At 62.4% G+C, this 87,030-nt stretch carries 68 protein-coding genes, 1 tRNA gene, 1 pseudogene and 2 riboswitches (1 of these 72 only partly in view); of the genes and pseudogenes, 46 read left to right on the top strand and 24 right to left on the bottom strand.

The genetic code is table 11. The features are described from left to right. Positions 1–290 (top strand): type II secretion system protein N (locus tag GCT13_RS17655; protein ID WP_152760258.1); only part of this gene is annotated, 290 nt, incomplete at its 5' end. Between the two features lie 74 nt (positions 291–364). Here GCT13_RS17655 and gspF read toward each other — a convergent pair. The 3 genes from gspF to gspD are packed head-to-tail and all read right to left on the bottom strand — an operon-like array spanning position 365 to position 5,560. Then, positions 365–1,582, bottom strand: coding sequence for a type II secretion system inner membrane protein GspF (gene gspF / locus GCT13_RS17650; protein ID WP_152760256.1), 1,218 nt, complete (start codon positions 1,580–1,582; stop codon positions 365–367). 4 nt (positions 1,583–1,586) lie between these two features. Next, positions 1,587–3,128 (bottom strand): type II secretion system ATPase GspE, encoded by a 1,542-nt coding sequence (gene gspE / locus GCT13_RS17645; protein ID WP_321574427.1) that lies wholly within the window; start codon positions 3,126–3,128, stop codon positions 1,587–1,589. Then, a complete protein-coding gene (gene gspD, locus GCT13_RS17640; RefSeq protein WP_152760254.1) occupies positions 3,125–5,560 on the bottom strand; it encodes a type II secretion system secretin GspD in 2,436 nt (811 codons plus the stop codon). Before gspD ends, gspE begins: the two co-directional genes overlap by 4 nt. A 517-nt stretch (positions 5,561–6,077) precedes the next feature. Here gspD and GCT13_RS17635 point away from each other — a divergent pair. Together GCT13_RS17635 and GCT13_RS17630 are read left to right on the top strand one after the other, a co-directional pair. Beyond that, complete coding sequence (locus GCT13_RS17635; RefSeq protein WP_152760251.1) at positions 6,078–6,581, top strand: lytic transglycosylase domain-containing protein; 504 nt, start codon at positions 6,078–6,080, stop codon at positions 6,579–6,581. A gap of 118 nt (positions 6,582–6,699) precedes the next feature. Beyond that, the gene (locus tag GCT13_RS17630; protein WP_152760249.1) at positions 6,700–7,956 is read left to right on the top strand and encodes a GTP-binding protein; all 1,257 of its coding nucleotides are present in this window, start codon (positions 6,700–6,702) and stop codon (positions 7,954–7,956) included. Positions 7,957–8,050: 94 nt separating this feature from the next. Here the strand turns inward: GCT13_RS17630 and GCT13_RS17625 are convergent, their stop codons facing one another. Continuing rightward, positions 8,051–8,329 (bottom strand): HU family DNA-binding protein, encoded by a 279-nt coding sequence (locus GCT13_RS17625; RefSeq protein WP_007581741.1) that lies wholly within the window; start codon positions 8,327–8,329, stop codon positions 8,051–8,053. Positions 8,330–8,819: 490 nt separating this feature from the next. Here GCT13_RS17625 and mnmC point away from each other — a divergent pair, with 490 nt between their 5' ends. The 5 genes from mnmC to GCT13_RS17600 all read left to right on the top strand — a co-directional run bounded on the left by mnmC (position 8,820) and on the right by GCT13_RS17600 (position 16,357). After that, on the top strand, positions 8,820–10,784 hold the full coding sequence (gene mnmC / locus GCT13_RS17620) for a bifunctional tRNA (5-methylaminomethyl-2-thiouridine)(34)-methyltransferase MnmD/FAD-dependent 5-carboxymethylaminomethyl-2-thiouridine(34) oxidoreductase MnmC (RefSeq protein WP_152760248.1): 1,965 nt from the start codon (positions 8,820–8,822) through the stop codon (positions 10,782–10,784). A 909-nt stretch (positions 10,785–11,693) separates the two neighbouring features. Continuing rightward, complete coding sequence (locus GCT13_RS17615; RefSeq protein WP_152760246.1) at positions 11,694–12,896, top strand: cation:proton antiporter; 1,203 nt, start codon at positions 11,694–11,696, stop codon at positions 12,894–12,896. A gap of 172 nt (positions 12,897–13,068) precedes the next feature. After that, positions 13,069–14,184, top strand: a complete 1,116-nt coding sequence (locus GCT13_RS17610; protein ID WP_152760244.1) for a YbdK family carboxylate-amine ligase — start codon at positions 13,069–13,071, stop codon at positions 14,182–14,184. 682 nt (positions 14,185–14,866) lie between these two features. After that, positions 14,867–15,511, top strand: coding sequence for a MarR family winged helix-turn-helix transcriptional regulator (locus GCT13_RS17605; protein ID WP_090870692.1), 645 nt, complete (start codon positions 14,867–14,869; stop codon positions 15,509–15,511). A gap of 132 nt (positions 15,512–15,643) precedes the next feature. Next, on the top strand, positions 15,644–16,357 hold the full coding sequence (locus GCT13_RS17600; RefSeq protein WP_152760242.1) for a glutamine amidotransferase: 714 nt from the start codon (positions 15,644–15,646) through the stop codon (positions 16,355–16,357). Here the strand turns inward: GCT13_RS17600 and GCT13_RS49275 are convergent. Further along, positions 16,336–16,536, bottom strand: coding sequence for a hypothetical protein (locus GCT13_RS49275; protein WP_227746883.1), 201 nt, complete (start codon positions 16,534–16,536; stop codon positions 16,336–16,338). The genes GCT13_RS17600 and GCT13_RS49275 overlap by 22 nt on opposite strands. 189 nt (positions 16,537–16,725) lie before the next feature. Between GCT13_RS49275 and GCT13_RS17590 the strand changes: the two genes are divergently transcribed. Beyond that, positions 16,726–17,838 carry an NADH:flavin oxidoreductase/NADH oxidase gene (locus GCT13_RS17590; RefSeq protein ID WP_152760238.1) on the top strand — a complete coding sequence of 371 codons (1,113 nt, stop codon included), beginning with the start codon at positions 16,726–16,728 and terminating at the stop codon, positions 17,836–17,838. Between the two features lie 260 nt (positions 17,839–18,098). After that, the gene (locus GCT13_RS17585) at positions 18,099–18,581 is read left to right on the top strand and encodes an SET domain-containing protein (RefSeq protein WP_152760236.1); all 483 of its coding nucleotides are present in this window, start codon (positions 18,099–18,101) and stop codon (positions 18,579–18,581) included. A gap of 56 nt (positions 18,582–18,637) precedes the next feature. Here the strand turns inward: GCT13_RS17585 and GCT13_RS17580 are convergent, their stop codons facing one another. Then, a complete protein-coding gene (locus GCT13_RS17580; protein WP_152760234.1) occupies positions 18,638–20,137 on the bottom strand; it encodes a sensor histidine kinase in 1,500 nt (499 codons plus the stop codon). Between the two features lie 189 nt (positions 20,138–20,326). Next, on the bottom strand, positions 20,327–21,013 hold the full coding sequence (locus tag GCT13_RS17575) for a response regulator transcription factor (RefSeq protein ID WP_007581727.1): 687 nt from the start codon (positions 21,011–21,013) through the stop codon (positions 20,327–20,329). Between the two features lie 116 nt (positions 21,014–21,129). On the opposite strand from GCT13_RS17575, the gene GCT13_RS17570 reads away from it, so the two are divergent. Further along, entirely contained in the window at positions 21,130–21,360 is a 231-nt protein-coding gene (locus GCT13_RS17570; protein ID WP_152760232.1) for a DUF3717 domain-containing protein, read from the top strand. Between the two features lie 109 nt (positions 21,361–21,469). Here GCT13_RS17570 and GCT13_RS17565 read toward each other — a convergent pair whose 3' ends face one another. Both GCT13_RS17565 and phhA read right to left on the bottom strand, forming a co-directional pair. Next, positions 21,470–21,811, bottom strand: coding sequence for a 4a-hydroxytetrahydrobiopterin dehydratase (locus tag GCT13_RS17565; protein ID WP_407670809.1), 342 nt, complete (start codon positions 21,809–21,811; stop codon positions 21,470–21,472). Positions 21,812–21,864: 53 nt separating this feature from the next. Beyond that, complete coding sequence (gene phhA / locus GCT13_RS17560) at positions 21,865–22,755, bottom strand: phenylalanine 4-monooxygenase (protein ID WP_152760228.1); 891 nt, start codon at positions 22,753–22,755, stop codon at positions 21,865–21,867. Between the two features lie 142 nt (positions 22,756–22,897). Here phhA and GCT13_RS17555 point away from each other — a divergent pair, with 142 nt between their 5' ends. Next, the gene (locus GCT13_RS17555; protein WP_087738562.1) at positions 22,898–23,389 is read left to right on the top strand and encodes an Lrp/AsnC family transcriptional regulator; all 492 of its coding nucleotides are present in this window, start codon (positions 22,898–22,900) and stop codon (positions 23,387–23,389) included. Between the two features lie 19 nt (positions 23,390–23,408). Here the strand turns inward: GCT13_RS17555 and GCT13_RS17550 are convergent, their stop codons facing one another. After that, positions 23,409–23,939, bottom strand: a complete 531-nt coding sequence (locus GCT13_RS17550) for a class IV adenylate cyclase (protein ID WP_152760226.1) — start codon at positions 23,937–23,939, stop codon at positions 23,409–23,411. 324 nt (positions 23,940–24,263) lie between these two features. Further along, a complete protein-coding gene (locus GCT13_RS17545; protein ID WP_152760224.1) occupies positions 24,264–25,163 on the bottom strand; it encodes a LysR family transcriptional regulator in 900 nt (299 codons plus the stop codon). Positions 25,164–25,321: 158 nt separating this feature from the next. On the opposite strand from GCT13_RS17545, the gene GCT13_RS17540 reads away from it, so the two are divergent. The 27 genes from GCT13_RS17540 to GCT13_RS17410 all read left to right on the top strand — a co-directional run bounded on the left by GCT13_RS17540 (position 25,322) and on the right by GCT13_RS17410 (position 56,266). Continuing rightward, positions 25,322–26,845 carry a CoA-acylating methylmalonate-semialdehyde dehydrogenase gene (locus GCT13_RS17540; protein ID WP_152760222.1) on the top strand — a complete coding sequence of 508 codons (1,524 nt, stop codon included), beginning with the start codon at positions 25,322–25,324 and terminating at the stop codon, positions 26,843–26,845. Between the two features lie 149 nt (positions 26,846–26,994). Next, on the top strand, positions 26,995–28,719 hold the full coding sequence (locus GCT13_RS17535; protein ID WP_321574426.1) for a GMC family oxidoreductase: 1,725 nt from the start codon (positions 26,995–26,997) through the stop codon (positions 28,717–28,719). Between the two features lie 247 nt (positions 28,720–28,966). Next, positions 28,967–29,746, top strand: a complete 780-nt coding sequence (locus GCT13_RS17530) for an ABC transporter ATP-binding protein (protein WP_090870649.1) — start codon at positions 28,967–28,969, stop codon at positions 29,744–29,746. Next, positions 29,743–30,498 (top strand): ABC transporter ATP-binding protein, encoded by a 756-nt coding sequence (locus tag GCT13_RS17525; protein WP_152760218.1) that lies wholly within the window; start codon positions 29,743–29,745, stop codon positions 30,496–30,498. The genes GCT13_RS17530 and GCT13_RS17525 overlap by 4 nt, the downstream gene beginning before the upstream one ends. A gap of 48 nt (positions 30,499–30,546) precedes the next feature. Continuing rightward, positions 30,547–31,761, top strand: coding sequence for an ABC transporter substrate-binding protein (locus GCT13_RS17520; RefSeq protein ID WP_152760216.1), 1,215 nt, complete (start codon positions 30,547–30,549; stop codon positions 31,759–31,761). Positions 31,762–31,892: 131 nt separating this feature from the next. Beyond that, positions 31,893–32,777, top strand: a complete 885-nt coding sequence (locus GCT13_RS17515) for a branched-chain amino acid ABC transporter permease (protein ID WP_152760214.1) — start codon at positions 31,893–31,895, stop codon at positions 32,775–32,777. Continuing rightward, positions 32,777–33,748, top strand: coding sequence for a branched-chain amino acid ABC transporter permease (locus tag GCT13_RS17510; protein ID WP_193727688.1), 972 nt, complete (start codon positions 32,777–32,779; stop codon positions 33,746–33,748). The genes GCT13_RS17515 and GCT13_RS17510 overlap by 1 nt, the downstream gene beginning before the upstream one ends. 494 nt (positions 33,749–34,242) lie before the next feature. After that, on the top strand, positions 34,243–35,409 hold the full coding sequence (locus GCT13_RS17505; protein ID WP_152760210.1) for an ABC transporter substrate-binding protein: 1,167 nt from the start codon (positions 34,243–34,245) through the stop codon (positions 35,407–35,409). Between the two features lie 271 nt (positions 35,410–35,680). Further along, a complete protein-coding gene (locus GCT13_RS17500; RefSeq protein WP_152760208.1) occupies positions 35,681–36,841 on the top strand; it encodes an ABC transporter substrate-binding protein in 1,161 nt (386 codons plus the stop codon). 231 nt (positions 36,842–37,072) lie between these two features. Continuing rightward, on the top strand, positions 37,073–38,128 hold the full coding sequence (locus GCT13_RS17495) for a branched-chain amino acid ABC transporter permease (RefSeq protein WP_152760206.1): 1,056 nt from the start codon (positions 37,073–37,075) through the stop codon (positions 38,126–38,128). Between the two features lie 4 nt (positions 38,129–38,132). Then, positions 38,133–39,917 (top strand): branched-chain amino acid ABC transporter ATP-binding protein/permease, encoded by a 1,785-nt coding sequence (locus GCT13_RS17490; protein WP_152760204.1) that lies wholly within the window; start codon positions 38,133–38,135, stop codon positions 39,915–39,917. Further along, positions 39,917–40,690 carry an ABC transporter ATP-binding protein gene (locus GCT13_RS17485; protein ID WP_152760202.1) on the top strand — a complete coding sequence of 258 codons (774 nt, stop codon included), beginning with the start codon at positions 39,917–39,919 and terminating at the stop codon, positions 40,688–40,690. The genes GCT13_RS17490 and GCT13_RS17485 overlap by 1 nt, the downstream gene beginning before the upstream one ends. 172 nt (positions 40,691–40,862) lie before the next feature. Then, on the top strand, positions 40,863–42,821 hold the full coding sequence (mnmG, locus tag GCT13_RS17480) for a tRNA uridine-5-carboxymethylaminomethyl(34) synthesis enzyme MnmG (RefSeq protein WP_152760200.1): 1,959 nt from the start codon (positions 40,863–40,865) through the stop codon (positions 42,819–42,821). After that, positions 42,818–43,495, top strand: coding sequence for a 16S rRNA (guanine(527)-N(7))-methyltransferase RsmG (gene rsmG, locus GCT13_RS17475; protein WP_152760198.1), 678 nt, complete (start codon positions 42,818–42,820; stop codon positions 43,493–43,495). Before mnmG ends, rsmG begins: the two co-directional genes overlap by 4 nt. 49 nt (positions 43,496–43,544) lie before the next feature. Next, positions 43,545–44,315, top strand: coding sequence for a ParA family protein (locus GCT13_RS17470; protein ID WP_152760195.1), 771 nt, complete (start codon positions 43,545–43,547; stop codon positions 44,313–44,315). A 38-nt stretch (positions 44,316–44,353) separates the two neighbouring features. Continuing rightward, positions 44,354–45,244, top strand: coding sequence for a ParB/RepB/Spo0J family partition protein (locus GCT13_RS17465; RefSeq protein WP_152760193.1), 891 nt, complete (start codon positions 44,354–44,356; stop codon positions 45,242–45,244). A gap of 11 nt (positions 45,245–45,255) precedes the next feature. Beyond that, positions 45,256–46,404: an SLC13 family permease gene (locus tag GCT13_RS17460; protein WP_152760191.1), complete on the top strand. Its 1,149-nt coding sequence runs from the start codon at positions 45,256–45,258 to the stop codon at positions 46,402–46,404. Positions 46,405–46,684: 280 nt separating this feature from the next. Then, a complete protein-coding gene (locus tag GCT13_RS17455; RefSeq protein ID WP_152760189.1) occupies positions 46,685–47,230 on the top strand; it encodes an ATP synthase subunit I in 546 nt (181 codons plus the stop codon). 145 nt (positions 47,231–47,375) lie between these two features. Continuing rightward, positions 47,376–48,227, top strand: coding sequence for a F0F1 ATP synthase subunit A (atpB, locus tag GCT13_RS17450; protein ID WP_152760187.1), 852 nt, complete (start codon positions 47,376–47,378; stop codon positions 48,225–48,227). Positions 48,228–48,312: 85 nt separating this feature from the next. After that, positions 48,313–48,582: a F0F1 ATP synthase subunit C gene (atpE, locus tag GCT13_RS17445; protein ID WP_007180033.1), complete on the top strand. Its 270-nt coding sequence runs from the start codon at positions 48,313–48,315 to the stop codon at positions 48,580–48,582. Positions 48,583–48,719: 137 nt separating this feature from the next. Then, positions 48,720–49,190 carry a F0F1 ATP synthase subunit B gene (locus GCT13_RS17440; protein WP_087738543.1) on the top strand — a complete coding sequence of 157 codons (471 nt, stop codon included), beginning with the start codon at positions 48,720–48,722 and terminating at the stop codon, positions 49,188–49,190. A 2-nt stretch (positions 49,191–49,192) separates the two neighbouring features. Next, positions 49,193–49,732, top strand: coding sequence for a F0F1 ATP synthase subunit delta (locus tag GCT13_RS17435; protein WP_152760185.1), 540 nt, complete (start codon positions 49,193–49,195; stop codon positions 49,730–49,732). A gap of 58 nt (positions 49,733–49,790) precedes the next feature. Then, complete coding sequence (atpA, locus tag GCT13_RS17430) at positions 49,791–51,332, top strand: F0F1 ATP synthase subunit alpha (RefSeq protein ID WP_090870614.1); 1,542 nt, start codon at positions 49,791–49,793, stop codon at positions 51,330–51,332. Between the two features lie 91 nt (positions 51,333–51,423). Next, a complete protein-coding gene (gene atpG / locus GCT13_RS17425) occupies positions 51,424–52,311 on the top strand; it encodes a F0F1 ATP synthase subunit gamma (protein WP_152760183.1) in 888 nt (295 codons plus the stop codon). Positions 52,312–52,403: 92 nt separating this feature from the next. After that, the gene (gene atpD / locus GCT13_RS17420; protein ID WP_152760181.1) at positions 52,404–53,798 is read left to right on the top strand and encodes a F0F1 ATP synthase subunit beta; all 1,395 of its coding nucleotides are present in this window, start codon (positions 52,404–52,406) and stop codon (positions 53,796–53,798) included. Positions 53,799–53,906: 108 nt separating this feature from the next. Then, on the top strand, positions 53,907–54,332 hold the full coding sequence (locus GCT13_RS17415; RefSeq protein WP_075155344.1) for a F0F1 ATP synthase subunit epsilon: 426 nt from the start codon (positions 53,907–53,909) through the stop codon (positions 54,330–54,332). 203 nt (positions 54,333–54,535) lie between these two features. Next, positions 54,536–56,266, top strand: a complete 1,731-nt coding sequence (locus GCT13_RS17410) for an AMP-binding protein (protein WP_152760179.1) — start codon at positions 54,536–54,538, stop codon at positions 56,264–56,266. Between the two features lie 794 nt (positions 56,267–57,060). On the opposite strand, the gene GCT13_RS17405 is transcribed toward GCT13_RS17410, so the two are convergent. After that, complete coding sequence (locus tag GCT13_RS17405; RefSeq protein WP_152760177.1) at positions 57,061–57,858, bottom strand: transporter substrate-binding domain-containing protein; 798 nt, start codon at positions 57,856–57,858, stop codon at positions 57,061–57,063. Positions 57,859–58,030: 172 nt separating this feature from the next. Between GCT13_RS17405 and hemE the strand changes: the two genes are divergently transcribed. From hemE to GCT13_RS17390, 3 genes and pseudogenes are all read left to right on the top strand, one after another. Beyond that, positions 58,031–59,134 (top strand): uroporphyrinogen decarboxylase, encoded by a 1,104-nt coding sequence (hemE, locus tag GCT13_RS17400; protein WP_321574421.1) that lies wholly within the window; start codon positions 58,031–58,033, stop codon positions 59,132–59,134. A 444-nt stretch (positions 59,135–59,578) separates the two neighbouring features. Beyond that, positions 59,579–61,837: a primosomal protein N' gene (locus tag GCT13_RS17395; protein ID WP_152760173.1), complete on the top strand. Its 2,259-nt coding sequence runs from the start codon at positions 59,579–59,581 to the stop codon at positions 61,835–61,837. Between the two features lie 181 nt (positions 61,838–62,018). Further along, positions 62,019–63,444: pseudogene (locus GCT13_RS17390) on the top strand (YeiH family protein). A gap of 319 nt (positions 63,445–63,763) precedes the next feature. Here GCT13_RS17390 and GCT13_RS48390 read toward each other — a convergent pair. Next, a complete protein-coding gene (locus GCT13_RS48390; protein ID WP_193727685.1) occupies positions 63,764–63,925 on the bottom strand; it encodes a hypothetical protein in 162 nt (53 codons plus the stop codon). A gap of 310 nt (positions 63,926–64,235) precedes the next feature. On the opposite strand from GCT13_RS48390, the gene putA reads away from it, so the two are divergent. After that, a complete protein-coding gene (gene putA / locus GCT13_RS17380) occupies positions 64,236–68,210 on the top strand; it encodes a trifunctional transcriptional regulator/proline dehydrogenase/L-glutamate gamma-semialdehyde dehydrogenase (RefSeq protein WP_152760171.1) in 3,975 nt (1,324 codons plus the stop codon). A gap of 89 nt (positions 68,211–68,299) precedes the next feature. Continuing rightward, the gene (locus GCT13_RS17375; protein WP_152760169.1) at positions 68,300–69,448 is read left to right on the top strand and encodes a branched-chain amino acid ABC transporter substrate-binding protein; all 1,149 of its coding nucleotides are present in this window, start codon (positions 68,300–68,302) and stop codon (positions 69,446–69,448) included. A gap of 152 nt (positions 69,449–69,600) precedes the next feature. Here the strand turns inward: GCT13_RS17375 and GCT13_RS17370 are convergent, their stop codons facing one another. The 9 genes from GCT13_RS17370 to GCT13_RS17330 all read right to left on the bottom strand — a co-directional run bounded on the left by GCT13_RS17370 (position 69,601) and on the right by GCT13_RS17330 (position 82,259). After that, positions 69,601–71,301, bottom strand: coding sequence for a thiamine pyrophosphate-binding protein (locus GCT13_RS17370; RefSeq protein ID WP_152760167.1), 1,701 nt, complete (start codon positions 71,299–71,301; stop codon positions 69,601–69,603). Positions 71,302–71,389: 88 nt separating this feature from the next. Next, the gene (locus GCT13_RS17365) at positions 71,390–72,778 is read right to left on the bottom strand and encodes an L-serine ammonia-lyase (protein WP_152760165.1); all 1,389 of its coding nucleotides are present in this window, start codon (positions 72,776–72,778) and stop codon (positions 71,390–71,392) included. Positions 72,779–72,875: 97 nt separating this feature from the next. Beyond that, positions 72,876–74,012 carry an alginate lyase family protein gene (locus GCT13_RS17360; RefSeq protein ID WP_152760163.1) on the bottom strand — a complete coding sequence of 379 codons (1,137 nt, stop codon included), beginning with the start codon at positions 74,010–74,012 and terminating at the stop codon, positions 72,876–72,878. Between the two features lie 147 nt (positions 74,013–74,159). After that, on the bottom strand, positions 74,160–77,090 hold the full coding sequence (gcvP, locus tag GCT13_RS17355) for an aminomethyl-transferring glycine dehydrogenase (RefSeq protein WP_152760161.1): 2,931 nt from the start codon (positions 77,088–77,090) through the stop codon (positions 74,160–74,162). Between the two features lie 64 nt (positions 77,091–77,154). Continuing rightward, positions 77,155–77,535 (bottom strand): glycine cleavage system protein GcvH, encoded by a 381-nt coding sequence (gene gcvH / locus GCT13_RS17350; protein WP_152760159.1) that lies wholly within the window; start codon positions 77,533–77,535, stop codon positions 77,155–77,157. A 113-nt stretch (positions 77,536–77,648) separates the two neighbouring features. Next, positions 77,649–78,767 (bottom strand): glycine cleavage system aminomethyltransferase GcvT, encoded by a 1,119-nt coding sequence (gene gcvT / locus GCT13_RS17345; RefSeq protein WP_152760157.1) that lies wholly within the window; start codon positions 78,765–78,767, stop codon positions 77,649–77,651. 88 nt (positions 78,768–78,855) lie between these two features. After that, positions 78,856–78,998: riboswitch (glycine riboswitch) on the bottom strand. Positions 78,999–79,049: 51 nt separating this feature from the next. Next, positions 79,050–79,159: riboswitch (glycine riboswitch) on the bottom strand. Between the two features lie 73 nt (positions 79,160–79,232). Continuing rightward, a complete protein-coding gene (locus tag GCT13_RS17340) occupies positions 79,233–80,321 on the bottom strand; it encodes an RNA-guided endonuclease InsQ/TnpB family protein (RefSeq protein ID WP_321574432.1) in 1,089 nt (362 codons plus the stop codon). A 293-nt stretch (positions 80,322–80,614) separates the two neighbouring features. Next, positions 80,615–80,971, bottom strand: coding sequence for a hypothetical protein (locus GCT13_RS17335; RefSeq protein WP_152760155.1), 357 nt, complete (start codon positions 80,969–80,971; stop codon positions 80,615–80,617). A gap of 238 nt (positions 80,972–81,209) precedes the next feature. Beyond that, positions 81,210–82,259 (bottom strand): oxidoreductase, encoded by a 1,050-nt coding sequence (locus GCT13_RS17330; protein ID WP_152760153.1) that lies wholly within the window; start codon positions 82,257–82,259, stop codon positions 81,210–81,212. Between the two features lie 378 nt (positions 82,260–82,637). On the opposite strand from GCT13_RS17330, the gene GCT13_RS17325 reads away from it, so the two are divergent. Further along, a complete protein-coding gene (locus GCT13_RS17325; RefSeq protein WP_152760151.1) occupies positions 82,638–84,725 on the top strand; it encodes a UvrD-helicase domain-containing protein in 2,088 nt (695 codons plus the stop codon). An 88-nt stretch (positions 84,726–84,813) separates the two neighbouring features. Here GCT13_RS17325 and GCT13_RS17320 read toward each other — a convergent pair whose 3' ends face one another. Next, positions 84,814–85,746, bottom strand: coding sequence for a c-type cytochrome (locus tag GCT13_RS17320; RefSeq protein ID WP_152760149.1), 933 nt, complete (start codon positions 85,744–85,746; stop codon positions 84,814–84,816). 333 nt (positions 85,747–86,079) lie between these two features. Here GCT13_RS17320 and GCT13_RS17315 point away from each other — a divergent pair. After that, a tRNA-Arg gene (locus tag GCT13_RS17315) sits at positions 86,080–86,155 on the top strand. Positions 86,156–86,467: 312 nt separating this feature from the next. Here the strand turns inward: GCT13_RS17315 and GCT13_RS17310 are convergent. Beyond that, positions 86,468–87,030, bottom strand: partial view of a glycosyltransferase family protein gene (locus GCT13_RS17310; protein ID WP_227746881.1) — the 3' portion only. It continues 226 nt past the right edge of the window; 563 of the gene's 789 nt are visible here — the last part of the coding sequence; the start codon falls outside the window, past its right edge; its stop codon occupies positions 86,468–86,470.

The raw sequence follows: 87,030 nt of genomic DNA, 5'->3' as shown, positions 1-87,030 counted from the left end.
GCGCGCCTGTTTCGACGGAGCAGGCGGCGACGCTGTTCGGCGGCCAGCTCACGCGCACCGCGAACCAGGACATCCACCTGTCGGGCATTCTCGCGCTGGGCGAGGGCGCCGCGGCGATCGTCAGCACGGGCGGCGAGCCGCCGCATGCCGTCTCGCTCGGCAGCACGATCATGCAGGGCGCGAAGCTCGCCGAGGTGCGCGCGCGCTCGATCATCATCGATCGCAACGGCGTGCGCTCTGAAGTGTTCCTGCCCGCGAACGCGCCCGGCCCGACCATTTACGTGCGCTGATCTATTCCGCTACCGTGACAGCGCGACGCTCCGATGCAGCGCGCCGTCACGTCCTGGCGGCGTGACACCCGCCGTTACTGCACCAGGTTGTTCAGCTCGATGATCGGCAGCATCACGGCCAGCACGATCACCAGCACCACACCGCCCATCGCCAGGATCAGCAGCGGCTCCAGCAGGCTCGTCAGGAACATCGTGCGTCGCTCGAGTTCACGCGCTTCGCCGTCGGCCGCGCGGTCGAGCATCGTCGTGACATCGCCTGTCGCCTCGCCCGAGCGGATCAGGTGCACGAGCACGGGCGGAAACGTCTTCGTGTTGCCGAGCGCGCGCGACAGCGACGTGCCTTCGCGCACGCGCACGATCGCATCGTCGATATTGCCGCGCATCGCGCGGTTGCTGAGCGTTTCGCTCGCCGCCTGCAGCGCGCGCAGGATCGGCACGCCCGCTGCCGTCAGGATGCCGAGCGTGCTCGCGAAGCGCACCGTGTTATAGCCGCGCACGAGCTTGCCGACGAGCGGGGCCGTCAGCGTCCAGCGGTCGAACGCGAGGCGCGGCGCCGGCTGCGCGAGTATCGAACGCACCACATAGACGACGACCACGACCGCGATCAGCACGGCCCACCACCAGTTCCGCACGAAGCCCGAGAGCGCCATCATCATGACGGTTAGAATCGGCAGCTGCTGCTTCGTGCTCGCGAACACGTTCACGACCTGCGGCACCACGTAGCTCAGCAGGAACGTGACGATGCCGAACGCGATGATCGTGACGATGGTCGGATACGTGAACGCGAGGATGATCTTCTGCTTGAGCGCGTTGCGCTGCTCGATGTAATCGGCAAGGCGCGACAGCACGAGACCGAGCTTGCCAGTATGTTCACCGGCCGCGACGAGCGCGCGATATATCTCAGGGAAATCCTTCGGATGCTGCGACAGCGCGTTGGCGAGCGAATGGCCGCCGAGCACTTCGGCGCGGATCGCCGCCATCAGTTCGCGGATGTAGTCGCGCTCCGACTGCTCGGTCAGCACGGCGAGCGCTTCGTCGAGCGGCAGGCCCGCGATCAGCAGGCTCGCGAGTTGTCGCGTGAGAATGGCCTGCTCGCGCTGCGAAAGCTTGCGCCCCAGCGACAGGCGCTGGCTGCGCTCGCCGCGCGTGCGCGTCGCGGCCGGTTCGACGACAAGCGGCGTGAGTCCTTGCGTGCGCAACTGCGTGCGCGCGCCGCGCGCGCTGTCGGCATCGAGCACGCCCTTTTGCGCCTTGCCTGCGGCGTCGATTGCTTCGAAGCGGAACGCGGGCATGGGCTCAGACTCCGCCCGTCACGCGTATCACTTCTTCGAGCGACGTCATGCCCGACGCCAGCCAGCGCTCGCCATCCTCGCGCAACGTGCGCATGCCCTGCTTGTGACCCGCGTCGGCAATTTCGGCGTCGGCGGCATTGCGGTGAATCAGCGCGCGGATCGGCTCGTCGACGTTGAGCAGTTCATACACGCCGCGACGCCCCGCGTACCCCGAATGCCCGCACTTGTCGCAGCCGACCGGGTGCCACATCTTGCGGCCGCCTTCTTCTTCGCGCTCTTCCTTGCACACGGGACACAGGCGCCGCACGAGACGCTGCGCGAGCACGCCGAGCAGCGACGACGCGAGCAGATACGGTTCGACGCCCATATCCGTAAGACGCGTCACGGCCGATGCGGCATCGTTCGTGTGCAGCGTCGCGAGCACGAGGTGGCCCGTCAGCGAGGCCTGCACCGCGATCTGCGCCGTTTCGAGGTCGCGGATTTCACCGATCATGATGATGTCCGGGTCCTGACGCAGAATCGAACGCAGCGCGCGGGCGAACGTCATGCCGATGCGCTCGTTCACCTGCGTCTGCCCGATACCGGACAGGTCGTATTCGATCGGGTCTTCGACGGTCATGATGTTCGTCGTCGCCGTTTCGAGCCGCGACATCGACGCGTAGAGCGTCGTCGTCTTGCCCGAACCCGTCGGGCCCGTGACGAGCACGATGCCGTGCGGACGCGAAATCAGCTTGTCGAACTGCGCGAGCGTATCGGGCGCCATGCCGAGCGCTTCGAGATTCAGACGCTGCGCGTCTTTCTCCAGCAGACGCAGCACCGCGCGTTCGCCGTGGCCCGTCGGCAGCGTCGAGACGCGCACGTCGACAGGCCGTCCGCCGACGCGCAGCGTAATACGGCCATCCTGCGGCAGACGCTTCTCGGCGATGTCGAGCTGCGCCATGATCTTGATCCGCGAAATCAGCGCGCCGTGCAGCGCCTTTTTCGGACGCACGACATCGCGCAGCGTGCCGTCGACGCGAAAACGCACCACCGATGCATTCTCGAACGGCTCGATGTGAATATCCGATGCCTGCTCGCGCGCAGCCTGCGTCAGCAGCGCGTTGATCATGCGGATGATCGGCGCGTCGTCTTCGGATTCCAGCAAGTCTTCCACTTCGGGAATGTCCTGCATCAGACGCGACAGATCGACTTCGCCTTCCACTTCGCCGACCACCTGTGCCGCGCTGCCGTCCTGGCGCGCGTACGCCTGGTTGATCGCCTGCGCGAGTTCGTCCGCATTCGTGCGCACGACCGATACCGCGCCGAAATTGCGCACGACTTCGGCGAGCGCGGCCTGACTCGTGCGCTCGCTGATCCACACTTCGATGGTATCGGCGTGCTGATGCGCGACGAGAATCTGGCCGCTCTTCGCGAAGCCGTACGGCACGAGCCGCGCGGCGAGCGGAGAGGGCGCTTCGCGCGCCGGTTGAGCGGATGTTTCCGGTGCTTCGCGTACGCCTTCCGTCGTAGCGGCGGCGTGCGGCCCGGAAAGCGGCGTCGTGCTCACGGTCTTGCTCCGGGTGAGGCAATCGTGCCCTGGGTTGCAGCACCTGGCGTGCCCGGCGTTCCGTTCGTGCCATTGGCGCCGTTTGCGGTGTTCGTGCCGTTCACGCTGTTCGCACCATTCGTGCCGTTGGTGCCGTTCATGCCACTCGCGCCGTTCGTCCCATTCGCGCCATTCGCGCCATTAGGACCATTCACATCGCTCGCACCATTTGGCGCCTGCGGCCGGCGCGTCATGTTGTTGTAGTCGAGCAGATTCTGCGCAGGCACGCCGCCTTCGTTCGGTCCGGGCGGCGCGGGCGGCAGCATCGGCACGTTCTTGTCGCGGATCAGGTTGTTGTCCGTCTGATAGTCGCCCTGCTGCGCGCGCAGATAGTCGTAACGGCTCAACGCGATCGACGAACTGGTCGCCTGATCGCGCACGATCACGGGCCGCAGGAACACCATCACATTGGTCTTCGTGCGCGTCTTGTTTTCCGAGCGGAACAGCTGGCCCAGCCACGGGATATCGCCGAGCAGCGGCACCTTGCTGTTGCCGTTCGAGTAGTTGTCCTGCATCAGGCCGCCGAGCACGATGATCTCGCCATCGTCGGACAGCACCGTCGACTGCACCGAGCGCTTGATGATCGTCACGCCGCCCGGATTGTTCGTCGAGGTCGGATCGACGGACGAGTCTTCGGAATAGATTTGCAGCTTGATGATGCCGCCGTCGGTGATCTGCGGCTTCACGTGCAGCACGATACCGACGTCCTGACGGTCGAACGTGTTGAACGCGGTCACGGATGTCGCGGCGTTCGCGGTCGGCGTCGCGTACGAACCCGTCACGACAGGCACGTTCGAGCCGACGACGATCTTCGCTTCCTCGTTGTCGAGCGTGATCAGGTTAGGCGTCGACAGGATGTTCGCATCGCTCGACTGCGACAGCGCCTGCAACAGGCCACCCAGACCGAACACATTGCCGAAGCGGTGCAGCAGGCCGATGTTCACGCCGTTGTTCAGCAGGTTCGTGCCCGTCGTCGCGAGCGCCGCGGCCGGGTTGTTCGCGATGATCGCGCCCTGCGCGGTCAGGTTCACGATGCCCTGACTGCCGTTCGAATTGAAGTTCGAACTGCCGTAAAGACCGTTGTTGCCGCTGTTCGACAGCAGCGCACCCTGCCACTGGATGCCGAGGTTCGCGCTCGACGTCGCCGACAGCTCGACGATCAGCGCCTCGATATAGACCTGCGCGCGGCGCGAATCGAGCTGATCGATCACGCTACGCAGATTGCGGTAGACGGGGTCGGACGCGGTGATGATCAGCGAGTTCGTCGCCGCATCGGCCTGGATCATGCCGCCGGGCTGGTTCTCCTCGCCGCCGCCGCCTTCTTTTTCGCCGAGGAACGCGGCGTCCTTGTTGCCTTGGCCGCCATAGGTGCCGCCGCCGCCGAGCGGATTGCTGCCCATCGACGAGGACGATGAACCGCCGAGCGAGCCGCCCGGCAACGGCGGCTGGCCCGACGTGCCCGTCGACGAGCTCGCGTTGCCCTGGTTGAACGCGTTCGCGGCGTTGGCGCCGCCCGACGACGTTTCGCTGCCGCCCTTGCCGAGCATGCCGCGCAGCGTCTTCCCGAGACGCACGGCGTCCGCGTTGCGCAGCTGCACGACGTGGATGTTGCCGGGCTGTCCGGTGGCCGCATCCAGCTGCTTCGCGAGCGACTTCGCCGCTGCGAGGCGCGCCGCGTTCGATGCACGCAGCAGCAGCGAATTCGTGCGCGGGTCGGCCTGCACGGAGACCTTGAGCGTTGCGTCCGTGTTGCCGATCGAGCCGGGGTCGAGCATCTTCGACATCTGCGTCGCGACGTCGATCGCATTCCCGTTCTTCAGCGGCACAACCTGCACCTGCTGGCCGGCTGCCGTATCGACGCCCGCGATGATCTGTGCGATACGGCGCACGTTATCCGCGTAGTCGGTGACGACGATCGTGTTGTTCGACGGATACGCGGCAACCGTGTTGTTCGGCGAGATGAGCGGACGCAGCACGGGCAGCAGGTTGTTCGCCGATTCGTTCTTCAGCTGAAAGACCTGCGTGACGACCTGATCGCCGCGCGCCGCGGGCGCATTGCCGACGTAAGTCGGCACGCCCTGCAGTTTCGCGTCCGCTTCGGGCACGACCTTCAGCACGCCGTGATCCTGCACCAGCGAAAAGCCCTGCATCCGCAATGCGGACTGCAAGGTCTTCAATGCCTGGTCTTCCGGAACAGGGTTCTCGGAGACGAGATTCAGCTGCCCTTTCACGCGCGGGTCAACGATGATCGTCTTGCCCGTCGCCGCGCCAATCGCCTTGGCCACCTGGTCGATGTCGGCGTTGACGAAATTGAGCGTCACCTGTGCGTGTGCAGTGTGCGCGGTGATCATGCCAGCGACCACCAGCGCTGTCGCCACGCGACGCAATGCCATACGATTTCTTCTCATGGATAGGATTTCGAAGCCGACGGTGTGATCCGCCGACGATCATGCACAGTGGACGACCGGCCGACACAAGGTCGTCCTCGGTCTGACATGACGTTCCCACAGCAGCGAATGCCGGGTACGCCTTGCTTCCCTGTAACCGAAAACAATGAACAGTAACAGCTTTTCGTGTCGGAAATGTCACAAAGCTCGAAAGGCCGGTGAGATTCCTCTAACGATACCGATCAGACTGTCGTCTGATTGCGTGCTTCGTTACGTTCTTGAAAGTTTGTGACTCGCACCGCGCGTTGTTACACGCGGTTTCCCTTTGGCCGCAATTTACTGCCTTATGTCGGTTGGCCAACTTTAACGCGACATATCCAGCCGGTATGATACGGGCGGATCCAATCATTTGAGCATAACATGCGTAGCGGGTTTTCCCGAGTGCAGGCCTGCAGGATAAGGGTCTCAAGTAGTCTTTACCGTTTTTCCGTTCGCACACCGACATAACTCACCATCTTGACCGATGAAGCCGTCCTCACTCACTGTCGCCGTTGGCCTCGCCGCGCTGCTGGGCGCCGGGTCTGCGCGCGCGGACTGCTTTGACGAGGCCGCCAACTATCAGAAGGTCAATCCGCTGATCCTGCGGGCCATCGCCTGGCAGGAATCGCATAACCGTCCCGCCGCCGTGCACAAGAACGCCAACGGCTCGACCGACTACGGCGTCATGCAGATCAACTCCGTGCATCTGCCCACGCTTGCGCAGTACGGCATTTCGCAGGGCACGTTGATGGAGCCGTGCAAGAACGTGTACATCGCCGCCTGGCATTTGCGGCAGAAGATGAACAAGTACGGCAACACGTGGGCGGCCGTCGGCGCTTACCACTCCGAAACGCCATCGCTGCGCGACGAGTACGCAAGGCAAATCGTTGCGATACTTCGTAAGTGGAACCTGATGCCCCCCGAAAATGGTCGGGCACGCACCTCCGTCACTGCGGACAACGACACGCATCGGTCTCGCGCCAATTGATGCACAATGCGGCTTCGTGCTGCTGCCGGCTAGCGTCCACATCCGTCTGAGTCCGACGCCCGATGTCTGACGCCCGACCGGCGCATGCGTCTTTCACCTTCAAGTTTTTCGCACCACGATGAATCAGCCGCTTTTGCCCGTCACCGTGATTTCCGGTTTTCTGGGCGCCGGCAAGACCGCGCTCGTCGATCAGATTCTGTCGAACCGCGGCGGCCCGCGCGTCGCGGCGATCGTCACCGATCTTGCTGCCGTTCGTGTCGATATCGACAACGCAGCGCCCGCGTCTTCCACGGCATCGCGCATCGAACTGCCGAACGGCTGTGTCTGCGTGCAAGCCGGCGAAGATCTGCTCGAACAGATGCTGGAACTCGCGTCGGCGGCTGATCGCTTCGATGCCGTCGTGATCGAAGCATCGGGTGTCGACGAACCGATGGATCTCGTCGAGTCGATCATCGAAGACGAATCGCTGGCTGCGCGTGTGCGTGTCGATACCGCCGTGACGGTTGTCGATGCAGCGAATTTTCTGCGCGACTATGCATCGACGGATGCGCTGTCCGAGCGCGGCATCGCCGCCCATGAACACGATGACCGAACGATCGTCGAGGTGCTGATCGAACAGATCGAGTTCTGCGACGTGCTCGTGATCAACAAGGCAGACCTCGTTTCCGCCGACGATCTCGCGCATCTGCAAGCGATCGTCGCCGCGCTCAATCCACGCGCGGCGCAGATCGCCAGTAGCTACGGCAACGCGCCCATCGACGAAGTGATCGACACGGGGCGCTTCGATTACGACGCGACGTCTAACGCGGCGGGCTGGCTCGCGTTGCTGCACGATCCGCTCAGTCATCAGGAAGCGGGCGAAGGCAAAGGCGTCGGGCACGTCGTCTATCACGCGCGGCGGCCGTTTCATCCTGAGCGTCTATGGGCGCTGCTTCACGAGGAATGGAAAGGCGTGCTGCGTGGCAAGGGCTTCTTCTGGCTCGCGACGCGCAACGACATCGGCGGTTCGCTGTCGCAGGCGGGCGGCGCGTGCCGCCCCGTGCCGGCGGGAACATGGTGGGCCGCGCAGGATCGCAGCGAATGGCCCGAAGGGGACGACGAACTGCTGGAAGAGATCGCGGCGGACTGGTATGGCGACGCCGACGACTTCACCATCGGCGACCGTCGCCAGGAGCTGGTGCTGATCGGCGTCGATATCGAACCAGCGAAGTGGCGGGCAAAGTTCGATGCATGCCTGTTGACGGACGCCGAATATGCATTGGGCGCGGAAGGCTGGCGGCGACTGCCGGACCCGTTCCCCGCGTGGGATCTCGACGACGACGATCACGAACATGATCACGACCACGATCATGCGCATCATCACCATCATCATTGAGCATGATCGACTGATGGACCGACGTCCGTCATCGCGAAGCGCAGACGAAAAAAAACCCGCCAATGGCGGGTGTCAACAAATCAGGCGCTGATGCTTAGCGCTTGTTGACTGCGTCCTTGAACGCCTTGCCAGCCGTGAACTTGACGGTCTTTGCGGCCGGAATCTTGATGGTTTCGCCCGTCTTCGGGTTGCGGCCCGTACGTGCTGCGCGCTTGCCCGAACCGAAGCTGCCGAAGCCGATCAACTGGACTGCATCACCCTTCGCCACAGCCTTCTTGATAACTTCAAGCAGCGTGTCCAGCGTTTCGCCGGTTTGAGCCTTGCTGGCGCCCGTCTGACCTGCGACGGCGTCGATCAGTTCCTGTTTGTTCATTAAGGTTCCTTTCTGGTTTAGGTTGACACGAACAGCGCGAACGCGCCGATTATACGTGCGCGCGCCGCGCCGTCGAGCAGCGACGGCTCGGGAATACCCCGCACTCCCGCGGCACGCCAGGCACCGCGCAGAGCTCCGTGCTGCCGCTTCCCTCGCGGCGCTTGCTATGATAGCGCAGCGCAAACCCAATCTGGATAAGGGTTTCGAAGAATTACACGCTGCAATGCCTTATACAGCATGGAAAGCAGCTTTTTTTGCTTCGAGCGCATCGAATAGACGCTATTGGCAGCGCTCAAAGCCCCGTCAGCGTTGGTTTTTGCCAACGTTCGACCGGCCTGGAACGCCCTCCAGGCGGCGTCTGGACGGGCTTTAACGGGTGTCGGCGTGGGCTTCCAGCGTCGCGATCGGCGTTCATGAGGACGTTCGCCGATACCTGGATTTATCCCGGATTCCTCCCGAATTCATTCTTCCGCACTGCATTTCAACGCGCATGACCGAGCCGCTCGTTCCCGCCGTTCTTGCCTTTCGCGACAACGGCACACCGTATTCCCCGCGTTACGAAGACATCTATCACAGCGCGGTCGGCGCACTTGAGCAGGCGGAATATGTCTTTCTCAGGGGCAACGATCTGCCTGGGCGCTGGCAAAAGCGGTGGCTCTTTACCGTGCTGGAGACGGGTTTCGGCATCGGCATCAACTTTCTCTCGACGTGGGCCGCATGGCGCGCGGACCCCGATCGCTGCGAGCGGCTGCACTTCGTCTCGACGGAAAAGCATCCGTTCCCGGCAGCCGATCTGATCGCAGCAAGCGCGCCGGCCGTTGCGAATACATCGATTGCGCCGCTCGCCCGGCAGCTCGCCGATGCGTGGCCGACGCTCGTGCCCGGCATGCATCGGCTCGAATTCGAAGACGGCCGCGTGACGCTCACGCTCGTCTTCGGCGATGCCGCGCAGACGCTGCACTCGCTCTGGCTGCGCGCCGATGCGTTCTATCTGGACGGCTTTTCGCCCGCCAAAAATCCCGAACTATGGACGCCCGCGATCTTCAAATCGCTCGCGCGCCTCGCCGGCGATCAGGCGACCTTCGCCACTTATACGAGCGCGGGCGAGGTCAAACGCGGGCTGCAGCAAGCCGGCTTCGAGTATCGCAAGGTCGACGGTTTTGGATGGAAGCGGGCGATGCTCGTCGGACGCTTCGCGCCGCGCTATCGCGTGCGGCGTCACGAGCCGCCGCTGCCGCTTGCCGTCGATGAACGGCATGCGATCGTCATCGGCACGGGCCTCGCGGGTTGCGCCGCGATCGAGCGTCTGACCGCGCGCGGCTGGCGCGTGACGTCGCTCGAACGGCATCCGGCCGTCGCCCGCGATGCATCGGGCAATCCCGCAGGCGTGTTTCATCCGATGATGTCGCGCGACGATAGCGTCGGCTCGCGCATCACACGCGCCGGCTTTCTCTATGCGTTGCGGCATTGGTTGTCGCTCGAGCGGCGCGGTCATCGTCCTATGCGTGGACCCGAAGGACTTCTGCAAATCGCCGACGACGACGAAGCGTTGGCGATGGCTCAGGCGATTGCCGCGTTCGCCTATCCACAGGACTACGTGACACCCGTTTCCTCCGACGACGCGCAGCGCATCGCCAACATGCGCGTTGCGCGGGGCGGCTGGTTGTTTCCGCATGGCGGCTGGATCTCGCCTGCGTCGCTTTGCGCGGCACAGTGCAACGCGTCGCAAGCGTTGCTCGAGCGGCGCTTCGATGTCGAAGCGGCGCGCGTCGAACGCATGGGCAACGAGTGGGTCGTGTTCGGTGCCGACGGCGCCGCGATCGCCAGCGCGCCTGTCGTCATCTTTGCCAATGCGCATGAAGCGGCGCGCGTCGCCGGCTTGCGCCATGCGCCGACGCGCAGCGTGCGCGGCCAGTTGACGCTGCTGCCCGAAAGCGCGGCAAAAGCGCTGCGCGTGCCCGTGATCGGCGAAGGATACGCGGTGCCGCTACCCAACGGCGTCACGCTGACGGGCGCGAGCTACGACATCGACGATCCCGACACCGCCTTGCGAGCCGACGCGCACATCGAAAACATCGAGCGCATCGCGCGCCTGCTGCCCGATATGGGCGAAGCGATCGATACGGGAAAGCTGGCGTCGCTGGGAGGGCGCGTCGGGTTTCGCTGCGTGACGAGCGATCGCTTGCCGATGATCGGCGCGTTTGCCGACGAATCGGCCGCTATCCGCGACGCCGACAAGCTGCGCGGCGCGTGGCCACTCGATCTGCCGCGTACACCGGGACTCTATGGCGCGTTCGCGTTCGGCTCGCGCGGACTGATATGGGCGTCGCTCGGCGCGGAGCTGATCGCGTCGCAGATCGAAGGCGAGCCCTGGCCGGTCGAGCGCGAACTCGCGGAAGCGCTCGACCCCGCGCGCTTTCTGCTGCGCGCACTGCGCCAAGGGACCGCACGCTGACGTTTCATTCCCGTCGAAAGTTATCCACGTGAATCTGTGGATAACCGCGAGAATTGCGCGCGAAACTCGTGTGGAATCGATGTGGACGTAAACGGGGTAACTAGAGCGTTCCTGAAAACGCGTCAAAAGTTATCCGCTGAAGCCTGTCCGGCACGCACATCAAACACATCCGGTTATGCGTTCGGCAAGGCGCTGATTCGTTTCGGTAAACCCGGCTTGTCCACAGAAACGCGACGGCCTTGTTAACTTCTACTACGTATACATACAGGTAAACCTACAGATAAAAAGCCCGCGGTCAATCGAGGCGCGGCGGCATCGTTCCATCTCTGTTCAAAAGTCCGCTCGGCTCGCTTCGTGAGCGAGCTACATGCGCGAAGCTCAAAAGCGCGGGTTGCTTGATGAACGCCCGAATCCGATGGCGATCCAACCAGGATCTTCCAGGCGAACCCGCTGTGAGCCGTTGCACCGCTGTGAACCGTCGCAGCAACGCGTTCAGCCGCAAACAACGGCCTGTTTCCGGTCGGTTTTTCCTGTTGTCATCTAATTAGCGTACGTTTTTACCGCTTTGACTGTCTGTTCGACGCTTTTCCGTCAATCGTAAAAAAGCTATGGCACAATCGCCGTTCTTCCGCGTCGTGTTTTGCCTCCGCAACCGACGCGCCAATGGAACGGTTGCCGGACCACCAGAATCTGATTCAAAAGTCGACGGCGCTCTTTTCACTCACGTCGGGCCGCTCGTAGTCACGCGGCATCGGCGTGTTCGTTTCAGTTTTTCATCCGATCGTTGACAACTCGCAACGCCGGCAGACGCGAACCGATCGCGGCAACGGATACGGCTTGCGCCTCGCGTGCCGCCGGCGTTTGCCCGTTCGCGTTGCCAGCGGTTGTCGTAAAGGAGAAGCCACCACGATGAAGTCGGCGTTTTCATTCTTTCCAGCCTGGCCGCTCACGCCCGATGCCATTTTCTGGGCAGGCCTTGCATTGCTCGCTGCGGGGCTCGTCGGCGAGTTGTGCTATCGCGCGTGGCATCTGCCGCGCGTTTCGGGCTATGCCGTGATCGGACTGGTCGCGGGCGCGGCGGGGTCCGGCGTGATCGATCCGGAGTCGTCGGCGGCCGCGCGTCCGTTGCTCGATGTCGCGCTCGGTCTTCTGCTGTTCGAGCTCGGCAGCCGGCTGGACTTGCGCTGGATTCGCCGCAATACATGGCTCATCGTGTCGAGCGTCGCCGAATCGACGCTGACGTTCGTGCTCGTGCTGCTCGTGCTGTTGTTCCTGAAAGTGCCGACGGTGACGGCGCTCGTGCTCGCGTCGATCGCAATGGCGACGTCGCCCGCGATGGTGATCCAGCTGAAAACCGAGCTGCGCGCGGAAGGCCAGGTCACGCAGCGTCTGATGACGCTCACCGCGCTGAACAGCATGTATGCCGTGATCGTCGAAAAGCTCGCGTCGGGCTGGCTGCATCAGGAGGCCTACGGCAATCTGCTCGCGACGATTCTTCAGCCGCTTTATCTGCTGATCGGTTCGCTGATCCTCGCGTACCTGGTTGCGCGGACCATCACGTTCTTTTACAAGCGTGTGAATCTTCAGGACGAGCACTCGTTCGTCGCGCTGTTCGGTCTCGTTCTGCTGGCGATCGCGGTTGCGCATGTCTTCAAGCTGTCGACGATACTCAGCCTGCTCGCCGCCGGCATCATCGTGAAGAATCTGGAAGCGCGTCCGCAGCTCTGGCCACAGCATTTCGGCACGGCCGGCTGGCTGTTGACGGTGATTCTGTTCGTGCTCACCTTGACGACCTTCGAATGGAAGGACATCGTGATGGGCGGTATCGCCGCCGTCGGACTGATCGCCGCGCGGCTGATCGCGAAGCTGGTCGGCGTGCTCGCGTTCGCCAGGCCGAGCGGTCTGAACATGAAGCAGGGCATGGCGCTCGGCCTGTCGCTGTCGCCGATGTCGGCGCTTGCATATCTGCTCGTCGACGACACCTACCAGCTTTATCCGAATTTCGACCCGACGCTGCGCGCGATCATCATGTGCACGATCGTCGTATTGCAGCTCGTCGGGCCCTGGCTCGTGTACCGCTCGCTCGCGCTCGTCGGCGAGCGGCGCGAGTGAACACGCATTAGCGCGGATGAGCGCGGCAAAATGAGCGCAGCACGAAGGGCTGCAAAACGCGCGGCAAATCGTTCGCGCACCCGGTGCGCCTGGCCGCCGCATCCGACAAGTCAATCCGGCCGGACGCGTTCGACATCGTTCGCCGTCCGGCCGACATGAATCAGGAAACGCCATGTCACTCGAAGCCTTCGTCGATTCGAAACCGTTCACGTTCGGTGTCGAACTCGAGATGCAGGTCGTCAATACGCACGACTATGATCTGACCAAAGCGGGCACAGATCTCATGCGGCTCATCAAGGACGAAAAGATTCCCGGCAACATCACGCCGGAAATTACCGAAAGCATGATCGAGCTGTCGACGGGTATCTGCACGACGCACGAGCAGGCCGTCGCCGATTTGAGAGCGATTCGCGATGTGCTCGTCGCCGCGGCCGACCGCCTGAACGTCGGCCTGTGCGGCGGCGGCACGCACGCGTTCCAGCAATGGAGCGAACGGCAGATCGTCGATACGCCGCGCTTTCAATACCTTTCGGAACTCTACGGTTATCTTGCGAAACAGTTCACGGTGTTCGGCCAGCACGTGCACATCGGCTGTCCGGATGCGGATAGCGCGTTGTTCCTGCTGCATTCGATGTCGCGCTACATCCCGCACTTCATCGCGCTGTCGGCATCGTCGCCGTTCGTGCAGGGCGTCGATACGGGGTTTCACTCGGCACGCCTGAATTCCGTCTTCGCGTTTCCGATGTCGGGCCGCGCGCCGTTTGTCCTCACGTGGGAGGGCTTCAAGGAATACTTTTCGAAGATGGTGCATACGGGCGTCGTCAACAGCATGAAGGACTTTTACTGGGACATCCGGCCCAAGCCCGGCTTCGGCACGATCGAAGTGCGGGTGATGGACACGCCGCTTTCGGTGGATCGCGCGGCCGCCATCGCGTGCTACATCCAGACGCTCGCGCGGCATCTGCTGCTCGACAAGCCGTTGACGCCAAAGGAAGACGACTACCTCGTCTACACGTTCAACCGCTTCGAGGCCTGCCGGTTCGGCCTCGCCGGCACTTGCATCGATCCGCAGACGGGCGAACGCCGCACCATTTCCGAAGACATCATCCACACGCTCGAACGCATCGCGCCTCACGCGGATGCGCTGGCTTCGGGCAACGCGCTCGAGGAAATCGGCGCGATCGCGCGCGGGCAGGTGAACGATGCGACCTGGCTGCGCAACGTCGTCAAGGAGGAAAAATCGCTACATGAAGTCGTGCGGCAGCAGTGCCTGCAATGGCGCGCGTGAGCCGGGCCGGACGATTCGACGCGGTATGCGCTTCCGGCGCTTCCGGCGCTTTCGCTGCACGGCAAATAGGCGGAGGAGCATCACGCCGACGAAACCCGCTTTTTTGCGGGTTTTTTTATTTGTCGAATGCCGGTGACGGGTGCTTCAGGTATTTCCAATGTTTACGTATACAAACGTAGTAGTAGTTAACAAGCATTGCGTTTGCCTGTGGACAACCGAATAATTTCCTGAAAACTCAATGGACTGTGTAAACGATAACCGCGCGGAACGGTCGTGTATCGCGACCGGGAACCAGGGACAACGATCTGCCGGACGTTCGTCGGCGCTGCTGTTATCAAGAATCGGCGCACAAGTCGTCCCGGCCTTATCCCGGGGTTATCCACAGATTGCATGGGATAACTTAGCTGTACGATTCGCCGCTCTCGAATAGAATGTCGTTTTTCGTCGTTGCCGCCTGTCTTCGAGCAGGAAAGCGAAACAGTCGCAACGGAACACGGAGCGTTAGCAGCGTCTGTGCAAGCGGCCGAAACAGGCCTGCGTCACAGGTATTTTTTGAGATAGTAGATATTGGCGAGCCGGATTGGCCGGCGAATCGTCGTCCCCAACAGACTGTCGGCGCGCCGGCATCGCATATCGGATGTCGACGTGCAACGGCATGCAGTCAACAAACGAACGAAAGACTATGAGCGAAGGCGTATACGGAGAGCAGGCAACCGGGCGGGTGACCCACAGCCTGTTGCGACTCAGCACGGCTATGCGGAGCCAGGCATGGGAGTGGGCGGAAGGCGCGGGTTTGACGCCGACTCAAGGCGAAATCCTCGTGCTGCTGATGCAGCGCAAGGGGCCGATGCGTCTCGGCGAAATCGCCCGCGAAACGGCACTGACGGCCGCGACCACGAGCGATGCCGTGAGCACACTGGAAAGCAAAGGCCTGGTGGAAAAGCGCCGTGCCCTCGACGACGGACGCGCGCTCGCCGTGCGTCTGACGGCACGCGGCCGCACCGCGGCCAAGCGCGCCGCGCAATGGCCCGACTTCCTCGCGAAGGCGGTCGGGACGCTGCGCGACGAAGAACAATCGACGTTCTATCGCACGCTGCTGAAGACGGTGCGCCAGTTGGAAGTGCAAGGCCATATTCCGCCGCACCGGATGTGCGTGACCTGCACGCATTTCGATGCGAGCAAGAACCCGAAGAAAACGCCGCATCGCTGCATGCTGCTCGATCTGTCGATGGCGGACACCGATCTGCGTCTGGACTGCTCGGTGCACGAAACGGCCGACGCCGCCACGCAGAAAAAGACCTGGAAGATCTTCGCGCAGCAAGCCTGAGTCGGCTAAACTGCGAAGCCGGCCGCCGATCGATCGGCGCCGGCTGAGCGCGCGTCGCCCGTGCATCGGCACGCGGCGGGTCTTCCGACGCGTCGTTCGGCGTGTTTAGTCAACCTGACGGTGGATTTGCCGATGAATCACGAAGTTCTGGCCATTCGCCACGTGCACTTCGAGGATCTGGGCAGTCTCGAACGGGTGCTCGGCGACCGGGGGCGCCCCGTCCGTTATCTGGACGTCGGCTTTGCGCGCATCGAGGCGCCGAACCCTGTGATGCCGTCGCTGATGGTGATTCTCGGCGGCCCGATCAGCGCGTACGACGACGACCGTTACCCGACGCTCGGACCGCTCGTCGCGATGATCGAAAAGCGCATTGCGGCCGGTTTGCCGACGCTCGGCATCTGTCTTGGCGCACAACTGATCGCGCGCGTGCTCGGCTCGCGCGTCTATCCGTCGGGCAACACCGAAATCGGCTGGACGCCGCTGACGCTCACCGACGCAGGCAAGCGTTCACCGCTGCGCCATCTCCACGGAGCGCACACGTCGATGCTTCATTGGCACGGTGATACTTTCGATCTTCCGCAAGGTGCGGTGCATCTCGCATCGACGCCTGCCTGTCAGAACCAGGCGTTCTCATGGGGCAAGCACGTGCTTGGCCTGCAATGTCATCCGGAAATCCGCACCGACCGATTCGAGCCGTGGCTGATCGGCAATGCCGGCGAGATCGCGGCTCATGGCCTCGACGTCCGCAAGCTGCGCGCCGATACGGCGATGCACGGCCCGACGCTTGAAGCCGCGGCCTGCACGATGTTCGGCGAATGGCTCGATCAGCTCGCCACGAAGTCCTGAAATTCCGATAGACCGCCGTGCATAACCGCGTTTTTACCGTCGATGCCGTGCTGACCGGCAAGATTGCGCCGCTCGGCGAGCATGGCAAAACGAGAGCAATTGGCAAGACGCGCGCTCGAAGGCATGGCGAAGCTCGATACGCTCACGGCTTCGTGGCGGAAGATCGCGATCAGGCGCATCGAAAGCGGCCAGGTCGAATCGTGGACGAAGCGCCTCGACACGCCCGTCGCTCAACGTTGATTCCGCTGATCCGTTTCATTTGCCGCGCGTTTCAGACGTGACGGTAGCGAAGCAGCCGACCGTCTGCAGCAAATCGGACCGGGTGCTATCCTCGATCGCTCTTGAGTTTGAACGGGGCATCCCAGGCCATGAGCGCTCTCTTCACTCCGCTCACGCTGCGTAGCGTGACGCTGCCAAACCGCATCGTCGTGTCACCCATGTGTCAGTATTCCGCCGAACGCGGCGAAGCGACGGCGTGGCACATGATTCACCTCGGTCATCTCGCGTTGTCGGGTGCCGGCATGCTGTGCATCGAAGCGACCGCCGTCGAGCCCGATGGCCGCATCACGCCCGCAGATCTCGGCCTGTGGGACGACGTGACGGAAGAAGCGCTGAAGCCCGTGCTCGCCGCGATTCGCAAGCATTCGAAAGTGCACGTCGCGATGCAGCTGTCGCATGCGGGCCGCAAGGCATCGAGTCACGTGCCGTGGGAAGGCGGACAACTGATTCCCGTCGTCGAAGGAGGCTGGCTCCCGCATGCGCCGTCGGCGCTGCCACACAAGGCTGGCGAAGAGCCGCCGCTTGCGCTCGACATTCCGGGCCTCAATCGCATTCGCGAAGCGTTCGCAGCGACGGCGCGCCGTGCCGCGCGTCTCGGCATCGATGCGCTCGAAGTGCATGCCGCGCACGGCTATCTGCTGCATCAGTTTCTGTCGCCGCTTGCCAACCAACGCACCGACGAATATGGCGGCTCGCGCGAAAACCGCATGCGATTTCCGCTCGAAATCTTCGACATCGTGCGTGCCGCATTTCCGGCCGACAAGCCCGTCGGTGTGCGCGTGTCGGCTATCGATTGGGTCGACGGCGGCATCACGATTGAAGAGACAATCGCCTTTGCGCAAGAGTTGAAGAAGCGTGGTTGCGACTGGATCGACGTGTCGTCGGGCGGGGTGTCACCGTTGCAGAAGATTCCGCTCGAGCCCGGTTATCAGGCGCCGTTCGCAAAAGCGGTGAGAGCGGCGACGGACATGACGACGATCGCCGTCGGCCTCATCACGGACCCCGAGCACGCCAACGGCCTGATCGAAGAAGGCGACGCGGATCTCGTCGCGATGGCCCGCGCGATGCTCTACGATCCGCGCTGGCCGTGGCACGCGGCGGCGAAGCTCGGCGCAAGCGTCGATGCGCCACCGCAATATTGGCGCTCGCAACCGCGCGATCAGAAGACGTTGTTCGGCGACATTTCGTTCGGTCAGCGCTGACATGTTTGCTTTCCAGTGCGCAGGATTTGCCGCGAACCGTTCGCTGCAATTGAGGATGGTCACGTTTGACGGTTGAACGAAGCCGCATCATCCGTGTACGATTTCGGTTGTGACGCTTCGTGCATCACATGTCGACGCGGCGCCAGCACGGCGCCGCGTTTGCTATCCGCGTCGGAAAACCAGCGTGACGGATGCGGCACACAAGGCGGCATCGCCGAACAAGAGCTTGCTCACCCAACGTTCTACAAAGGATTGATTCAATGAGTTCACGCAGGATCGCTGTGCGTCAATCGGGCGTGCACGGCAAAGGCGTGTTTGCACTCGAACCGATCGCAGCCGGCGAGCGGCTGATCGAATACAAGGGCGAACGGATCTCGTGGAAGGAAGCGTTGCGGCGCCATCCTCACAATCCGGACGAGCCAAATCACACGTTCTACTTCGCGCTCGACAACGGGGACGTGATCGACGGCAAGGTGAAGGGCAATAGCGCTCGCTGGATCAACCACTCGTGCGCGCCGAACTGCGAGGCGGAGGAACTCGATGGCCACGTATATATCGACGCATTGCGCAATATCGCCGCCGGCGAAGAGCTGTTCTACGACTACGGGCTCGTGATCGACGCGCGGCAGACGAAGAAGCTGAAGAAGGAATACGAATGCCGCTGCGGCGCGCGCAAGTGTCGGGGCACGATGCTCGCCGAGCCGGACAAGAAAAGCGAGAAGAAGTCGAAGAAGAAAAAGTGAGCGGCGCGCTGCCGTGACGGAGGCAGCGCGTTCACGATCCCGCTATCCGACAGTTGTCACGGATCGACCGGCGCATGCGCCGGTTTTTTTGTGTCGCGCACGGGATCGCGCTCAGCCAGCACGGCGCCCGTCGCGACCGGAAGGCGCACGATGAAGCGCGCGCCGCCTTCAGGTGCATCTTCGTAATGCACGCTGCCACGATGCAGCACCATGATGTCGTGCACGATGGCAAGGCCGAGACCTGCGCCACCATCGACGCCTCCGTCGCTCTGCCCCTGGCCGTCGCCGCGGAAGAAGCGCTTGAAGAGATCGGGCTGCTGTTTCGGCGGAACGCCGGGGCCGTTGTCCTCGACGGTGACTTCCGCCATCGCGACGCCGTCCACCACGACCTGCGAGACGGTCATCGTGATGCGCGCGCCGTCGAGCCGCGACGGCGGCACATACTTCAGCGCGTTGTCGAGCAGATTCGCGATCACTTCGCGCAGCAGCACGGGATTGCCGCGCGCGACCAGCGGATGATCGTTCGACGGATCGTCGAGCCGTTGAAAACCGAGGTCGACATGCACGGCGAGCGCGCGCGGCACCCATTCGGCGCCCGTGTCGAAGGCGAGCGACGCGACATCGAGATTGACGAAGCGCGCGGCCTGTTCGCCCGGCTCGGCGCGCGCCAGCGACAGCAACTGGTTCGACAGACGCACCGCGCGATCGGCGGCCGCGCGCAGTTCCTTGACAGCCGCGAGCGTCTGCTGCGGATCGCGTGCGATGGCCGCCTGCTCCGCGTGCAGCTTGATCGCGGTGAGCGGCGTGCGCAGCTGATGCGCGGCGTCCGCGATGAACTTGCGCTGCGCGTCGAGCGCGCTTTTCAGGCGGTCGAGCAGACCATTCAGCGCGCCCGTCAGCGGACGGATTTCGACGGGAACGAAGGTTTCGTCGACGGGTTCGAGCGACGTGTGTGTCTGCCGGTTCAGCGAATCGGCGAGATCGGTGAGGGGGTTGAGCTGCTGGTTCACGACGCGCCACACGATGACCCAGCCGGCGAGCAGCAGAAGCAGCAGCGGCATCATGATTGCGATCAGAAACTCGGCGGCGATGCGAAAGCGATGACGCACAGGCTGGCCGACTTCGATGACGACGGGATTGCCCGTTGGCTGATCGACGCGCACTTGCGCGACGCGCACGGCCGTGCCCTCGTGCTGCGTTTCGAACACATACGCGTAGTGCATGCGCCTTACGTTCGTGCCTTGCAGCGGCAGCTTCGGATCGCCGGCGATTTCGGCATCGCCCGTGCTGATCCGGTAGACCAGTTGTTCGACGGGATCGGAGAACATCGCCTGCGCGAGCGGCGGCACCGTGATCGGCGCCTCGGGACCGGCGATCTGGATCTGCTTCGAAATGGCCGTAGCGAGATCGGCGAGCGAACGGTCGACGACGTGCTGCGTGTATTGCCACGCGAGCCAGTATGCGATGAGGCCGCTCATCAGCGCGAGCAGCGAAAGCGGAGCGGCGAGCCGGCGCAAAAGCTGGCGGCGCAGGCTATTCGCGGCGGGATAGGGCATGATCGAACCCGCGATAAAAAGCTGGCGCCGACGGACGATCGGCAGCGTCAGCGCACGTTTGAACGGCGGGTTTCAGCGGCGCGCGCCCGACGGGTCGCACGAGGACGCATGACGCATGCAACGTGAGGCTCGCGCGATGTCGCCTGTCGGACAGCCCGGACGCCGTCAGACCAGACGGTCTGACGACAATTATGACGCCTGTCGGATTTCCTGGAGCAGATAGCCGAAGCCACGCACCGTGACGATCTCGACGCGGCAGTTCTCCAGTTTCTTGCGCACGCGGTGCACATAGACTTCGATGGCCGTATCGCCGAGATCGCCGCCGAAATGCGTCAGGTGATCCTGCAGTTGCGCTTTGCTGACGACGCGGCCATGGCGCAGCAGCAGCATTTCGAGCACGGCGAATTCGCGCGGCGACAGCTCGAGCGGCTTGTCGTCGTTGAAGATGCGGCGATCGACGCCCGACAGACGCACGCCGCCCAGCGACACTTCGGGACGCGGCATGTCGCCGTGCGGCCCGCTGCGGCGCATCACGGCGCGAATGCGTGCTTCGAGTTCGGCGGGCTCGAACGGCTTCAGCATGTAGTCGTCCGCGCCGGAGTTGAGGCCTTGCACCCTGTCGTTCAGTTCGTCGCGCGCGGTCAGCACGATCACGGGCGTATGACGGTTGCTCTGACGGAAGCGCGAGAGCAGCGTCATGCCGTCGATTCCGGGCAAGCCCAGATCGAGGATCACGAGTTCGTGGCGGTTTTGCGTGAGGGCCTGTTCGGCGAAGATGCCGTCGTGGACCATGTCGACCGTGAAGCCGGCTTGTTCGAGACTGCTTTGGATGCCGCGTGCGATTGGGCGGTCATCTTCGATCAGAAGGAGTCGCATGGATTTCGCTCAAGTACAATGGGTTAGGCATGAGGCACGCGGTTCGCCGGGGCGCCTGCTGCACAGAATGCCGTGCGACGTGCCGTTCGATACGGCCTTCGACAGATCAGCAAGCCATGTCCGATATTACGATCTACGAACTGGAAGCCGCGATCAATTTCTGGCGTACCCGCTCGCCTTCGAGCGGCGACGAACTCGTTCTGTGCAAGGAGGCAAGCGCGCTCTCCAAGCCGTATGCGCTGATGATTGTACAGCGTCAGACCGTGCTGACGCAGGAAGGTTTGGACGAGACTGCCCGCGCCGCGTGGGATTCTTACGTGTCCATTAAAAATGGCCTAACGAAGTGAAGGTTTGGTCGCCTGATGACCTGCAAAATGCTTTCACTTCTGGCTTTCATCCGTATTTTTAAGTGTAGTTCGCTTTCTTCGGATCAGCGTTCTGCGCATCACTTCCGCATTATTTCCCGCCGGCGACTTCGTCGATAAAACGCGCGAGGCGAATATCGCGCTCGGTGACGCCGTTGGCATCGTGCGTCGACAGCGTGATCTCGACGTTGCTGTAGACGTTGAACCACTCGGGGTGATGGTCCATCGCCTGCGCCTTGATCGCGACGCGCGTCATGAAGCCGAATGCTTCATTGAAGTCGGCGAACCTGAATTGCCGCGTGATCGCGTCGCGGCCTTCGACGTTCTGCCAGCCGTTCAGTTGCGCGATCTGTGTCGCGCGTTCATCGGAAGAAAGTTTCTGGATCGTCATCGTGTCACCTGTTGAGACCGTACGCGTCGGCGCAGCGCCCACGTGCGGATTCGTTCTATTTTTTCACGGTTGAATGTGAACTGCAGCGCGCCGCGTCAGACGTCGCCGTCCGTCGCCCAGCCTTCGCCCGTGCCGCGCGTGATGACACGATCCGTCGCGCGCACTTCGCCCGCCGGAAACGGCGTTGCGTCGGCGAGCCTGGCCAGCAGCGGCGCGAAATCGGTGCGCGCGACGTCGAACAGCTGCGAGAAATCGTCGATGACGAAGTAGGTCTTCTGGAACGTGTCGATCCTGTATTGCGTCTGCATCACGCGCTCGAGGTCGAACGCGATGCGGTTCGGCGCGTCGCTTTGCTGGCTGTAGAGTGTTTCGCCCTTGCTCGACACGATCCCCGCGCCGTAGATCTTCACGCCGTTCGGGCTCGCGGCATCGCGGGTCAGGCCGAATTCGACCGTGTACCAGTAGAGGCGCGCGAGCAGCGGCAACGCGTTAGCATCGTGCGCGGCAAGGGCGGCGCGGCCGTATCCATGCATGTAATCGGCGAAAACGGGGTTGATCAGCAGCGGCACATGGCCGTACAGATCGTGAAAGCAGTCGGGCTCCTGCAGATAGTCGAGCTGGTCGGGGCGGCGCATCCACCATGTGACGGGAAAGCGGCGGTTCGCCAGATGCCCGAAGAACACCTGATCCGGCACGAGGCCCGGCACAGCGACGATTCGCCAGCCGGTCGCGGGCATCAACTGCTCGTTGATCGCATCGAATGACGGCACGCTTTCCGGCGACAGATTCAGGCGCGCCACGCCTTCCAGGAACTCGTCGCAGACTCGCCCCTTGAGCAGCGCCGTCTGCCGAGTGTAAAGCTGCTTCCATACCGCGTGATCGACCGCGCCGTAGCGATGCATCGGCTGGTCGATGGTGAAGTCCGCACGGGTTTCGAGGCCGGCGTCGAATTGCTCCTTGAGTTTCGCGGTGTTCGGGACGGACATGGCTTGCTGGCTGCTTCGATCGGGAAATTGGATCGTGCGAGTGTAGAGCGGGCAGGGCGCGGAAAGGGCGCAGCTTCGGCGCGATATGGCTTTGGAATGCGATAATCGTGCATCGAATGGCTAAACGATGCGGAGAAATCACATGGTAGAGCTCGATCACTTCGATCTGGCGCTTCTCGACGTGCTGCAGCGCTTCGGGCGCGCGACACATCAGCAACTCGGCGAACAGGTGCCGCTGTCGCCGTCGCAGATCGGGCGGCGCTTGCAGCGGCTCGAGGCGATCGGCGTGGTCGACGGCTATCGCGTCGTCCTGCGGCCAGAAAAGCTCGGGCTCGGCGTGACGGCATTCACGAGCCTGAAGCTGAAGCATCACGGCGATTCGATCATCGAGCAGTTTCAGCAGCAGATCGACGTGCTGCCCGAGGTGCTGGAATGTCACGCCGTGGTCGGCGATGCGGACTATCTGCTGCGCATCGTGGCGCCGGATCTGAACGCGCTGTCGTCGTTCGTGATGAAGAAGCTGATGCGCGTGCCGGGCGTCGACAGCGTGCGCTCGAACATCGTGCTCACGACGTTCAAGCGCAACGGCCCGCTGCCGCTCGGTCATCTGGCGCCGGGCGCGCCAGCCGCCTGACCGGCGTGTCTTGCGCGGATCAGGCGGCCTTTAGCGGCTCCTGATTCAGCATATCGACATAGGCGATCGCGACGAGATCCGATTCCGGCACGCCGAGCCTTGCGAACATCTCGTGTGCTTCGGCCTCGCCGCCTTCTTCGTCGTCATCCTGCGCGAGCACGACTTCGAGCTCGACGAAATCGCCCAGACCATCCACCCGATCCAGATGAATCCGCGTGCGTCCGACGATATAGACGTGGCGCTCCTTCGTGACGATCCCGCGCGTCGTGAGCGCGGTGGCGAGCAGCGAGTGCATCGCTTCGGGGTTCGTCACCGGGCTGCGCGTGTAGTACGACGCTTTCGGGCCGTCGCGGTCGTCGCGCTGATAGAAGATCAGCTCGGCGGGCGTGCCGTCGTCGAACTGGCGCAGCTTCAGACGGCCGCGCGGCACGTCGTAGAAGAAGTCCTGCTGGCGGAAAATCAGCGGAGCGTCAGGCGAAAGCGCTGCGGCGCGCTCACGAAGCTGCTCGAACTGCTGGGCGCGGGCCTTGATTTCGATGTTGCGTGCCATGTGAAGCTCCTGTCGGAAGGTGAGCGTGAACGGCTTCTGACGACGGGACCGCCTGCCTCGATGATCTGAGTGCGCCCGCCGATCGTCAGAGGCCCGTTAGAGCCAAAAGGGGTTTGAAGCAGGATTTGAAGCGGATTCCAGGAACAGTGGGAAAACGGCAAAGCGTCAATCTAGCAAAAAGCTCATGACGATGGAGTTAAAGGCCACAGCGCCTGACGGGTGCTCAATTGGTGCGCAAAGACGCTGAAAATGCCGCAGTGTCATGAGGTCGGCTGATATCTATCGCGAGATGCGGCTGGTCGTGTGCCTTCATGCGCTCGCTGCTCAGGTCGACCACTGCTGTTCGATCAGCTTTAACGCGGCGGCAATCGCCGGTTCGTCCATTTGCGCGGCGAGCGTGATGAACGTCAGTTCCGTGGGCACCGTCACGCCTTCGACGATTGTCAGCGCATGTGCGTGCGCTTCGGCGAGCGCGGTCGAATCGCGCGCAAGCGTGAGCCCGACGCCGGATTTGACGAGATCGAGCATCGACGGTTCCTGGTCCACTTCGGCGACCTTGATCGGCTTGACGCCCGCTTCGGCGAAGCGGCGCGTGAGCAGCCGGTTGTGCGCGGACGCGGGCGGCGTCCAGATCCACGGCAGCGCGGCGAGCGCGCGCCAGTCGCGCGCGCTTTTCACGCGATCCTTCCAGCCGGCGGGCGCGAGCACACGATATTGAAAGTGCGTCAGCGTGACAGCGTGGAAGATCGCGCCGTCGCGTGCTTCGTCGTCGGCGGGCTGGCCGATGTAGTAGCCGACGTCCAATTCGCCCGCCCGCACCTGATCGCGCACCCAGCCCGACATGCCATGCCGCAACTGCGTTTCGATATGCGGCCATGTTTCGACGAGTTGCTTCAGAAAGCCGCCGAGCCGCAGAAACGCCGGGTCGAGTATCGTGCCGATGCGCAGGCGCCCGCGCACTTCCTGACGCAGCGTGGCGGCCGCGCGTTCGACGTCGCCGGCGGCCGCGAGCGCGCGTTCGGCGTGCGGCAGCAGCGCCTGTCCGTCGCGCGTGAGCGCCAGCCCATGCGACGTGCGCGTAAACAGCGTCACGCCCAGCGCAGCCTGCAGATTCTTGATCTGCAGGCTGACGGCCGGCTGGGTCAGATGCAATTGTGCCGCCGCGCGCGTCAGATTGCCTTCTCGCGCGACCGTTGCGAATGCGCGCAGCAAGGTCAGGTCCATCCGCTGATATTAACGCGCCTTATATCGCAGTTGAGCATTACTCATTGGATTCGCAGGGCGTTTGCCGATTACGCTTGGATGATGACGTGACGAGCCGCATTCATTGCATCGCAGCATCGACTATCAAAAGCACGACTTTCATGAGACCAGGAGACATCATGAGCGAGACCGACCAGACCCGGGCGCAAGCGCGCGCGCTGACGCATATGATCAACGGCCGTCCCGTCGATGGCACGAGCCAGCGCTTCGGCGACGTATTCAATCCGGCGACGGGCGACGTGACGTCGCGCGTGCCGCTCGCGAGCGTCGCCGAAGTGGATGCGGCCGTCGCCGCCGCTATAGCCGCGTTTCCCGCATGGAGCGAAACGGCGCCGATCAAGCGCGCACGTGTGCTCTTCAAGTTCAAGGAATTGCTCGACCGTCACCACGACGAGCTCGCCGAACTGATTACGCGCGAGCACGGCAAGGTGTTCTCCGATGCGAAGGGCGAAGTGATGCGCGGCATCGAGATCGTCGAATTCGCGTGCGGCATTCCGAATCTGCTAAAGACCGATTTCTCCGATCAGATCGGCGGCGGCATCGACAACTGGAATCTGCGTCAGCCGCTGGGTGTCGTCGCGGGCATCACGCCGTTCAACTTCCCGATGATGGTGCCGTGCTGGATGTTCCCCGTCGCGATCGCGTGCGGCAATACGTTCGTGCTGAAGCCGTCTGAACGCGATCCTTCGGCGTCGAACCGTCTTGCTGAACTGCTGAAGGAAGCAGGCTTGCCGGACGGCGTATTCAACGTCGTGCATGGCGACAAGGTGGCCGTCGATGCGCTGCTTGCTCATCCCGACGTGAGCGCGCTGTCGTTTGTGGGCTCGACGCCGATTGCCGAATACATCTACACGGAAGGCACGAAGCACGGCAAGCGCGTGCAGGCGCTGGGCGGCGCAAAGAATCACCTCGTCGTGATGCCGGATGCCGATCTCGATCAAGCTGTCGATGCGCTGATCGGCGCGGCCTATGGTTCGGCTGGCGAGCGCTGCATGGCGATTTCGGTGGCCGTCGCGGTCGGCCATATCGCGGACGAACTGATCGAGAAGCTCACGCCGCGCGTGAAGTCGCTGAAGATCATGAACGGCATGGAAGCCGAAGCCGAGATGGGTCCGCTCGTCACGGCGGCGCATCGTCAGAAGGTGTCGGGTTATATCGATGCGGGTATCGAGGCGGGCGCAAAACTCGTCGTCGATGGACGCGGTCATCAGGTGGCTGGTCACGAGAAGGGCTTCTTCCTTGGTGGCACGTTGTTCGACGACGTGAAGACCGATATGAAGATCTATCGCGAAGAGATCTTCGGTCCGGTGTTGTGCGTCGTGCGCGTGCCCGATTTCGCTTCCGCCGTCGAGCTGATCAACAAGAACGAGTTCGCGAACGGCGTGTCGTGCTTCACGTCGGATGGCGGCGTCGCGCGCGCGTTTTCGCGGCAGATTCAGATCGGCATGGTCGGCATCAATGTGCCGATTCCCGTGCCGATGGCGTGGCACTCGTTCGGCGGCTGGAAGAGGTCGCTGTTCGGCGATCACCATGCCTATGGCGAAGAAGGCGTGCGCTTCTATACGCGCTACAAGAGCGTGATGCAGCGCTGGCCGGACAGCATCGCGAAGGGCGCTGAGTTCACGATGCCCGTCGCGAAGTAAGGCGGCTTCAGTGCAATAACAGAGCAAAGGCATTGCCTTCGTTCGAGGGCAATGCCACGCAGCAATGTAGAAGAAGAAAGCACGAGACACACCGAATGCCCAAACCGCAATGAGATGCCATGCAACGTGGCCATGCGAAGGAGACAAGGGTGAGCACGACAGCAGAATCGCGCGCAACGAGCGCAACGAGTGCAAGAAAACTCGAAGGCGAGTTCGATTACATCATTATCGGCGCGGGCACGGCAGGCTGTGTGCTTGCCAATCGCCTGAGCGAAGATCCCGACGTCACAGTGCTGCTGCTCGAGGCAGGCGGCAAAGACGATTACCACTGGATTCATGTGCCCGTCGGCTACCTCTATTGCATCGGCAATCCGCGCACTGACTGGCTCTATAAAACGTGCGCGGAACCCGGACTCAACGGACGCGCGCTGTCCTATCCACGCGGCCGCGTATTGGGCGGCTGCTCGTCGATCAACGGCATGATCTACATGCGCGGTCAGCGCGAAGACTACGACGAATGGGCGCGAGTGACGAACGATGCGTCGTGGTCGTGGGATGCCGTGTTGCCCGTGTTCAGGCGCAGCGAAGATCACCACGGCGGCGCGAACGAATTTCACGGCGCGGGTGGTCAATGGCGCGTCGAAAAGCAGCGCCTCAAATGGAAGATCCTGGAGAAGTTCGCCGAAGCCGCGCAGGAAACGGGCATTCCCGCCACCGACGATTTCAATCGCGGCGACAACACGGGCGTCGGTTACTTCGATGTGAACCAGAAGCGCGGCATTCGCTGGAATGCGTCGAAGGCGTTTTTGCGGCCCGCGATGAAGCGGCCGAATCTCACCGTCATCACGGGCGCGCACACGCAGCGCGTCGTGTTCGAAGGCAAGCGCTGCGTCGGTGTCGACTATCGCGGCGACAATGTCGAGTACTTCGCGAAGGCGCGCATAGAAGTCGTCATGAGTTCGGGCGCGGTGAACTCACCGCAACTGCTCGAGCTGTCGGGCGTCGGTAACGGCGCGCGTTTGCAGAATCTGGGCATCGAAGTCGTGAATGATCTTCGCGGCGTCGGCGAAAATCTTCAGGACCATTTGCAGTTGCGCATGGCCTACAAGGTGCACGGCGTGCGCACGTTGAACACGGCCTCGGCGCACTGGTGGGGCAAGATGATGATCGGCCTGCAGTATCTGTTGATGCAGAGCGGGCCGATGTCAATGTCGCCATCGCAGCTCGGTGCGTTCGCGAAGTCCGATGTCGACGACAGACTGCTCACGCGTCCCGACCTCGAGTATCACGTGCAGCCGCTTTCGCTCGACAAGTTCGGTGAGCCGCTTCATCGCTTCAATGCGTTCACGGCATCCGTGTGTCATTTGCGGCCCACGTCGCGCGGCAGCATTCACATCGAGTCGCGCGATCCGCATGCGCCACCGTTGATCGCGCCAAATTATCTGTCGACGGATTACGACCGTCATGTGGCCGCCAATGCGTTGCGTCTGACGCGCCGTATCGCGGCAGCGCCTGCGTTGAAGCGATACAGGCCAGAAGAAATCTTGCCCGGCATCCAGTTTCAGACCGAGGAGGAATTGCAGATCGCGGCGGGCAATGTCGGCACGACCATCTTCCATCCTGTCGGCACGTGCCGCATGGGCACGGCCGATGACCCGGGCGCAGTCGTTGACAGCCGCCTGCGCGTGCTGGGTGTCGAAGGACTGCGCATCGTGGATGCATCTGTGATGCCGACCATCACATCGGGCAACACGAACTCGCCGACATTGATGATTGCGGAGCGCGCGAGCGACATGATTCGCGCCGACCGTCGCGCACGAAGAGACGCTGTCACGATCGAAACGCATGCCGCGTCTACGATGTCCGTTGCATGACACGCAACGTTTAACGTTTCATTCGGCAAAGGTCGCATTAAACACTAAGTGCAAATCCCAATGATTGCGCTGCATCATTGGCGAGACAATGGCACCCATGCTGCGTGGTGCGGCATGGATGACCGTCCGCGTTGGTGCACCACGCCACGATTGGCTCGGGGATGTCTTTGCCAATGAACAGTCGCGCCGAATCGTCGCGCGAAATAAAACGCGGTAGTGCTTCGCCTTACTTCGCATGGAAGGGAACATGATTCTCGGCGATACGATACTCGAAACGCGCGGGCTCACACGTGAGTTCAAGGGTTTTACCGCAGTCAACAGTGTGAACCTTCGCGTGAAGCGCGGTTCTATCCACGCGCTTATCGGGCCGAACGGTGCGGGCAAGACCACCTGCTTCAATCTGCTCACCAAATTTCTCGTGCCCACTGCGGGTCAGATCGTCTTTAACGGCGTCGACATTACGGGCGAGCGTCCGGCACAAATCGCGCGCCGCGGCATCATCCGTTCATTCCAGATTTCTGCTGTATTTCCGCATCTGACTGCATTGCAGAATGTACGCATCGGCTTGCAGCGTCAGCTGGGCACGGCATTTCATTTCTGGAAGAGCGAGCGCACGTTGAGTCAACTCGATGATCGCGCAATCGATTTGCTGACGCAGGTCGGTCTGACCGATTTCGCCGATGTGCGCACCGTCGAACTGTCGTATGGCCGCAAGCGCGCGCTCGAAATCGCGACGACGCTCGCGATGGAACCTGAACTGATGCTGCTCGATGAACCGACGCAAGGCATGGGTCACGAAGACGTCGACCGCGTGACTGCGCTGATCAAAAAAGTATCGAGCGGTCGCACTATCCTGATGGTCGAACACAACATGAATGTGATTGCCGGCATCTCCGACACGATTACCGTCCTGCAACGCGGCGAGGTGCTCGCCGAAGGCACGTACGCGGAAGTCTCGAAGAATCCGCTCGTCATGCAAGCCTATATGGGCAGTGCGGACGCGGCGCTCGCCGGAGCGCATGCATGAGCACAGTGAGCGAACAGGAAAACACGGCAGTCAGTACGGTGAGCGGCGAACCGGCGCTGGAAATCGCCGGCTTGCAGGCGTGGTACGGCGAATCGCATATTCTGCATGGCGTCGATCTGACCGTGAGCCGCAGCGAAGTCGTCACGCTGCTCGGCCGCAATGGCGCCGGCCGCACCACGACGCTGCGCGCAATCATGGGCCTGACGGGGCGCCGCACGGGCTCGATCCGCGTCGGCGGGCGCGAAACGATTTCGATGCCGACGCATCGAATTGCGCATTGCGGCGTCGGTTATTGCCCTGAGGAGCGCGGCATTTTTTCGAGCCTGTCGTGCGAAGAAAATCTGCTGCTGCCGCCGCCCGTCGGCGACAAGTCGTTGATGATGTCGATCGACGAGATCTACCAGATGTTTCCCAATCTCCAGGAACGGCGGATGAGCCAGGGCACGCGTCTGTCGGGCGGCGAGCAACAGATGCTCGCTGTCGCGCGCATTCTGCGTACGGGCGCGAACCTGCTGTTGCTCGATGAAATCTCCGAGGGTCTTGCGCCTGTGATCGTGCAAGCCCTCGCACGCATGATCGTGACGCTGAAGGCGCGCGGCTACACGATCGTCATGGTCGAACAGAACTTTCGCTTTGCCGCGCCGCTCGCCGATCGTTTCTATGTTATGGAGCATGGACGCATCGTCGAGCACTTCGAAGCCAAGGAGCTCGAAAGCAAAATGCCCGTGCTGCACGATCTGCTCGGGGTGTAAGCACCTGATTGCCTCTGACAACCACAACGCAGAACGAAGGAGACAGTAATGAAAAGGAAGACACTCGCGCGACTCGCGTCAATCTGTTTTGCGGCGGCCGCAAGCGTCGCATTGACGACGGGCAGTGCGCGGGCTGCCGATGATGCAGTGAAGATCGGTTTCATCACCGACATGTCGGGTCTTTATGCCGACATCGACGGGCAGGGCGGTCTCGAAGCGATTCGCATGGCAGTGGCGGATTTCGGCGGCAAGGTGAACGGCAAGCCGATCCAGGTCGTGTATGCGGACCACCAGAACAAGGCCGACATCGCCGCTTCGCGCGCGCGTGAATGGTTCGACCGCGATGGCGTCGACCTGCTGATCGGCGGCACGAACTCGGCGACGGGTCTGTCGATGAACCAGGTCGCGGCCGAGAAGCACAAGGCGTACATCAGCATCGGCGCGGGTGCCGATACGCTCACGAACGAGCAGTGCACGCCGTACACGATTCACTATGCGTACGACACGACGGCGCTCGCGAAGGGCACCGGCTCGGCCGTAACGAAGCAGGGCGGCAAGACCTGGTACTTCCTGACGGCCGACTACGCGTTCGGCAAGGCGCTCGAAAAGGCGACCAGCGACGTCGTGAAGGCCAATGGCGGCCAGGTGCTCGGCGCGGTGCGTCACCCGCTGTCGGCATCGGACTTCTCGTCGTTCCTGTTGCAGGCGCAAGCGTCGAAGGCGCAGATTCTCGGCCTCGCGAACGCGGGCGGCGACACGATCAACGCGATCAAGGCCGCGAAGGAATTCGGCATCACGAAGTCGATGAAGCTCGCCGCGCTGCTGATCTTCATCAACGATATCCACAGCCTCGGCCTCGAAACGACGCAGGGCCTCGTGCTGACGGACAGCTGGTACTGGAACAAGGACGCGACCACGCGCAAGTGGGCGCAGCGCTACTTCGACAAGATGAAGAAGATGCCGTCGAGCCTGCAGGCGGCCGACTATTCGGCGACGATGACCTACCTGAAGGCGGTGCAGACGGTCGGTTCGACGGACGCCGACAAGGTGATGGCGCAGCTGAAGAAGCAGAAGATCGACGACTTCTATGCAAAGGGCTACATCCGTCAGGACGGCAGCATGATCCACGACATGTACCTGATGCAGGTGAAGACGCCGGCCGAGTCGAAAGAGCCGTGGGATTACTACAGGATCACCGCCACGATTCCGGGGGAACAGGCCTTTACGACAAAGCAGGAAACGCGCTGCGCACTGTGGAAGTAAGCGGCGCCGAGGAGCGCCTGCCCGTCTCGTTCATGTAGACGAAGCAGGCGTCGATGTTCTGCGTGCTGGACGTGTCGGGCCTTTTATGGGCCTGACGCGTGCATGCCGCTTTCACTTTGACGACGGCTTCAATGGATATCTTTGGCATTCCGCTACCGGCGATGCTCAGCCAGCTGCTGCTCGGACTCGTGAACGGTTCGTTCTACGCGATCCTGAGTCTGGGACTGGCGGTGATCTTCGGCCTTCTCAACGTGATCAATTTCGCGCACGGCGCGTTGTTCATGCTAGGTGCGATGCTCACGTGGATGGGGCTGTCATATTTCAGTCTGCCGTACTGGGTGATGCTCGTCCTTGCGCCGCTGATCGTCGGGCTGTTCGGCGTGTTGATCGAGCGCTCGATGCTGCGCTGGCTGTACAAGCTCGATCACCTCTATGGCCTTCTGCTCACGTTCGGTCTCACGCTGGTCGTCGAAGGCGTGTTCCGTTCGATCTACGGCTCGTCGGGGCAGCCGTACGACGTGCCGTCGGCGCTTGAGGGCGCAACCAATCTCGGCTTCATGTTCCTGCCGAACTATCGCGCGTGGGTGGTCGTCGCGTCGTTGATCGTATGCTTCGCGACCTGGTTCGTGATCGAGAAGACGCGCCTCGGCGCGTACCTGCGCGCGGGCACGGAGAACCCGAAGCTCGTCGAGGCATTCGGCGTGAATGTGCCGATGATGGTCACGCTGACGTACGGCTTCGGCGTCGCGCTGGCCGCGTTTGCGGGGGTGCTCGCCGCGCCCGTGATCCAGGTTTCGCCGCTGATGGGCCAGCCGATGATCATTACCGTGTTCGCCGTCGTCGTGATCGGCGGGATGGGCTCGATCATGGGCTCGATCCTCACGGGCCTGCTGCTCGGTGTGATCGAAGGGTTCACGCGCGTGTTCTATCCGGAAGCGTCGGCGACCGTGGTCTTCGTGATCATGGCGCTCGTATTGCTCGTGCGTCCGGCAGGTCTCTTCGGCAAGGAAAAATGATGCAGAGAAAAGCGCTCTACAGTTTGCTGCTGATCGCGCTCATCGCTGCGCCGTTCGTCGGTGCGTACCCCGTGTTCGTGATGAAGGTGCTGTGCTTTGCGCTGTTCGCGGCCGCATTCAATCTTCTGATCGGCTATACGGGCCTGCTGTCGTTCGGCCATGCAATGTTCCTGGCGACGGCCGGCTATATCACCGGCTACGCGATCCAGACGGTCGGCCTGTCGCCCGAGCTCGGCGTGATCGCGGGCACGGCGGCGGCGACGTTGCTGGGTTTGGTCGTCGGCCTGTTCGCGATTCGCCGGCAGGGCATCTACTTCGCGATGGTGACGCTCGCGCTTGCGCAGATGGTCTACTTCGTCTTCCTGCAAGCGCCGTTCACGCACGGCGAAGACGGCCTGCAAGGCGTGCCGCGCGGCAAGCTGTTCGGCGCGCTGAGCCTTTCGTCGGATCTGACGCTGTACTTCATCGTGCTCGTCGTGATGGTGCTGGCGTTTCTGCTGATCGTGCGCATCGTGCATTCGCCGTTCGGGCAGGTGCTGATCGCGATCAAGGAGAACGAGCCGCGTGCGATCTCGCTGGGCTATGACACTAACCGCTTCAAGTTGCTCGCGTTCGTTCTGTCCGCGGGCCTCGCAGGTCTTGCGGGCGCGCTGAAGGTGCTGGTGCTCGGCTTCGAAACGCTCGGCGACGCGTACTGGACGATGTCGGGACTCGTCGTGCTGATGACGCTGGTAGGCGGCATGGGCACGCTGTTCGGGCCGCTGCTGGGCGCCGCGCTGATCGTCGCGCTAGAGGACCGGCTCGGCGATATCGGTGGTGCAATTGCGTCGGTGACGGGGGTCGACTGGTTTCATTCGCTCGGCGAGTCCGCGACGATCGTGATGGGGATCATCTTCATTCTCTGCGTGCTGGCGTTCAGGCGCGGTATCGTCGGCGAGATCGTTCAGCGCTTCAAACCGTTGCGGGCCTGAGCGGCTGTGAAATTGGTTCGATATCCAAATCAGTCGCATAAAGCAGGTCATTTGCGCGGAAAACGAAGCGAAACTACAAGAACCCGCCCCAATTTTGTGCGGCGCTGCACCACTAGGGTAAATGCTAGTTGCCCGTGTAACAGTCCCCGTTTAATCTTCACACAGTTCTGATGCACCGAATTTTGCAGGTGGAGAACGAGGAGACAATGAGGCACTCAGTGCCCATACAAAAGCGCTGTTGGATCTAGTCCAACAGCGCTTTTTACTTTCCCCATCCCAAATCGATCGCTTTAATAACGCATGCTTCGCTCGCGCCGCATTGTAATTGTGGCGCTTCCGCACGCGTTCTCCGCTGCATTTCTCCCAAAGATTCAAAGCCTTCAAACCGCTTGTCGCGCGTAGTATGCGTCCGCTACACTCGCCATTCGCTGACCATCGGGTCGGCATTTCAACGTATTCGAATCAACTCGAACATCGGGGCATAGAGGAGCGGAATGAAGTCGGCATTGCGTTGGATCAGCGCGGCACTGGTCGCGGCAGGCGTGTGCGCAACGTACAGCGGCGCGGCATGGGCGGACGTGAAAATCGGCATGACAGTGTCGGCAACGGGGCCGGCGGCCTCGCTCGGCATTCCGGAGAAGAACACCAGTGCATTGCTGCCGAAGGAAATTGCGGGCCAGAAAATCGACTACATCGTGCTCGACGATGCAACCGATTCGACGCAAGCCGTCAAGAACGCCCGCAAGCTCACCAGTGAAGATCACGTCGACGCGCTGATCGGCTCGACTGTCGTGCCGAACTCGCTAGCGATGATCGATATCGCGAACGAAACGCAAACGCCGATGATCTCGATGGCTGCGGCCGCATCGATCGTCGAACCGATGGATGCAAAGCGCTCGTGGGTCTTCAAGACGCCACAGAACGACATCCTGATGGCGACGGCCATTGCTCAGCATATGGCGAATCACGGCGTGAAGACGGTGGCCTTCATCGGTTTCGCGGATGCGTATGGCGAGAGCTGGTTCAAGGAATTCGGCAAGGCCGCCGACCTCGCGAAGATCAAGGTCGTCACGAGTGAACGTTTCGCGCGCAACGATGCGTCGGTGACGGGCCAGGTGCTCAAGATGATGTCGCAGAACCCGGATGCCGTGCTGATCGCCGGCGCGGGCACGCCGGCCGCGCTGCCGGAGAAGACGCTGCGCGAGCGTGGCTACAAGGGCAAGTACTATCAGACGCATGGCGTCGCGAACAACGATTTCCTGCGCGTCTGCGGCAAGGACTGTGAAGGCACGTATCTGCCTGCGGGTCCGCTGCTCGTCGCCGATCAATTGCCCGATTCGAATCCCGTGAAGAAGGCATCGCTCGCGTACAAGCACGCTTATGAAAGCGCGAATGGCGCAGGTTCGGTTTCGACTTTCGGTGGCCATGCATGGGACGCCGGCCTGCTGCTGCAACGTGCGATTCCCGTCGCATTGAAAAAGGGTCAGCCGGGCACGCCGCAATTCCGTGAAGCACTGCGTGCCGCGCTCGAAAGCACGAAGGACATGCCGGGCTCGCACGGCATCTTCAACATGAGCGCGAGTGATCACGCGGGTCTCGATCAGCGGGCGCGCGTGATGGTGCAAATCGTCGACGGCAAATGGAAGCTTGCTTCCGATTGAACGAGGCGAATTAACGAATTCGAATTCATTCAAAAAAGACGCGGGCAGTTGACGCGTCTTTTTTATTGCACGTGAGATGAATCGAATAAAGCAGTGCAGCTTCACCCTGATCCACAGGGGAGAGACAACTAAAGCGGTAAAGCCTGGGTTTGACTCAATTGCAACGAGCAGGGAAAACCATGCTTGGCAGGCTTATACCCGATAACTAGATTCAGTTACCCAGTTCTCGAACTGGATTACGACACGCATTTAAAGCGTTTGGAGACATGCAATGAAAACGACAAAGAAGTGGGTCCGTTCCGCAATTGCAATGGCGCTCGTTTGCGGCGCGACGGGAGCGATGGCGCAAGTGAAGATCGGCGTCACGCTGTCGACGACGGGACCGGCCGCATCGCTAGGCATCCCCGAGAAGAACACGATTGCGTTGCTGCCGAAGGAGATCGCAGGCAAGAGCGTGCAATACATCGTGCTCGACGACGCATCGGATACGAGCCGCGCAGTGCAGAACACGCGCAAGCTGATCGACGAAGACCATGTGGATGCGATCATCGGCTCGACGGTGACGCCGAATTCGCTCGCAATGCTCGACCCGATCGCCGAAGGCAAGACACCGATGATTTCGCTCGCGGCATCGGCTGCCATCATTTCGCCGATGGACGGGAAACGCACATGGGCATTCAAGACGCCGCAAAACGATGGCTTGATGGCCGATGCAATCGCCGACTACATGGAAAAGCACGGCGTGAAGACAGTGGGGTTCATCGGCTTCGCGGATGCGTATGGCGAGAACTGGTACACGGTGTTCAGCCAGGCAGCGAGCGCGCATCATCTGAAGCTCGTGGCCAACGAGCGCTATAACCGCACCGATGCATCGGTGACAGGGCAGGTGCTGAAGATCGTTGCATCGAATGCGGATGCCGTGCTGATCGCGGGCTCGGGCACGCCTTCGGCACTGCCGGCGAAGGCGCTGAAAGAGCGTGGCTACAAGGGCAAGATCTATCAGACGCATGGCGTTGCGAATAACGACTTCCTGCGCGTGTGCGGCAAGGACTGCGAAGGCGAATTGCTGCCCGCAGGCCCGATCCTCGTCGCCGATCAGCTGCCCGATTCGAATCCGGTGAAGAAATCGTCGGAGGCGTACAAGAACGCCTATGAGAAGGCGTATGGCGCAGGCTCCGTCGCGACGTTTGGCGGCCATGCGTGGGATGCAGGCCAGATGCTCCAGCGTGCGATTCCCGAGGCGCTGAAGAAGGGCCAGCCGGGCACGGAAGCATTCCGCGTCGCGCTGCGCGACGCGCTGGAGAACGTCAAGGATTTGCCACTCGCGCACGGCATCATGAACACGACCGCCACCGACCACAACGGTCTCGACAAGCGCGCACGTGTGATCGTCGAAATCTCCAATGGCAAGTGGAAACTTCAGAACGATTAAGAAGGTGCGCATCGCTCGCAACGCGTGGCAATGGGCCAGCAGGACGTCTCTTAAGTCACGCGGCCATTTCTGATCGATAACAATGGCAAGCTCTGCCGCGTCGTTTTCCCAGGCGCGGCAGTTGTTTTATGAAGGGCGGCTTTGCTTCGCGGCGGGTGGTCGTTCAGCCGGTTCTCACAGCGGTTCTCTCTGTTTCTCAGTTTCGATTTCGACGTTCCAGGACGAGGAAGTATGGATCTATCAATTGCGGCGATCCTCGCGCAGGACGGCATCACGACGGGCGCGATCTACGCATTGCTCGCGCTCGCGCTGGTGCTGGTGTTCTCCGTGACGCGCGCCATTTTCATCCCGCAAGGGGAGTTCGTTTCGTACGGTGCGCTGACGCTTGCCGCGTTGCAGACGCAGAAGCTTCCCGCGACCTGCTGGCTGCTGATGGCGATGGGGCTTGCATGCTTCGTCATCGAAGTGATCGGCATGGCTCGGCATGCGGAGCGGCGGCGTCATGCTGCACGTACGCTGGTGACGCTGGCCGGCAAGTATCTGCTGTTTCCTGTCGCTGTCTATGCGATCACGCGCGGCGTGTTCATGCAGCCGCTGCCGATGATCGAGCAGATCGCATTGACGCTGCTGATCGTCGTGCCGATGGGGCCGTTCGTCTATCGCCTCGCATACGAGCCTGTTGCCGAAGCGACGACGCTGTTGCTGCTGATCGTGTCGGTGGCCGTGCATTTTGCGATGGTCGGCCTCGGGCTCGTGATGTTCGGCGCGGAAGGCTCGCGCACCAACGCGTTCACGGATGCCACGTTCAACGTCGGCAGCATGTCGATCTCGGGGCAGAGCGTGTGGGTGGTCGGCGTGGCCGTCGTGCTGATCGGCGTGCTGTACGTGTACTTCGACCGCTCGATCTCGGGCAAGGCGTTGCGCGCGACGTCGGTGAACCGGCTCGGCGCGCGGCTCGTCGGCATCGGCACGACGCAGGCCGGGCGACTCGCGTTCACGCTCGCGGCAGGCCTCGGCGTGCTGTGCGGGATTCTCGTCGCGCCGCTGACCACGATCTACTACGACTCGGGCTTCCTGATCGGCCTGAAGGGCTTTGTCGGGGCGATTATCGGCGGGCTGGTCAGTTATCCGCTGGCTGCGGCAGGTTCGATACTGGTCGGGTTGCTGGAGTCGTATTCGTCGTTCTGGGCCAGCTCGTACAAGGAAGTGATCGTGTTCACGCTGATCATTCCGGTGCTGCTCTGGCGGAGTCTCGCCAGCCCGCATGCGGAAGAAGAGGAGGAGTGACGCGATGAAGCGCATCATGCAAAACAAGTTCTTCTGGCTGTTTCTCGTGGTGATGTTCGCGTTGCCCGTGCTGCCGCAACCGATCCGCGTGCCCGAGTACTGGGTGACGCTGCTCAACTACATCGGCCTTTACTCGATCGTTGCGATCGGTCTCGTACTGCTGACAGGAATCGGCGGAATGACGAGCTTCGGGCAGGCGGCATTCGTCGGCGTCGGCGCCTATACGACCGCGTATCTGACGACGCAGCTCGGCGTGTCGCCGTGGCTTGCGCTAATCGCTGGCGTCGTCCTGACGGCTTTGATCGCGTTGCTGCTCGGGGCTGTGACGATGCGGCTGTCGGGGCATTTTCTGCCGCTCGGGACGATCGCGTGGGGCCTCGCGCTGTTCTTCCTGTTCGGCAACATGGAGATGCTCGGCAAATACGACGGGATCAACGGCATTCCGGTGCTGAATGTGCTCGGCGTCAACCTCGAATCCGGCCGGCATATTTACTACCTGATCTGGATCGTCGTGCTCGGCGCAGTGGTGTCTGTTCAGAACTTGCTTAATAGCCGTCCGGGGCGCGCGATCCGCGCGCTGCGTGGCGGCGGGCTGATGGCGGAGGCGATGGGCGTCAATACCGCGTGGATGCGCGTGGTGATCTTCGTCTATGCGGCGGTGCTGGCGGCAATCTCGGGCTTTCTGTACGCGCATTTGCAGCGCGCAGTGAACCCGACGCCTTTTGGTCTCAACCACGGCATCGAGTTTCTGTTCATGGCCGTGGTGGGCGGCGTCGCGCACGTCTGGGGCGCAGTGCTAGGCGCGGCCATTCTGACCGTGCTCCAGGACTATCTGCAGACGCTGCTGCCCAAACTGCTTGGCGAGAATGGCAACTTCGAAATCATCGTCTTCGGCATTCTGATGGTGCTGCTGCTTCAGTACGCTCGCCGGGGCGTGTGGCCGTTCGTCGCGCGAATCTTCCCTCGCGGCCCGCACGCGCACGTGCCTGATCACGCGGACGCGTTGCCGCAGCGCAGCAAGCCGACGGCGGGCGAGGCGCTGCTCGTCGTCGACAGGGCACGCAAGCAGTTCGGTGGCCTAGTGGCGGTGAACGACGTCAGCTTCGATGTAATGGCGGGGCAGATCATCGGCCTGATCGGCCCGAATGGCGCGGGCAAGTCGACGACGTTCAATCTGGTCACGGGCGTGCTGCAAGCGACGAGCGGTGCGATTACGTTCCGCGGCGAACGTATCGACAAGCTGAATTCACGTGAAATTGTCAAACGCGGCATCGGACGGACGTTTCAGCACGTGAAGCTGCTGCCGGGCATGACCGTGCTGGAGAACGTCGCTATCGGCGCGCATCTGCGTGGACACGCCGGCGTGTGGCGCAGCGTGGCGCGCCTGAATGCTGCGGAGGAGGCGCGTCTGATGGCGGAAGCCGCCCGGCAGATCCGGCGCGTCGGTCTCGAAGAGCACATGTACGACGAAGCGGGCAGTCTCGCTCTCGGCAAACAGCGGATCCTGGAGATTGCGCGTGCGCTTTGCTGCGACCCGACGCTTCTGTTGCTCGATGAGCCTGCGGCGGGCCTGCGTTATCAGGAAAAGCAACAACTGGCATCGTTGCTGCGCAAGCTGCGCGAGGAGGGCATGAGCGTGCTGCTCGTCGAACACGATATGGACTTCGTGATGAATCTCACTGACCGTTTGGTCGTGATGGAATTTGGGACGCGGATCGCGGAAGGGCTTCCGCAAGATGTGCAGAATGATCCAGCCGTGCTGGAAGCCTATCTGGGCGGGGTGGAGTGATGGAGAACGAAACGACGAAACAAGCCGCGGCGCAGCCGATTCTCGAAGTGAACAGCCTGTCGGTCCGCTATGGGAAGGTCGAAGCGCTGCACAACGCAAGGATTGCCGTGCGTCCCGGTCAGATCGTTACGGTGATCGGGCCGAACGGCGCGGGAAAGTCGACGCTGCTCAACGCGATCATGGGCGCGCTGCCGCCGACGGGTCACGCAAAGGGCGCAATCACGTATCTCGGCGAAGACGTGAGCGCCGTACCCGTCGAAAAACGAGTGGCGCGCGGCATGTGTCTCGTGCCGGAGAAGCGCGAGTTATTCGCGACGATGACGGTCGAGGACAATCTCGTGCTTGGCGCGTATCGTCGCAAGCGCGCCGGCGATCGAAACTATCTGGATCAGCTTGAACCCGTGTTCGAACTTTTCCCGCGCTTGAAGGAGCGTCGCAAGCAGGCGGCGGGAACGCTGTCAGGCGGGGAGCGGCAGATGCTGGCCGTTAGCCGCGCGCTAATGGGCAAGCCGGACTTATTGATGCTGGACGAGCCGAGCCTCGGCTTGGCGCCGCTGATTGTGAGGGAGATTTTCCACATCATCAGCGCGCTGCGGCAAACGGGCGTTGCGACACTTCTGATTGAGCAGAATGCCCGCGCCGCACTGCAAATTTCGGACTATGGCTACGTGCTGGAAACCGGCGAGCTGGCACTGGAGGGCGCAGCAGACGCGCTGGCCCAGAACCCACGCGTGATCGAAACTTATCTCGGTCTTACGAAAAAGGTAGCGTAGGGAAGGAATTTTTGGCGGTTTGGCTGTCAAACGAGCGGCGTGTTTCACGTGAAACACGCCGTTTTTTATTCCTATGCCCTTTGGACGAAATTCGTGTCAAAAGCGAACCCGCTATAATTTCGCCCATATATTTTTCTTGAAGGCTCACGGCGGGTCCGGCGTGAGATCTGCGATGCTTTATCCCACAGAGTTTGACGTAATCGTCGTTGGCGGCGGTCATGCCGGCACGGAAGCCGCTTTGGCATCCGCACGCATGGGCAACAAGACGCTCCTGCTGACGCACAACATCGAAACCCTCGGTCAAATGAGCTGCAATCCGTCGATCGGCGGCATTGGCAAGGGCCATTTGGTGAAAGAGGTCGACGCGCTCGGCGGCGCGATGGCGGCTGCAACCGACGAAGGCGGCATTCAGTTCCGCATTCTTAACTCATCGAAGGGTCCGGCAGTCCGGGCGACCCGTGCACAGGCCGACCGCGTGCTGTATAAGGCGGCGATCCGTCGGCGGCTCGAAAATCAGCCGAATCTTTGGCTTTTCCAGCAATCCGTCGATGATCTGATGGTCGAAGGCAATCGTGTCGTGGGTGCAGTGACGCAGGTTGGCGTCCGCTTCCGCTCGCGTGCAGTGGTTTTGACAGCCGGCACTTTCCTGGACGGGAAGATTCACGTTGGGCTCAACAACTACACCGGTGGACGGGCAGGGGATCCTGCCGCGGTGTCGCTGTCGGCGCGTCTAAAAGAGCTGAAGCTGCCACAAGGCCGTCTCAAGACGGGCACACCGCCGCGCATCGACGGGCGTACCATCGATTTTTCGAAGCTGGAAGAGCAGCCTGGCGACCTCGATCCGATCCCCGTTTTCTCGTTCCTCGGGCGCGTCGAGCAGCACCCGCGCCAAGTGCCATGCTGGGTCACGCATACGAACGCACAGACCCACGACGTCATCCGCAGCGGTTTGGACCGCTCGCCGATGTACACCGGCGTGATCGAAGGCGTTGGGCCGCGCTACTGTCCGTCGATTGAGGACAAGATTCACCGGTTTGCATCGAAGGAATCGCACCAGATCTTCCTGGAGCCGGAAGGGCTGACTACCAACGAGTTCTACCCGAACGGCATTTCGACGAGCCTGCCGTTCGACGTCCAGCTCGAGCTGGTTCGCTCAATGGTCGGCCTGGAGCAAGCACACATCCTTCGTCCCGGCTATGCGATCGAATACGACTACTTTGATCCGCGCGGACTGAAGGCCTCGCTGGAGACGAAGGTGATCAACGGTCTGTTCTTCGCCGGTCAGATCAACGGAACGACGGGTTACGAGGAAGCGGCTGCACAAGGGCTGCTTGCGGGCATTAACGCTGGCTTGTACGTCCAAGGCAGGGAAGCATGGACGCCGCGCCGCGACCAGGCGTATCTGGGCGTGCTGGTAGACGATCTGGTGACGCGCGGAGTTTCCGAGCCGTATCGGATGTTCACAAGCCGCGCGGAGTACCGACTGAGCCTGCGTGAAGACAACGCAGACATGCGTCTGACAGAGATTGGGCGCGAGCTTGGCGTTGTGGATGACATCCGCTGGGACGCTTTCAGCCGCAAGCGCGACGCTGTTTCACGTGAAACAGAGCGCTTGCGGACAACGTGGGTCAACCCAAAGACGCTTTCGTCTGAGGAAGCGACTGCGCTGCTCGGCAAGCCCATTGACCACGAATACAGCCTCGCCGATCTTTTGCGTCGCCCGGGCGTCTCGTACGACGGCGTTTGCGGTCTGCGGGAGGGCACCTGCGGCCCGGTCGAGCCGCTTGCTGACGACAAAGTGCTGCTCGCGCAGATCAAGGAACAGATCGAGATCGGCGTCAAATATCAGGGCTACATCGAGCGGCAAGCGGGGGAGATCGAGCGAAACGAAGCGCAGGAGAATACCCGATTGCCGGAGAACCTCGATTACGCCGAAGTCCGGGGACTGTCGTTCGAAGTGCGTCAGAAGCTGATGCAGTTCCGCCCCGAAACGATCGGTCAGGCTTCACGTATTTCGGGGGTTACGCCGGCCGCTATTTCGCTACTGATGGTCCATCTCAAGCGCGGCCTCGGCCGCCGTTCGCAAAAGCCCGCCGACGCTGGCAACGACAGCACGACGGTGGCTCAATGACGGCGCGTTTCAATACGATGGCTGGCCGCGACGCGCTCGCCGGCCTCCTGGAAAAAGGCACGCGTGAACTGGGCATCGACCTGAGCGCCGAGCAGCAGAGCAAACTGCTCGATTACGTCACGCTCCTGGGAAAGTGGAACACCGTCTACAACCTGACGGCAATCCGCGATCCGCGGCAAATGCTGATTCAGCACATCCTGGATTCGCTCTCTATCGTTCCGCATCTCACCAGCCTCGGGCCGTCGTCGATACTGGATGTCGGTTCGGGTGGCGGCTTGCCCGGCATCGTGCTGGCTATCGTCTTTCCCGGTTGGTCGGTCACCGTCAACGATATCGTCCAGAAGAAGTCGGCCTTCCAGTCGCAAGCAAAGGCCGAGTTGGGCCTCGCAAACCTGTCGGTCGTCACGGGGCGGGTCGAAAGCCTGAGACCGGGCGTCGAAGTCCCGGGAAAATTTGATGTGATCGTCTCGCGCGCATTCGCAGAACTCGCGGATTTCGTTACACTGGCCCGTCACCTCGTCGCGGATAACGGAGCCATCTGGGCGATGAAGGGCGTGCGACCCGACGGAGAAATCAAGGGTTTGCCTGAGGGCGCGCATGTCAAGCAGGTGATTCGTCTCAAAGTGCCATCGCTGGATGCCGAACGGCATCTGGTCGAAGTCGCCGTAGGCTGATGATCAAATCGAAATCTCACTAAACCGGCTGCAAAGGGACACTAAAAAGATGGCAAAAATCTTCTGCGTTGCGAACCAGAAGGGTGGAGTCGGCAAAACAACGACCGCGGTCAATCTCGCCGCGAGCCTCGCATCGCAGGGACAGCGGGTCCTGCTCATCGATCTCGATCCGCAAGGCAACGCCACCATGGGTAGCGGCATCGACAAGGCCGCTTGCGAGAACACGGTTTACGAAGTGCTGGTCGACGGCGTGTCGGTCGCCGATGCGCGCGTGAAGTCGGAAGCCGTTTCGTATGACGTAGTGCCTGCCAATCGCGAACTGGCGGGTGCAGAAGTCGAGCTCGTCAGCATGGAGAATCGCGAGCACCAGCTCAGAGAGGCGCTGGCGCACGTGGTGGCGGAATACGACTTCGTTCTGATCGATTGCCCTCCCGCGCTTTCGCTGTTGACGCTGAACGGCCTGTGCGCCGCGCACGGCGTCGTGATTCCGATGCAATGCGAATACTTCGCGCTCGAAGGCCTGTCGGATCTCGTCAATACCATCAAGCAGGTTCACGCGAACCTGAACCGTGACCTGAAGGTGATCGGCTTGTTGCGCGTGATGTTCGATCCGCGTATCACGCTGCAGCAGCAGGTATCGGAACAACTGAAGGAGCACTTTGGCGACAAGGTGTTCGACGCCGTCATTCCGCGGAACGTACGACTTGCCGAGGCGCCGAGTTACGGCTTGCCGGGCGTCGTGTTCGACCGTGCGTCGCGCGGCGCGCAGGCTTATGTGCAGTTCGGCGCGGAAATGATCGAACGGGTGCGTGCGCTATGACGCAGCGCCATCCATCCAAAGCGGATCGAGGAACCACGATGAACGCAGTAGCACGGAAGAAAGGTTTGGGCAGAGGGCTGGAGGCGTTGCTCGGCGGCAGCGCGGACTTCACGGAAGCCGTCAAGATCAACGGTGCGCCGCACACGCTGCCGCTCGACAAGATGCAGGCCGGCAAGTACCAGCCGCGGACACGAATGGACGAGGGCGCATTGCAGGAGCTGGCAGCCAGCATTCGTGCGCAGGGTTTGATGCAGCCGATTCTGGTACGTCCGATCTCGCCGGAAAAATTCGAAATCATCGCGGGCGAGCGACGCTTTCGCGCCGCGCGCCTGGCCGGGCTGGACGAGGTGCCTGTGCTGGTCCGCGATGTGCCCGATCAGGCTGCGGCCGCGATGGCGCTCATCGAGAACATTCAGCGCGAAGACCTGAATCCGCTGGAAGAGGCACAGGGCATTCAGCGTCTGCTCGACGAATTCGACTTCACGCATGAACAGGCGGCCGAGTCGGTGGGGCGTTCGCGTAGCGCAGTGTCGAATCTGTTGCGCCTGCTGAATCTCGCGTCGCCCGTTCAGACGATGCTGCTTGCCGGCGACCTCGACATGGGTCACGCGCGCGCATTGCTTGCCGTCGACGCCGCCACGCAGATCACGCTCGCGAATCAGGTGATCAACAAGCGGATGTCGGTGCGCGAAACCGAAAAACTGGTCACGACGACGACGAAGGCCGCGCCCGCAGTCAAGGCCAAGGTGAATAACGACGGCGGCCGCGATACGCGTCGGCTCGAAGAGGAGTTGTCGGATCTGCTCGCCGCGACGGTGAAGATCAAGCTCGGACGGCGCGGACGAGGGCAGGTGCTGGTCGACTTTGGCGATCTCGACGCACTCGAAGGCATTCTTGCCCGCTTGAGGGGCAGCGCAGCGGCTGCATAAAGATTCATCCGATGCCTGCTGCCGAACGAGCGCTAAAGCCTCGTCAAAATTTGTTGCGCGCGGTCATTCGCTATGCGGCGAAAGAGCCGGTGTTGACCGTGCTCGTCGTGGCATTGATCGCGCTGCAGATATTCCATCCGCTTTCGTTGGCGTCATTCCCTGCGCTGGTCGACTGGCAAACGGTGATGACGCTCGCGGGGCTTCTGATTTTGACGAAGGCCGTCGAATATTCAGGATTCCTGATGTGGCTCGCGCATCGCGTTGTTCATCGAATCCGTTCGCAGCGAGGGCTGGCCTATCTGCTGATCGCGCTCGCGGCTGCACTGTCGACGTTGCTCACGAACGACGTCGCATTGTTCGTCGTCGTGCCGCTCGCGTTGTCGCTGAACGAGTTGACGCCGTTGCCGTTGAAGCGGCTCGTGATCTTCATTGCGATTGCGGTGAACGCCGGTTCGGTTCTCACGCCGCTGGGCAATCCGCAGAATCTGTTCCTTTGGCAGACGACCGGCGTTTCGTTCGCCGGATTCGTGCTGGTATTGGCGCCGTTGTGTGTCGCGCTGATGGCAATGCTGTATGTGCTGACGGCAGTCGCGTTCAAGCGCGTCGACCTGGATTTGTCGAAAGACACGGAGCCCCATCCCGTCGACCGTTCGCTGCTTGGCGTCGCCGTGCTTCTGTTCGCCGCGTTTGTCCTACTCGCGGATGCGCATCGCCCAGGTATCGGACTGATCGGCGTGGGCGTCGGATTTATCTTCTGGCGGCCTCGAATCGTCATGAAGATCGACTGGCTTCTGCTGCTGATTTTCGTGTTCATGTTCATTGTCTTAAGAAGCGTCGCAGCATTGCCTTGGGTACACGAAGCCGTCGGACAAATGCATCTCACGACACCGCTGCGAGCCTATACCGCGAGTGCGGTACTGTCGCAGTTCATCAGCAATGTCCCAGCAGCGATCATGTTGGCCGAGTTCTCAAAAGACTGGCGCGCATTGGCGTTCGGAGTCAGTGTCGGTGGATTCGGATTTGCGATCGGTTCGCTGGCGAATCTGATTGCAATGAGGCTTTCAGGACAGCGCGGAATGTGGCTGCAATTCCACCTGTTTTCGGTTCCGTTCTGGGTCGTGAGCGGGGTCGTCGGCGGGTGGCTTCTGTTGCATTTTTGACACTTGTGCGAGCGACGAAAATGCGCTCGCAACCTTGTGCTCGTACACAATTCCAGCGTCATTTCCCGGTCTGTCGCGACCGCCTTACATTTGCAGTCCCACCGCATGAAAAGGGGCGTTTTCCCGCATCATGAAGCGCCATTTCATGCCGGTTATTGGTTGGGCTAAAGTCTTGAATTGCCTGCAACTATCGCTTACAATCGCCCGGATTTATTTGCTAGGCAACCCCGTAAGCGGTGCGAAAGCTCGCGGGCTGAACAGGACTTTGCGGAACACTGCGATGGCGGTCAAAGCGTCGAACCAAACGCCGCAACAACGGCACGACGAACACCGCGAAGATCGCACCGGTTCGCAAACGTCCGGCGGTCAGAGCGCAACGCGTGACGACGCGTGGGATGCCGAGCAGCAAGATAACAATATCGTTCCGCTCACACGGGCCGAGGCCGAAAAACTGTTCGGTCCGAACGTGAGTCGTCCATCGCGCGTTACACCGTTCAAGGTCGTGATTGCGCAAATGGTTTTGTCCCTGGGTGCGACGCTGTTGTGGTGGCTGTTCTACAAGCCGCCGGGCGATGCTGCGCTGTCAGCCTTCCTGGGAGGAGCGATTTGCTGGGTGCCGAGCGCATTGTTCGCGGCACGTCTTAAGAAGTTGAGTGGCGCCGAAACGGTGATGAGCTGGATGATCGGTGAAGCACTCAAGATGGGGACAACGATTGCGATGTTTATTGCCATCGCATTCTGGTATCACGATGTACGGTGGATTCCGCTGCTCGTGACTTACCTCATCGCTCTCAAGACGTACTGGATCGCGCTCGCCTGGCGCTGAAGCAAGCGAGACACTGGCTGACGCACTGCGTCAGCAACGAGGCGCGCGGGTTCGACAAAGGCCCGCGCTGGCGTGTTCCCGCAAGACAGAATTGCGGCGGGAGCGGCCCGGAAAGATTTTCGACAATTTGGGTGGCATTAACGATATGGCAGCTAGCGAAGGAACGCGCGCTCTGGATCCGTCCGAGTACATTGCGCACCACTTGCAGAATTTTTCCACCGCTCATCAGACGTCGATCTTCGACATCCACGTCTGGAATCTCGATACGCTCTTCTGGTCGATCGTATGCGGTCTCATTACAGTCCTGGTCCTGCGTCTTGCCGCGCGTAAGGCGACGTCCGGCGTTCCGGGCCGCTTCCAGTGCGCAGTCGAAATGCTGGTTGAAATGGTCGAGGATCAATCGAAGTCGATGATCCACGGCAACCGCGCTTTCATCGCGCCGCTCGCGCTGACCGTGTTCGTCTGGGTCGCGCTGATGAACTCCCTCGACTTTCTTCCCGTCGACTTGCCGGGCCGCGTGATCGACCTGCTCGGTCTGTCGGGTGTCATCTCGCACCACCGCATCGTTCCGACGGCCGACCTGAATGGCACGATCGGCATCGCACTGGGCGTGTTCGTGCTGATGATTTACTACAACTTCAAGATCAAAGGCGCCGGCGGCTTCGTGCACGAGCTGCTGTCCGCTCCGTTCGGCGCGCATCCGCTGCTGTGGATCCCGAACCTTGCACTGAACATCATCGAGTTCGTCGCGAAGACGGTTTCCCTCGGCATGCGGCTGTTCGGCAACATGTACGCGGGCGAGCTGCTGTTCCTGCTGATTGCCCTGCTGGGCAGCATCTGGAACTTCGGTGCGGACACGACGGTGCTTGGCTTCATCGGCCACGTGATCGCGGGCAGCGTGTGGGCGATCTTCCACATCCTGATCGTTCTGCTGCAGGCGTTCATTTTCATGATGCTGACGCTGGTGTATATCGGCCAGGCACACGACGCTCACTAACCCGGCGCGTCAAGAAAGAATCTAGCTTTAAGAATCGTAGTTTTTTAAATCCCAGTTCCAAAAAGACTTTTCACAAGGAGTGATCATGCAAGCTTTCATCGCCAACATCCAGGGTCTGACCGCCATCGGTATCGGCATCATCATCGGCCTGGGTGCAATCGGCGCCTGTATCGGTATCGGCCTGATGGGCGGCAAGTACATCGAGGCATGCGCTCGCCAGCCGGAACTGATGAACCCGCTGCAAACCAAGATGTTCCTGCTTGCTGGTCTGATCGACGCGGCGTTCCTGATTGGCGTTGGTGTGGCAATGCTGTTTGCGTTCGCGAACCCGCTGCTGTCGAAGCTGGCAGGCTGAGGTTCCTCGGAAGTGTGCGCCTGACCTATAACTGATAAGGCGCAAAGCGGAACGGGCACTAAGGCGCTGATCGAGCACTGAATCGATGAGCGCCTTGCCGTTTCCCCCTCCGATCAAGCAACGTTTAAGGAAACACCGTGAATCTCAACGCAACCCTGTTTGCGCAAATGGTCGTGTTCCTGATCCTCGCGTGGTTCACGATGAAGTTCGTGTGGCCGCCGCTGATCAACGCCCTCGACGAGCGCTCGAAGAAGATCGCCGATGGTCTGTCGGCCGCTGAAAAGGGCAAGTTGGAACTCGAAGCCGCGCACAAGCGCGTCGACCAGGAACTCGCTCAGGCACGCAATGACGGCCAGCAACGTATCGCTGACGCCGAAAAGCGTGCAGTCGCGGTCGCCGACGAAATCAAGGCACAGGCGCAAGCTGAAGCGGCGCGCATCATCGCTCAGGCGAAAGCCGACGCCGAACAGCAGGTCGTGAAGGCGCGTGAAGCGCTGCGTGGTGAAGTCGCCGCGCTCGCCGTGAAGGGTGCCGAGCAGATCCTGAAGCGCGAAGTCAACCAGGCGGCTCACGCCGACCTGCTGAATCAACTCAAAGCCGAGCTCTGATCATGGCCGAACTTGCAACCATCGCCCGTCCGTACGCAGAAGCGCTGTTTGGCGTGGCCGAAGCTGGTGACATCGCCGCCTGGTCCACGCTCGTGCAGGAGCTGGCACAGGTTGCGCGTCTGCCCGAAGTGCTGTCGATTGCCTCGAGCCCGAAAGTCAGCCGTGCGCAGATCAGCGACCTGCTGCTCGCCGCGCTGAAATCGCCGCTCAAGGACAATGCGCAGGCGAAGAATCTGGTCCAGATGCTGGTCGACAATCATCGTCTGCCGCTCTTGCCGGAAATCGCCACGCAGTTCGAAGAGTTGAAGAACGCCCGCGAAGGTGCGGCCGATGTGCTGATCGTCAGCGCATTCCCCCTTGAAGGTGCGCAGCTGGACGACGTCGTCGCGAGCCTCGAACGCAAATTCAAACGCAAGCTGAAGCCGACGGTTCAAGTGGACCCGTCGCTGATCGGCGGCGTTCGCGTGACGGTCGGCGACGAAGTGCTCGATACCTCGGTCCGCGCGCGGCTCGCCAGCATGCAGACGGCTCTGACCGCCTGAAGCCCTCGAGTGGTTGTGGCGGCTGGCACGCAACAGAATTGACTATCAGGAGCGAATAATGCAACTCAATCCCTCTGAGATCAGCGAGCTGATCAAGAGCCGGATCCAGGGCCTTGAAGCGAGCGCAGACGTTCGCAACCAGGGCACCGTGATCTCCGTGACCGACGGTATCGTGCGTATCCACGGCCTGTCGGAAGTGATGCAGGGCGAAATGCTCGAATTCCCGGGCAACACGTTCGGTCTCGCGCTGAACCTCGAGCGCGACTCGGTCGGCGCGGTGATTCTGGGTGAATACGAACACATCTCGGAAGGCGACATCGTCAAGACGACGGGCCGCATTCTCGAAGTGCCGGTGGGTCCGGAACTGATCGGCCGCGTGGTCGACGCACTGGGCAACCCGATCGACGGCAAGGGCCCGATCAACGCGAAGATGACCGACGCAATCGAAAAGATTGCTCCGGGCGTGATCTGGCGTAAGTCGGTGTCGCAGCCGGTGCAAACGGGTCTGAAGTCGATCGACTCGATGGTGCCGATCGGCCGTGGCCAGCGTGAGCTGATCATTGGCGACCGCCAGTGCGGCAAGACGGCTGTCGCTGTCGACTCGATCATCAACCAGAAGGGCAAGGACCTGATCTGTATCTACGTCGCGATCGGCCAGAAGGCTTCGTCGATCATGAACGTGGTTCGCAAGCTCGAAGAAACGGGCGCGATGGAATACACGATCGTCGTCGCCGCTTCGGCTTCGGAATCGGCAGCGATGCAGTATCTCGCGCCGTACGCCGGCTGCACGATGGGCGAATACTTCCGCGACCGCGGCCAGGACGCGCTGATCGTCTACGACGACTTGACCAAGCAGGCTTGGGCATATCGTCAGATCTCGCTGCTGCTGCGCCGCCCGCCGGGCCGTGAAGCTTACCCGGGCGATGTGTTCTATCTGCACTCGCGTCTGCTGGAACGTGCTGCTCGCGTCTCGGAAGAGTACGTCGAGAAGTTCACGAACGGCGAAGTGAAGGGCAAGAGCGGCTCGCTGACGGCACTGCCCGTCATCGAAACGCAAGCCGGCGACGTGACGGCGTTCGTTCCGACGAACGTGATCTCGATTACGGACGGCCAGATCTTCCTGGAAACCGACCTCTTCAACGCAGGTATCCGCCCGGCTATTAACGCTGGCGTGTCGGTGTCGCGCGTCGGTGGTGCGGCTCAGACGAAGGTCGTGAAGAAGCTGTCGGGCGGTATCCGTACTGACCTCGCGCAGTACCGTGAACTGGCAGCGTTCGCGCAGTTCGCATCGGACCTCGACGAAGCAACCCGCAAGCAGCTGGAGCGTGGCCGCCGCGTGACGGAACTGCTGAAGCAGCCGCAATACCAGCCGCTGCAAGTGTGGGAACTGTCGGTGTCGCTGTTCGCAGCGAACAACGGCTACCTCGACGATCTGGAAGTTTCGCAAGTGCTGCCTTTCGAAAAGGGCCTGCGCGAATTCCTGAAGTCGAAGCATGCTGACCTGGTCAAGCGCATCGAAGACAACAAGGACTTGTCGAAGGACGACGAGGGCGCGCTGCACGCCGCACTCAAGGACTTCAAGAAGTCGGGCGCTTATTGATCCGCGAGTGATCCGCAAGGCATAAACGGACCTTGAAGCAGCGCTCGGTGCATGCAAATGCGTCCGCGCTGCTTCGATCAAGGAGCAAGCAATGGCTGGAATGAAGGAAATTCGCGGCAAGATCAAGAGCGTGCAAAACACGCGCAAGATCACGAAAGCGATGGAGATGGTGGCCGCATCCAAGATGCGCCGCGCTCAGGAGCGCATGCGCTCTGCTCGCCCGTACGCCGACAAGGTCCGCGATATCGCTGCGCACATGAGCAGTGCGAGCCCGGAGTATCGTCATCCGTTCATGGTGACGAACGATGGCGCGAAATCGGTAGGCTTCATCCTTGTCACGACTGACAAGGGTTTGTGCGGCGGTATGAACACGAACGTGCTGCGCGCTTCGCTCCAGAAGTTCAAGGAGCTGGAAGGTCAGGGCAAGACGCTCGAAGCGACGGCAATCGGCGGCAAGGGTCTGGGTTTTCTGAACCGCCTGCGCGCAAAGGTCGTGTCGAACGTCGTGCAGCTGGGCGATACGCCGCACCTCGAAAAGCTGATCGGCGCTGTGAAGGTTCAGCTCGACATGTACTCGGAAGGCAAGCTCTCGGCTGTGTATCTCGCGTACACGCGCTTCGTCAACACGATGAAGCAGGAGCCTGTGATCGAGCAACTGCTGCCGCTGTCGGCGGAACAGTTCGAGCGCAAGGACGAGAAGGGTAGCCCGACGCCGAATACGTCGTGGGACTACATCTACGAGCCGGACGCGCAAACCGTCGTCGACGAACTGCTGGTGCGTTATGTCGAAGCGCTGGTCTATCAGGCCGTCGCGGAAAACATGGCGTCGGAACAGTCGGCGCGGATGGTCGCAATGAAGGCCGCTTCGGACAACGCGAAGACGGTCATCAACGAACTGCAGCTCTCGTACAACAAGAGCCGTCAGGCAGCGATCACGAAGGAACTGTCGGAAATCGTCGGTGGCGCCGCGGCAGTCTGACGCTGACGTCGACACGCGGGAGCGCCTTCTGGCGAGTCCACCGAAACTGCGCCGTTGCGCGAGTGAAGAATTGAGTATTTAAAGGAAAAGCGATGAGTACTACTGCTTTGGTAGAAGGCAAGATCGTACAGTGCATCGGCGCGGTGATCGACGTGGAATTCCCGCGTGAGCACATGCCGAAGGTTTACGACGCGCTCATTCTCGAAGGTTCGGAACTGACGCTCGAAGTCCAGCAGCAGCTGGGCGACGGCGTTGTCCGTACCATCTGTCTGGGTTCGTCGGATGGCCTGCGCCGCGGCGTCATGGTGAAGAACACCGCGAAGCCGATCAGCGTGCCCGTTGGCAAGCCGACGCTGGGCCGCATCATGGACGTGCTTGGCCGTCCGATCGACGAAGCGGGCCCGATCTCGAGCGACAACATGCGCTCGATCCACCAGAAGGCGCCGGCGTTCGACGAACTGTCGCCGTCGACGGAACTGCTCGAAACGGGTATCAAGGTTATCGACCTGATCTGCCCGTTCGCGAAGGGCGGTAAGGTGGGACTGTTCGGCGGTGCTGGCGTGGGCAAGACCGTCAACATGATGGAGCTCATCAACAACATCGCGAAGGAGCACGGCGGTTACTCCGTGTTCGCGGGCGTGGGCGAGCGTACCCGTGAAGGGAACGACTTCTACCACGAAATGAAGGACTCGAACGTTCTCGACAAGGTCGCGCTGGTGTACGGTCAGATGAACGAGCCGCCGGGCAACCGTCTGCGCGTCGCGCTGACGGGCCTGACGATGGCCGAGCACTTCCGCGACGAAGGCCTCGACGTGCTGTTCTTCGTCGACAACATCTACCGTTTCACGCTGGCCGGTACGGAAGTGTCGGCACTGCTGGGCCGTATGCCGTCGGCAGTGGGCTATCAGCCGACGCTGGCTGAAGAAATGGGTAAGCTGCAAGAGCGTATTACGTCGACCAAGACAGGCTCGATCACGTCGGTTCAGGCCGTGTACGTCCCTGCTGACGACTTGACTGACCCGTCGCCCGCAACGACCTTCGGCCACCTGGACGCAACCGTCGTTCTGTCGCGTGACATCGCTTCGCTGGGTATCTACCCGGCCGTGGACCCGCTCGATTCGACCTCGCGTCAGATCGACCCGCACGTGATCGGCGAAGAGCACTACACGATCACGCGCAGCGTTCAGCAGACGCTGCAGCGCTACAAGGAACTGCGCGACATCATCGCGATTCTGGGCATGGACGAACTGTCGCCGGAAGACAAGTTGTCGGTCGCGCGCGCTCGTAAGATCCAGCGTTTCTTGTCGCAGCCGTTCCACGTTGCTGAAGTGTTCACGGGCTCGCCGGGCAAGTACGTGCCTCTGAAGGAAACGATCCGTGGCTTCAAGATGATCGTCGACGGTGAGTGCGATCACCTGCCGGAGCAGGCGTTCTACATGGTCGGCACGATCGACGAAGCCTTCGAAAAGGCCAAGAAGATCCAGTAAAGGCTGGGTGTATCGAAGCGGGCGCCGGCTCGCACGCGGTGGCTGTCGCAAGACGGCCGACGCACAAAGCAGGCGCCTCGTCCTACACTCAACCAGGAGTCGACATCAATGGCAACCATCAAGGTAGACGTCGTCAGCGCGGAAGAGGAAATCTTCTCGGGCCAGGCGAAGTTCGTTGCGCTCCCGGGCGAAGCGGGCGAGCTCGGCATTCTGCCGGGCCACACGCCGCTCATCACGCGGATTCGTCCGGGTGCGGTGCGTATCGAAGCTGAAAACGGCGAAGAGGAGTTCGTCTTCGTCGCCGGCGGTATTCTCGAAGTCCAACCCGGCGCAGTAACGGTTCTGGCCGACACGGCGATCCGCGGAAAGGATCTCGACGAAGCGAAGGCCGAGCAGGCTCGCAAGCGCGCGGAAGAAGCGCTGCAGAACACCGGCTCGAACCTCGAATATGCGACCGCGCAAGCGGAACTCGCGTATGCGACGGCACAGCTGGCCGCGATCCAGCGTCTGCGCAAGCTGCGCGGACAGCACTAAGCAGCATCGTTCGAAAAGCAGCCCTCGTGGCTGCTTTTTTTGTCTGCTACTTGACGTTTACGGAAAGGTCAGCAAAATCATACCGGCAATGCTCGAACAGCTGGAAAGCTGCGGGTAAGACTTGATGCCGGTCGGTCTACGACCGGGGCAAAATCGGTCGCAAACTCATCTCAATACAGTGATTCACCTCTGGAGACACCACCATGGCAACGCAAGCTGCAGGAGAGGGCGCAATCATCGAGCCGAAGGACGGGCTGTCATACGTGCGCGGTTCGACGGACGTACCGCTTAGCGAATCGACGGTCGGTCAGTTTCTCGTCGATATCGCTCGGCGCTTCCCCGAACGTCCCGCCGTGGTGTTTCGCGAGCAGCAGATTCGCTGGAATTGGACGGAGTTTCTACAAGAAGTCGATACGTTGGCTGCGGGATTGCTGGACCTGGGCATTCAGAAAGGCGATCGCGTCGGCATCTGGTCGCCGAACCGCGTCGAATGGCTGATGACGCAGTTCGCAACGGCGCGGATCGGCGCCGTTCTCGTCAACATCAATCCCGCTTATCGTCTTGCCGAGCTCGAATACGCGCTGAACAAGGTCGGCTGCAAAGCGATTATTTCGGCCGAAAAATTCAAGTCGTCGATGTACCTGCAGATGCTTCAGGAACTGGCGCCCGAACTGGCGACTGCCACCCCCGGAGACCTCCACGCCGCGCGCCTTCCGGACCTGCGCATCGTGATCCGCATGTGCGATGCGGAGACACCGGGCATGCTGACGTTTTCGGATGTCATTGAGCGTGGCCGAATCGCATACGATCCTGCGAAACTCGGCGCAATCGGCGCAACGCTTGACGCCAATGACCCGATCAACATCCAGTTCACGAGCGGAACGACAGGAAATCCGAAGGGCGCGACGTTGACGCACCGGAACGTCGTGAACAATGCGCGCTATATCGCGATGGCGATGCGGCTGACCGAGCAGGACTCGTTGTGCATTCCGGTGCCGCTTTATCACTGCTTCGGCATGGTGCTGGCCGTGCTGGCCTGCGTGTCGGTGGGCGCCGCGATGGTCTTCCCGGGCGAAGCATTCGAGCCCGGCGCGACGCTGGCGGCCGTCGCCGAGGAAAGATGCACCGCGCTCCATGGCGTGCCAACGATGTTCATCGCCGAACTCGACCACCCCGACTTCGCGACCTTCGATCTGTCGCGGCTGCGCACCGGCATCATGGCTGGCTCGCCATGCCCGATCGAGACGATGAAACGCGTCGTCTCGCAAATGCATCTGGCCGAAATCACGATCGCTTATGGGATGACCGAGACGAGTCCGGTGTCATTCCAAAGTTCGACGACCGATCCGCTGGATAAACGGACGACAACCGTCGGCCGCATTCAGCCGCACCTCGAAGTGAAAGTGGTTGATGCACTCGGGAACATCGTGCGTGTCGGCGAAACGGGCGAGCTATGTACCCGCGGCTATTCGGTGATGAAAGGCTACTGGGACGATGAAGCGAAAACGCGCGAAAGCGTCGTTGACGGCTGGATGCACACGGGCGACCTCGCTACGATCGACGCCGAGGGATACTGCAATATCGTCGGCCGTTTGAAGGACATGTTGATCCGTGGCGGCGAGAACATCTATCCGAGAGAGATCGAGGAATTTCTTTTCAGACACCCAAAGATTCAGAGCGCTCAGGTGTTTGGCGTGCCCGACGCGAAGTACGGCGAAGAAGTGTGCGCATGGATCGTCCTGCGCGGCGGCGAGCATCTCACGGCCGAGGAAGTGCAGGAATTTTGCCGCGGCCAGATCGCGCACTACAAGATTCCGAAATACATCCGCTTCGTCGATGAACTGCCGATGACCGTCACGGGCAAGGTCCAGAAGTTCGTGATGCGCGAACGGATGATCAGCGAACTTCACCTCAAGGAAGACAAGACGGCCTGACGGCGCGTCGCGCCATTGGGAACGAACATTCGACGCCGTGTGCAAACCACACGGCGTTTTGCTTCGAAGGGGAAGATGCCGATTCGCACACGCGGACGGATGGTGCGCAAACGTTTGGCGAGATAAAAAAAAAGCGGGCCTGGAGCCCGCTAAAAACCACACGCTACGGGGTTAGCGCGAGGAGACCATTGGAGGAATCGCGATCAACCGGCGCGATCGACGCCGATCACGACTCCAGCAGAGATGCCCCTGGTAAGAGAGCTTCGGCGCTTACGCCGACCAGCCGTCGAGGTGTCCGAAGACACTACTACCCGGCCGCATCCGTGCTGAACCCGTGAAAGGCATTGTGGGCGAATTACTTCGCTCGCGCGGTAACAAAGTGTTTCAGGTTGTAACGCCCGTCAGATAAGGCGCAGCGGGATTTATTGCGATAGCAAAGCGATTTAAGCGCAATTATTACCGATACTTTTCAGTCCATTTCGCCCCATTCTGGCCCGGCATTCGCAGCGCGTGTTGCATTGCATCCTGGCGAGCAAACTCGCCTCCGCACAGGATTACGTGCAGTGCAGAACGGCGGGCCCGAATGTTCATACCGATTCGGGTCGCACCTGTTTGAAACTCGTGTTTGCCTGCACTGCCGCATATTGCTGCAACGCGGAATCAGCTGATCATCCCGGTCGGACTTGTTGCTCGCCGGACGAGCCGTAAACATTGCTCATGGCGGACGGAGGCAGCCTCACGTCCCAACAGGTAAGTACGACTGCCCGGCCGTCATAAACTCGGCTTGCGTTGGCTTACTTCAGCCACTTGTCCGAAATGGCTTGATACTCGCCACTTGCTCGCGCGAGATGCAGCCACTGATCGACGTATTGCTGGAACACGACGTCGCCGCGGGGCACCATCCACGCCTTTTCCCCATACTGGAACGGCTTGTCCGGATGCACGGAACACAGCCCGGGGTTGAGCTTCTGCTGCAGGAGCGTCTCGGACGCATCCGTTACCATCACGTCGGCCTTGCCCGCGAGAATCTGCTTGAAGATGGTCACGTTATCCGGATACACAGTGAGATTCGCGTGCTGGAAGAACTGACGCGCGAAGCGCTCGTTGGTGCCGCCCGGATTGAAGATCACGCGCGTGGACTGTTGATCGATCTGCGCGACCGTCTGGTACTTGCTGACGTCGTCGCAGCGTACGATAGGCGTCTTGCCGTCCACCTGGTACGCCTCCGTAAAGAACGCGCGCTTCTGTCGGTCCAGCGTGGTCGATACGCCACCCACGGCCACGTCGCACTTCGCGACGAAGTCGCTCATCAGATTGGACCATGACGTCTTCACGAATTCCGCCTTGACGCCGAGCGATTTGGCGAGCGATTCGGTCATGTCGATGTCGATGCCTTCGAACTGCCCGTCCTGCTTGTAGAACGAGTACGGCTTATAGTCGCCCGTCGTGCAGGCCCGCAGCGTGCCCCGTGCCGTGATTTCGTCGAGGCGTGACGTCGAGGTTACGGGGGCGGGAGCGGATGCGGCACTTTGCGCATGGGCCGCGCCGGCGCAGCACAGTGCAGCGGCGAGAAGCAGGGCATTTTTCTTCATTGAATCTCCTCTATCGTTGTTTTTTGTGGATCAACGGAACGGATAATAGCCCGCGCAACTATCTGTGACCATCGGCAGGAAGGCATAGGACAAACAGCGATTGCGGGGATTACGCAGGTTCCTGCCGACGCTCAACGGTTAAAATGCCGCTTTGCCTTCAATTGCAAGCGACGTGGCCCACAACCTCCTCAACGACACTTTCCTGCGCGCGCTGCTGCGCGAGCCGACCGACTACACGCCGATCTGGCTGATGCGCCAGGCAGGGCGCTATTTGCCGGAATACAACGCGACGCGCAGCCGCGCAGGCAGTTTCCTCGGACTCGCGAAGAATCCCGACTACGCGACGGAAGTCACGTTGCAGCCGCTCGACCGCTATCCGCTGGACGCGGCGATTCTTTTCTCCGATATCCTCACCATCCCCGACGCGATGGGTCTCGGTCTCGATTTCCAGGTGGGCGAGGGTCCGAAATTCGCGCGCCCCGTGCGCACCGAGGACGATGTTGCGCGCCTCGCAGTGCCGGATATCGACAGCACGCTGCGCTACGTCACCGATGCCGTGCGTCAGATCCGCACCGCGCTCACCGACGCGCAAGGCCGTCAGCGCGTGCCGCTGATCGGCTTTTCGGGCAGCCCGTGGACGCTCGCGTGCTACATGGTCGAAGGCGGCGGCTCGGACGACTTCAGAACCGTCAAGTCGATGCTCTACGCCCGCCCGGATCTGATGCATCGCATTCTGGATGTCAATGCGAAAGCAGTCGCCGCCTATCTGAATGCGCAGATCGAAGCGGGCGCGCAAGCCGTGATGATCTTCGATACGTGGGGCGGCGCGCTCGCGGATGGCGTTTATCAGCGTTTCTCGCTGCACTATATTCAGCAGGCGGTGAGCCAGTTGAAGCGCGAACACGACGGCAACCGCGTGCCCGTGATCACCTTCACCAAAGGCGGCGGCCTGTGGCTCGACGAGATCGCGGCGACGGGCGTCGATGCCGTCGGACTCGACTGGACAGTCAATCTGGGCAAGGCGCGAGAGCGCGTCGGCTGCAAGGTCGCGCTACAGGGCAACATCGATCCTTCCGTGCTGTTCGCGCCGCCGTCGACGATTCGCATCGAGGCGCGCGCGGTCCTCGACAGTTTCGGCAACTATCCCGGCCACGTCTTCAATCTGGGGCACGGCATTTCGCAGTTCACGCCGCCGGAACACGTCGCCGAGCTGGTCGACGAAGTGCATCGGCACAGCCGCGCGATTCGTGCGGCGGCCGGCAACCAACCGGCATAGGGCGGGCTCATCGCAATGTGACGATTTTGTTGCGACGCAGCGACGCGGGCTGTCGGCCAAAGGGGAAATTAGCGTTCCATAGGCCGCCCAATGGCGCTCTCGACGTTGTCAAGACTTGACTTATGCACATTTGTCACGTTGCGCCGCAGTAGAGGGATTGATTGTCGCATCATGCTCGAAAAAATCGTGGATTTTCGACCAATCCCTTGAGTGACAAGGCTTCGCGGATCTTAAGACAAATGTGCGCTATCCCACAGAGAGGCCCGCGTGGCGCGGTCTTCGGCGCATTCGAGCCGAGTTCTCAACAAAGTTATCCACAGGCGGGGCGGCCGGGGCGCAATTGTCGATGCAAATTCAAAACTTAGCGCCGAAATTGAAGTTTTACTTTAAGTGTGACGCCAGGGGCTGCCAGCCTGTGAATAACCGTCCCGAGGAACGGCGGCTATGCGGATCGACGATCTGACGGGCACTTACGTCCGCGTCGCGCTCGATCATCCGCTGCCGACGCTTTTCGACTACCGCTGCGACGTCGCGCTGTCGCCGGCGCCGGGAATGCTCGTCAGCGTGCCGTTCGGAAAGCGCCACGTGGTAGGGCTTATCGCCGAAGTGACCGCTCACAGTGAGGTGCCGCCCGACCGTCTGAAGTCGGTGGCCGGCGTATGCGCCGCGTGCCCGCCGCTTTCCGGACACTGGCTGCAACTCGCGCAGTTTGCCGCGGATTACTACCGGCGCGGTGTCGGCGAAGTCGCGTTGCCGGCGCTGCCCCAGGCATTGCGCGACGCGGCGCGCTGGGCGCGGCTGCTCGCGCCCGAAGAGCATTACCGTTTGCTGCCCGCGGGCCGCGCCGCGTTGCCGGACGCGCTGCCCGCCCGCGCGAGCGCGCTGCGCCGTCTTGCTGCGGCGTTGGCGGAAGTGGAGTCGCTGCCTGGCGCCGATGCCCGCACCCTGCATCCAAAGGCCACCGCGACGCTCGAAGCGTGGCAAGCCGAAGGCTGGGTCGCGCTCGATGTGATCGATCCCGCCGCACCGCTTCCTCCACAGCATCACGCCCCGCAAAACTCAACGCTGCCGACGCTCACCGACGAACAAACAGCCGCCGTCGAAGCGATCTGCGACGCGCAAGGCTTCGCGCCATTTCTGCTGCACGGCGTGACGGGCAGCGGCAAGACGGAGGTGTATCTGCGCGCGCTGGCGGCGCTGCTGGCGGCGAATCCGCAGGCACAGGCGCTCGTGCTCGTGCCGGAGATCAACCTGACGCCGCAGTTCGAGGCAGCGTTCCGCGCGCGCTTCGCGTCGATGGACGATACAGCGATCGTCACCTTGCACAGCGGCCTGGCCGAAGGCGAGCGCGCCCGCAACTGGTTCGCCGCGCACACAGGGCGCGCGCGCATCGTGCTCGGCACGCGGCTCGCCGTGCTGGCGTCGCTGCCGCATCTGTCGATCATCGTCGTCGACGAGGAGCACGACCCCGCGTACAAGCAACAGGAAGGCTTGCGCTATTCGGCGCGCGATCTCGCGGTCTGGCGCGCGAAGCAGCTTGGCGTGCCCGTCGTGCTGGGATCGGCGACGCCGTCGCTGGAAAGCTGGTGGCAGGTCGAGCAGGGGCGCTACAAGCGGCTGACGTTGTCGCGTCGCGCCGTCGCTGAAGCGGCGCTGCCGACCGTCCGGCTCATCGACCTCGAGGACGAACGGCGGCGCGGACGCGCATCCGTCGACGGACTGTCCGGGCCGCTGATCGCGGCGCTAAAAACGCGCCTCGAACGCGGCGAGCAAAGCCTCGTGTTCCTGAACCGCCGTGGCTACGCGCCGCAACTCGCCTGCGATGCATGCGGCTGGGTCGCGGGCTGTCCGCGCTGCAGCGCCTACGTCGTGCTGCACAAGCCCGAACGCACACTGCGCTGCCACCACTGCGGCTGGGAATCGCGTATTCCGCGCTCGTGCCCCGAATGCGGGAACGTCGATCTCGCGCCGCTCGGGCGCGGCACGCAGCGCGTCGAGGAGGCGCTGGCTACCGCTGTGCCGGGCGCGCGTATCCTGCGCATCGACGCCGACAGCACGCGCCGCAAAGGCAGCGCCCAAGCGCTTTTTTCCGATGTTCATGCCGGCGAGATCGATATCCTCGTCGGCACGCAAATGATCGCGAAGGGGCACGATTTCCGGCGCGTGTCGCTGGTCGGCGTGCTGAACGCCGACACCGCGCTCTTCTCGCACGACTTCCGGGCGAGCGAACGGCTTTTCGCGCAGCTGATGCAGGTGAGCGGCCGCGCGGGCCGCGCCGGACTGCCGGGCGAAGTGCTCGTGCAGACGCGCTATGCGCGGCACGCGCTGTATCACGCGCTGGCTCGCCACGATTACATCGGCTTCGCCAATTCGACGCTTGCCGAGCGCCGCGACGCGCATTTGCCGCCATTCGTCTATCAGGCGATGCTGCGCGCCGAGGGGCGCACGCTCGACGCCTCGCTCACCTTCCTGCAACAGGCCGCGGCGGCGCTCGCCGACATTCCCGCCGCCGCGCGCGTGACGGTCTACGACGCCGTGCCGCTCACCATCGTCAAGGTGATGCATGTGCATCGCGCGCAGTTGCTGATCGAAAGCGCGTCGCGCGCGGCGCTGCAGGCGACGTTACGCGCATGGCAACCCGCGCTGGGCACGATCAAAGGCGTGCTGCGCTGGAGCATCGAGGTCGATCCTCTCGACATCTAGCCGCCCACTCACCGCCCCCTTCTTGCGCGCATCTGCGTGCAAATCCCTTCAAGTCATATCGATAGAGCAAAAGGTCGTTTCGTTTCGCGTTTTCGCTCGACTATATTTCGCCGGATCGGCGCATATTTCATAACAATCGACAACGCTTTCGCGCCGCAACCTCTTCTACCGGGGCAATGCAATGAGCGACACGAAACATACGTTGCCGGCTGGCGCGCAGCCATCGCAACCCGCACCCACCGCGCGCGGCGGCGGACTTTTCTCGACGGAGGACTGGTGGGCCGTGTGGGTCGGCCTGCTGGTGATCGTCGTCGCGTGGGCGCTGTTCGCGTCGGGCAGCAGCATCAAATGGCTCGCGACGGCGCCCGCCAAATGGTCGGACCTCGGCGCGGCCGGGAAGGACTTCGCGAAGCATCTGCCGAACTATGTCGCGCTTTTCATCGTGTTTGCCGCGCTGTTCGGTGTGAGCCTTTCCGCGCTCAAGCAACGGGTCGCGCACTTTTTGCCGTCGTTCGCAATCCTGTTCGTCGCGTCGATCCTGATCTTCGAAGTGGGCGCGTGGGCCAATGCATCGAAGTACAACCTCGAACCGCCGCTCGTCGCGCTCGCGCTGGGGCTCCTGATTTCGAATGTCTTCCGCCTGCCCGAGTGGTTCTCGGCGGGATTGCGCGTCGAGTTTTACATCAAGGTCGGCATCGTGCTGCTCGGCGCGACGCTGCCGTTCACGCTGCTCGTCTGGGCGGGCCCCGTCGCCGTCGGACAGGCGACGATCGTCTCGCTCGTCACGTTCTTCGTGATTTTCTTCGCCGCCAAGGCGCTCGGACTCGACAAGCGCTTTGCCGCCGTGCTCGGCGTCGGCGGCGCGGTGTGCGGCGTATCGGCGTCGATCGCGATCGCGGGCGCGGTGCGCGCAAAGCGCGAGCATGCGTCGGTGGCGATCACGCTCGTGATCCTGTGGGCGATCGTGATGATCTTCGTGCTGCCATTCGTGTCGCGTTCGCTCGGGCTATCGACGGCCGTTGCGGGCGCATGGATCGGCACCTCCGAATTCGCCGACGCAGCGGGAATCGCCGCCGCGCAAGCCTACGGCGACTTCGCGAAGCACGCGGGCAGCGCGATTGGGGGGCGCGCCGGAGGCGTCGCTTCAGGCGTTCACGTTGATGAAGGTGGTGGGCCGCGACATCTGGATCGGCATCTGGGCTTTCCTGCTGGCGATCGTCGCGACGACGCGCTGGGAATCCGGCGAAAACGGCGTTGCAGCGAAAGCCGATGCGCGCGAAGTCTGGGCGCGCTTTCCTAAATTCGTGATCGGCTTCGTGATCGCGTCGGCGCTCGTCACGTGGATCGCGAGCCATTACTCGCTCGCCGACTATCGCAAGGTGGTCACGCCGGAGTTCGTCGCGCCGATTACCGCGCTGCGCACATGGGCGTTCATCTTCTGCTTCTTCAGCATCGGGCTGACGACCCGCATCCGTTCGCTGACGGCGACGGGCGTGAAGCCGTTTATCGCGTTCACCGTCGGCGTGGCCGTCAATATCGCCATCGGCTACGCGCTGTCCGCGCACGTGTTCGCACCGTATTGGAATAGCTTGGGACAGGGCTCGTGAGCGCACCCGCCGTTCTCGACGACAACATCGGTGCGCAGCCCGGCGCGCGCCGCCCTTGCTGCGCGGACTGCCGGTTCCGCGCCGACGATCGGCATTCACTTGAGCAGAGCATTCCGGGCCTCGCTGTCTTCGGTTCGGGATTCGGCGCGAGCGTTGCCGATAGCCGGCTGTGTGTCGTGCACGATCGGCTTGTCGCGCCTCGCGACAATTGCAACCGGTTCTCGCCCCGGCACTGCTGACCTGTCAGGCGGCGAGCGCTCCGTCTGTCAAAGGCGCGCTCGCGTCGCCGTTTCGCCAGCTTGAAAGACGCGCCAGGCCCTCAGACCCGAAACGACTCCGGCTGCTTCACATCGCGCTCGTCATCTTTCACTTCAACGGGCTCCAACGCGTTACGCGACGCGCCGGTGGCGCCACGGATGAACAGCACCATGCACGACGCGAACATCATCCAGATCCCCGTTACCACGATCCACTTTTCCATTCTGGCCACCCCATTTTAGCGAGACTTCGGAATCCCGTACCGTGCGTCGCCGCGCACTTGATGACCGGTATAACGGCGCGATTCGGCTTTCGATAAGGGTGCGTCGAAACAAAACCGATCCAGGGAAAACACCGAGCGCAACCGCGTGCATGGGAACGGTGCACTTCGACTGCAAACCCTTGTGCAGCAAGGCTCGATGAAGGGTGCAACCGATTCATCGAACTGGTTGCACCTTTTTATTGAGAGGGGTACGATTCGGCCAACTTTTTAGTCTTTGGCCGGCGTCTGCCCGGCACATGAAGAAGGAAACATGGCGAGCACCACCCTTGGCGTCAAGGTCGACGACCTTTTGCGTACCCGGCTGAAAGATGCCGCCACGCGTCTCGAACGCACTCCGCACTGGCTGATCAAGCAGGCGATCTTCGCTTACCTCGAGAAGATCGAGCACGGTCAGCTGCCCGCCGAACTGTCGGGCCATCACGGCGCAACCGAGCTGGCCGACGGTGCCGCCGCCGATTCCGACGAGAGCGACGCATCACATCCGTTCCTCGAATTCGCGCAGAGCGTGCAGCCGCAGTCGGTGCTGCGCGCGGCGATCACGGCGGCTTACCGTCGCCCCGAGCCCGAGTGCGTGCCGTTCCTGATCGGCCAGGCGCGTCTGCCCGCGAACATCGCGAGCGACGTGCAGGCGATGGCCACGCGTCTCGTCGAAGCGCTGCGCGGCAAGCGTTCGGGCGGCGGCGTCGAAGGGCTGATCCACGAGTTCTCGCTGTCGAGCCAGGAAGGCGTCGCGCTGATGTGTCTCGCCGAAGCGCTGTTGCGCATTCCCGACCGCGCGACCCGAGACGCGCTGATCCGCGACAAGATCAGCAAGGGCGACTGGCGCTCGCACGTCGGCCACGCGCCGTCGCTGTTCGTGAACGCCGCAACCTGGGGCCTGATGATCACCGGCAAGCTGGTGACGACGAATAGCGAAACGGGTCTGTCGTCGGCGTTGACGCGCATGATCGGCAAGGGTGGCGAGCCGCTGATCCGCAAGGGCGTCGACATGGCGATGCGCCTGATGGGCGAGCAGTTCGTCACGGGCGAGAACATCTCCGAAGCGCTCGCGAACAGCCGCAAGTTCGAAGCACGCGGTTTCCGCTATTCGTACGACATGCTCGGCGAAGCCGCGACGACGGAAGCCGACGCGCAACGCTACTACGCATCGTACGAGCAGGCGATCCACGCGATCGGCAAGGCTGCGGGCGGCCGTGGCATCTACGAAGGCCCGGGCATTTCGATCAAGCTGTCGGCATTGCATGCGCGCTACTCACGCTCGCAGCAGGAACGCACGATGAGCGAGCTGCTGCCGCGCGTGCGCGCGCTCGCGATTCTCGCGCGCCGCTATGACATCGGCCTGAACATCGACGCGGAAGAAGCGGACCGCCTCGAAATCTCGCTCGATCTGCTCGAAGCGCTGTGCTTCGATCCCGAACTGCAAGGCTGGAACGGCATCGGCTTCGTCGTGCAGGCGTATCAGAAGCGCTGCCCGTTCGTGATCGACTACATCGTCGATCTGGCGCGCCGCAGCCGTCACCGCATCATGGTGCGCCTCGTGAAGGGCGCGTACTGGGATACGGAAATCAAGCGCGCACAAGTGGATGGCCTCGAAGGCTATCCCGTGTACACGCGCAAGATCTACACGGACGTGTCGTACCTCGCGTGCGCGAAGAAGCTGCTCGGCGCGCCCGATGCCGTCTATCCGCAGTTCGCGACGCACAACGCACACTCGCTCTCGGCGATCTATCACCTCGCGGGCGGCAACTACTATCCCGGCCAGTATGAGTTCCAGTGTCTGCACGGCATGGGCGAGCCGCTGTACGAAGAAGTCACGGGCCGCGAAAAGCTGAACCGTCCGTGCCGCGTGTATGCACCCGTCGGCACGCACGAAACGCTGCTCGCGTATCTCGTGCGGCGTCTGCTGGAGAACGGCGCGAACACGTCGTTCGTGAACCGCATCGCTGACGAAAGCGTGCCCGTAAAGGAACTCGTCGCCGATCCGATCGAAGAAGCGTCGAAGATCATGCCGCTTGGCGCGCCGCACGCGAAGATTCCGCTGCCGCGCAATCTGTATGGCGCGGAACGCAGCAATTCGATGGGCCTCGATCTGTCGAACGAGCATCGTCTCGCGTCGCTGTCGTCGGCGCTGCTGGCAAGCGCGAATCATCCGTGGCGCGCCGCGCCGATGCTCGAAGACAACGAGATCGCCGTCGGCAATGCACGCGACGTGCGCAATCCGTCGGATCATCGCGACCTCGTCGGCACGGTCGTCGAAGCGACGCCGGAGCACGTGAGCGCCGCGCTCGCGCATGCAGTCGCCGCTGCGCCGATCTGGCAAGCGACGCCCGTCGAAGCGCGCGCCGACTGCCTGACGCGTGCCGCCGATCTGCTCGAAGCGCAGATGCACACGCTGATGGGCCTCGTCGTGCGCGAAGCGGGCAAGTCGCTGCCGAATGCCGTCGCTGAAATCCGCGAAGCAATCGACTTCCTGCGCTACTACTCGGCGCAGATTCGCGACGAGTTCTCGAACGACACGCATCGTCCGCTCGGTCCTGTCGTGTGCATCAGCCCGTGGAACTTCCCGCTCGCGATCTTCATGGGCCAGGTGGCCGCTGCGCTCGCAGCGGGCAATACCGTGCTCGCGAAGCCCGCTGAGCAGACACCGCTGATCGCCGCGCAAGCCGTGCGTATTCTGCGCGAAGCGGGCGTGCCGGCGGGCGCGGTGCAACTGCTGCCGGGCGATGGCGAAACGGTCGGCGCTGCTCTGGTGGCCGATGCGCGTACGCGTGCCGTGATGTTCACCGGCTCGACGGAAGTCGCGCGCCTGATCAACAAGACGCTGTCGAACCGCCTCGACCCCGAAGGCAAGCCAATTCCGCTGATCGCCGAAACGGGCGGCCAGAACGCGATGATCGTCGATTCGTCGGCGCTCGCCGAGCAGGTGGTTGCGGACGTGCTGCAATCGTCGTTCGATTCGGCCGGTCAACGTTGTTCCGCGCTGCGCGTTCTCTGTTTGCAGGACGACGTCGCGGACCGCACGCTCGAAATGCTGACGGGCGCGATGAAGGAACTGGCCGTCGGCAATCCGGACCGTCTGTCGATCGACGTCGGTCCCGTGATCGACGCGGAAGCGAAGCGCGGTATCGATGCGCACATCGCCGCGATGCGCGAGAAGGGCCGCAAGGTCACGCAGCTGCCGACGCCGGACGGCTGCGCAGCCGGTACGTTCGTGCCGCCGACGCTGATCGAGCTCGACAGCATCGACGAACTGAAGCGCGAAGTATTCGGTCCGGTGCTGCATGTCGTGCGTTATCGCCGCAGCGCGCTCGACAAGCTGCTCGAACAGATTCGCGCGACGGGTTACGGACTCACGCTCGGCATCCACACGCGTATCGACGAAACGATCGCGCATGTGATCAGCCGCGCGCACGTGGGCAATATCTACGTGAATCGCAACGTGATCGGCGCAGTCGTGGGCGTGCAGCCGTTCGGCGGCGAAGGGCTGTCGGGCACGGGGCCGAAGGCGGGCGGCGCGCTCTATCTGCAGCGTTTGCTCGCGACACGTCCGGCCGGTCTGCCGAAGTCGCTCGCGCAGACGTTGATGATCGATGCTTCGCAAGGCGCGCCGAATGGTGCATCCAATGGCGCATCGAATGGTGCACCCGGCGGCGCGACAAGCGATAATCCGGCGGCTGCGCTGACGGCGCTGCGCGACTGGCTGATCGCGGAACGCGAGCCGGTGCTCGCCGCGCGTTGCGACGGCTACCTCGCGCACATCCCGGCGGGCGCGACGGCCGTGCTGTCCGGTCCGACGGGCGAGCGCAACACGTACACGCTCGGCGCGCGCGGCACGGTGCTGTGCGTCGCGTCGACGGCAAGCGGCGCGCGCGTGCAGTTCGCGGCGGCGCTCGCAACGGGCAACAAGGCGCTGTTCGAAGGCGCTGCGGGCGAGCAGCTGTATGCTGCGCTCCCCGCCACGCTGAAGCAGCACGCGAGCGTGAAGAAGAACGCCGAAGCATCGTTCGATGCCGTGCTCTTCGAAGGCGACAGCGACGAGCTGCTGACGCTCGTGAAGGATGTCGCAAAGCGCGCGGGGCCGATCGTCTCGGTGCAGGGCGTCGCGGCGCGCGCGCTGGAGAGCGGCGACGAGGATTACGCGCTCGAACGTCTGTTGACGGAACGTTCGGTCAGCGTGAATACGGCAGCAGCAGGCGGTAATGCGAATTTGATGACGATCGGCTGAGCGAACCTCGTTTGATCGATTCAAAAAAAATGGCGCGAGACGGCGACCCCGATCACCGCGCCGTCCACACCTGGTACCAAGGAGAAGATATGCAAAACACGATGAAAAAGCTGGCAGGCGCGACGCTGTTCGCGACCATGTCGCTGGCGGGGGCTGCGCATGCACAGCAGGCCGAAGACGTGAAAATCGGCTTCGCCGGTCCGATGACGGGCGCACAGGCGCACTACGGCAAGGACTTCCAGAACGGCATCACGCTCGCAGTCGAAGACATCAACGCGACGAAGCCGGTGATCGGCGGCAAGCCGGTTCACTTCGTGCTGGACGTGGCCGACGATCAGGCTGACCCGCGCACGGGCACGACGGTCGCGCAGAAGCTGGTCGACGACGGCATCAAGGGCATGCTCGGCCACTTCAACTCGGGCACGACGATCCCGGCATCGCGCATCTACGCGAACGCGGGCATTCCGCAGATCGCGATGGCGACGGCTCCGGAATACACGCAGCAAGGCTTCAAGACGACGTTCCGCATGATGACCTCGGACACGCAGCAAGGCTCCGTCGCGGGCACGTTCGCGGTGAAGAACCTGGGCATGAAGAAGATCGCGATCGTCGACGACCGCACGGCTTACGGCCAGGGTCTCGCCGACCAGTTCGAGAAGGCTGCGAAGGCTGCGGGCGGAACGATCGTCGATCGTGAGTTCACGAACGACAAGGCTGTCGACTTCAAGTCGATCCTGACGAAGCTGAAGTCGGTCCAGCCGGATCTGATCTACTACGGCGGCGCCGATTCGCAGGCCGCACCGATGGTCAAGCAGATGAAGACGCTGGGCATCAAGGCTCCGCTGATGGGCGGCGAGATGGTGCACACGCCGACGTTCCTGCAAATCGCAGGCGATGCGGCTAACGGCACGGTGGCTTCGCTGGCGGGTCTGCCGCTGGAAGAAATGCCGGGCGGCAAGGACTATGTCGCGAAGTACAAGAAGCGCTTCGGTGAAGACGTTCAGACGTACTCGCCGTACGCCTACGACGGCGCAATGGCAATGTTCGACGCGATGAAGAAAGCGAACTCGACGGATCCGGCCAAGTACCTGCCCATCCTCGCGAAGACCAACATGTCTGCTGTGACGACCAAGGATCTGGCCTACGATACGAAGGGCGATCTGAAGAACGGCGGCATCACGCTGTACAAGGTCGTCGATGGCAAGTGGACGACGCTGCAAAGCGTGGGCGGCAAGTAATCGCCGTTAAGCCGTGCGGCGCCCGGTTGTTGTTGACTGAGCGCTGCTGGCTGATCGATTGATAAAAGCCTCGCAGAGTTTTTGCTCTGCGAGGCTTTTTGTTTTTATGCCGCGTATGCCGCCGGTCGTGCGCGCACTTGTGCGCGCCTGCATCACTCTCCGCGCAACTTTCTACCCTGCGCGCGAATCTGTTCGAGCGTCGCGCCCGGCGTGCTCGCTTCCTGCAGCATGCGGATTTCGATGACGGCAGGCTTCTTCGATTCTTGCGCGCGCTTGAACGCAGGCATGAAGTCTTCCGTTCGCTCCACCGTTTCGCCGTGCGCGCCGAACGACTCCGCGAATGCCGCGAAGTCCGGGTTCGTCAGGCCCGTTCCGTGGACGCGGTTGGGATAGTGCCGCTCCTGATGCATCCGGATCGTGCCGTAGTGGCTGTTGTTCACCACGATGAAGATCACGGGCAGTTCGTACTGCATCGCCGTCGCAAGCTCGGACGACGACATCATGAAACAGCCGTCGCCTGCAAACGCGACGACCGTTCTGTCCGGATACATCGACTTCGCCGCGATCGCAGCGGGAACGCCGTAGCCCATCGCGCCGCTCGTCGGTGCCAACTGCGAACGGAAATGACGGTACGCGAAATGCCGGTGCAGCCACGTCGCGTAGTTGCCCGCGCCGTTAGTGAGGATCGCGTCCTTCGGCAGATGCTCGCGCAGTTGCTGCATGATCTCGCCAAGCTGGACGTCGCCGGGGATCGCGCGTGGCTTGCGCCATTCGAGGTACGCGTCGTGCGCCTCTTTTGCCGTGCCTTCCCAGGCCAGCTTCGCCGATGGCTTGAGTGCCGCGAGCATCGATGCGATTTCCGGCATGCCGGAGACGATCGGGAGATCGGCCGCATAGACGCGGCCCAGTTCTTCCGCGCCTTGATGAACGTGGATCAGCGTCTGCTTCGTCTTCGGAATGTCGAGCAGCGTATAGCCGCCCGTCGTCGCTTCGCCGAGGCGCGGGCCGAGTGCGAGCAGCACGTCCGCATCCTGAATGCGCTTCGCGAGCACGGGATTGATGCCGAGGCCCACATCGCCCGCATAGTTCGCGTGCTCGTTGTCGAGCGTGTCCTGAAAGCGGAATGCGAGGCCAATGGGCAACTGCCAGTTTTCGATGAACGTGCGCAAGTCGTCGCACGCTTGCGGCGTCCAGCCGCTGCCGCCTGCAATGACCATCGGCTTTTTCGCGCCTTCCAGCAGGCCGCGCAGCCGTTCGATCTGCTGCGGCGCCGGCGCCGCGGCCACGCGTTGATATGCCGGCGCGCCCGGCATCACGGCACATGCTTCGCTCAGGACGTCTTCAGGCAGCGACAGCACGACGGGACCAGGCCGGCCCGATGTCGCCGTATGGAACGCGTGGCTCATGTACTCGGGAATGCGGCGCGGGTCGTCGATTTGCGCGACCCACTTCGCCATCTGTCCGAACATGCGTCGATAGTCGATTTCCTGGAACGCCTCGCGATCGAGATGCTCGCGCGCGCATTGGCCGATCAGCAGGATCATCGGCGTCGAGTCCTGAAACGCCGTGTGCACGCCGATAGATGCGTGCGTCGCGCCCGGGCCGCGCGTGACGATTGCCACGCCGGGACGGCCCGTCAGTTTGCCGACGGCTTCAGCCATGTTGGCCGCCGCCGCCTCGTGACGGCACACGACCGTCTGAATCCGCGAAGTCTCGTCGTGCAGCGAATCGAGCACCGCCAGAAAACTTTCGCCGGGCACGCAGAACACGCGCTCGACGCCATGCGTCAACAGCGCGTCGACCATGAGCCGCGCGCCAGTTGTCATAGATGAAGCATCGGAAGACAGCGACATTGCGAAGACACCTCCAGTCAGAAGAGCTTCGACAGCTTACGCCGAGACCCGCGCCGATGTCATTCGTAAAAGCGGCATCAACATGCGATCAACATTCGATGATGTTCACCGCAAGCCCGCCGCGCGACGTCTCCTTGTACTTGGTTTTCATGTCGGCGCCCGTTTCGCGCATCGTCTTGATGACGGAATCGAGCGACACGTAGTGACTGCCGTCGCCGCGCAGCGCCATACGCGCCGCGTTCACCGCCTTCACGGAAGCCATCGCGTTGCGCTCGATGCACGGAATCTGCACCATGCCGCCGACGGGATCGCACGTGAGGCCCAGATTGTGCTCCATGCCGATTTCAGCGGCATTCTCGACTTGCAGCGGCGTGCCGCCCATCACGGCCGCGAGCGCGCCCGCCGCCATCGAGCACGCGACGCCCACTTCGCCTTGGCAGCCGACTTCCGCGCCGGAGATCGACGCGTTCAGCTTGTACAGAATGCCGATGGCGGCCGCCGTCATCAGGAAGTCGAACACGCCTTGCTGGTTCGCGTTCGGCATGAAGCGCGTGTAGTAGTGCAGCACAGCGGGGATGATGCCCGCCGCGCCGTTGGTCGGCGCCGTGACCACGCGTCCGCCCGCTGCGTTCTCTTCGTTCACGGCGATCGCGTACAGGTTGATCCAGTCGACCATCGACAGCGGGTCCTGCAATGCGCGTTCCGGATTGCCCGTCAGCGCGCGATACAATTGCGGCGCGCGGCGCTTCACCTGGAGCGGACCAGGCAGGTTGCCGTTGGCGTCCGGATTGTTGATGCCGCAGCCGCGCGCGACACACGATTGCATCACGTCCCAGATCTTCAGCAGGCCCGCGCGCGTCTCTTCTTCCTTGTGCCATGCGCACTCGTTTTCCCACATCAGTTGCGCGATGCTCTTGCCCGTCGCCTTGCACATCTCGAGCAGTTCCGCGCCCGTGCTGAACGGATGCGGCAACTGACCGACAGCCGACAGCACTTTCGTATTCGGCGCGCCCGCCGTCACGACGAAGCCGCCGCCCACCGACAGATACGTCGATTCGCGCAGCGTCTCGCCGTTCGCATCGAAGGCGCGCAGCTTGAGGCCGTTCGGGTGCTCCGGCAGCGCCTGCCGGTAGAACGAAATGTGCTCCTTCTGCACGAACGGAATGTCGTGCTTGCCGAGCAGCGCGAGCGTGCGCGACGTGCGAACCTGTTCGAGACGCGCGGCGATCGTATCGGGATCGACGGTATCGGGCGCATCGCCGAGCAGGCCGAGCATCACGCCGCGATCGGTGCCGTGGCCCTTGCCCGTTGCACCCAGCGAGCCGTACAAATCCACCTTAACCGATGCCGTGTTGTCGAGCAGCCCATCGCGCTCGAGCCCTTGCGCGAACATCAGCGCTGCACGCATGGGACCGACCGTGTGCGAACTCGACGGACCGATGCCGATTTTGAAGAGATCGAAAACGCTGACTGCCATGACTGCTCCTGCTAACAAGAATTTCGTTTGTGCTGCACTGCGTGGGTAACGCGGCAGCAGAATGTGCCGAATACGGCGACCAATGCGCGACGCGTGATCAACGCGCCGGCAACGGCAGGCACACGGCGAGCCACGCGGGCGGCGTCGGTGCCAGTTTCAGCGCGACGGGCGTGTAGCGTCCGTCGAGCCGCGCGGCGAGGTGATACAGCTCGGCCGCATTCTTCGGGTCCCACTGTCCGCTGTAGCCCGGCATGCCGGCTTCGCGGCGCTTTGCATCGAACGGCACGCTCGAATGCACGAATTCATCGTGTGTCTTCGCGCCGCTTGCGTAGGGCGTGAGCCAGTTCAACGCGGCGGCGAGCGTCGCGCCGCCCGGCGCGCGCTCGTTGAGCCAGTTGCGGTTGTGGCGGCGTGCCGCAAGCGCGGCCGTCACGAGCGGCTGAAGATCGTAGGTCACGTAGTGCAGCGCATCGCGTTCGCCGAAATCGACGGTCGTGCCGTCGGGCGCGATGTTGTCGTTGACGTGCTCGACGTACAGACGCTGCGCCGCGTCGATCATCTTGCGGTTGTCGAGCGTGAACGCCGCCATCGCTATCAGTTTGACCCGATGACTCTGCCAGTTGTTTCGGAACGTGCCCGTCAGCGGCCGCTTTTGCGCGTCGATCTGAGCGATGTAGCCGTTGGCGAGTTTCGTGAGGAAAGCCATCGTCGCGTTGCGCGTCTTGACGGGCAGTGCGCTCGCGGTCATGTCGTACGCGAGGATCAGCCCTTCGAACGGCGTTTCGTCGATGGGATTGAACGACGGCTCATAGGTCGTCACCCATGCATACAGCAGACGGTCGACGAGTTTCAGGTAGCGGTCGTCGCTGGTTGCGCGCCACGCGAGCGCAGCATCGCGCAGCAGATCGAGGTCTTTCTCCGCGTCCTTGCTCTGATCGTAGATGCCTTCATGCGGCAGCGTGCCTTCCGTATGCAATTGGCGCACCGCGTGCGCAGGCTCGGTCAGGTGCGCTTGAACATTGCTTACCAGTGCCTTGACGCCCGGATCGGCGTTGGTGCGCTCGCTGGTTTGCAGCGCAGGCGCGGCGCAGAGGTTCATCGCGGCGTGTGCGCTTTGCGCGCAGAACGCGGCGACCATCATCAACAGCGCCGCAAGCGGCGAGGGGGAAATGCGTTGTTGCGGCGCACGCGTACGATGTGTCCGGGATTGCATCATTCGCACCTGTCGCACCATGCGAAACTCCTTCGTTGGGCTGAGTCGGTGTGTGATGGTAACGGTTTGACGCGCCAAGCAACAGAACAATGGACAGAACCGCGCGACACGTTTCGACGCGACGCGCGGTTCACATTACTTCAACATATCGATGCGCTGAATACGGCCTTATTCGTAGTCCGCCATCGGCACGCACGAGCAGAACAGATTGCGGTCGCCATACGCGTTGTCCGCACGGCCGACGGGCGGCCAGTACTTCTTCGCGACGAGCGAAGGCAATGGATACGCCGCCGTCTCGCGTGCATAACCATGCGCCCATTCGTTCGCGACGACGACAGCCGCCGTGTGCGGCGCGTGCTTCAGCGGATTGTCTTCGCGATCGCTGCGGCCTTCTTCGACAGCACGGATTTCATTGCGAATCGCAATCATCGCCTCGATGAAGCGGTCCAGCTCTTCCTTCGATTCCGATTCGGTCGGCTCGACCATCAGCGTGCCCGGCACCGGGAAGCTCATCGTCGGCGCGTGGAAGCCGTAGTCCATCAGACGCTTCGCGACGTCGTCGACGCTGATACCGCTCGTTTCCTTGATGGGACGCAGATCGAGAATGCACTCGTGCGCGACCAGTCCGCCCGGGCCCGAGTACAGCACCGGGTAATGCGGCGCGAGCTTCTTCGCGACGTAGTTCGCGTTGAGGATCGCGGCTTCGGTCGCGGCCGTCAGGTTCTTCGCGCCCATCATCGCGATGTACATCCACGAGATCGGCAGGATCGACGCCGAGCCATACGGCGCAGCGGAGACAGCGCCGATGCCGTTCGCGTCGCGCTCGTAGCCCGTCGACGTCTGGTTCGGCAGGAACTTCGCCAGATGCGCGCCGACAGCAACGGGACCGACACCCGGTCCGCCGCCGCCGTGCGGAATGCAGAACGTCTTGTGCAGGTTCAGGTGCGAGACGTCGCCGCCGAACTGGCCCGGCGCGGTGAGGCCGACCATCGCGTTCATGTTCGCGCCATCGACATACACCTGGCCGCCGTGCGCATGCACGATCTCGCAGATCTCGCGGACGTTCTGCTCGAACACGCCGTGCGTCGACGGATACGTGATCATGATCGCCGCGAGCTTGTCGGCATGCTGCCCGGCCTTCTTCTTCAGGTCTTCGATATCGACGTTGCCTTGCGCATCGCACGCGACGACAACGACCTGCATGCCCGCCATATGCGCGGACGCCGGGTTCGTGCCGTGCGCCGAAGCGGGAATCAGACAGACGTTGCGATGACCTTTGCCGCGCGACTCGTGATACGCGTGGATGATCAGCAGGCCCGCGTACTCGCCTTGCGAGCCTGCGTTCGGTTGCAGCGACACGGCCGCGTAGCCGGTGGCCGCGACCAGCATCTGTTCGAGCTGATCGATCATTTCGCGGTAGCCGACCGTTTGCTGAGCGGGTGCGAACGGATGGATCTGACCGAACTCGGGCCACGTGACGGGCAGCATTTCCGACGTGGCGTTGAGCTTCATCGTGCACGAGCCGAGCGGAATCATCGAGCGGTCGAGCGCGAGGTCCTTGTCCGCGAGGCTGCGCAGATAGCGCAGCATTTCCGTTTCCGAATGGTGACGGTTGAACACGTGATGCGTGAGATACGCGCTTTCGCGTTCGAGCGCTGCCGGGAACGTGTTCGATTGAGCGAGCTTCGCGTCGAGTTCATCGATTTGCGGCACGTCGCTGACGAACGCGGCTTGCGCGAATGCAGCGAGCAGATCGGCGAGATCGGCGCGTGTCGTGGTTTCGTCGATCGAAATGCCGACACGCGTGTCGCTCACGTGGCGCAGATTGATGCGCTTGGCCGTCGCCGCGTCGTGCAGCGCCTGCGTGCGCGTGCCCGTTTCGAACGTGAGCGTGTCGAAGAACGTCTCGTTGACCAGCGTGTAGCCGAGTTGCTTCGCGCCTTCGGCGAGCAGCGCGGCGATGCGGTTCACGCGCTGCGCAATCGTCTTCAGGCCGCGCGGGCCGTGATAGACGGCGTACATGCTGGCCATGATCGCGAGCAGCGCCTGCGCGGTACACACGTTCGACGTCGCCTTTTCGCGGCGGATGTGCTGTTCGCGCGTTTGCAGCGCGAGACGCAGCGCGGCATTGCCCTGCGCGTCGACGGTGACGCCGACGAGACGCCCCGGCATCTGGCGCTTGAACTCGTCGCGCACGGCGAGGTACGCAGCGTGCGGACCGCCGAAGCCGACGGGCACGCCGAAGCGCTGCGAGTTGCCCACTGCAACGTCCGCGCCCCATTCGCCCGGCGGCGTGAGGATCGTCAGCGCGAGCAGATCGGCGGCGGCGACCACGTGGCCGCCCGCTGCGTGGATCGCGCCGGTGAGCGCGCGATAGTCGAGCACGTCGCCGTCGACGCCCGGGTATTGCAGCAGCACGCCGAACGCATTTGCGTTAGCGGCATCGGCTGCCGGGCCGACTTTCACCTCGATGCCGACGGGCTCCGCGCGCGTCTTGATGACTTCGATGGTTTGCGGCAGCACGTCGTCTGCCACGTAGAAAATGTTCGACTTCGGCTTGCCGACGCGTTGCAGCAGCGTCATCGCTTCGGCGGCGGCCGTCGCTTCGTCGAGCAGCGATGCGTTCGAGATCGCGAGCCCCGTCAGGTCGACGATCATCTGCTGAAAGTTCAGCAGCGCTTCGAGACGGCCCTGCGAGATTTCCGGCTGATACGGCGTATAGGCCGTGTACCACGCCGGATTTTCGAGCACGTTGCGCAGGATGACGGCGGGCGTGTGCGCGTTGTAATAGCCCTGGCCGATGTACGAGCGGAACACCTGGTTCTTGTCCGCGAGTTCGCGCAGCGCGGCGAGCGCTTCGGCTTCGCTCTTCGGCTGGGCGAAGGGGCCGAGCGGCAGCGCGTCCTGGCGGCGGATCGTCTTCGGAATCACCGCGTCCATCAACGCGGCGCGCGATGCGAAGCCGAGGGCTTCGAGCATCGACTGCTGATCGGCCGCATCCGGGCCGATATGCCGTTCTGCGAAGGCGTCATGCACTTCGAGCGCGGCGAGCGAGAGGGGAGTGCGGTTCATCAGATGATCCGGGTGTTCGAGCTTCATTGAATGTTCCTGCCGGCGCGGCGCTCGCCAGTCGTGAACGCCGCGCCTGTCGTGAGTAGATGACTTATTCGCCGATCGACTTGCCGTATGCCGCGGCGTCCATCAGGTGATCCTGCGATGCGCCCGCAGCCGGCTTGATCTTGAACAGCCAGTTGTCGTACGGCGCGCCGTTCACGGCATCGGGCGTATCGGTGACGTTTGTGTTCGCTTCGATGATCTCGCCCGAGACGGGCGCGTAGATATCGGAAGCCGCCTTCACCGATTCGATGACGGCGACGGTATCGCCCGCCGAAACGGTTTGCCCCAATTGCTGCACTTCGAAGAAGACGATGTCGCCGAGCGCTTCTTGCGCGTGGTCGGTGATGCCGACCGTCAGCGTGCCGTCCGCTTCGGTGCGGACCCATTCGTGCGATTCGGTGTATTTCAGATCGGCCGGGATGCTCATCGGATGCTCCTAAAACGGTTTGATTCGGTTGACTTGATGGATGGGACGCACGCGACGCTTTAGTGTCTGTCTGGTGACTGTCTCGTGACGCTCATCGCGAGCTCGGGTATCGATCAGCTCACGAGCACTTTGCCGTTGCGCACGAATGGCAGTTTAACCACGCTGGCGGGAAGTGCCTTGTCACGTATCTGCACGTGCACGACATCGCCCGGCTGCACACCTTTCGGCACGCGCGCGAAGGCGATCGATTCCTGCATGGTCGGCGAGAACGTGCCGCTCGTGATTTCGCCTTCGCCGTGCGGCGTGACGACCTTTTGATGCGCGCGCAGCACGCCCGCCGCCTTGCCGTTGTCCTTGTGCAGGATCAGGCCGACGAACGACGACTTCGAGCCGTCCGCTTCGAGCTTCGCGCGGCCGATGAAATCGCGCGGCGCGGACAGGTCGACGGTCCATGCGAGACCGGCATCGAGCGGCGACACGTTGTCGTCCATGTCCTGGCCGTACAGGTTCATGCCTGCCTCGAGGCGCAGCGTGTCGCGCGCGCCGAGGCCCGCGGGACGCACGCCTTGTGCCTGCAGCGCGTTCCACAACGCTTCTACGTGAGTGGCGGGGACGATGATTTCGAAGCCGTCTTCGCCCGTGTAGCCGGTGCGCGCGACGGTCAGCTCGCCAAACGGCGTATCGGCGACGCGCGCCGCGTTGAACGGCTTGAGGCCTTCGCTGGCGGCGCGTGCGGCAGGCACCGTCGCCCAGACTTTTTCGCGCGCGTTCGGGCCTTGCACGGCGACGATCGCGTAGTCGCGGCGCGGCTCGATCGTGAGGCCGAAGCCTTCGGAGTCGTTGAGCTTGTTGAACCAAGCGACGTCTTTCTCGGCCGTGCCGGCATTCACGACGACGCGGAAATGGTCTTCGGAGAAGTAGTAGACGATCAGATCGTCGATCACGCCGCCTTCGGGGTTCAGCAGGCACGAATAGAGCGCCTTGCCCGGCGTCTGCAGCTTGCCGACGTTGTTGGCCAGCGCGCGCTCGAAGAACGCGCGCACGCGTTCGCCCGTGAAATCGACGACGCACATGTGGGACACGTCGAACATGCCTGCATCGGTGCGCACGGCGCGATGCTCTTCGATCTGCGAGCCGTAGTTGACGGGCATGTCCCAGCCGCCGAAGTCGACCATGCGGGCATTCAGCACGCGGTGCGTGGCGTGGAGCGGGGTGTGTTTGAGTTCGGTCATCGGGGCCTCGGGCGTCGCTAAACAGGAAAGGCCATGCGGCGAAATCCCTCGCGGCCTGATCCCACTGTGGGCCAACGAGCGATTACTGCATGCCCCCTCTGTCCTCGATACCTGAGAGATTGCGCCGCCGTCAGCGAGTGCTGGATGGCGTGGCGCGCGCCCCTTCGGTGGGCAGCTTGCGCGTGCAGCATGTGTGCATCGGCGCTACTGCCGCTCTCCAGAGTGCGAAAAATGCGCGCTCATTCGAATGAGGTCGCTATGACCTGATGACGAGCGGATTTTTCGACGCGTTCGGTCCTTTTGCCTGAGAGTTTGCGGGTGTGCCCCTTCGGCGGCGCTGGATGCTGTGTGCTCAAGACGACAGCAGGCGGCGCGCTCTCCCGACGCGTGCGGCGAATGTACGCGAGGGTGGGAGGCTTGTCAATTGACGTCCTACCCGGCTTGGAAGGCCGAGGATTCCTACTGCTAGACGGCCACGTCCGGCCGCGGTTCAGGCAGAGCGGGCCCGTCTGGTACGCCCAGCGTCGCGCCACCCCTGTTCAACCCGTCCAACCCCGTAGCGAGGATGTTACGGGCTGCATTGACGTCGCGGTCGTGGACGGCGCCACACCCGAAGCACTGCCATTCCCTTATTCCAAGACCTGCGATACCTTTCGGCCCGGTGCGGCTCGCGCAGCACGAACAGGTCTGGGTCGAAAACGCTTCATTGACTTCATCGAACCACACGCCTGCGTCCGCGCACTTGTACTGCAGCATGGTTCGGAATGTACTCCACCCCGCATCGAGCACGGACTTCGCCGCGCGCGTTTGCGCCAGGCCGGGGGCATTCACGTTGCCAACAAATATTGCCCCGTACTCGCGTACGAGGGTGGTACTGAGCTTGTGCAGGGCATCCTTGCGCCGGTTTGCTACCTTCGCATGGAGCGCCTTCACGCGCTTCGGCTTGTTCGCCCGCTGTGCTACGGCAATGCCCTGCGCCAAATCGCGATAGAACCGGCCAGCTTCGGCCTTGTCGCCGTCACTCGTCGCAAGGAAGTCCTTCAGCCCTAGGTCGATACCGACGGCGCGTGTCGTCGAGCTCTTCTCCGCGGTCCTGACCTTCACTGTTACATTGAGATACCAGCGGCCGCGACTGTCTTCGCTGATACTGCCCGCGCCCAACGCGTACTGATGCAGGCCATAGGAGTCCCACAACGAAAGTGGCTGTCCGCAATACCAAACCTGTCCGCCCTTGTAGCGCAGGGCCGATGCCTTCACGGGAATCCAGCCGAGCGAGCGGCGAACGCCGCTGCTTTTGCGCCACGCCAGGCGCCGTTTCTTGGACTGCCAGCGCCGCGAGACGTATTGCTCATTAACTGCCTGTACGGTCTGTGAATGCAGTGACAGGCCTTCCTTCGTCGCACCAGCCGTATAACGATGCAGGTCATATGCCGTGCAGAATCGACCTTCACGCTGCAGTATCTTCAAACCGAGCTCGTTGACGTAGTTCCAGACGAAGTTCACTTCCCGTGATTGCGCGCGCAAAAAAACCGCGTGTCTGTCTTTCAGACGCACGCGCAAGGTTCGGGTCGTTTCGGTTCGAGTACTGTTCATATATACAGTAGTTTATCGACAGTTTCCCTTGGAAAGCTCTACCTTTCTAGGTCACTGGCCTGAAACACCGGGTTTTCGGCAGAGCGTTAAGGACTTGTACTCCATGCTCGGGCACTTCGTGAAATGGCGGGGGCGCGTCGGGCGTCAAGAATGCGCATGGAAGACCACGCGCCATCGGGCTTGATCGGCCTGAAAAATGGATGAAAAACGCGGCCGCTCGCAAGGTGCCGCGTTTCCCGATGATGAGCCGCAGATCACCGATTGATCGCCGCTGCCGCCGTATCGAGCTCCTGATTCAGCACACGCTGCTCGTCGCCCGTGAGGCCGCCGCCGTGCTGCGCCGCCATGTCGTGTGCTTCCTGGCGGATCGTGTCGAGACGCCGGCGCAGCGCGCCGCCCTCGGGTGGCGGATAGTGGCCCTCGTTGACGCGGGTGTCGATGTGATGGCCCATGTTGTCGATACGGCCGTTGACCTGCTCGAAGCGGTGCACGGCCATCTCGTGCGGATTCGGCTCGGGATGCGGCTGGGCGGTCTGCTGGCGCGTGATGACGCACGCGGCCAGCGACGCAACCAGTGCGCAGCAGCCAAGCGCGCGAACGATACGTTGCATAGGTTCTCCTGTTGAAAGGTGTCGATCGGGAGGGTGTCGATCCCGTCACGCAAGCAACGGACGACGGACGGCCCGCGATGACGCTGCGCCGGTGTGGTTTCGTTACCGTCGGTTGCCGGCGAGGGCAGGCGGCGCCTTCAGGCGTTCCGCGCGCGACGAGGAACCCTCGAAGGCGCGAAAGGCCTGAGCGAAATCGTCGGGACTAAGGGAAAAACGCACGTAGAGCGTTATCCCGCTTTCACACGCCGCGCCGGAATGGCAACCGCACGCCTTCCTTGTCGCTGCGAGCCGCGAGTTCAATGATCGTCATGACGTCGACGGCATCCTGCGCGCTGACCGGGAACGGCGCGCCGTCGCGAATCGAGGCCGCCAGCGCGCGGTAGAACTCTACATAGACGCCGTCGCGCGTCGGCAGTTCGCGCTTTACTTCCTGTTCGCCTTCGAGCACGCGCAGCGTGCCCGCCTCGTTGCCGCCGCCGAAGCCGGCGTCGCCGGGACGCAGGCCTGCCTTAAGCTGATCTTCCTGCGTGTCGAGGCCGTACTTCACGTAACTGCCTCGCGTGCCGTGGATCGTGAAGCGCGGCGCGACGATTGCCGTCAGCGCGCTCGCGTGCAGCACGACTTCATGGGTTGCATAGCCGAGCAGCAGATGCACGTGGTCCGGCGCGCTCGCGTTGTCACGATACGCCTTCACCGATGCATAGACCGTCTCGGGCGCGCCGAAGAGCGTCAGCGTCTGGTCGATCAGATGCGGGCCGAGGTCGAGCAGCAAACCGCCGCCGCGCGATGCCTCCTCACGCCAGCGCTGCCGGATGCCCGGACGGAAGCGGTCGAAATGCGATTCGAAATGCGTGATGCGGCCCAGCTGTCCGCTTGCGATCAGCTCGCGCACGCTCAGGAAATCGCCGTCCCAGCGGCGGTTGTGGAACGGCGCGAACAGCAGGCCCTTGCTGTGCGCGAGGTCGGCGAGCGTGCGCGCGTCGGCGGCCGTGAGCGTGACGGGCTTGTCGACGACGACGTGCTTGCCCGCTTCGAGCGCGCGGCGAGCCAGGTCGAAGTGCGTGTCGTTCGGCGTAGCGATCACGACGCATTCGATGTCTTTCAGCGCAAGCAGCGCATCGATATCGGCGACGATGCGCGCGTTCGGATAGTCGGCGCGAGCCTTGTCGGGTTGTCCCGTGGCGATTGCGGCGACGTTCGCGCGTCCGCAGTGTTCGATCACCGGCGCGTGAAAGGTGGCGCCGGCAAAGCCGTAGCCCATCAAGCCAATTTTCAGCGATGAAGACATGCGCGTTTCCTGCAAAAGCGGCGCGCAGCAGGGGCGGCGCGCAACGGCGCAATTGTGGCACGGACGCGCTTCGGCTCGCGGCGCGCGGGTTTAGCGCACGCCGCGTCGCGTGCTGTCCCGAAGGCATGAGCCGAGGCCTTCGCAAGAGCATTCGTGTTAACATCGCGGTTCTCACGCGAACGGCAAAAAGCGCATGGAATCAAGTGCGTGGCGCAAGAGATAGATGCAAGACGGATGCGCGGCGGATCGTTCGGCAAGCGCCATGCCCCACCTCCTGCACCCGTCCGACACGTTGCGCCATTCGAGCCGTCTCGCTGCATGTTTCCGGGTCGCTCGTTAGTCAAGCAGCGCCCTCAATTCATTTCTCATCCACACACGATGTCCGCAGGCCTGAATGCCGCTCAAAGCGAAGCGGTGCGCTATCTCGACGGTCCGTGCCTCGTGCTCGCGGGCGCGGGCAGCGGCAAGACACGCGTGATCACGCAGAAGATCGCGCACCTGATCGAAAACAAAGGCTTCGAGCCGCGCCATATCGCTGCCGTCACCTTTACTAACAAGGCCGCTGCCGAAATGCGCGAGCGCGTCGGCAAGCTGCTCGAAGGCAAAACGTTGACGGCGCCCGGCAAGGAAGGCCGCAAGGTGCCCGTCAACCAGCTGACGGTGTGCACGTTCCACTCGCTCGGCGTGCAGATCCTGCGCCAGGAGGCGGAGCACGTCGGCCTGAAGCCGCAGTTCTCGATCATGGATTCCGACGACTGCTTCGGCATGATCCAGGAACAGGTCGGCTCGACGGACAAGGGCTTTATCCGCAAGATCCAGACGATCATCTCGCTGTGGAAGAACGGCCTCATCATGCCGGAAGAGGCGATGGCGATCGCGTCGAACGAGGACGAGCATCAGGCCGCGATCGTCTATCGCAACTACGTCGCGACGCTGCACGCGTATCAGGCCGTCGACTTCGACGATCTGATCCGCCTGCCCGCCGAGCTCTTCAAGAAGAACGAGCAGGTGCGCGACCGCTGGCAGAACAAGCTGCGCTATCTGCTGATCGACGAGTATCAGGACACCAACGCGTGCCAGTACGAACTGGTGAAGCTGCTGGCCGGTCCGCGCGCCGCGTTCACGGCCGTCGGCGACGACGATCAGGCGATCTACGGCTGGCGCGGCGCGACGCTCGAAAACCTCGCGCAGCTCGGCAAGGACTTCCTGAAGCTGCATGTGATCAAGCTCGAGCAGAACTACCGGTCGACGGTGCGCATCCTGACGGCGGCGAACAACGTGATCGCGAACAATCCGAAGCTCTTCGAGAAGAAGCTGTGGTCCGAGCACGGCATGGGCGACACGATCACCGTCACGGGGTGCAACGACGAAGAGCACGAAGCCGAGTCCGTCGTGTTCCGGCTGTCGGCGCACAAGTTCGAGCGCCGCACGCAGTTTCGCGATTACGCGATCCTGTATCGAGGCAACTTCCAGGCGCGCATTTTCGAACAGGTACTGCGCCGCGAGCGCATTCCGTATGTGCTGTCGGGCGGCCAGTCGTTCTTCGACAAAGCCGAGATCAAGGATATTTGCGCGTATCTGCGGCTGATCGCAAACGCCGACGACGATCCCGCGTTCATCCGCGCGATCACGACGCCGCGCCGGGGCGTCGGCAATACGACACTCGAAGCGCTGGGCGCGTTCGCGGGCCAGGCGAAGGTGTCGCTGTTCGAAGCGGTGTACATGGGCGGCATCGAGGCGCGGCTGTCGGCGCGGCAGGTCGAGCCGCTGCGAGTGTTCTGCGATTTCATGCAGCGTCTGCGAGACCGCGCTGAGAAAGACGCCGCGACGTCGGTCCTCGATGACATGATGGAAGCGATCCACTACGAAGCGTATCTGTACGACGCATTCGACGAACGCCAGGCCCAGGCGAAGTGGCAGAACGTGCTGGAGTTTCTCGAATGGCTCAAACGCAAAGGCACGAAGCCTGAACCCGAAGCAGGCTCGGAGCAGACCGGCTACGACACCGCCGACGGTCTCACCGACACCGGCAAGAATCTGCTCGGTCTGATTCAGACGGTCGCGCTGATGTCGATGCTCGAAGGCAAGGACGAAGACCCGGATGCGGTGCGTCTGTCGACGGTGCACGCGTCGAAGGGGCTCGAATATCCGCACGTGTTTCTGGTGGGCGTCGAGGAAGGCATCATGCCGCATCGCGGCGGCACCGAGGACGACGGCCCGATCGACGATGCGCGCATCGAGGAAGAGCGCCGGCTGATGTATGTCGCGATCACGCGCGCGCAGCGCAGCCTGCATCTGAACTGGTGCAAGAAGCGCAAGCGGGCGCGCGAGACGGTGGTGTGCGAGCCATCGCGCTTCATCCCCGAAATGGGCCTCGACGAAGCGCCGCCGCCGACGCCGGACGAAGCGCCGATGACGCCGAAAGACCGGCTGGCGAGTCTGAAGGCGCTGTTGCAGAAGGCGTGATGGGCGGACCGCGCACCGCGCATGAATGAGAAATCCCCGCACGAGGCGGGGATTTTTCGTTGCGTCTGACGCTGAAGATGTGCGCTGCTTATTTCGCCGCGCCGACCATGTAATCGACGGCGGCTTTCACGTCCGCATCCGATGCGTTCGAGCCGCCCTTCGGCGGCATCGCGCCCTTGCCGTGCAGCGCGTAGTTGTAGATGGTGTCGATCGGGTCTTTCAGGCGCGGCGCCCAGGCTTCCTTGTCGCCGAATTTCGGCGCGTTCAGGACGCCCGCTGCGTGACAGGCCTGACAGACCTGCTGATACAGCGCCTTGCCCGCCTGCGATGCATCAGCGCTTTGCGCGCCCGATGCCGGCGCGGCGGTTTGGGGCACGTTCTTCATCGCGGCCATCGCGGCGGCGGCCTGCGCACTGGCGGTGTCGGACGCGCCTGCTGCCGCGCCCGATGCCGCTTCGGCGCCCGAAGCGGCCGCTGCGCCGGATGCGCCCGCGGGACCCGCAGCAGGCTGGCCTGGCACGGGCTTCGGCGGATCGGCGAATTTCGCGCCCGCGTTGTTCGCCATATAAGCAACGGCGAGGCCGATTTCGTAGTCGCTATAGTCGTCCGGGCTCGTGCCGCCGCGCGGGGGCATCGCGCCCTTGCCGGTCAGCGCGGTGTGCCAGAGCGTGTCGAAGCCTTGCGCGATGCGTGGCGCCCAGTCGCCGGTGTTGGTGAATTTCGGCGCGCCCGCTGCGCCTGCCGCGTGACAGGCCGAACAGACGGCCTTGTACACTTCCTCCCCCGTCTTGTAGACGCGCGGCGCGTTGGCGTCTCGGACCTCGACCTTGGCGATGGGCGTGATGCGCGAGTCGACGACGGCGTCGGACAGACCATCGGTGCCCGCGCCCGTGCGGGTCGAGTTGTCGACGTAGTAGGCGAGCAGAACGATGATGGCAATGGGGACAGCAAAGCCGGCGATGACTGCGGCGATCAGCTGTCCGGGGGTTTTGATCGGGGCTCCGTGTGGTGCTTCGCTCATGCTTGTCTCGTCTCCCATGGGTATTGTGAGCGGTACAGCGCGACGGCAACGACTTTGTTCTTGATCAGCCACGGACGATTATAGACGGAAGGTTTCGGCGCCGGTGAGCGGGGCTGGAATGTGTTCAGTAGGCGTTTACGCGAACGTTTTGTCGGTTCTGGCGCTGATTTGTGGTTGATGGAGATAGCCTTCGACGGCCCGGCGGGTTGCGCCGGCGGGCCTGTGGTGGACGGGCCGCCCGAAAACGGGTATCCTCTCGATCTCGCTCTGGCGCCGCATGTCGCATCAACCTCGTGATTTTGCAGCGCTTTTCGCCGAGCATTTCTGCCGAATGCGCCCGTAGCTCAATGGATAGAGTACTGCCCTCCGAAGGCAGGGGTTGCTGGTTCGATCCCAGCCGGGCGCGCCATCTCCGACACAGCCTTCCCGTGGTTTCGCAGCAGGATTCTCTCTTTCCGGGTCTCTCCGGAAATGCACGGCGATCCACTCACGGTGAGCTCAGGCTTTTCTCCCCTCAGCGTGCCCCATTTCCGTCCGCCGAACCGACGGCGTTCGCTCACGGCCGCAGCCATCGTTCCTGTCGCGACGAAAATCTAGTTAGATTCTGATCGCCGTTACCCGCGATAATCGCTGCGGGCGTGCTCTCCGCGGTGTATTTCGGCCTGACGGGCACGTACTGGGTATCGCACCGTCGAATTCAATACTTACGGATTCCTAAGCATCACTCGCCGTATTTTTCCAGATATTTTTTGTAGCCGGCATGCCACCGCGGGGTCGCGAATGCGCCCGCGCTTTCATGCACGACGCTGATCGGCCAGGTGCCCATTTTCATGTTGCGCAGTTCGGCCTGACGGCAAAAATCCAGGTCGTAGAAATGGAAGTCGAAGCGCTCGTCGAAGCGCAGGTCGTGTGCAGCCAGTTTTTCGCTGTCGGCAATCAGCAACAGGCCATCGAGCAATTTGCATTCGACACCCGAAGGACCATACCTGGAGATTTCGCACGGAAACATCTTGCCGTGCCCTACCGCTCCGCTCAGGTACTGCGGCTCATCCCAATGGAAATGCGAGGGTTGCGATCCGTCCACATCGGGATTCGCCTTCATGAAAGCCCACGCCGCCTGCTGCGCGACGCGACGGCGGTTGCCCGCGACCCCTGCAATATCGAAATGCTGTACCGCTTCGCGAATGCGTTCCACCCAGTAGAAATCGTTGAGCCAGATATCGTCGTGGGCGAATACGAGAATCGCAGGATCTTTCTTCGCCGCATCGATTGCGACGTTATAGA

This window comes from Paraburkholderia franconis, assembly GCF_009362735.1.
GTDB lineage: Bacteria > Pseudomonadota > Gammaproteobacteria > Burkholderiales > Burkholderiaceae > Paraburkholderia > Paraburkholderia franconis.
The sequence above is the reverse complement of the archived record's forward strand: the minus strand, read 5'-3'. Positions and strand labels throughout refer to the sequence as shown.

Excerpts from the sequence above, each read along its gene's own strand:
- GCT13_RS17485 (WP_152760202.1), top strand. The coding sequence starts at position 39,917 with ATGGAGAACGAAACGACGAAACAAGCCGCGGCGCAGCCGATTCTCGAA.
- gcvT (WP_152760157.1), bottom strand. The coding sequence starts at position 78,767 with ATGACCGAACTCAAACACACCCCGCTCCACGCCACGCACCGCGTGCTG.
- GCT13_RS17570 (WP_152760232.1), top strand. The coding sequence starts at position 21,130 with ATGTCCGATATTACGATCTACGAACTGGAAGCCGCGATCAATTTCTGG.
- GCT13_RS17500 (WP_152760208.1), top strand. The coding sequence starts at position 35,681 with ATGAAAACGACAAAGAAGTGGGTCCGTTCCGCAATTGCAATGGCGCTC.
- atpG (WP_152760183.1), top strand. The coding sequence starts at position 51,424 with ATGGCTGGAATGAAGGAAATTCGCGGCAAGATCAAGAGCGTGCAAAAC.
- phhA (WP_152760228.1), bottom strand. The coding sequence starts at position 22,755 with ATGTCCGTCCCGAACACCGCGAAACTCAAGGAGCAATTCGACGCCGGC.
- GCT13_RS17320 (WP_152760149.1), bottom strand. The coding sequence starts at position 85,746 with ATGAGCGAAGCACCACACGGAGCCCCGATCAAAACCCCCGGACAGCTG.
- GCT13_RS17405 (WP_152760177.1), bottom strand. The coding sequence starts at position 57,858 with ATGAAGAAAAATGCCCTGCTTCTCGCCGCTGCACTGTGCTGCGCCGGC.
- GCT13_RS17625 (WP_007581741.1), bottom strand. The coding sequence starts at position 8,329 with ATGAACAAACAGGAACTGATCGACGCCGTCGCAGGTCAGACGGGCGCC.
- atpE (WP_007180033.1), top strand. The coding sequence starts at position 48,313 with ATGCAAGCTTTCATCGCCAACATCCAGGGTCTGACCGCCATCGGTATC.
- GCT13_RS17335 (WP_152760155.1), bottom strand. The coding sequence starts at position 80,971 with ATGCAACGTATCGTTCGCGCGCTTGGCTGCTGCGCACTGGTTGCGTCG.
- GCT13_RS17490 (WP_152760204.1), top strand. The coding sequence starts at position 38,133 with ATGAAGCGCATCATGCAAAACAAGTTCTTCTGGCTGTTTCTCGTGGTG.
- GCT13_RS17365 (WP_152760165.1), bottom strand. The coding sequence starts at position 72,778 with ATGGCAGTCAGCGTTTTCGATCTCTTCAAAATCGGCATCGGTCCGTCG.
- GCT13_RS48390 (WP_193727685.1), bottom strand. The coding sequence starts at position 63,925 with ATGGAAAAGTGGATCGTGGTAACGGGGATCTGGATGATGTTCGCGTCG.
- gcvP (WP_152760161.1), bottom strand. The coding sequence starts at position 77,090 with ATGAAGCTCGAACACCCGGATCATCTGATGAACCGCACTCCCCTCTCG.
- mnmC (WP_152760248.1), top strand. The coding sequence starts at position 8,820 with ATGACCGAGCCGCTCGTTCCCGCCGTTCTTGCCTTTCGCGACAACGGC.
- GCT13_RS17435 (WP_152760185.1), top strand. The coding sequence starts at position 49,193 with ATGGCCGAACTTGCAACCATCGCCCGTCCGTACGCAGAAGCGCTGTTT.
- GCT13_RS17505 (WP_152760210.1), top strand. The coding sequence starts at position 34,243 with ATGAAGTCGGCATTGCGTTGGATCAGCGCGGCACTGGTCGCGGCAGGC.
- gspD (WP_152760254.1), bottom strand. The coding sequence starts at position 5,560 with ATGGCATTGCGTCGCGTGGCGACAGCGCTGGTGGTCGCTGGCATGATC.
- GCT13_RS17410 (WP_152760179.1), top strand. The coding sequence starts at position 54,536 with ATGGCAACGCAAGCTGCAGGAGAGGGCGCAATCATCGAGCCGAAGGAC.
- GCT13_RS17630 (WP_152760249.1), top strand. The coding sequence starts at position 6,700 with ATGAATCAGCCGCTTTTGCCCGTCACCGTGATTTCCGGTTTTCTGGGC.
- GCT13_RS17325 (WP_152760151.1), top strand. The coding sequence starts at position 82,638 with ATGTCCGCAGGCCTGAATGCCGCTCAAAGCGAAGCGGTGCGCTATCTC.
- GCT13_RS17575 (WP_007581727.1), bottom strand. The coding sequence starts at position 21,013 with ATGCGACTCCTTCTGATCGAAGATGACCGCCCAATCGCACGCGGCATC.
- GCT13_RS17525 (WP_152760218.1), top strand. The coding sequence starts at position 29,743 with ATGAGCACAGTGAGCGAACAGGAAAACACGGCAGTCAGTACGGTGAGC.
- gcvH (WP_152760159.1), bottom strand. The coding sequence starts at position 77,535 with ATGAGCATCCCGGCCGATCTGAAATACACCGAATCGCACGAATGGGTC.
- GCT13_RS17375 (WP_152760169.1), top strand. The coding sequence starts at position 68,300 with ATGCAAAACACGATGAAAAAGCTGGCAGGCGCGACGCTGTTCGCGACC.
- GCT13_RS17520 (WP_152760216.1), top strand. The coding sequence starts at position 30,547 with ATGAAAAGGAAGACACTCGCGCGACTCGCGTCAATCTGTTTTGCGGCG.
- GCT13_RS17460 (WP_152760191.1), top strand. The coding sequence starts at position 45,256 with ATGCCTGCTGCCGAACGAGCGCTAAAGCCTCGTCAAAATTTGTTGCGC.
- GCT13_RS17590 (WP_152760238.1), top strand. The coding sequence starts at position 16,726 with ATGAGCGCTCTCTTCACTCCGCTCACGCTGCGTAGCGTGACGCTGCCA.
- GCT13_RS17370 (WP_152760167.1), bottom strand. The coding sequence starts at position 71,301 with ATGTCGCTGTCTTCCGATGCTTCATCTATGACAACTGGCGCGCGGCTC.
- atpB (WP_152760187.1), top strand. The coding sequence starts at position 47,376 with ATGGCAGCTAGCGAAGGAACGCGCGCTCTGGATCCGTCCGAGTACATT.
- GCT13_RS17465 (WP_152760193.1), top strand. The coding sequence starts at position 44,354 with ATGAACGCAGTAGCACGGAAGAAAGGTTTGGGCAGAGGGCTGGAGGCG.
- GCT13_RS17495 (WP_152760206.1), top strand. The coding sequence starts at position 37,073 with ATGGATCTATCAATTGCGGCGATCCTCGCGCAGGACGGCATCACGACG.
- GCT13_RS17545 (WP_152760224.1), bottom strand. The coding sequence starts at position 25,163 with ATGGACCTGACCTTGCTGCGCGCATTCGCAACGGTCGCGCGAGAAGGC.
- GCT13_RS17555 (WP_087738562.1), top strand. The coding sequence starts at position 22,898 with ATGGTAGAGCTCGATCACTTCGATCTGGCGCTTCTCGACGTGCTGCAG.
- GCT13_RS17635 (WP_152760251.1), top strand. The coding sequence starts at position 6,078 with ATGAAGCCGTCCTCACTCACTGTCGCCGTTGGCCTCGCCGCGCTGCTG.
- mnmG (WP_152760200.1), top strand. The coding sequence starts at position 40,863 with ATGCTTTATCCCACAGAGTTTGACGTAATCGTCGTTGGCGGCGGTCAT.
- GCT13_RS17510 (WP_193727688.1), top strand. The coding sequence starts at position 32,777 with ATGCAGAGAAAAGCGCTCTACAGTTTGCTGCTGATCGCGCTCATCGCT.
- GCT13_RS17580 (WP_152760234.1), bottom strand. The coding sequence starts at position 20,137 with ATGCCCTATCCCGCCGCGAATAGCCTGCGCCGCCAGCTTTTGCGCCGG.
- gspF (WP_152760256.1), bottom strand. The coding sequence starts at position 1,582 with ATGCCCGCGTTCCGCTTCGAAGCAATCGACGCCGCAGGCAAGGCGCAA.
- GCT13_RS17455 (WP_152760189.1), top strand. The coding sequence starts at position 46,685 with ATGGCGGTCAAAGCGTCGAACCAAACGCCGCAACAACGGCACGACGAA.
- GCT13_RS17610 (WP_152760244.1), top strand. The coding sequence starts at position 13,069 with ATGTCACTCGAAGCCTTCGTCGATTCGAAACCGTTCACGTTCGGTGTC.
- GCT13_RS17615 (WP_152760246.1), top strand. The coding sequence starts at position 11,694 with ATGAAGTCGGCGTTTTCATTCTTTCCAGCCTGGCCGCTCACGCCCGAT.
- atpD (WP_152760181.1), top strand. The coding sequence starts at position 52,404 with ATGAGTACTACTGCTTTGGTAGAAGGCAAGATCGTACAGTGCATCGGC.
- GCT13_RS17530 (WP_090870649.1), top strand. The coding sequence starts at position 28,967 with ATGATTCTCGGCGATACGATACTCGAAACGCGCGGGCTCACACGTGAG.
- GCT13_RS17540 (WP_152760222.1), top strand. The coding sequence starts at position 25,322 with ATGAGCGAGACCGACCAGACCCGGGCGCAAGCGCGCGCGCTGACGCAT.
- GCT13_RS17360 (WP_152760163.1), bottom strand. The coding sequence starts at position 74,012 with ATGGTGCGACAGGTGCGAATGATGCAATCCCGGACACATCGTACGCGT.
- putA (WP_152760171.1), top strand. The coding sequence starts at position 64,236 with ATGGCGAGCACCACCCTTGGCGTCAAGGTCGACGACCTTTTGCGTACC.
- atpA (WP_090870614.1), top strand. The coding sequence starts at position 49,791 with ATGCAACTCAATCCCTCTGAGATCAGCGAGCTGATCAAGAGCCGGATC.
- GCT13_RS17550 (WP_152760226.1), bottom strand. The coding sequence starts at position 23,939 with ATGGCACGCAACATCGAAATCAAGGCCCGCGCCCAGCAGTTCGAGCAG.
- GCT13_RS17600 (WP_152760242.1), top strand. The coding sequence starts at position 15,644 with ATGAATCACGAAGTTCTGGCCATTCGCCACGTGCACTTCGAGGATCTG.
- GCT13_RS17330 (WP_152760153.1), bottom strand. The coding sequence starts at position 82,259 with ATGTCTTCATCGCTGAAAATTGGCTTGATGGGCTACGGCTTTGCCGGC.
- GCT13_RS17470 (WP_152760195.1), top strand. The coding sequence starts at position 43,545 with ATGGCAAAAATCTTCTGCGTTGCGAACCAGAAGGGTGGAGTCGGCAAA.
- GCT13_RS17515 (WP_152760214.1), top strand. The coding sequence starts at position 31,893 with ATGGATATCTTTGGCATTCCGCTACCGGCGATGCTCAGCCAGCTGCTG.
- GCT13_RS17585 (WP_152760236.1), top strand. The coding sequence starts at position 18,099 with ATGAGTTCACGCAGGATCGCTGTGCGTCAATCGGGCGTGCACGGCAAA.
- GCT13_RS17415 (WP_075155344.1), top strand. The coding sequence starts at position 53,907 with ATGGCAACCATCAAGGTAGACGTCGTCAGCGCGGAAGAGGAAATCTTC.
- rsmG (WP_152760198.1), top strand. The coding sequence starts at position 42,818 with ATGACGGCGCGTTTCAATACGATGGCTGGCCGCGACGCGCTCGCCGGC.
- GCT13_RS17395 (WP_152760173.1), top strand. The coding sequence starts at position 59,579 with ATGCGGATCGACGATCTGACGGGCACTTACGTCCGCGTCGCGCTCGAT.
- GCT13_RS49275 (WP_227746883.1), bottom strand. The coding sequence starts at position 16,536 with ATGCGCCTGATCGCGATCTTCCGCCACGAAGCCGTGAGCGTATCGAGC.
- GCT13_RS17605 (WP_090870692.1), top strand. The coding sequence starts at position 14,867 with ATGAGCGAAGGCGTATACGGAGAGCAGGCAACCGGGCGGGTGACCCAC.